Annotated in this window: 95 protein-coding genes, 1 other RNA gene, 12 pseudogenes, 2 riboswitches and 2 other annotated features (1 of these 112 cut by a window edge); of the genes and pseudogenes, 35 read left to right on the top strand and 73 right to left on the bottom strand. The window is 33.3% G+C overall.

The genetic code is table 11. The features are described 5' to 3' along the window. Positions 1 to 854 carry the 5' portion of a mevalonate kinase gene (mvk, locus tag AB5359_RS02920; RefSeq protein ID WP_048686968.1) on the bottom strand. The gene continues 64 nt to the left of window position 1, outside the view, so 854 of the gene's 918 nt are visible here — the first part of the coding sequence; its start codon is at positions 852 to 854; the stop codon falls past the left edge of the window. Positions 855 to 940: 86 nt separating this feature from the next. Between mvk and AB5359_RS02915 the strand changes: the two genes are divergently transcribed. From AB5359_RS02915 to nth, 7 genes are all read left to right on the top strand, one after another. After that, on the top strand, positions 941 to 4,417 hold the full coding sequence (locus tag AB5359_RS02915; protein WP_048686970.1) for a PD-(D/E)XK nuclease family protein: 3,477 nt from the start codon (positions 941 to 943) through the stop codon (positions 4,415 to 4,417). Beyond that, positions 4,418 to 8,032 carry a helicase-exonuclease AddAB subunit AddA gene (gene addA / locus AB5359_RS02910; protein WP_048686972.1) on the top strand — a complete coding sequence of 1,205 codons (3,615 nt, stop codon included), beginning with the start codon at positions 4,418 to 4,420 and terminating at the stop codon, positions 8,030 to 8,032. 24 nt (positions 8,033 to 8,056) lie between these two features. Continuing rightward, a complete protein-coding gene (locus tag AB5359_RS02905) occupies positions 8,057 to 10,870 on the top strand; it encodes a helicase C-terminal domain-containing protein (protein ID WP_048686974.1) in 2,814 nt (937 codons plus the stop codon). After that, positions 10,863 to 11,357 carry a PepSY domain-containing protein gene (locus AB5359_RS02900; RefSeq protein ID WP_048686976.1) on the top strand — a complete coding sequence of 165 codons (495 nt, stop codon included), beginning with the start codon at positions 10,863 to 10,865 and terminating at the stop codon, positions 11,355 to 11,357. Before AB5359_RS02905 ends, AB5359_RS02900 begins: the two co-directional genes overlap by 8 nt. Positions 11,358 to 11,425: 68 nt before the next feature. Next, on the top strand, positions 11,426 to 12,724 hold the full coding sequence (gene asnS, locus AB5359_RS02895) for an asparagine--tRNA ligase (protein WP_048686978.1): 1,299 nt from the start codon (positions 11,426 to 11,428) through the stop codon (positions 12,722 to 12,724). Positions 12,725 to 12,791: 67 nt separating this feature from the next. Beyond that, complete coding sequence (locus AB5359_RS02890) at positions 12,792 to 13,436, top strand: DnaD domain protein (protein ID WP_048686980.1); 645 nt, start codon at positions 12,792 to 12,794, stop codon at positions 13,434 to 13,436. A gap of 8 nt (positions 13,437 to 13,444) precedes the next feature. Then, positions 13,445 to 14,074 carry an endonuclease III gene (gene nth / locus AB5359_RS02885; protein WP_003648865.1) on the top strand — a complete coding sequence of 210 codons (630 nt, stop codon included), beginning with the start codon at positions 13,445 to 13,447 and terminating at the stop codon, positions 14,072 to 14,074. 86 nt (positions 14,075 to 14,160) lie between these two features. On the opposite strand, the gene AB5359_RS02880 is transcribed toward nth, so the two are convergent. Next, positions 14,161 to 16,539 (bottom strand): PBP1A family penicillin-binding protein, encoded by a 2,379-nt coding sequence (locus AB5359_RS02880; RefSeq protein WP_368280198.1) that lies wholly within the window; start codon positions 16,537 to 16,539, stop codon positions 14,161 to 14,163. Then, positions 16,529 to 17,158 carry a Holliday junction resolvase RecU gene (gene recU / locus AB5359_RS02875; protein WP_003648863.1) on the bottom strand — a complete coding sequence of 210 codons (630 nt, stop codon included), beginning with the start codon at positions 17,156 to 17,158 and terminating at the stop codon, positions 16,529 to 16,531. The genes AB5359_RS02880 and recU overlap by 11 nt, the downstream gene beginning before the upstream one ends. 68 nt (positions 17,159 to 17,226) lie before the next feature. Here recU and AB5359_RS02870 point away from each other — a divergent pair, with 68 nt between their 5' ends. The 5 genes from AB5359_RS02870 to AB5359_RS02850 all read left to right on the top strand — a co-directional run bounded on the left by AB5359_RS02870 (position 17,227) and on the right by AB5359_RS02850 (position 21,271). Then, positions 17,227 to 17,796 carry a DUF1273 domain-containing protein gene (locus AB5359_RS02870; RefSeq protein WP_048686984.1) on the top strand — a complete coding sequence of 190 codons (570 nt, stop codon included), beginning with the start codon at positions 17,227 to 17,229 and terminating at the stop codon, positions 17,794 to 17,796. A gap of 213 nt (positions 17,797 to 18,009) precedes the next feature. Further along, positions 18,010 to 18,447: a DivIVA domain-containing protein gene (locus AB5359_RS02865; RefSeq protein ID WP_003648861.1), complete on the top strand. Its 438-nt coding sequence runs from the start codon at positions 18,010 to 18,012 to the stop codon at positions 18,445 to 18,447. Between the two features lie 24 nt (positions 18,448 to 18,471). Further along, positions 18,472 to 18,838: RNase P RNA component class B (rnpB, locus tag AB5359_RS02860), an RNA gene on the top strand. A gap of 73 nt (positions 18,839 to 18,911) precedes the next feature. Beyond that, positions 18,912 to 20,036, top strand: coding sequence for a class I SAM-dependent RNA methyltransferase (locus AB5359_RS02855; protein ID WP_003648860.1), 1,125 nt, complete (start codon positions 18,912 to 18,914; stop codon positions 20,034 to 20,036). Between the two features lie 2 nt (positions 20,037 to 20,038). Continuing rightward, on the top strand, positions 20,039 to 21,271 hold the full coding sequence (locus AB5359_RS02850; protein ID WP_048686986.1) for a metallophosphoesterase: 1,233 nt from the start codon (positions 20,039 to 20,041) through the stop codon (positions 21,269 to 21,271). A gap of 58 nt (positions 21,272 to 21,329) precedes the next feature. Here the strand turns inward: AB5359_RS02850 and AB5359_RS02845 are convergent, their stop codons facing one another. Beyond that, complete coding sequence (locus AB5359_RS02845; protein WP_368280196.1) at positions 21,330 to 22,253, bottom strand: DegV family protein; 924 nt, start codon at positions 22,251 to 22,253, stop codon at positions 21,330 to 21,332. A gap of 132 nt (positions 22,254 to 22,385) precedes the next feature. On the opposite strand from AB5359_RS02845, the gene AB5359_RS02840 reads away from it, so the two are divergent. From AB5359_RS02840 to AB5359_RS02815, 6 genes are read left to right on the top strand one after another with little or no spacing between them, the layout of a single operon-like run. Then, the gene (locus tag AB5359_RS02840; protein WP_020807368.1) at positions 22,386 to 22,730 is read left to right on the top strand and encodes a hypothetical protein; all 345 of its coding nucleotides are present in this window, start codon (positions 22,386 to 22,388) and stop codon (positions 22,728 to 22,730) included. Further along, positions 22,727 to 24,406, top strand: coding sequence for a formate--tetrahydrofolate ligase (locus AB5359_RS02835; protein ID WP_048686991.1), 1,680 nt, complete (start codon positions 22,727 to 22,729; stop codon positions 24,404 to 24,406). Before AB5359_RS02840 ends, AB5359_RS02835 begins: the two co-directional genes overlap by 4 nt. Further along, positions 24,407 to 24,871, top strand: coding sequence for a signal peptidase II (lspA, locus tag AB5359_RS02830; RefSeq protein ID WP_003648855.1), 465 nt, complete (start codon positions 24,407 to 24,409; stop codon positions 24,869 to 24,871). A 14-nt stretch (positions 24,872 to 24,885) separates the two neighbouring features. Next, positions 24,886 to 25,800, top strand: a complete 915-nt coding sequence (locus AB5359_RS02825) for an RluA family pseudouridine synthase (RefSeq protein ID WP_039156585.1) — start codon at positions 24,886 to 24,888, stop codon at positions 25,798 to 25,800. A gap of 3 nt (positions 25,801 to 25,803) precedes the next feature. Further along, on the top strand, positions 25,804 to 26,859 hold the full coding sequence (locus AB5359_RS02820) for a carbamoyl phosphate synthase small subunit (protein ID WP_003648853.1): 1,056 nt from the start codon (positions 25,804 to 25,806) through the stop codon (positions 26,857 to 26,859). Between the two features lie 3 nt (positions 26,860 to 26,862). Continuing rightward, positions 26,863 to 30,027: a carbamoyl phosphate synthase large subunit gene (locus tag AB5359_RS02815; RefSeq protein WP_048686993.1), complete on the top strand. Its 3,165-nt coding sequence runs from the start codon at positions 26,863 to 26,865 to the stop codon at positions 30,025 to 30,027. 85 nt (positions 30,028 to 30,112) lie between these two features. Here AB5359_RS02815 and AB5359_RS02810 read toward each other — a convergent pair whose 3' ends face one another. Beyond that, positions 30,113 to 31,804: an NFACT family protein gene (locus AB5359_RS02810; protein WP_077410380.1), complete on the bottom strand. Its 1,692-nt coding sequence runs from the start codon at positions 31,802 to 31,804 to the stop codon at positions 30,113 to 30,115. A gap of 188 nt (positions 31,805 to 31,992) precedes the next feature. Here AB5359_RS02810 and AB5359_RS02805 point away from each other — a divergent pair, with 188 nt between their 5' ends. The 3 genes from AB5359_RS02805 (at position 31,993) to AB5359_RS02795 (ending at position 34,582) form a co-directional block, all read left to right on the top strand. Further along, positions 31,993 to 32,403 (top strand): MarR family winged helix-turn-helix transcriptional regulator, encoded by a 411-nt coding sequence (locus AB5359_RS02805; protein WP_003648850.1) that lies wholly within the window; start codon positions 31,993 to 31,995, stop codon positions 32,401 to 32,403. Between the two features lie 115 nt (positions 32,404 to 32,518). Continuing rightward, entirely contained in the window at positions 32,519 to 33,406 is an 888-nt protein-coding gene (locus tag AB5359_RS02800; protein ID WP_368287192.1) for a DegV family protein, read from the top strand. An 84-nt stretch (positions 33,407 to 33,490) separates the two neighbouring features. Further along, positions 33,491 to 34,582 (top strand): hypothetical protein, encoded by a 1,092-nt coding sequence (locus AB5359_RS02795; RefSeq protein ID WP_048686999.1) that lies wholly within the window; start codon positions 33,491 to 33,493, stop codon positions 34,580 to 34,582. 69 nt (positions 34,583 to 34,651) lie between these two features. On the opposite strand, the gene AB5359_RS02790 is transcribed toward AB5359_RS02795, so the two are convergent. From AB5359_RS02790 to parE, 9 genes are all read right to left on the bottom strand, one after another. Beyond that, positions 34,652 to 35,536 carry a LysR family transcriptional regulator gene (locus tag AB5359_RS02790; RefSeq protein WP_048687001.1) on the bottom strand — a complete coding sequence of 295 codons (885 nt, stop codon included), beginning with the start codon at positions 35,534 to 35,536 and terminating at the stop codon, positions 34,652 to 34,654. 68 nt (positions 35,537 to 35,604) lie between these two features. Further along, positions 35,605 to 36,675, bottom strand: a complete 1,071-nt coding sequence (gene xerS, locus AB5359_RS02785; protein ID WP_368280192.1) for a tyrosine recombinase XerS — start codon at positions 36,673 to 36,675, stop codon at positions 35,605 to 35,607. Positions 36,676 to 38,027: 1,352 nt separating this feature from the next. Then, positions 38,028 to 38,726: a YoaK family protein gene (locus AB5359_RS02780; protein WP_368280191.1), complete on the bottom strand. Its 699-nt coding sequence runs from the start codon at positions 38,724 to 38,726 to the stop codon at positions 38,028 to 38,030. 67 nt (positions 38,727 to 38,793) lie between these two features. Further along, a complete protein-coding gene (locus AB5359_RS02775) occupies positions 38,794 to 39,381 on the bottom strand; it encodes a peptidylprolyl isomerase (protein ID WP_020807357.1) in 588 nt (195 codons plus the stop codon). Between the two features lie 61 nt (positions 39,382 to 39,442). Continuing rightward, positions 39,443 to 41,221, bottom strand: a complete 1,779-nt coding sequence (gene recQ / locus AB5359_RS02770) for a DNA helicase RecQ (protein ID WP_368287191.1) — start codon at positions 41,219 to 41,221, stop codon at positions 39,443 to 39,445. A gap of 73 nt (positions 41,222 to 41,294) precedes the next feature. After that, complete coding sequence (locus AB5359_RS02765; protein ID WP_003647301.1) at positions 41,295 to 42,230, bottom strand: manganese-dependent inorganic pyrophosphatase; 936 nt, start codon at positions 42,228 to 42,230, stop codon at positions 41,295 to 41,297. Between the two features lie 119 nt (positions 42,231 to 42,349). Then, positions 42,350 to 43,303, bottom strand: a complete 954-nt coding sequence (locus AB5359_RS02760) for a LysR family transcriptional regulator (RefSeq protein ID WP_048687007.1) — start codon at positions 43,301 to 43,303, stop codon at positions 42,350 to 42,352. Between the two features lie 236 nt (positions 43,304 to 43,539). Beyond that, complete coding sequence (gene parC / locus AB5359_RS02755; protein ID WP_077410382.1) at positions 43,540 to 46,020, bottom strand: DNA topoisomerase IV subunit A; 2,481 nt, start codon at positions 46,018 to 46,020, stop codon at positions 43,540 to 43,542. A gap of 16 nt (positions 46,021 to 46,036) precedes the next feature. Then, on the bottom strand, positions 46,037 to 47,995 hold the full coding sequence (parE, locus tag AB5359_RS02750) for a DNA topoisomerase IV subunit B (protein WP_368280187.1): 1,959 nt from the start codon (positions 47,993 to 47,995) through the stop codon (positions 46,037 to 46,039). Between the two features lie 99 nt (positions 47,996 to 48,094). On the opposite strand from parE, the gene plsY reads away from it, so the two are divergent. Continuing rightward, positions 48,095 to 48,754: a glycerol-3-phosphate 1-O-acyltransferase PlsY gene (gene plsY / locus AB5359_RS02745; protein WP_048687012.1), complete on the top strand. Its 660-nt coding sequence runs from the start codon at positions 48,095 to 48,097 to the stop codon at positions 48,752 to 48,754. Positions 48,755 to 48,856: 102 nt separating this feature from the next. On the opposite strand, the gene AB5359_RS02740 is transcribed toward plsY, so the two are convergent. After that, positions 48,857 to 49,471 (bottom strand): sugar O-acetyltransferase, encoded by a 615-nt coding sequence (locus AB5359_RS02740; RefSeq protein ID WP_048687013.1) that lies wholly within the window; start codon positions 49,469 to 49,471, stop codon positions 48,857 to 48,859. A 122-nt stretch (positions 49,472 to 49,593) separates the two neighbouring features. Between AB5359_RS02740 and AB5359_RS02735 the strand changes: the two genes are divergently transcribed. Continuing rightward, a complete protein-coding gene (locus AB5359_RS02735; protein ID WP_048687015.1) occupies positions 49,594 to 50,244 on the top strand; it encodes an endonuclease III domain-containing protein in 651 nt (216 codons plus the stop codon). A 46-nt stretch (positions 50,245 to 50,290) separates the two neighbouring features. Here AB5359_RS02735 and AB5359_RS02730 read toward each other — a convergent pair whose 3' ends face one another. The 14 genes and pseudogenes from AB5359_RS02730 to AB5359_RS02665 all read right to left on the bottom strand — a co-directional run bounded on the left by AB5359_RS02730 (position 50,291) and on the right by AB5359_RS02665 (position 62,324). Beyond that, positions 50,291 to 51,166: an aldo/keto reductase gene (locus AB5359_RS02730; protein WP_048687017.1), complete on the bottom strand. Its 876-nt coding sequence runs from the start codon at positions 51,164 to 51,166 to the stop codon at positions 50,291 to 50,293. A gap of 68 nt (positions 51,167 to 51,234) precedes the next feature. Further along, complete coding sequence (locus AB5359_RS02725) at positions 51,235 to 51,612, bottom strand: aldo/keto reductase (protein WP_368280186.1); 378 nt, start codon at positions 51,610 to 51,612, stop codon at positions 51,235 to 51,237. A gap of 26 nt (positions 51,613 to 51,638) precedes the next feature. Further along, positions 51,639 to 52,508, bottom strand: coding sequence for an ATP-binding cassette domain-containing protein (locus AB5359_RS02720; RefSeq protein WP_048687018.1), 870 nt, complete (start codon positions 52,506 to 52,508; stop codon positions 51,639 to 51,641). 390 nt (positions 52,509 to 52,898) lie between these two features. Further along, complete coding sequence (locus AB5359_RS02715; RefSeq protein WP_232001039.1) at positions 52,899 to 53,762, bottom strand: hypothetical protein; 864 nt, start codon at positions 53,760 to 53,762, stop codon at positions 52,899 to 52,901. After that, positions 53,759 to 54,796 carry an ABC transporter permease gene (locus AB5359_RS02710; protein ID WP_368287190.1) on the bottom strand — a complete coding sequence of 346 codons (1,038 nt, stop codon included), beginning with the start codon at positions 54,794 to 54,796 and terminating at the stop codon, positions 53,759 to 53,761. Before AB5359_RS02710 ends, AB5359_RS02715 begins: the two co-directional genes overlap by 4 nt. Before the next feature lie 172 nt (positions 54,797 to 54,968). Then, entirely contained in the window at positions 54,969 to 55,763 is a 795-nt protein-coding gene (locus AB5359_RS02705) for a helix-turn-helix domain-containing protein (RefSeq protein WP_048687022.1), read from the bottom strand. Between the two features lie 300 nt (positions 55,764 to 56,063). Further along, positions 56,064 to 56,777 (bottom strand): Bax inhibitor-1/YccA family protein, encoded by a 714-nt coding sequence (locus tag AB5359_RS02700; RefSeq protein WP_048687024.1) that lies wholly within the window; start codon positions 56,775 to 56,777, stop codon positions 56,064 to 56,066. A gap of 139 nt (positions 56,778 to 56,916) precedes the next feature. Continuing rightward, positions 56,917 to 57,771, bottom strand: a complete 855-nt coding sequence (locus tag AB5359_RS02695) for an amidohydrolase family protein (protein WP_232001040.1) — start codon at positions 57,769 to 57,771, stop codon at positions 56,917 to 56,919. A 40-nt stretch (positions 57,772 to 57,811) separates the two neighbouring features. Further along, positions 57,812 to 59,092: a replication-associated recombination protein A gene (locus AB5359_RS02690; protein WP_048687026.1), complete on the bottom strand. Its 1,281-nt coding sequence runs from the start codon at positions 59,090 to 59,092 to the stop codon at positions 57,812 to 57,814. 78 nt (positions 59,093 to 59,170) lie between these two features. Then, a complete protein-coding gene (locus AB5359_RS02685; protein ID WP_048687028.1) occupies positions 59,171 to 59,827 on the bottom strand; it encodes an HI_0552 family protein in 657 nt (218 codons plus the stop codon). Position 59,828: 1 nt separating this feature from the next. Continuing rightward, a complete protein-coding gene (locus AB5359_RS02680; RefSeq protein ID WP_048687029.1) occupies positions 59,829 to 60,320 on the bottom strand; it encodes a GNAT family N-acetyltransferase in 492 nt (163 codons plus the stop codon). Between the two features lie 131 nt (positions 60,321 to 60,451). Beyond that, positions 60,452 to 60,933: pseudogene (locus tag AB5359_RS02675) on the bottom strand (GNAT family N-acetyltransferase). A gap of 69 nt (positions 60,934 to 61,002) precedes the next feature. Next, positions 61,003 to 62,091, bottom strand: coding sequence for an LLM class flavin-dependent oxidoreductase (locus AB5359_RS02670; protein ID WP_048687031.1), 1,089 nt, complete (start codon positions 62,089 to 62,091; stop codon positions 61,003 to 61,005). Positions 62,092 to 62,219: 128 nt separating this feature from the next. Beyond that, complete coding sequence (locus AB5359_RS02665; RefSeq protein WP_048687033.1) at positions 62,220 to 62,324, bottom strand: hypothetical protein; 105 nt, start codon at positions 62,322 to 62,324, stop codon at positions 62,220 to 62,222. 50 nt (positions 62,325 to 62,374) lie between these two features. On the opposite strand from AB5359_RS02665, the gene AB5359_RS02660 reads away from it, so the two are divergent. The 3 genes from AB5359_RS02660 (at position 62,375) to AB5359_RS02650 (ending at position 63,210) form a co-directional block, all read left to right on the top strand. Next, the gene (locus AB5359_RS02660) at positions 62,375 to 62,695 is read left to right on the top strand and encodes a multidrug efflux SMR transporter (protein ID WP_048687035.1); all 321 of its coding nucleotides are present in this window, start codon (positions 62,375 to 62,377) and stop codon (positions 62,693 to 62,695) included. Between the two features lie 85 nt (positions 62,696 to 62,780). Continuing rightward, positions 62,781 to 63,008 carry an NAD(P)H-dependent oxidoreductase gene (locus AB5359_RS02655; protein WP_368280184.1) on the top strand — a complete coding sequence of 76 codons (228 nt, stop codon included), beginning with the start codon at positions 62,781 to 62,783 and terminating at the stop codon, positions 63,006 to 63,008. After that, complete coding sequence (locus tag AB5359_RS02650) at positions 62,992 to 63,210, top strand: NAD(P)H-dependent oxidoreductase (protein ID WP_077410386.1); 219 nt, start codon at positions 62,992 to 62,994, stop codon at positions 63,208 to 63,210. Before AB5359_RS02655 ends, AB5359_RS02650 begins: the two co-directional genes overlap by 17 nt. 20 nt (positions 63,211 to 63,230) lie before the next feature. Here AB5359_RS02650 and AB5359_RS02645 read toward each other — a convergent pair whose 3' ends face one another. From AB5359_RS02645 to AB5359_RS02585, 13 genes and pseudogenes are all read right to left on the bottom strand, one after another. After that, on the bottom strand, positions 63,231 to 63,752 hold the full coding sequence (locus AB5359_RS02645; protein WP_020807824.1) for a methylated-DNA--[protein]-cysteine S-methyltransferase: 522 nt from the start codon (positions 63,750 to 63,752) through the stop codon (positions 63,231 to 63,233). 121 nt (positions 63,753 to 63,873) lie between these two features. After that, positions 63,874 to 64,320 carry a MarR family transcriptional regulator gene (locus AB5359_RS02640; protein WP_368287189.1) on the bottom strand — a complete coding sequence of 149 codons (447 nt, stop codon included), beginning with the start codon at positions 64,318 to 64,320 and terminating at the stop codon, positions 63,874 to 63,876. Between the two features lie 117 nt (positions 64,321 to 64,437). Further along, positions 64,438 to 65,303 (bottom strand): annotated as a pseudogene (locus tag AB5359_RS02635) (NAD(P)-dependent oxidoreductase). Between the two features lie 89 nt (positions 65,304 to 65,392). Then, positions 65,393 to 65,911, bottom strand: a complete 519-nt coding sequence (locus AB5359_RS02630) for an N-acetyltransferase (RefSeq protein ID WP_048687044.1) — start codon at positions 65,909 to 65,911, stop codon at positions 65,393 to 65,395. Positions 65,912 to 66,037: 126 nt separating this feature from the next. Continuing rightward, a complete protein-coding gene (locus AB5359_RS02625) occupies positions 66,038 to 66,667 on the bottom strand; it encodes a Crp/Fnr family transcriptional regulator (protein ID WP_020807827.1) in 630 nt (209 codons plus the stop codon). Positions 66,668 to 66,684: 17 nt separating this feature from the next. Further along, positions 66,685 to 67,236 (bottom strand): hypothetical protein, encoded by a 552-nt coding sequence (locus AB5359_RS02620; RefSeq protein WP_003648812.1) that lies wholly within the window; start codon positions 67,234 to 67,236, stop codon positions 66,685 to 66,687. Further along, entirely contained in the window at positions 67,236 to 67,466 is a 231-nt protein-coding gene (locus tag AB5359_RS02615; protein WP_048687045.1) for a heavy-metal-associated domain-containing protein, read from the bottom strand. The genes AB5359_RS02620 and AB5359_RS02615 overlap by 1 nt, the downstream gene beginning before the upstream one ends. 22 nt (positions 67,467 to 67,488) lie before the next feature. Further along, entirely contained in the window at positions 67,489 to 69,390 is a 1,902-nt protein-coding gene (locus AB5359_RS02610; protein ID WP_048687049.1) for a heavy metal translocating P-type ATPase, read from the bottom strand. A gap of 143 nt (positions 69,391 to 69,533) precedes the next feature. Next, positions 69,534 to 70,004, bottom strand: coding sequence for an ABC transporter permease (locus tag AB5359_RS02605; protein WP_180374226.1), 471 nt, complete (start codon positions 70,002 to 70,004; stop codon positions 69,534 to 69,536). Continuing rightward, a pseudogene (locus AB5359_RS02600) lies at positions 69,985 to 70,636 on the bottom strand (ATP-binding cassette domain-containing protein). The gene AB5359_RS02605 and the pseudogene AB5359_RS02600 overlap by 20 nt, the downstream one beginning before the upstream one ends. Positions 70,637 to 70,745: 109 nt before the next feature. Next, complete coding sequence (locus AB5359_RS02595; RefSeq protein WP_003648806.1) at positions 70,746 to 71,132, bottom strand: hypothetical protein; 387 nt, start codon at positions 71,130 to 71,132, stop codon at positions 70,746 to 70,748. A 73-nt stretch (positions 71,133 to 71,205) separates the two neighbouring features. After that, positions 71,206 to 72,138, bottom strand: coding sequence for a YafY family protein (locus tag AB5359_RS02590; protein ID WP_048687050.1), 933 nt, complete (start codon positions 72,136 to 72,138; stop codon positions 71,206 to 71,208). Between the two features lie 372 nt (positions 72,139 to 72,510). Beyond that, positions 72,511 to 72,621, bottom strand: a pseudogene (locus AB5359_RS02585) (ABC transporter permease); the annotation flags it as partial. A gap of 62 nt (positions 72,622 to 72,683) precedes the next feature. Next, positions 72,684 to 72,797: riboswitch (FMN riboswitch) on the top strand. A 112-nt stretch (positions 72,798 to 72,909) separates the two neighbouring features. Between AB5359_RS02585 and AB5359_RS02580 the strand changes: the two are divergent. Together AB5359_RS02580 and ribH are read left to right on the top strand one after the other, a co-directional pair. Further along, positions 72,910 to 73,095, top strand: a pseudogene (locus AB5359_RS02580) (riboflavin biosynthesis protein RibA); the annotation flags it as partial. A 135-nt stretch (positions 73,096 to 73,230) separates the two neighbouring features. Further along, positions 73,231 to 73,650 carry a 6,7-dimethyl-8-ribityllumazine synthase gene (gene ribH, locus AB5359_RS02575; protein ID WP_048687108.1) on the top strand — a complete coding sequence of 140 codons (420 nt, stop codon included), beginning with the start codon at positions 73,231 to 73,233 and terminating at the stop codon, positions 73,648 to 73,650. Positions 73,651 to 73,756: 106 nt separating this feature from the next. Here the strand turns inward: ribH and AB5359_RS02570 are convergent, their stop codons facing one another. Next, entirely contained in the window at positions 73,757 to 75,121 is a 1,365-nt protein-coding gene (locus tag AB5359_RS02570) for an FAD-dependent oxidoreductase (RefSeq protein ID WP_048687053.1), read from the bottom strand. Positions 75,122 to 75,298: 177 nt separating this feature from the next. Between AB5359_RS02570 and AB5359_RS02565 the strand changes: the two genes are divergently transcribed. Further along, positions 75,299 to 75,532, top strand: coding sequence for an MFS transporter (locus tag AB5359_RS02565; protein ID WP_368287188.1), 234 nt, complete (start codon positions 75,299 to 75,301; stop codon positions 75,530 to 75,532). 115 nt (positions 75,533 to 75,647) lie between these two features. Here the strand turns inward: AB5359_RS02565 and AB5359_RS02560 are convergent, their stop codons facing one another. The 4 genes from AB5359_RS02560 to AB5359_RS02545 all read right to left on the bottom strand — a co-directional run bounded on the left by AB5359_RS02560 (position 75,648) and on the right by AB5359_RS02545 (position 79,618). Further along, positions 75,648 to 75,992, bottom strand: coding sequence for an anion permease (locus AB5359_RS02560; protein WP_008470808.1), 345 nt, complete (start codon positions 75,990 to 75,992; stop codon positions 75,648 to 75,650). A 324-nt stretch (positions 75,993 to 76,316) separates the two neighbouring features. Next, positions 76,317 to 77,549, bottom strand: coding sequence for an MFS transporter (locus AB5359_RS02555; protein WP_048687056.1), 1,233 nt, complete (start codon positions 77,547 to 77,549; stop codon positions 76,317 to 76,319). A gap of 234 nt (positions 77,550 to 77,783) precedes the next feature. Continuing rightward, complete coding sequence (locus AB5359_RS02550) at positions 77,784 to 78,431, bottom strand: NAD(P)-dependent oxidoreductase (protein WP_003647328.1); 648 nt, start codon at positions 78,429 to 78,431, stop codon at positions 77,784 to 77,786. Positions 78,432 to 78,451: 20 nt separating this feature from the next. Further along, positions 78,452 to 79,618, bottom strand: coding sequence for a S9 family peptidase (locus AB5359_RS02545; RefSeq protein WP_048687059.1), 1,167 nt, complete (start codon positions 79,616 to 79,618; stop codon positions 78,452 to 78,454). An 89-nt stretch (positions 79,619 to 79,707) separates the two neighbouring features. Here AB5359_RS02545 and AB5359_RS02540 point away from each other — a divergent pair, with 89 nt between their 5' ends. Continuing rightward, positions 79,708 to 80,280, top strand: coding sequence for a TetR/AcrR family transcriptional regulator (locus AB5359_RS02540; protein WP_077410393.1), 573 nt, complete (start codon positions 79,708 to 79,710; stop codon positions 80,278 to 80,280). Between the two features lie 235 nt (positions 80,281 to 80,515). Here AB5359_RS02540 and AB5359_RS02535 read toward each other — a convergent pair. The 6 genes and pseudogenes from AB5359_RS02535 to AB5359_RS02510 form a co-directional block, all read right to left on the bottom strand. Further along, positions 80,516 to 80,800 (bottom strand): annotated as a pseudogene (locus AB5359_RS02535) (iron-sulfur cluster biosynthesis family protein); the annotation flags it as partial. 120 nt (positions 80,801 to 80,920) lie between these two features. Further along, positions 80,921 to 81,730 (bottom strand): aldo/keto reductase, encoded by an 810-nt coding sequence (locus tag AB5359_RS02530; protein WP_126327892.1) that lies wholly within the window; start codon positions 81,728 to 81,730, stop codon positions 80,921 to 80,923. After that, positions 81,717 to 82,340: pseudogene (locus tag AB5359_RS02525) on the bottom strand (ATP-binding cassette domain-containing protein); the annotation flags it as partial. The pseudogene AB5359_RS02525 and the gene AB5359_RS02530, both read right to left, overlap by 14 nt. Before the next feature lie 21 nt (positions 82,341 to 82,361). Next, complete coding sequence (gene mgtA / locus AB5359_RS02520; protein WP_048687065.1) at positions 82,362 to 85,040, bottom strand: magnesium-translocating P-type ATPase; 2,679 nt, start codon at positions 85,038 to 85,040, stop codon at positions 82,362 to 82,364. Between the two features lie 75 nt (positions 85,041 to 85,115). Then, positions 85,116 to 85,282, bottom strand: a riboswitch (M-box (ykoK) riboswitch). A 103-nt stretch (positions 85,283 to 85,385) separates the two neighbouring features. Then, positions 85,386 to 87,492: pseudogene (locus AB5359_RS02515) on the bottom strand (AAA family ATPase). 33 nt (positions 87,493 to 87,525) lie between these two features. Next, on the bottom strand, positions 87,526 to 88,143 hold the full coding sequence (locus AB5359_RS02510) for a MerR family transcriptional regulator (protein ID WP_077410396.1): 618 nt from the start codon (positions 88,141 to 88,143) through the stop codon (positions 87,526 to 87,528). A 169-nt stretch (positions 88,144 to 88,312) separates the two neighbouring features. Here AB5359_RS02510 and uidA point away from each other — a divergent pair, with 169 nt between their 5' ends. Beyond that, on the top strand, positions 88,313 to 90,004 hold the full coding sequence (uidA, locus tag AB5359_RS02505) for a beta-glucuronidase (protein ID WP_232000999.1): 1,692 nt from the start codon (positions 88,313 to 88,315) through the stop codon (positions 90,002 to 90,004). A gap of 241 nt (positions 90,005 to 90,245) precedes the next feature. Here uidA and bsh read toward each other — a convergent pair whose 3' ends face one another. From bsh to AB5359_RS02445, 12 genes and pseudogenes are all read right to left on the bottom strand, one after another. Continuing rightward, the gene (gene bsh, locus AB5359_RS02500; RefSeq protein WP_048687069.1) at positions 90,246 to 91,223 is read right to left on the bottom strand and encodes a choloylglycine hydrolase; all 978 of its coding nucleotides are present in this window, start codon (positions 91,221 to 91,223) and stop codon (positions 90,246 to 90,248) included. 172 nt (positions 91,224 to 91,395) lie between these two features. Next, positions 91,396 to 92,763, bottom strand: a complete 1,368-nt coding sequence (gene brnQ / locus AB5359_RS02495; RefSeq protein WP_048687071.1) for a branched-chain amino acid transport system II carrier protein — start codon at positions 92,761 to 92,763, stop codon at positions 91,396 to 91,398. A gap of 70 nt (positions 92,764 to 92,833) precedes the next feature. Continuing rightward, positions 92,834 to 93,077, bottom strand: a binding site (T-box leader). A 314-nt stretch (positions 93,078 to 93,391) separates the two neighbouring features. After that, positions 93,392 to 93,805: a cupin domain-containing protein gene (locus AB5359_RS02490; protein WP_020806971.1), complete on the bottom strand. Its 414-nt coding sequence runs from the start codon at positions 93,803 to 93,805 to the stop codon at positions 93,392 to 93,394. Between the two features lie 105 nt (positions 93,806 to 93,910). Next, on the bottom strand, positions 93,911 to 94,630 hold the full coding sequence (locus AB5359_RS02485; RefSeq protein ID WP_048687075.1) for a Fic family protein: 720 nt from the start codon (positions 94,628 to 94,630) through the stop codon (positions 93,911 to 93,913). A 47-nt stretch (positions 94,631 to 94,677) separates the two neighbouring features. Then, the gene (locus AB5359_RS02480; protein WP_065425550.1) at positions 94,678 to 95,073 is read right to left on the bottom strand and encodes a DUF3021 family protein; all 396 of its coding nucleotides are present in this window, start codon (positions 95,071 to 95,073) and stop codon (positions 94,678 to 94,680) included. 1 nt (position 95,074) lies between these two features. Continuing rightward, positions 95,075 to 95,527 (bottom strand): LytTR family DNA-binding domain-containing protein, encoded by a 453-nt coding sequence (locus AB5359_RS02475; protein ID WP_048687077.1) that lies wholly within the window; start codon positions 95,525 to 95,527, stop codon positions 95,075 to 95,077. A 3-nt stretch (positions 95,528 to 95,530) separates the two neighbouring features. Further along, positions 95,531 to 96,385, bottom strand: a complete 855-nt coding sequence (locus AB5359_RS02470) for an ABC transporter permease (protein ID WP_048687079.1) — start codon at positions 96,383 to 96,385, stop codon at positions 95,531 to 95,533. After that, a pseudogene (locus AB5359_RS02465) lies at positions 96,385 to 97,236 on the bottom strand (ABC transporter ATP-binding protein). Before AB5359_RS02465 ends, AB5359_RS02470 begins: the two are co-directional and overlap by 1 nt. A gap of 163 nt (positions 97,237 to 97,399) precedes the next feature. Next, positions 97,400 to 98,984 (bottom strand): annotated as a pseudogene (locus AB5359_RS02460) (ATP-binding cassette domain-containing protein). Further along, entirely contained in the window at positions 98,981 to 100,579 is a 1,599-nt protein-coding gene (locus tag AB5359_RS02455) for an ATP-binding cassette domain-containing protein (protein ID WP_368280117.1), read from the bottom strand. Before AB5359_RS02455 ends, AB5359_RS02460 begins: the two are co-directional and overlap by 4 nt. 229 nt (positions 100,580 to 100,808) lie before the next feature. Continuing rightward, positions 100,809 to 101,981 (bottom strand): mandelate racemase/muconate lactonizing enzyme family protein, encoded by a 1,173-nt coding sequence (locus AB5359_RS02450; protein WP_048687088.1) that lies wholly within the window; start codon positions 101,979 to 101,981, stop codon positions 100,809 to 100,811. Between the two features lie 55 nt (positions 101,982 to 102,036). After that, positions 102,037 to 102,330 carry a hypothetical protein gene (locus tag AB5359_RS02445; protein WP_035429682.1) on the bottom strand — a complete coding sequence of 98 codons (294 nt, stop codon included), beginning with the start codon at positions 102,328 to 102,330 and terminating at the stop codon, positions 102,037 to 102,039. A gap of 117 nt (positions 102,331 to 102,447) precedes the next feature. Here AB5359_RS02445 and AB5359_RS02440 point away from each other — a divergent pair, with 117 nt between their 5' ends. Next, a complete protein-coding gene (locus tag AB5359_RS02440) occupies positions 102,448 to 102,828 on the top strand; it encodes a helix-turn-helix domain-containing protein (protein WP_003648778.1) in 381 nt (126 codons plus the stop codon). 85 nt (positions 102,829 to 102,913) lie between these two features. Here the strand turns inward: AB5359_RS02440 and AB5359_RS02435 are convergent, their stop codons facing one another. The 5 genes from AB5359_RS02435 to AB5359_RS02415 form a co-directional block, all read right to left on the bottom strand. Continuing rightward, on the bottom strand, positions 102,914 to 103,684 hold the full coding sequence (locus AB5359_RS02435) for an N-acyl homoserine lactonase family protein (protein WP_368280118.1): 771 nt from the start codon (positions 103,682 to 103,684) through the stop codon (positions 102,914 to 102,916). A gap of 194 nt (positions 103,685 to 103,878) precedes the next feature. Further along, positions 103,879 to 105,255: a branched-chain amino acid transport system II carrier protein gene (gene brnQ / locus AB5359_RS02430; protein ID WP_048687118.1), complete on the bottom strand. Its 1,377-nt coding sequence runs from the start codon at positions 105,253 to 105,255 to the stop codon at positions 103,879 to 103,881. Between the two features lie 63 nt (positions 105,256 to 105,318). Further along, positions 105,319 to 105,564 (bottom strand) — a binding site (T-box leader). A gap of 152 nt (positions 105,565 to 105,716) precedes the next feature. After that, positions 105,717 to 106,463, bottom strand: coding sequence for a DUF4097 family beta strand repeat-containing protein (locus AB5359_RS02425; RefSeq protein WP_048687089.1), 747 nt, complete (start codon positions 106,461 to 106,463; stop codon positions 105,717 to 105,719). A gap of 289 nt (positions 106,464 to 106,752) precedes the next feature. Next, the gene (locus AB5359_RS02420; RefSeq protein WP_020806986.1) at positions 106,753 to 107,376 is read right to left on the bottom strand and encodes an NUDIX hydrolase; all 624 of its coding nucleotides are present in this window, start codon (positions 107,374 to 107,376) and stop codon (positions 106,753 to 106,755) included. Positions 107,377 to 107,406: 30 nt separating this feature from the next. After that, the gene (locus AB5359_RS02415; protein WP_048687091.1) at positions 107,407 to 108,006 is read right to left on the bottom strand and encodes an HAD family phosphatase; all 600 of its coding nucleotides are present in this window, start codon (positions 108,004 to 108,006) and stop codon (positions 107,407 to 107,409) included. A 218-nt stretch (positions 108,007 to 108,224) separates the two neighbouring features. On the opposite strand from AB5359_RS02415, the gene AB5359_RS02410 reads away from it, so the two are divergent. Further along, on the top strand, positions 108,225 to 108,908 hold the full coding sequence (locus AB5359_RS02410) for a TMEM175 family protein (protein WP_048687092.1): 684 nt from the start codon (positions 108,225 to 108,227) through the stop codon (positions 108,906 to 108,908). 267 nt (positions 108,909 to 109,175) lie between these two features. Here AB5359_RS02410 and AB5359_RS02405 read toward each other — a convergent pair whose 3' ends face one another. Continuing rightward, positions 109,176 to 109,544 carry a WYL domain-containing protein gene (locus AB5359_RS02405; protein WP_053091175.1) on the bottom strand — a complete coding sequence of 123 codons (369 nt, stop codon included), beginning with the start codon at positions 109,542 to 109,544 and terminating at the stop codon, positions 109,176 to 109,178. Between the two features lie 164 nt (positions 109,545 to 109,708). After that, positions 109,709 to 110,431, bottom strand: a pseudogene (locus AB5359_RS02400) (class I SAM-dependent methyltransferase); the annotation flags it as partial. 297 nt (positions 110,432 to 110,728) lie between these two features. On the opposite strand from AB5359_RS02400, the gene AB5359_RS02395 reads away from it, so the two are divergent. Next, on the top strand, positions 110,729 to 110,923 hold the full coding sequence (locus AB5359_RS02395; protein WP_315897434.1) for a helix-turn-helix domain-containing protein: 195 nt from the start codon (positions 110,729 to 110,731) through the stop codon (positions 110,921 to 110,923). 281 nt (positions 110,924 to 111,204) lie between these two features. Further along, positions 111,205 to 112,329, top strand: a pseudogene (locus AB5359_RS02390) (acyltransferase family protein). Between the two features lie 132 nt (positions 112,330 to 112,461). On the opposite strand, the gene AB5359_RS02385 reads toward AB5359_RS02390, so the two are convergent. Beyond that, on the bottom strand, positions 112,462 to 115,343 hold a 2,882-nt coding region (locus AB5359_RS02385; RefSeq protein WP_368287187.1), incomplete at its 5' end, for a DUF1542 domain-containing protein.

The raw sequence follows: 115,343 nt of genomic DNA, 5'->3' as shown, positions 1-115,343 counted from the left end.
GTTTCTTGATCAGGACATAGCGCAATCACGATTCCGCCAAGGCCACCGCCAGATAACTTAGTACCTAAGGCACCATTTTCGTTAGCAATTTTACAAATATTATCAATTTTTTTAGTTGAAAGGTCGAATGAGGCTAAAATGCTTTGAGCTTCGTTAAAGATCTTACCAATTTCTTTAGCATTTTGTTTTAGCCAATTCTCTTGAGTGGCAGTAGCAAGCTCCCCAAGACGGGCAATTTGTTTCTTTTTGAGATCACTTTCATCCATTTGCTTTTTAACTGCTTGAACCGCCACTTTGGTATTTCCAAGTTCGCCAGTATCCATAATCAAGAGGGTAGCACCTAATTTTTGAGAAAGTTGCTGCGGACCATCCTGTTTATTAAAGAAGACTAGATAGTCTGAGCTAACAGTAGCGGCATCAAGTCCAGAAGCTTTACCGTGGTTGATCATTTCCGCATGGTTGGTAATTTCCATGATTTCATCGTGATCTAAATTCAAATTTAAGAATTGTGATAAAGCCTTAGTTGTCCCAAGAGCTACTACTGCACTTGAACCTAAGCCGCGTTCAATTGGAATTTCACCACTATAAGTAATTTTAACGTTAGGTGCATCTGCAACTTTAGCTAACATAGTTTTAACAATATATTTAATACCGTCATATTCATCTGGTGCATCAAAAAAAGCACCGTGGTAGTGATTTGTATCCATCCAAGTAGGACCAGCAGTTTCTTCAACAGTTGTGCTGATATTTAGGGCTTGAATTGGTAAAGCAAGTGCATTATATCCATACACAACAGAATGTTCACCAATTAGAATCACTTTTCCATGTGCTTTAATTTCAACTTTTTTATTCACGATTATCGTTCCTATATTATAAATTTCATTAAGTCTATTTCGTTTGTTCCATATGCTAAAATATTTGCTAAGGAGACTTGAGACTTATGATTAATGTAATTACTGGTAGACAAGTAGACAACTTGCAAAATGATATTATTGATCAAGCTGTTAAGTCATATTACCAAGATAAAACGCACGATGTTTTTATTATCGTGCCAAACCATATTAAGTTTACCACAGAAGTACGCGCACTTAGCAAGCTCTCTGTTTTAACGAATAAAAAACAAGTAGCGGTTAATAAACTGCACATTTTATCGTTTTCACGACTAGCCTGGTATTTTTTGAAGGATGAAGCAATCAAGTTGCCCCAGATTTTAGATGATGCTGCTAGTGTGATGTTACTTGAGCAAATTGTTAAAGATCATCAGAATGAACTAAAACTATTTCAAAATAAGAATCAGATTACGTCTGGTGCCTTAAAGCAAATGTATGAAGCAATTTTATCAGTTCGGGCTGGAAATATTGAACTAGAAAATATTGATAATGAAAAATTAAATGAAGAAACCAGCTATAAAGTCCATGATTTGCGAATTATTTATGATGATTTTATCGAACGGCTATCTGAAAAATTTGCAACAAAAGATGAAATGCAGCTCCTGCTTAATGAGTTTCTAGCTAAAAGCAACAATTTGAGCAGCATGGAATTTTATTTTTCTGATTTTTCGCATTTTTCCTTGCAGGAATTAACTTCAGTGCGTTTAATTTCAAAAAAAGCTAAAAATACAACTTTAGCATTTAAGACAAAAGTCGGCAAGATAGACAGTAAAGCGGAACCTGGAGACTATGATTATGTAGTTCAAAGAACAATTGGACAACTAGAGCATTTTTGGCAAAATCAGCAATTAAATTATCAAACTACTGAATTTCCACTCAGTCAGACTAATCCTAGCTCCCTGTTAAATGGTGTTTGGACTAAGACTAGCAGCTTTGATGAAAGTTTGAGTAAATTTTTGCAACCAGTTAAAGCAGATTCTAGATATGCTGAAGCATACTTTGTCGCACGGACAATCTACCAACAAGTTGCTTTAAACCACTATCGCTATCAAGACTTTTTAGTTTTAGCGCCAAATTTAAGTGAATATGAAACTTACTTAACGCCAATTTTGCGTCAAAATAATATTCCCTTCTTCAATGACCTGCAAAAGGAGATGAAATATCATCCCTTGGTTGTTGCAGTAGAAAATCTCCAGCAAATTTTTAAGCGTGGTTTTCAAACAGATAATGTAATTGCGCTAATGAAAACACAGCTGTTTATTCCCGAGTGGTATAAGAGCGTAGCACGTTATCAAAACGATGTGGATTTACTTGAAAACTTTGTGTTGGCACATGGTATTAAGGGAAGTCTTTGGAACAAGCCTTTAAAAAACTTTGTGGATGCGGAAGTAATTGCACTTGATAAGTCAGAGCAAGAGGTGGAAGAACTTGAGCGATTACGTCAATACTTTATCAGTATTCTAAGTAAATTTTTTGAAGAAATAGAAGCAGAGAAAGATCCGCAAGCTGGAGTGACAATTTTTTGGAACTTCTTAATTAAAAATCGAGTTGCAAAAAGACTAGAGGCTTGGCGAAAAGAAGCAAATGATGCTGGAGACTTACAGTTAGCGCAGCAGCCTGAACAAGTTTGGTCAACCCTAAACGATTTGCTAAAGGATTACTTATTGGTAGCCAAGGAATTTTCATTAGAACAATTTTTTGATCTTTTAATTAGTGGATTTAGTGAGGCTAATTTCTCGCAAATTCCATCTACTCTTGATGCAGTTAACATCTCTGAAATGGGAATGGTTCAAGGACAAGGTTATAAGCAAGTATTTATTATTGGGGCAACAAGTAGTAATTTACCGCAGATTGAGAAAATTCCAGGTTTCTTTAGTTCAGAGAACTTGGAACAGCTAAATGATGGGAATAATACTAGTGGCTATTTAGAGGATCAACAAAAAATTAATAATCTAGATCAGAATTATCAGTTTGGTAATGCATTAAGTTTAGCCAGTGATAAGATTTATATTTCCTATCCTGTAATTAATACGGCAAATGAACGATTAGAACCATCTATCTTTTATAAACAATTTCTTAGATTAACCCAGGCAGAAGAGTTTTCACAGCATGATTTACCTAATTCTGCTGGTGATCTTTTAACCTTTATGACTAATCCGGAAGCTAGTTTGGGCTATTTAACTTACTTAAAGAGCAAGCAAGCCGTTAAGGTAGATTCTATCTTAGAGATGACTGAGCAGAAAATAGGCGAAGTAGCTCAAAATGTCCTTGAAGGAAGCAGCTTTAAGAATATTCCCGAAAATCTCTCACCAGAATTGGCACAGGAACTTTACGGAGATCGGATAGAGACTTCAGTTTCACAACTTGAAACTTATTATCAGAATTCTTTTGAATATTTCTTAAATTACGGCCTACATTTAAAGAAGCGATTTGAAAATGAACTTGATGTAATTCAGGCAGGTAATTATTATCATGAAACTTTTGACTATTTAGTTAAAAAGATTAAAGAGAAAAACTTAAATTTTGCTGATTTAACTGATAGTAAGTTAACAGAGTTACTAATTGAAGTACGAGAGGAGTTAAAAGAAAAAGGCAGATATCGTCAACTTTTAAATGATCCATTCAATAAATATTTGTTCCATAAGCTAGACCAAACCACATCTAATGTTGCTCATTATTGGCATAGCAATGTAAATAAAACAACTTTTAGACCACAATATTCAGAATTAAGTTTCGGTAAAAATCAAAAAGTAACAGGTCTATCCTATAGTTGGAAAGATGAAAATAATAAAAAGAAGATTGTTGATCTACGAGGAAAAATGGACCGAGTTGATCTGGCTAAGGTAAATGATCGAGTTTTAGGAGAGGTAATTGACTATAAGTCTTCTGCTAAAAAGTTTGATTTAGGTCTCTTTGCTAATGGAATTTCGATGCAAATGATTTCGTATTTGGAAGTCTTAAAAAAGAATAATAAGTTTTTTGCTCAAGGTAAAAACTTAGATGTTTTAGGAGCTTTTTATCAAAATATTACTAGCAGCTTGGAACGCTTAAGTAGTGATAAGATGATTCTGAGCAACTATCAAATTAAGGATCTTCTCAAAGAAAGTACTAAGAAACTAATGTATAACGGAATTTTAATTGCTGATGAAGAGATTCTGGACCTGATTGAACCAGGAATGGAGAAAGATCGAGCTAATTCAGAAATATATAGCAGCGTTAAAAGAAAGGTAAATGGCGACATAAGTTGGCCACGAAATCAGAGTTTTACTCCTGATCAATTAGAATTGCTATTGGCATATAATTCCTACTTAATTAAGAATGCTGGTAGTGAGATTTTATCAGGTAAGATTAAACTTGATCCATATACTTACGGACAACAGAGTTCCTTAACTTATTCTGACTTTAAAGATATTTTCTTCTTTGATGCTATGTTAAAAGAAAATAATTACCATAAAATTAAAGCAATTGATAAAAAGACGCTTTTGAACTTAATTAAAGAAAAACTGGATTTGGATGGTGATGAATAGGTGACAAAGTTTACTAAAGAACAAGATCAGGCAATTAATGATTCTGGAAAAGACATTTTGGTTTCCGCATCTGCTGGTTCAGGTAAGACTACAGTTTTAGTTGAGCGAGTTTTAAAAAAAATTCTATCTGGCACACCGGTTTCTTCTTTACTGATTATTACTTTCACTAAAGCTGCAGCACGTGAAATGAAAGAACGAATCAAACAAAAAATAAGTGATCAACTTGAAGTTGAACCGGATAACCAATTTTTACGTAACCAACTATTAGATATTGATACAGCCAATATTTCTACGATTGATTCTTTTTGTTTAGATGTGATTAGGCGTTTTTACTATGTAATTGACCTTGATCCGCAATTTAGTGTTTTAACTGATGAGACTCAAGGAGAGCTTTTGAAAGAACGCGCTTTGCGAGAGATAGAGGTGGATTATCTTGAAGAAGATAATCAAGACTTTCAGGATTTTTATGATAATTTTTCAGGAGATCGTGATGCAGAAGGAGCTCGCAACTTGCTATTGCAGCTATATAATACAGTAACGACTCAACCGAATTATGAAAAATTTCTCGATGAGCTGCCAACCTGCTATGAAGTAGGTGACAATTTAATTCAATCTAATTTGTGGCAACAGCAAATAAAGCCGCTTTTACTTAAAGAAGTATCTGATTTAAAAGCAGAAGTAGAAGCTCTACTTGCTGAACCAGAAATAAATGGCTCTGATTTAGCTAAAGTTAAAGAAAATTATGACATTTTTTCTAACCGCCTAGATAGCTTTCTTGAATCTTTAAATAAGGACCAGCCTTATAATGAAATTCGTGCTAGTTTAATGAATTGTAAATTTGAAAAAGCAGTACGAAAATCTAAAAAATGGTCGGATGAAAGCATTGAAGTCTATCAAGAAAGTCAGGACTTAAAATCAGATTTAAATGATCAACTTAAGAAAATTTTTGCTAGCTTTTTTGTAGTTGAAGAAAAAGAGCAAGTAGCAGTCCTTCAAAAATCAGAAAAAATAGTTAAAACAATTGTTGCTGCTGAGAAAAAACTAATTCAAAAATTTGGTCAGTTAAAACGTGAGCAAAATTTAATTGACTATAGCGATATGGAGCAATTTGCCTTTAGTATTTTGACAACAGATACTTCAAACGCACATATTGCACAAGAATATTATCAAGAAAAATTTAACGAGATTTTGATTGATGAATATCAAGATGTGAACGCGCTGCAAGAAAATATCATTAAAGCCATTAAAAAGAAGGGGCAGAACACGCTTTTTATGGTTGGGGATGTCAAGCAGTCAATTTATGGCTTTAGGCAAGCACGACCAGACCTCTTTTTGAGTAAGTATCATACTTATGGCAAAGATAATGATAGTGAAAAAATCATCTTGGCTGATAACTTTAGATCAACAAAAAGGGTTACTAAAACAGTTAATGAACTATTTAATCCAGTTTTAACAACTAATTTTGGTGGCATTGACTATAAGAAAGAAGGTCAATTACAGTTTGGAGCTAGCTATTATCCAGCGGATTTACCGACAGCAAGCGAATACATTTTTACCGATAAAAAGCAAACACAGTCAGCTTATGAGGACCAATATGGCGATGAAATGGATTTTAGCGAAGTTCAGATGGTAATTGCGAGAATTAAGCAATTAAAAGCAGAAAATTTTCAAGTTTGGGATCGAAGAACGCAGCTTAAAAGACCACTTGAGTATTCAGATATTGCAATTATTACACGAACTAGAAGCGATAATTTACAGGTAATGCAGGAATTTGCAAAAGCCAATTTACCTTTATTTGTTACTGATGCGCAAAATTATTTTCAAACTTTTGAGTTGATTATGATTATGAATTACTTGAGGTTGATTGATAACCCTCAGCAAGATATCCCTCTAGTAGCTGTAATGAGATCGCCACTATTTAACTTCAAAGAACCAGAACTTGCACAACTTCGCGTTAAAACTCCAGCGGGCAATTTTTATACTGCACTTACTAACTTTGCTTCAGTTAACTCGGCTCTTGGGAAGAAATGCAGAGAATTTTTAAAGCAACTTGAAACACTCCGTTCATTTGCTGCTACGCACAGAATTTCTGAGTTAATCTGGAGCATTTACGAAAAAACACATCTTTTAGAAATTGTTACTGGTCTGCCAAACGGACAACAACGTAGGGTTAATCTTGAATCTTTGTATGAGCGGGCAGCTTCGTATGAAAGTGCTGGTTTTAAAGGTTTGTATCAATTCATTAGTTTTATTGAACGAATGAGAAAAAATCAAAAAGATTTAGCTCAACCTCTTTTAAGCGATAAAGCAGATAATGCAGTGAAATTAATGACCATTCATGCTTCTAAGGGACTAGAATTTCCCGTTGTATTTGTAATGGGATTAGGGCATCAGTATCAAACTAGAGACTTAAGCGGGAACTTTACAATTAGTCAAAAAGAACTAGGTTTAACAATAAAAGAAAAAAATTATCGTATTGATTCTCTGGTTAAATCTTTAGCCGATGTTCAAAAAAGACAGCAAATGCTTGAAGAAGAAGCGAGAATTTTATATGTTGGCTTAACTAGAGCACAGCAAAAATTGATCTTAGTGGCAAGCGTAAATGAAATTGAAAATAAACAAAAGAAATGGCTAAGCGAGCTTGATCAAAAGAAAGACACAATTCCATTAGTTAAAAAGATTAATGCTCAATCACCGCTTGATTTTTTAGGACCAGAACTAGAACAAAAACATGACTTTGACCAAACTATTCAAAATATGACATCTGCCTTAGAAGAACAAGATAAGCTCTATTATTTAAAATTCGATCTTGACTTAGAGCCTGAGAAAGTTAAAAGTCAAAATGAGAACAGTCAAGAAGTAAATTCCAAAGTAAATAAGGTAGTCCAAGAATTGTACGACTTTAAGTATCCGTTTGAAGATGCTACTAAGACTACAGCTTATCAATCTGTATCTGAAATTAAAAAGGCTTTTAATGATCCAATCGATAAAGAACTTGAAAACTCTCGTCTTATTTCTTCAAGTAATCGTTATTTGCAGCCAATTGATGAAACACCAACGTTTTTAGAAGAGCAAAAATTTACTGGGGCTGAAATAGGAACGGCAATGCACTTAGTTTTGCAATATTATAATTATGAAGGTAATAAAGACCTAGAAAATTTAGACCAAGAAATCGATCAGCTTGTTGAATTAGGGAAGCTGAATTCTTTAATAGTTCCATATTTGTCTAAAGAAGCTTTAAATTGGTTTGTAATGAGTGATTTTGCTAAAGAATTTTGGAAGCAACCTAATAAATTGCACAGAGAAAGCCAATTTTCAAGTCTCGTTAATGCTAGTGAATTATTTAGTGACTTTTCTGATCCATCCGCGAAGATTTTAGTTCACGGAACGGTGGATGGATATTTTGAAGCAAAAGATGGCCTAGTTTTATTTGATTACAAAACTGACTTTGTTGATAAAACAAATGAAGAGCAAGCAATTGAAAAAATTAAACAAAAATATACGGGACAATTGCGACTATACGAACAAGCCTTAAATGAAATGAATAATGATAAAAAGGTTATTGGAAAATATTTGATTTTGCTTGACGCAAGGAAAGTGGTCCCAGTAGACTAGAAACAGAATAGAAGGGAGATTATTATGAAAAAAGCCTTTACAGATGATGTTTTTGCGGTCGTCGATCTTGAAACTACAGGCACGCAGCGTAATCAAGGCGATCACATTATTCAATTTGGTTGTGCAATCATCAAAAAGCGTAAGGTAGTAAAAACGTATTCATTCTTAATCAATCCTCATCGTGAAATCCCTCAAGCTGTTGAAAATTTAACTCATATTAGTAATAGAGATGTTGCTCAAGCACGCGATTTTAAGTACTATGCTCCCAAAATTCGAAAAATTTTAGAGAATACAATTTTTGTTGCGCATAATGTTAATTTTGATCTCCCTTTTTTGAACTATGAGTTAGTAAATGCTGGCTTAGAGCCATTAACAGGAAAGGCAATTGACACAGTTGAATTAGCTCAAATTGCTTTTCCAACTTTTCCATCCTATAAATTACGCGACTTAACTGCTCGTTTAAAAATTAAGCATTTAAATCCCCACCGAGCTGATTCAGATGCTTTAGTAACAGCTAAGTTATTGCTAAAGGTTATTAAAAAACTTGAAAATCTTCCTCAGGCGACGTTAAATACTTTAACTTCTTTATCTAAAGGCTTATTACGAGATACTGATTATATTTTTTATGAAATAGGTCAAGTTGCTCGTCAAACAAAGAGACCACTAGATAAAGATTTGATTCAAGTAAAGCATTTAATTCTTAAGAATCAAATTGGATCTACGCGGCAAATTGGAACTGCAAGTAAAGGCGAGTTCCCTCAAAGTGATGATGAGAAGAAGAAGTTATTTAAGAAAAATTTGCGATTTAGACGTGGTCAAGTAAGTTTAATTAATCGACTGCATGAATTTGTCTATAGTGATACAGATAACTCGTTAGTGGTTGAGGCACCAAATGGAAGTGGAAAAACTTTTAGCTATTTAATGGCGTATGCATATGAACTTTATTCAGGGAGAAAATTAGTTGTAGCAACGCCTACGAAGGTCTTGCAAGAACAGATCCTAAAACAAGAGATACCGCAACTTTTAAGGGTAACTCACTTAGATTTAGACGCTCAAATTGTTAAATCAAGCAGTCACTATTTAGATTTAGACGGTTTCTATAATTCACTATATCAAACTGATAATCCAATTCAGCAAACTCTAATTTTACAAATGGGAATTTTGATTTGGCTTACTGAAACTGAAACTGGTGATTTAGATGAACTACAGTTAACTAATTATCAAGCACCATTATTTGCTGCAATTGAACATCCCGGGGATGCAAGAATTGGAACTGCATTTGCAGAATATGATTTTTGGAATCTGGCTCGGAGCAGACAAGAGCAAGCTGATATTTTAATTACGAATCATGCCTATTTGGCAAACCATTATATGGATTCAATTTGGGGACAAAACTCATTTTTAGTTGTAGATGAGGCTCATCGTTTTGTTGAAAATGTTGCAAGTTCAAGAAATGATTCACTCCAGTTTGAAAGCTTTTGGGGCATGTGCAGCCGTTTGCGCAACTTGCTTTTTTATGCAGAAGATAGTGCAAAAGTTAGATTTGGCAATAATATCGAGTTTAAGATAATTTTGGATAAACTTGAAAAAAATACCAACGATTTAATCCACTCGATAAACAAAGTTCAGCAAGCACTTTATGATAATCGAAATTTTGCTACCAGTCGGGAAGACAGAATACAAAATGCGGTTAGTTTAGGCTTTCAAGGACAGGATTTATTTAGAAGTGTTCCTCAGTTTAAACGTTTGCTAAGTCAAATGCAGGATAATATTGAAATTGTTCGTCAAGAAACAAATCAATTATTATTTTTGTTATATCATCAGCAAAAGAATCTTTTGACAAGTGATGATGTTTTAATAAGAGACTTACAAGAAGAGATAGACCATCTTGACTATTATTCAGAACAGAATTACCTTTTATTAGATCAGCTAAGCGAACCACAAAAATTAGATCATGAAGGATTTGTTTTGGAAATTAGTAACGAGGAAGATCCCTTATCAACCAATTTGACTTGGTTAATGCTTGATCCTGAAGAAGAAGTGCAACAATTATATCAATATTTTGACAAAAAGTTGTTTATTTCAGCTACTTTAGCGCAACAAGATGATTTTTCATATACAATTAAGAACCTATATTTAGATCCTGAAAAAACACTAACTTATCGTGCCAAGCCATCTTTTAAGGTTGAAAAACATTTAAAAATCTATGCACTCTCTGATAATGATGCGCCTGAAGATCCAAATAATCCTGAATATGAAGAGTTTATCAGTAATTTGCTTACACAAATTAAAAATTACAATCATATTTTGGTTTTGTTTACAAATTTAGATGTTATTCGTGATGTCTTTAGTAAGTTAAGTGAAAATAATAATTTAAAAGATTATGAAATTTTAGCTCAGGGATTAACTGGTTCAAATGAAAAGATTGCTAAGCGTTTTGGAATTGCTGAAAAAGCTGTTTTACTTGGAGCAAATAGTTTCTGGGAAGGAATTGACTTCAAGCATAATGGGGTAGACTTGGCAATTGTTACGCGCTTACCATTTGAATCGCCTGATCAACCAGAAGTAAAACTGCGAACAGAATGTTTAAAAAAGCAGGTTGGTGCTAACAAAATTTTTGAAGTTGACACTTTGCCAAGGGCTATTTTGCGGTTTAGACAGGGATGTGGTCGCTTGATTAGGAATGAGCGTGATCATGGCATCTTTGTAATTTTAGACCAACGTGTTTGGAATAAATCTTATGGTGAGCAATTTTTAGCTGGCCTTCCTGTAAGTGCCAAAAAAGTCAGCAAACAACAACTACTAAATGTTTTAAGGAATAGTAAGCAGAATGAATAAATATGTAAAAAAAGGGCTTAAAATTACTGGAATTGTGGTCGGAGTTATTGCAGTAATATATTTATGTTTATGTTTTGTGTTTTACTTTGCAACTAAACGGGCAAGTGATCAAGTTAAACAAACTAATGAAATTGCACTTGAAAAAACACCAATTACTACGATCACCAAAAATTATCATCTGAGCCGAAGTGTAGAAAGTAATAGTTTAGCTGGGACTAGTAAGAAGGGAAAGAAGTATTACTTCATCTATTTGCCAAAAAGCAAAAAAGCTTATCTTTATCAAGCAAATAAAGGAAAAAGCGAAGAGCAAATATTAAAGATTTTTAATGAGGCTCATCCTGGACATGATAATCTTAAATGCCAATTAGGTTGGTACAAAGGAATGCCAGTCTGGGAAGTGACTTATAACAAGAAAAACGGCAATTATGGCTATGTTCTTTACAACTTTAAAAACGGAAAAGAATTAGCCTATGCGGACAATTTGTAAATTTGTTAAACTAACGAGCAATTTTTTAGTATAATAAAATTAAATTTAATTAAAAAGGTTGGTAAGTAATGACAGAATTAATCTCAATTAAATATTCTTCTAAACATGTAGACCAAGAAGTTAAGATGCATGTTTGGTTAACTGATAAACGATCAAGTGGTAAGATTATCTTCTTGCAATTACGTGACGGAACTGCATTTTTCCAAGGCGTTGTTCGTAAGAACGATGTTTCTGAAGAAGTTTTTGAAGCAGCTAAGTCTTTACGTCAAGAAGCTAGTTTTTATATTACTGGTACTGTTCATGAGGATAAGCGTTCTCACTTCGGTTATGAAATTCAAATTTCAGATTTAAAAATTGTTTCTAATAATGAAGGCTACCCAATCGGTAACAAGGAACATGGTGTTGACTTCTTACTTGATAATCGTCACTTATGGCTAAGATCAAAGCGTCCATTTGCTATTATGCAAATTAGAAATACTATGTTTAAAGCAACTGTTGACTTCTTTGAAAAAGAAGGATTTATTAAATTTGATGCACCTATTTTTATGCATTCTGCTCCAGAAGGTACTACGCAATTATTCCACGTAGAATACTTCAACAATGATGCTTACTTATCACAGTCTGGTCAATTGTATGGTGAAGCTGGTGCCATGGCTTACGGTAAGATCTTTACTTTTGGTCCAACATTTAGAGCGGAAGAATCTAAAGGCCGTCGTCACATGACAGAATTCTGGATGATGGAACCAGAAATGGCTTGGATGCACCAAGATGAATCCTTAGATATTCAAGAAAGATATTTAGCATACATGGTTAAGCAAGTTCTTGAAAATAATGAGTACGAATTAAGAATCTTGGGTAGAGATCCTGAAAAATTGCGTCCAACTACTGAAGGAAACTTTACTCGTCTTCCTTACGATGACGCTATTAAAATGCTTCAAGAAGCTGGTCGTGATATTAAATGGGGTGACGACTTTGGTGCCCCAGATGAAGGATATATTTCAGAACAATTTGATCGTCCAGTCTTCATCGTTAACTACCCAACCACAATTAAGCCTTTCTACATGAAGAAGAATCCTGATAATCCTAAAGAATACTTATGTGCTGATGTAATTGCACCAGAAGGATACGGTGAAATTTTTGGTGGTTCTGAACGTGAAGGAAACTACGAAATTTTGAAAAAGCAAATTGAAGAAGCAGGGCTAAACTTAGAAGATTACCAATGGTACCTTGACTTGCGTAAATTTGGTGGTGTTCCTCACTCTGGCTTTGGTATGGGATTTGAGCGTACGATTGCTTGGATTTGTAAGTTAGATCATATTCGTGAAGCTATTCCATTCCCAAGATTGATTAACAGAATGCAACCATAATCAATAATTTAATATAATATAAAAAGTTGAACTATTTTAGTTCAGCTTTTTTTGAAAGGAAAAATGTATGGCGTCTTTTGCGGCTATCCAAAATGAAGGATTTACAGTCATTTCTAATAGTCTATTACGTTACTATCCCTCTTTAAAAATATCTGAAATTGAAGCAATGCTTTTATTGCAATTAGAATCATTCAAACAAATGAATAATTTCTTTCCAAGCAATAATGATTTATCAGAAAGAATGAATTTATCGCCAGTCGAAGTGTCGCAGCTAATTCAGGATTTAATTGATAAGGAATTACTTGAATTAGGGCAAAAGAGAGATAGCGAAGGTAGAATTACAAATTTTTATGATCTCAAGCCTTTATATCAAAAATTAGATACAATTATTGATGAGAGAGAGACGAATGCTAACGATCAAGTTCGTGCAGGAGAACTAACAGAAGAAAGACAATCAGTAAATCCATTGCAAGAGTTAGTGAGACAATTTGAAATTGAGTTTGGACGTCTTTTAAGTCCAATTGAAAAGCAAGAAATTGCTGCTTGGCTTAATATTGACCATTACAATCCAGAGATAGTTAAATTGGCTTTGCGTGAAGCAATTTTAGCGCAGGTATATAATTTTAAGTATGTTGATCGAATTTTATTGAATTGGCAACGACATGGTCTGACAACTACAGATCAAATTAAAAATTTCCTGCAACGAAACTAGGTGATTAAATGGAAAAATTATTATCGGATGAAGAAGCTCGATTAGTTTTAAAAAGAATTTTATCTCTTTATCCGGATGCTAAAGGAGAGCTTCACTGGGATACAAAGTTTCATTTACTCTGTGCAGTTTTAATGAGTGCACAAACTACTGATAAGATGGTTAATAAAACAACACCTAAATTTTTTAATGACTATCCTGACAGCGCCAGCTTAGCCCAAGCTAATATTAGAGATATCGAAGCACATATTCGCACCATTGGTTTGTATCGCACAAAGGCTAAGCATTTAAAGGAAACAGCACAGATCATTACAGACAAGTTCAATGGTGAAATTCCCCAGGATAAAAAGACTTTAATGACATTACCTGGCGTAGGAGAGAAAACAGCTAATGTTGTTTTAGCAGAAGGTTTTAAAATACCTGCAATTGCAGTTGATACTCATGTATCCCGTATTTCTAAAAGATTTAAGATAGTGGGGGAAAAAGCTACTCCCCACGAGGTAGAACAACGTCTTGAAGAATTACTCCCAAAAGAAGAATGGATTCGGACGCATCATGCAATGATTTTATTTGGTCGATATACAATGCCGGCTAGAACTAAAGATCAAGATCCGTATTCTTTTTTACCACCTTTAAAATGACTTTTTTTAATTAAAATACAATGCAAAAAAGCTCCAGAAGGCATCTCTGATATGATGCTTCTGGAGCTTTTATTTGATTTCAATAATTAATGATTATTACTGGAATTATTTCCCTGATGTTGTTGTTGATTTTGGTTATTTTGATTATTTGTATTTTGCTGGGAATTGTTATTTTGATTATCGGATTTATTTTCCGTTTGCTGATTATTGTTTTGATTCTGATTATTTGAATTATTATTGTTATTAGAAGTTGATGACTGCTTTTGACTCGATGATTGTTGTTCAGCATGACTTGATGAAGAGCTACTTTGAGAATGAGATTGCCCCTTAGATGATGTATCATCTTCTGTATCAAATCTCGTATCAACGTCGTCATCTTCATCTTTCCGTTTATCAACGGTTACTTCACTATAAGGATTTTTTGGCGCATGGCCTTTGACAAATAATTGCCAGCTTGAATTGCTTGCAGTAGGAGAAACTACTTTATCTTGGGTACCATTAGCAATTCTGCGTCTAACAACTGTGCTTGGCTTTGTCCAATCTTTATTAGCTTTATCTGTCATGAGATAAGACATCATTTGCTTATATAGAAGTTGAGCTGAAGAAGAACCAACGCCTGATGGGGTACCATCTTTCAAGTTATCGTATCCAGTCCAAATACCCATTGAATAAAGTTTAGTATAACCGACAAACCATGAATCTTTTGGCGAGTTCTTGTATTGAGGATATCTTACCAATTCTTCATCTGAATATTTAACAGTACCAGTTTTACCAGCTTCATATAAGTTTTTAATTCGAGCTTGTGTACCAGAACCCTTAGTTAACACACCCTTAAGCATATCAGTCATGATATATGCGGTTGATTCCTTCATTACTCTAGTACCACTGCTATCGTAATTTCTAGTTAAACCATCCGGTGTTTCAATTTTAGAAACAAATTGTGGCTTGTGGTAAACACCATTATTAGCAAAAGCACCAAAAGCGCCTGCCATTTGAAGAGAAGAAGCATTAGCCCCGATTGCAACTGATAAACCAGAATCAGAAGGAACGTTAACGCCAAGCTTTCTTGCAAAGAGCGATGCACGTGCAACTCCAACCTTGCTTAAGGTCTTAACTGCAGGGACGTTTCTGGATTGTTCTAGAGCATGGCGCATAGTCATTTTACCTTCGTATTTATTATCCCAGTCATAAAGCTGAATATTAGTACCAGGGTAAACATACTTAGAGTCGTCTAGTATATGAGAAGTTGGCCAGTTAAGATATTCAATTGCTGGACCATAATCTAATACGGGCTTAACAGTTGATCCAGTTGAACGGCCAGTTTGAACAGCGCGATTTAACCCTAATTGAACAGAAGGTAGCTTACGGCCACCAATAATAGCAATAACGTGACCAGTCCTTGGATCAATAATTGTTGCACCAACTTGCATCTTATCGTTAGTAAATGGAACTGATCCATTGTTTACTAGGTCATAAAGCTTTTGTTGTGCATCTTGATCAATATTAACCGTAATCTTTAAGTTGTCATTATAAGGATTAAATCCTTTGCTCTTAACTTCGCTGATTACTTCTTTAATATATGGATCGTCAACCTTCCTTAATTCTGAAGTTGCATTGTTCTTCTTTGGTTGTAATCCTTGAGTGATTGGCTCATTAACAGCTTGTGTATATTGAGACTTAGTAATCTTGTCGTTTTTAAGCATTGCTCTTAAAACAATATCTCTTCTATATTTAGCTTTTTCTGGATAAACATATGGATCATAGGTAACTGGTGCATTAGGCATGCCTGCCAGAAGAGCAGTTTGTGCTAAATCAAGATCCTTTAGATCCTTGCCATAGTAGAAATCTGCTGCAGTACCCATTCCATAGTTACCGTAATTCATATATACCTTATTAATATAGAACTCTAAAATTTGCTCTTTACTAAATTCTCGTTCAACTTTCATTGAAAGCCATGCTTCTTGTGCTTTTCTACGAAGAGTTCTTTGCGAAGCAGCAGTTGAAAAAACAGAAAGCTTAACTAATTGCTGAGTGATAGTTGATCCACCGGCAGCCACGCCCTTGCTTTTAGCGTTAACTAGGGCAGAACCAACAATTCGAATTGGATCAAGCCCAATACCTTCTTTATAAAAACGCCTATCTTCGACAGAGACAATAGCATTTTTGAGTTCTTTAGGAATTTCATCATTATTAACGTAAGTTCTTTTTTCAGAACCTAAAGAAAGAAGAAATTTCCCATCTCGAGTATAAAGGCTACTCGTTCCTCCACTTTGAAGTTGAGCTTGTGAAATGCTAGGAGCGTCTTTAGCGTAATACGCAAATGGTCCTACCCCAGAAACAATGATTAACATTGCCACAATAAAGAACCATTTAATTATTTGTAGCCAAATTCTTTTACGTGGTTTACCTTCGGGGTGAAGGTTAGCCATTCTAGAATTGGTTGGCTTTTGATTGTTATCTGCCATTCTTTTTGTTCCTATCTATAAAATTATCTATTGCATCCAAGTAAGGAAGTGTTGGTCGAAATCCACTTTTGATTTCAATTGAATTGTCAATCAGCTCTTGAAGTGTCATCGAACTCTTATGCGGTGTTTTCCAAGCTTTAATTACAAAACTCGCTGGAGTTACAAAATAGCGATTAAGAGTTACGAAGCGGATTATTGTAAAACAAATTCCTTTTTGCTTTAAACATCTTTCAAGATGGATGATCTGATGTTCATGGAAATTTTTCAAAGGGAAAGATCTTTTATTTCTCGTTTCTTTAGCTTCAAAATCTAAATATCGACCTTGATAAACGCCATTATAATCAGTTGTAGAAGCCTGCCTAAAGTAAGCTTCTTTAATGACTGCACGAGAACGTTTGGGATAATCTACTTTGACAATTTGAACCGGAGTTGGCTTTTTATGAACTACAGCAATATCTTCAAGAAGATAATACTTATTAGATTCATTGATTTGTTGCTCTAGGTTCATTCCACGATCAGAAAATACAACATCTTTACGATGTTTTTGCTTTCTTGGATGCAGAAGATCAGTTTGATCTTTAGTATAATGTGTTAGACTGCCTGTTGGATATTTTACCATCAACATCACTCCTGTTTAGCATTATAGCAAAGATTTTAAATCATTTTTAGAGAAAGAAAGGATCATCAATGAAGCGTTTATGGGTTACTGGATATCGTTCGTATGAATTAGGTATCTTTAGTGATAAGGATCCTAAGTTAACTGTAATTAAATATACTCTAACTAATTATTTTAAAAGCTTACTTGAAGAGGGAAAAATTGACTGGATAATTAGTGGTGCAAACTTAGGAATTGAGCAATGGGCATTAGAAGCAGCAATTCAACTTCAGAATGAATATAGCATTCATACGGCCTTGATGACGCCTTATTTAGAATTTTCTAAAAGATGGAATGAAAATAATCAGATGAAGTATCAAAATTTAACCGAACAAGTTGATTTCACTGCTGCTACTTCAAATTATCCCTATATGAGTCCAGCACAATTAAAAAATTATCAAAGTTTCATGTTGGAACATACCGACCGCGCAGTTCTGATTTATGATCCTGAACATCCTGGTAAGCCCAAATATGATTATGAAGCCATCCAAAAGTATCAAGAGGGACATGATTACCCTGTAGATATAATTGACTTTTATGATTTGCAGGAATCAGCAGAAGAATATGAAGAAAATCATCGACAAGAAAATAATTTTTATTAGATTTTAGAGTAATTTTTTTGCTTGTAGCTTATGTAAGACTAATTTAATAAGAAATTTTTTAGAAACAGGGGCTATTATTGCCTGAAGAAAATTTATAACTTATACTAGTTGTATACGATATGGTGAGTGCCATTGAGCTAATAACTAGTTAACACCTTATCGCCTAAATTAAAGACAGACATTAGTCTGCAATTAAGGAGTTTGACGAAATAAATGGCAAGTTTAAATGATATTCAACTAAATCCACAAAGTATTTTAAAAAAGCAATTTAGGACCAAAATGAAGGGGTATGACTCAGATGAGGTAGATTCATACCTTGATACGATTATTTCTGACTATAGTACTTTTGCGACAATTATTGAAGATTTACAGGCACAAATTAGTGAGTTAAAAGCTCAACAAAAACAGGCACCAACTCAGAGTGATGCTCCTAAGTTAGATTTCAAAAATGAAGAAGTTGAGGATGATGTTAAGACGTACACTCCTCATAATATCCAGAAACCTATAGTAAATAGCGCAAATGAAGAAAAAGAAGCTCCTGAATTAACTACTAACGTAGCTATGATTCAACGTATTTCTACTTTGGAGCGTAAAGTCTACAACCTTGAGCAAAGAATGAATCAACAAGATAGAACTTACCAAGCTAATTAAAACTATGATATAATTGTTATTGCAAATTTCGAGCGATCGCGGTTAGCTTATGCTAGCTGAGGAAAGTCCACGCACGCACAAGCTGAGATGCTTGTAGTTTTTGTACTCAGCCCAATAAGCTGGGGGACTTGTTTTATCAAGTTACGGCGGAAAAAGCACTAAATTATTTTTGACATGTGTGACTATCCTGAAAAGTGCCACAGTGACGAAGCAGCAAGGGAAACTTTGCTGGTGGAACGAGGTAAACCCTGCAAGCGGGCAACCCAAATTTGGTAGGGGCGCTTTCGTCTAAGTAAATGAACTAAAGACGAAGTCATTTTTAATGAAGATAGATGGTCGCTGAAGATAAGGTTTAACCAGATCTTATTGGAACAGAACGTGGCTTATAGAGATTTGTAGGTTAGGGTTGAGCTTTGGCTCAACCTTTTTTTATAGAAAAATTTAGTATAGATAGAGAATAAATAATGAAAGAATATACATTATATGCGACAATGGGCGCTGGATTTGAAAGCGTTGTTGCAAAAGAATTAAATAATCTCGGCTATGAGACTAGTACCGAGAATGGACGTGTATTTTTTAAAGGTACACAAAAGGATGTTGTAAAGACCAATTTATGGCTTAGAAGTGCTGATCGAATCAAAATTTTATTAAAAGAATTCAAGGCATTTAGCTTTGATCAATTGTACGATGAAGTTTATAGCTATGATTGGGCAGAATTATTACCAGTTGATGCACAATTTCCTGTGAAGGGAAGAAGTGTTCGTAGTAAATTACACTCTGAGCCTGATGTGCAATCAATTGTTAAAAAAGCAATTGTAGATAAGCTGACCGATCAATATCGGAGACGTGGCTTTTTACCTGAAAGTGGAGCTGAGTATCCTTTAGATATTCATATTTATAAAGATGTAGCACGGTTAAGCTTAGATACAACTGGCCAGAGTTTATTTAAGCGTGGATATCGAGTTGAACATGGTGGAGCACCTTTAAAGGAAAATTTTGCAGCTGGATTAATTGAATTAACACCATTTGATGGCTCTCATCCTTTTATCGATCCTATGACTGGATCAGGCACGATTGCAATCGAAGCAGCCCTGAAGGCTAAAAATATAGCTCCAGGTATTTGGAGAAAGTTTGCTTTTGATAATTTTGACTGGTTTGATAAAAAAATTCATCCCGAATTAGTGGAAGAAGCAAAAACTAAAGAAAAACAAGAGCATGCTCCGATTTTAGCAAGCGATATTGATCAGTCAATTTTAGAAATTGCTAAGGTTAACGCACATAATGCTGGCGTGTTACAAGATATTAAATTTAAACAAGTAGCTGTAAAAGACTTTGCGACCGACTTAGAAAATGGGGTAATTATTGCTAATCCACCTTATGGTAAGCGATTGAAAGACCGCGAGGCAGCTGAAAAAATTTATGAAGAAATGGGACAAACTTTGCGTCCATTATCTTCATTTAGTCAGTATTATTTAACCTCTGATCCGCAATTTGAAAAATTCTTTGGTGCTAGAGCTACTAAAAAACGAAAATTTTACAATGGTAATTTAAGAACTGATTATTATCAATATTGGGCAAATAAGAGATAAAAATGTTAACGCAAGACAAAAAGACGAGCTTTTGGGTCATTAGTGATACTCATTTAATTGCAGATAGCTTACATGATGATGGTCAGGCTTTTTCTCAAATGCAAAAAACTAGTCAGGGCAAGGATCTTTATTATCAAGAAACTGCTCTTAGTGCTTTTGTTAGAATGGCAGAAGAAAAGAAGCCTGCAGCAATTATTGTTACGGGGGATGTAACTTTTAATGGAGAGCGGGTTTCAGCTGAGAGATTTGCGGAAATTTTTAAACCTTTGACTAAAACTAAACTTCTTGTTCTTCCTGGAAATCATGATATTTATGATGGATGGGCAAGAGAATTTCATGGTAAAAAGCAATATTATGCTGGGCAGATTAGTCCTCGAATGTGGCGTAATATTTTTAGAACTTCTTATGAAACTGCAGTTAGCGTTGATAATAGTTCATTAGCCTATAGTGTTCAGTTGAACCCAGATTATTTGTTAATCTTGGCAGATTCCAACGATTATGGAAACGAAGAATCATCTACTGCTCCAGCTACAGCAGGCTTTTTAGGTAAAGAACAAAGAAAGTGGATTAAAGAGCAGCTTCAATATGCTAGTCAGAATAACTTGCGTGTAATCTTCTGTATGCATCATAATCTTTATGCACATAATCCAGCAGTAAATAAAGGCTATGTGGTTGATGACTATCGAGAATTACGTAAATTATTAGCTCAATATAATGTAAAACTAGTTTTTTCTGGTCATATTCACGCTCAAAATATCATGTCACCGCAAAATTCATGTCCAGCAACGGAAGTTGTAACTGCATGCTTTTGTTCTAATGATCAAGGGTATGGTGTAGTTAAAGTTTCTCCAAAAGAAATTAGCTACACATGTCACCATTTTAAGATGAAAGACTATCTAACTGATAAAGAAAAGCAAAATTGGACTTTAACTCATTTTCATGATTATTTAGAAAACATTCAGTTAGGGACTATTTCTGCAGAATTAATGCAAAAAGATTTGTATCGAAATCATGATGATTTAAAGAGTGTTCGACAGATGGGGCGTCTTTTTGGTGAAATGAACTATCATTTCTTTACTGGCAAGAATCATATCGATTTTGACGAATTACAAAAACTAAAAAAGTCTGAAATCTATCAACGACTAATTTCAGAAAATCTTCAATATGAATTATATTTGCAGACTCTATATGATACTTCTGTACATGATAACTTACATGTGAAAATTAAGTATTAAAAGGCAAATTAACTAAAAAAGGCAAGTACTATATGAAATTTATAGTACTTGTCTTTTTTTAATCTTCAACTACTTGAGAATTAATATTTAAAAGTGGCTTACCATTTTTATCAAAATAAGAATCTAAGTCTCGGCACCAGATCATTGCCATTGTATGTTGACCAACGTGAACTCCAACAACTGGACCGATAATACTTTGATCAACTTTAATTTTTGGAAAACTCGTTTGATAATCATTAATCCACGCAGCTTCTCTTTCTTCATTGTCAGCATGAAAAATTGTTAGCTGAATTGGATAAGGCATGTTAGAAGTTAGGCGACTGAAATCTTTTTTAATATGATTATAAGCACGTTTATACTGTCTTTCTTTTGCAATTGCAGAAATCTTACCTTCGTTTTGAACGTCCATAGATAAGATAGGCTTGATTTTTAAAATAGAACCAACAAAGCTAGCCGCATTTGATAAACGTCCGGTTCGTTTTAAGTGATTAAGATTATCTACCATAAATCTAACATCAGTAGTATTTCGTAGATCCTTTAAGTCATGCATGATTAGATTAATATCAGCTCCAGCCTTAACTAATCGACCAGCTAAGATTGCGGCATCTGCCTCTCCAGCACATGTGATTTTACAGTCAAAGGGATGAATATTAATACGCGTTTCTTCATTTGCTACGCTTAAGACATTACTATAAAAACTAGAAATACCACTTGAGAGCGTAATAATAATTAGATCTGTATAACCCTCATTAATATTTTTTTCAACATATTTTTTAACTGTTCCGATTGATGGCTGAGAAGTGGTAGGAAGAGTTGTAGAGCTATTTAATTTTTTATAAAATTCATGAAAACCAATATCAATTAAATCAAGATATTCTTTATTGTCCCAAATAATTGGAATTGGTAGTACATCAATACCATATTTCTCACATTGTTCTTTCGTTAAATAAGATGAACTGTCAGTTAAAACGCCGATTTTCATAATATTAATTTCCTCCATATTCTTGCTTAATATTATAGTCTAGAACACAACTTTAAACAAAAACGTAAATCTGTTTTATTTTTGTTACAATAGAGATAATTAATAAATAGGGTGTGACCTAAATTCTAAATTATGAAAAAACATTTTATTTTTTTAGGAGCTGCCGGTGTAATTTATTACTCCTGGCTCTTAGCACTAATTTTTGTAGCCTTTATTGTTGGGTATGAAAGTAACAAGTCAATTAGTTATCCTGCAATTGCTTTAGGAACTATTTTCGCAATTATTGTTATTTATACCTGGCTTAATTCTTATTTTCAAAAAGAAGCAAGTGTTTATTGGTTAAAATTACCATATCGTCAAAAAATTCAGCTTCAGGACTTAAAAATTAAGTGGCAATGGAAGGCATTCGACATATATGAAGCAAGAGGTAAACTTAATACTTATTTGCTTTTAGCACTTAAGAGAAAGAAGAAATGAATTTGAAGTCAGATATCGAGATCGCTCAGAATACTAAAGAATTACCAATTACAGAAATTGCACAAAAGATAGATCTTCAGCCAGAAGAAATTGAACTTTACGGTAATGATAAAGCTAAGATTAGCTGGAGAGGTATTAACCGAATTAAGAAGAGCCAAAAACTGGGAAAGTTAATCTTAGTTACGTCAATTAGTCCTACTCCTGCCGGTGAAGGTAAATCGACCATTACTATTGGTTTGGGGGATGCTATTAGCAACCAACTCCATAAAAACACTTTAATTGCTTTAAGAGAGCCCTCAATGGGTCCTGTTTTTGGATTGAAGGGTGGAGCTACTGGTGGTGGCTATGCACAAATTATTCCGATGGAAGACATTAATTTGCATTTTACTGGAGATATGCATGCTTTAACTAGTGCAATTGATACTTTAGCTGCTTTGGTCGATAATTATATTTACCAAGACAATAGTTTAAAGTTAGATCCAAATCGGATTTTGTTGAAGCGCGGAATTGACGTTAATGATCGTACTTTAAGGAAAATCACTATCGGTCAAGGATCACGTTTTAATGGAATCGAACATGAAGCTAGCTTTGCAATTACTGTAGCCAACGAACTAATGGCTATTTTATGTTTAGCAACTGATATTAATGATTTAAAGAAGAGAATTGGAAATATTCTTGTTGGCTTTTCAGTAAAAGATGAACCTGTTTATGTTAAAGACTTAGGGTTTGAAGGAGCAATTGCTGCTTTACTATCAACTGCATTAAAGCCAAACTTAGTTCAAACGCTTGAACATACTCCAGCTATTGTTCATGGAGGTCCATTTGCTAATATTGCTCATGGTGCTAACTCAGTAATTGCTACTAACACAGCCTTACATTTAAGTGATTATGTTTTAACTGAAGCAGGTTTTGGTGCAGACCTTGGTGGTCAAAAGTTTATGGACTTTGTATCAAATCATTTAGATAAACGACCAGATGCCGTTGTAGTAGTGGCAACTGTGAGAGCATTAAAATATCAAGCTGAAGAAAGTACAGATCACTTAGATAAAGAGAACATTCCTGCTTTAGAAAAGGGATTTGCTAACTTGAAGCGTCATATGGAAAATATGGCTCATTATGGTGTACCAGTAATGGTCTTGATTAATAAATTCGCTAGTGATACTGATCAGGAATTGTCTAAATTAAAGGAATTAGTTCAAAATGATGGCTTTGACTGCGAAGTTGTTTCTTACCATGATGAAGGTTCAAGAGGCGGAATCAAGGCAGCTAAAAAAGTTGTTGAGTTAACTGGTAAAGCTAGTGACTTTACTCCTGTTTATGAGCCTGAGGATTCTGTAGAAGATAAAATCGCTAAAATTGCTCATAAGATTTATCATGCAAAGGATATCGAATATTCGGATAAGGCAAAGAAGCAATTAGCAGAAATTAAGAAGATGGGCAAAGATCAATTACCAGTAATTATTGCTAAGACGCAATATAGTTTTACCGATAAAAAGAAGATTCTTGGAGCACCAGAGGACTTTACTCTTCATGTTAAAGACCTTGCTCTTAAGAATGGTGCGGGCTTTATCGTGGTAGCAACTGGTTCAATTTTAGACATGCCAGGACTTCCTAAGCATCCTGCTGCTTTAGACATCGATGTAGACAATAATGGAAAGATTTCAGGATTATTCTAAATGAAGAGAGCTAAGCAAGTCTTATATTTAGTAATTTCTTTACTAGTGGTTGTTGCCGATCAATGGTTAAAAAACTATATTGTTACTAATTTTAAAATAGGTGACGAGAAAACTATTATTCCAGGAATTCTTTCATTTACGTATTTACAAAATGATGGAGCTGCATGGAATATTTTTAGCGGTCAAATGATCTTGTTTTACTTAATTAGTATTGCTGCAATTGCGGTGGTAGTTTATTATCTTTTTAATCCAAAATATAAAAATTGGCTTTTCGATACTGGTTTAGCCCTAGTTTTGGGAGGAATTGTCGGCAATTTTATTGATCGATTGCACTTGAAATATGTAATTGATATGCTGCAATTAGATTTTGTTCAGTTTAATATTTTCAATATTGCTGACAGTGCTATTACAGTTGGAATTGTCCTTGTTTTTATCTATTTGATATTTATAAGTGAAAAGGATTAAAGGATGAAAGTTAAATGACCGAAAATTATCAATTAGTAATTGAAAAAGAAAAAGGACGCTTAGATAAAGTGATTGCTGAAAAGATTAAAGATCTAAGCCGAACAAAAATCAAAGAGCTAGTTAACGATAAAAATATTCTAGTTAATAATAAGGCCGAGAAAGTATCATATAAGGTGCAAGCCGGTGATTTAATTGATATTACTGTTCCTCCAGCAAAACCATTATCTTTAGAGGCGCAAAATTTAAATCTTGATATTGTTTATGAAGACGCAGACGTGATTGTAGTTAATAAGCCGCAAGGGATGGTAGTTCATCCTTCCGCTGGTCATCCTGATCATACGTTAGTTAATGGTTTACTATATCACACACATGAATTAGCTGATAGTCCTGAAGGATTTCGACCAGGTATCGTTCATCGAATTGATAAGGATACTTCCGGGCTGTTGATGGTAGCTAAGAATGATAAAGCTCGTGAAAGTTTAGAAAAGCAACTAGCAGAAAAAATAAATAAGAGAGAATATTTAGCAATTGTTCATGGTAACTTTGAAACAAAAAATGGGGTTATTGATGCTCCGATTGGTAGAAATCCTAATAATCGGAAACAAATGGCAGTTAATCCTAAAGGGAAAGCTGCAGTAACTCATTTTACTGTGCTTGAACAATTTAAAGACTATAGTTTAGTTAAATGTGTTCTTGAAACAGGCAGGACTCATCAAATTAGGGTTCACATGAAATATATTGGTCATCCTTTAGCTGGAGATCCTTTATATGGACCTAAAAAGACATTGACAGGCCATGGTCAATTTCTGCATGCCGAAACTTTAGGTTTTTATCAACCATCTACACACAAATGGCTGGAGTTTTCTGCACCATTACCAGCTATTTTTGAAAAACAACTAGAAAATTTAAGACGAGAAACGAAGCATTAATTTATGAAACGATATTTAATTCTTGAAGATGGCACAGCATTTTCGGGACACGGTTTTGGTGCACCGATTACTGCTACAGGCGAACTTGCCATTCAAACTAGTAATTTTGGCTATCAGGAAGCTATTTCAGATCCTGCTAATTTTGGTAAAATCTTAGCTTTTACAACACCAATGATTGGAGGTAGTGGTATTAATGCCATCGATTACGAATCAATCGATCCAAGCGTGCGCGGAATAATTGCTAATGATATTGCCTTTCATATTTCTGCAAATCCAACTTTTCAAGACTTAAATGATTTTTTAAAGGAAAAAAGAATACCGGCAATCTATGGTGTTGATACACGGGCGTTAGTTCAAAAATTAAAAAATAAACAAGTAATCAAGGCATCAATTATGGATACCAATGATGCCCATGCATTTGATCAAATTAAGGCGCTTGTTTTGCCTAAAAATAAAACAGCTCAAATTTCTACTACGCATCCCTATGCTGCACCAAATGTTGGTAAAACTGTTGCTGTGATTGATTTAGGTTTAAAACATTCATTGCTACGATCCCTTTCATTACGCAAAATTAATAGTGTTGTTTTACCATACAATGCATCAATATATGACATTATTAATTTACGAGCAGACGCAATTGTGATTTCTAATGGACCAGGTAGGGTAGAAGAAGTTGCACCTTTTTTGAAGCCTGTTTTTGATAAATTTTATGGAAAATTACCAATTCTAGGAATTGGATTAGGCTTTCTTGCCATTAGTAATTTCTTAAATTTAGAGCTTTTAGACTTAATTCCGGCTTATAATGGTAGTAATTTTCCCGTTATTGAACAGACTAATAATCGAATTTGGCAAACGGCAATGAATATTGATCAATTAGTTGTTCCAGATAGTTTATCATTGAATCTTTCACGTAAATATTTTGACCTAAAGTCAGATTTATTAGCTGGTTTCAGTATTAAAGATGATAAAGTTTTGGCAACTGCATTCAATCCAGAAGGTTCACCAGGTAACTTTGATGCAGCTAGTATTTATGATCAGTTTTTGAATATGATGGAGTAAATTATGCCTTTACATAATGAAATTAATAAAGTTCTTGTGATTGGGGCCGGGCCAAGTATCGTTGGAGAAGTTACAGAGTTGGACATTCTAGCTAAACAAGCTTTAGCTGCATTTGAAGAAAGTAGTATTCAAGTTGTTCTAATTAATCCTAATCCAGCAACAGTAACAACTGATCCTCGTCCAGATGTAAACGTTTATCTTGAGCCAATGACGCTTCCCTTTGTGAAACGTATTATCCGAATGGAAAAGCCAGATGCTATTATTCCAGCTTTTGGAGGAAAGCCAGCCTTAAGACTTACTAAAGAGTTATTAGAATCTGGAATTTTAGCTCAAATGAACATTGAGCTATTAACCATTAATAGTTTGGCTTTAAGTTTGTCAACACCTCATAATTTTTATACTTTCCTTAAGGCAAATAAGATTGCTGTGGCTAATCAATGGATCTTAGAAAAAGAAGAAGATTTAAGACGCATAGTTGAACATGCACACTTTCCACTTCTTTTGTCAAAGAAGCAGCATTATCGTCCAGATAATATGATTTCATTGAGCAATTTAACACAATTAGAGCAGTATTTTTTGGATGAAGAAAATGACGACCATTTTAATTGGCAAGACTATCGATTAAGTGAAGATCTCTCTAATTGGGAAGAATTGATTTTTGATATTGTCCGTGATAATAATGGCAATTTCTGTTTTGTTGGTAATACTGGTAGCTTAGAACCAGTAGGTATCAATTCTTCTGATTCTTTACTAGTTACGCCCATTTTAACCAGGAATAACAATCAGATTCAAAGATTACGAAATTGTTGTCGCAAAATTGCTAATTGCCTTAATTTGCATGGTGCATTAAGTATTCATTTTGCTGTTAAACAGAGTGGTGAATCTTTTAACTATAAAGTGTTAAGTATAAAGCCACGCCTAACACAAACTAGCCTACTTTCATATAGAAGTGGTGTTTATTCAATTGGCTATGTAACTGCAAAAATTGCACTTGGATATAATTTAAATGAAATAACTGATCCGCAATCTGGTATTTCAGCCGCAGTTGATCCAGTACAAGACGCTTGCTTTGTAAAATTACCTTATTGGTCATTTACTGAAGCAGGCTATAATCACTATGCTTTAAACAATAAGACTACTTCAAGTGGACAAGCACTTGGAATAGGTCGTAATTTTGAAAGTGCATTTTTAAAAGCCTTGCAATCAACAACTGGTTTTTCTAATAATGTAACAACTTTTAATAAAGAATGTGCTAAGAGTGAAGAACAGTTACTACAAGATTTAAGTCATCCTAATGAAATGCATTTAGTAACACTTTTAGCTGCCTTAGCTAAAGGAATTAGTTATCATAAGTTACACAAACTTTTACATGTTCATTTAGTATTTTTGCAGAAATTTAATCATATTTTGATTTTATTAAAAAAGCTGCAAGCAGATGAATTAACTCCTGATTTGTTACTTAAAGTAAAAAAGAACGGTTTTTCTAATCGATTAATTGCTGAAATTATTGGACGAGAAGAAAAAGCAATTGCTGATCTATGTACAAAATGGTCAATTAAGCCAAGTTATATTGAAATTGATGGTACAGCTGGATTAATACATCCTAATATTAAGGCAGTTTATAGTAGTTATGGGATTGAGGACGAAGTAAAACCATTAGCTAATTCTAAAAAATGTCTTCTTTTAGGGCTAAAACCATTTCAGGTATCTCTAACTGGAGAATTTGATTACATGCTCTATCATGCAGCGAAAACATTGAAAGAGCAGGGAATTAGCCCAGTAATTATTAGTAATAATCCTGAAAGTGTTAGTGCTGCTTATGATGTATGTGACCGGGTTTATTTTGAACCAATTACTTTAGAAAATATTTTAGAAGTTGCTTGGAAAGAAAATATTACTGAAGTTGTAACTCAGTTTTCTGGTAAACAAATTAATCAGTATCGAATTCAGCTTTTAGAGCATGGGCTGACGATTTTAGGACAACCTAATTTAAAAGAGATTTTAAAAGAAGACCATGCTGAAGAGGTATATCAAGCAGGTGTTAATCCTGTTCCTGCTCTTCAATGTGATAATGAGAAAAATATTTTTGCTTTTGTAAAGGATAATGGTTTTCCAGCTTTGATCGGTGGTACCAGCAATGGCAAGAAACAAAAGTCTGCTGTTGTTTTTGATTTACCTGCCTTACAAAGATATATTGCCGAGAATTCATTAGAACATATAACGGTTTCTAAGTTCATTGAAGGCAAAAAATACGAAGTCACTGCTATTTCTGATGGTAAAAATGTTACTATTCCTGGAATTATTGAACATTTCGAACAAACTGGATCACATGCCAGTGACTCAATAGCTGTTTATCGCCCCCAAAACTTATCAACTAATGATCAGCGTAGGTTACGCGATAGTGCAATTAGTATTGCAACTAAATTACACTTAAGAGGACCAGTTAATTTACATTTTTTATTAGCTCATGATCAGATATACTTATTGCAAATGAAGAGTTATTCAGGCCATAATGTAGCCTTTTTAACTAAAGCTTTGAAAAGAGATATCACTGCAATTACCATGAAAGTTCTTTTGGGAAGTAAGCTGTCTGAATTAGAATTACCTAGTGACATTTGGCCATCAAATAACCTAATTCATGTTAAAATGCCTGTATTTTCTTATTTATCTTACCAAAGTGAAAATACCTTTGATTCCAAGATGAAGACGTCTGGAAGCGTAATCGGACGTGCTAAGCATTTACCAACAGCCTTATTTAAGGGGTATGAAGGTAGTGATTTAATGATTTCGACATATGGGACCGTATTTATTTCTGTTAAAGATTCTGAGAAACAGAATGCAATTAAAATAGCTGCGAGATTCCACCAGTTAGGATTTAAATTGCTTGCTACTGAGGGAACAGCTAATGTTTTAGCTGAAGAAGGTATTACAACTGGAATTATTGGAAAGGTTCAAGAGGGTAGCAATAGTTTATTAGAAAAAATTAAGCAACATCGCATTAATTTAGTCATTAACGTTACTAGTTTATCTGACTCTGCTAGTCATGATGCAATCATGATTAAGGATGCAGCTTTAAGTACGCATATTCCTGTCTTTTCTAGTTTACAATCTGCGCAAGATGTACTAACGGTGCTTGAAACCTTAGCAATGACTACACAGCCATTATAAAACTAAATATTTAAAATTATGTAAACTAGAGGAAGCATAAAAACGCTCAATTTATAGAAAATGAAATCTATAAGTTGAGCGTTTTTTATATTTTTTTACTTAAAACGTCGTGTTCATCAGGGGTTACTTCAATTGAATTTTGACCAGTATAGATAACGAAACCAGGTTTAGCTCCATTTGGTTTCTTAATTCTTTTTACTTGAACATAATCTACGGGAACATGACCAGAAGTTTTTCCTTTTGAAAAGTATGCTGCAATTTCAGCTGCTTCTTTAATGTCTTCATCGCTTGGACTGCTATCTTGTAATATTACGTGAGAGCCAGGCATGTTCTTAACATGGAACCAATAATCACGTTTGTCAGCCTTTTTTAAAGTTAACCAGTCATTTTGATAATTGCTTTTTCCAACTAATACTTTCTTTCCATCACTCAATTTGAAAGTATTCAAATTCTTTTCGCTAATTTTCTTCTTGCGTCGACGGTTGTGAGTCTGTTCTTTCAAATAACCTTGATTAATTAATTCATCCCTGATTGCATCAATATCTTGAGGATCAGCATTATCAATCGCGGTCTGAATAGAATCAAAATAATCTAAATTTTCATTGGCTACTTTTATCTGCTCGTTAACGTGTTTAATTGAATTACGTAATTTTTGATAACGAGTAAAGTATTTCTGAGCATTTCTAGCAGGAGAGAGAGCAGGATCAAGTTTTATTTTCAATGGTTGATTATTTTCATAATAATTTGGTAAGTCAATACTTTCCATGCCAGGTTTTACCTCATGAAGATAAGCATTAAGTAATTCGCCCTTGATTCGATAGCCTTCAGAATTTTCAGCTTGATCTAATTGTTTACGTAATTTAATAATTTTCTTCTTGAGCTTTTTAAGTTCATTATTAACGATATTTTCAACTTTTTTAGACTTTTGTTTTACCCATTCGCGATTAGCTTGCTCGCGGTAAAAGTTATCAAGAGTTTCGTTGATATCGTCATTAGAGTAAATCAGATTTAGCTCAAGATGATAGGGAAGATAAGTATATACTTGATCTTTATGCTTAATAGTCTGTAAAACATACCCCTTAGGTCTATTAAATTGATTAAAAAATGTTTGCAAGGAGCTATAGGAAAAGTCATCTTCTAGATAACCTGTGAATTCTTTTTTATCATCTCCATCTAAACCGTTAAATTGCTTTACAAAATCTATCGGTTCAGGATATTTTTTCTTTAAATCGTTGAAATGGTCTAAAGATAAATGAAAACCATTAAGTCCTGGTAAAAGCGGTGGTAATTCATAAGATGCATGCGGAAGTAATAAACGAGCCCGGTTTTCATCAGGATTAATTCTCTTAAGCAAGTCAATAATCTTATTATCATCAGCATTATATAAGATGACATTACTGTGACGCCCCATTAATTCAACTGATAAGATAAGTTGAATTTCGTCGCCAAGCTCATTTCGATTAGAAAAATAAAAATTAACAATTCTTTCTACGCCGACTTGCTCAATTTTTTTAAGAATTGAACCTTCTAAGTATTTACGTAGAACCATGACAAAAGTGGGGGCAACATCAGGATTTGTAATTGTATCTGTTGTAATATAAAAACGCGGATTTTGAGCATTTGCAGAAATTAATAGACGTTGATTTGTACGATCTTTTCTAAAATTTAAAACTAAGTCTTGTTCGAATGGTTGATAGATTTTTGTAAGCTTTCCTCCAGTTAAAGTAGGATAGAGATTTTGTAAAAGACTATGAATAAATAAGCCATCAAAAGCCATAAGTGTCCTCCTTAAAAATAGTATATATATTATACTCTTTAATACTATAAATTTCCTTAGTTACCAATTACGCGATTTTTTCACAAATATTGTTAAATTTTCACAAGTCTTGTGAAAATTTAAATTATGTCTTAGAATTATTGTTGATTAGACAAAATGGGAAATATAAGCATAGGTGGTAAATAAAAATGGATGTCCTAATATTTAATAGTGTTAGTGAAAGTATTAAGCGGGCGATTAATAAAAAATGTGGGTTAAATCTTTCTCAAACTCGTTTATTACTTTTCTTCGACCGTCATCAGAATGAAACATTGACGATGGGAGAATTAGCACAAGCACTAAGTATATCGCTTTCTACCTTAAGTAGACAAATTAAGCAGAAAAAAACTGCTGCTTTAATTCAAGTTGAACGTTCAAAGAAGGATTCTAGTAAATCTTTAAATTTGAATGCTGAAGGATTAGCCAAAGCCCAGGAACTAAAAGATGTTTTAAGACAAATTGAGGCGCAGGTTTTTTCTACTTGGAGTCAAGAAAAAATTCAAGATTTTGATAGTAAGATGCAAATTGTTGTTAACAACTTAATGGCAGATGAGTTATAAATCAACGATTATATTTAAAAAACAATTGATTTTATGATATAATTTCATTTTGATAAGTAGTATTGCAGCATGCAACTTAATGCTGCCATTTTAATTTTAAGGTAGGTTTTCACACGTGAAGATAGCACTCATTACAGATAGTACTAGTGATATAAGCCCAGAAGAAGCCAAGGCCAACGATATTACTGTAGTACCAATCCCAGTTATCATTGGAGATAAGCAATATATGGATGGGATAGATATTACTGCGGAAAAACTTTTTGAGCTAGAACGCGATGGAGCACCTTTTCCGAAGACTTCGCAACCTAGTCCAGGTACTATGCTTGAACTATGTCAGAAATTAAAAGATGAAGGCTATGAAGCAATTATCGCTATTCCATTAACGTCAGGTATTTCCGGTTTCTACAATAGCTTAGTTAACTTAGCACATAATCATCCTGAATTTAATCTTTACCCTTATGATCCAGCAATGACAGTTCGTTCAATGGGAAACTTAGTACTTGCAGCCGCCAAAATGATTAAAAATGGGTGGGAACCTAAAGAAATTTTAGCTAAGCTTGATGAAATCAGAGATACAATCGATGTTTTATTTGTTGTAGATGACTTAAATAATTTAGTTCGTGGTGGCAGATTAAGTGATGCGAGCGCCTTTATTGGTACTATGCTTCAAATTAAGCCACTGTTAACATTTAAAAAAGATGATTATCAAATTGTAAGCTTTGATAAAGTACGTTCAATGAAGCGTGCGGTAAAGAAAGCAGAAAATATCACTATTGAACGAATAAATAATTCACCAATTAAAGATAAAATAGCATTAACCGTTTATAATTCAAATGACTTAGAACAAGCTACTAAGGTTAAAGATGATTTTCAAGCCGCTTTCCCTAATATGACCATCAAAATGTTCAATTTTAGTTCTGTGATTGCCACATATTTAGGAGAGAAATCTCTTGGTATTACTTGGATGGCAGACATTGATAAAATGGACTTTAGTAAAAAATAATCATATGAAAAATAGGAGAGTTAGAGTTGCTTTCCTATTTTTTTAATAAATAAAGAAAAACTAAAGTGAGAGTGAACTAAATTAATGAAAAATAAATTTTTAAAAATTTTAGGCTTAGTCGCAGGGGTAGGATTTACGTTAGTAATAGTCTTTCAAGTGATTTTAGCAATGAATACGAGCGCTATCAAAAATTCAACTCCCGCAACTGTTAACTCAGCTACAAGTAATAGTAGTGATAAAGAAATTATTGCTGAAGCATTAAATACTGATTTTAAGAGTTACAAATTTAAAGTAAAGAATTCACCTGGAATTGAGGCTACTAGAACTTGGTCAGGCAAATATCAAAATGACCCGCTTAAAGCACAAGCTAAAGTAGATAAGACTTCTATGTGGCTAAATGAAGATAAGGTATATCAGAAGATGTGGGATAATACCGGAAGTCCAAAATGGAAGGCTTCATCTACAATGACGCCTAACAAGGTAGTCAGTCAGTTTGATCCAGCTATTATCTTAAGTGGAAGTAAAGCAATTAAGAATGATATGAAACTGAAAAAATCTGGCTCTGTTTATCGTGTTAGCTATAGCGGAAGTAGTTTACGTTTCTGGAATAAAACCCACAAGAAGCTAATTAAAAAGCTTAAGGGTAATGCTTCAGGTCTTGATAACGAAGGTGCACTTAAGCGACTAAAAGTTGAATATACTTTAAAAGAAAAAAGTGGACACCTAGTTTTGACTAGTTTTTCATTTTATTTGCGTTTTGCTTATGCTGGTTATAATATCTCGCAAGAGGGTACGTATTCAGAAATCAATGCTATTAAAGTAAGTACACCTAATGCATTAAAATCGAAGTCCTCTACCAAGAAGAGCCACAGAGTGTACCATCCAAAAGCTGATGATAGTTTTGATATCAATATAGATTCAGAAAACTCACATTCTTCTCAATCTAGTCAATCAAGTTCAAGCTCAAGTAGTCAGCAATCTAGTTCATCACAAAGTAGTAAATCTGAAGAGCATAATGATGCTAAGCAAGATTCACAAAACCAAAGTAACGCAACAAGCCAGTCATCAGACAATAAAGAATCTAACCAACAGTCGCAAAACAATAATACAAATACTAATAATCAACAAGGGCAAAATCAAAATAATCAGCAGCCTGCATCAGATCAGAGTCATTAGAAATAGATAATTTAAAAAGCTTTGAAAAATCCAATTTGGAATTTCAAAGCTTTTTTTACTGGACTAAACTTATTTTTCATTTTTTATAGAATTACGTAATAATTTAAGAAATAAACGCGCAACGTTTGATAGTTGAACTCGTGAATTCCAAATTAACCGATTATGATCAATTATTTTGGGTTGAAGTGGAATAAAACAAAGATTGCTCTCCGGGGAAAGTGAAAGTAAATCTTTATAAATTAGTAGGCAATATAGTCCTTTTTCTACTAGATATTGCAGATTATCAGGTAAATTAAATGTGGCTACGATATTTAATTTTTGCGGATCAGTACACCAATCTCTAAAGTTATCAGAATCAGCTGTATGCTTAGAAATAATAAGTGGATATTTCTGAAGGTCTTCAGGGACAATATATGGTTGCTTGGCAAGAGGATGATATTTACTTACAATTATTCCATATTCATTATTTTCAGGAAGCGTAAGGCTATTAAAGTTCTGAGTCGTGTCATATTGTCCCATTGTAATTCCAAAGTCTAAAATACCACGCTCAATTTTCCCTTCGATCATAGAAGAATTCCCATTAAAAACATGAATTTTTACTTGAGGGTAATTTTTAACAATATTATTTACAATATCCATTACACGCTTAATTGCAATACTTTCTCCAGCTCCAATATATAATTCACCAGAAATGATTTTAGAATGTTTTAAATTTTGTTGTGTCTTATTAGCTAAAGAAATAATTTCTTCAGCATGTTCTTGAAGATAATAGCCTTCCTGAGTTAACGTAATTTCTTGATGTCCGCGGTAAAACAAGGTTACACCAAGTTCTTCTTCTAGATTTTTTAACTGTCTTGACAAGGATGGCTGACTAATATGAAGAGAATTAGCAGCTTTTGATATATTTTTTTCTTCGCAAACTGCCAGAAAGTATCTTAAAACTCTTAACTCCATAAGTGATACCTCTCATTTTTAATATAAACTATCATATTTATTATAATTAAAATAGTACTATACTTAAATTAATCTTGATTCTTATGTCTATTGATCTTATTGAGAGCAGCTTTTTGCTTTTTTTGATCTACGTGAGTATACAAGTCAGTTGCCGTAGTTCCTTTTTGACCTAATTGTTGTGCTACGAGAACTTGATCTTTAGTTACTTCGTACAGCTCACTGGCCAAAGTATGGCGTAATTTATGCGGTGTTAGAGGTTTTCCAAAAGCAGCAGAATATTTATTGACCATCTTTTCAACAGCATTTGCAGTCATTCTTCTGGTTTTTCCATGCCATCTGGTTAAAAAGAAGGCTATATCATCTCTATCTGCATGGTAGCGATCGGCACGTATTTCTTGATATTTTTTTAAATAAGGAATAGTCCAGTCAGCAATCGGGACACTATCTTTTTGACCACCTTTTCTAATCACATCAAGCATTTCATCTTTTAGGTTAATGTTACGAACATTCACACTAACACATTCTGAAACTCTAATTCCTGTACCTAAAATCAATGCAATAATAGCTATGTCACGTTCATGATTTTTTTTGAAAGACGGTAGAGACTGTTTATTACATTTATGATCGTATTCATTTTCAATAAAATCTAAAAATTGATATTTTAAATCACCCATGTACATATGAGATTCTAGAACATGAGCTCGGTAATTCAATGTCTTAGTATCATTCAACGAATTAATTTTTAACATGACATTACGATCAAAGTATGGTTCTCCATGATTATTGTCTGAGGTAATTGTTAAAAATTTATATAAAGAACGCAGGGCATTAATTGATCGATTAATTGTAGTAGGTGAGTTTAATCGTCCTTGTTGATTTTTTGTGTGTTTAAGATGATGAATATAAAGCATAACATCATTTCGTTGCATGTCTTCTAGTGTCACTAGTTCAATTTCTTTGTTGGAAGAAGCTGTAGATAATTTATTTTGTCTCAACCAATCAAAAAAGCGACGAATTTCTGTTAAATATTGGTATGTTGTAGTTAATGAATGAGTGGTGCCAAGATTATATTCTTTTATAAAATCAGGCATATTCGCCAACTCTTGTTTAATTAAGGATAAATATTTGTTAGTTTCCAATTTATAGTCTCCTCGAACATAGGTTTGTATATATTATATCTTATTTAAGCAATTTAGTCTTGTCCCCTAATCTTTTCTAAGTAGGAGAGGGGGGAGAGTATCCATAAGTAAGAAGAAATTAGATAAATAATAACCTGAAAATGTAGAAGTTAGTTTACAGATTGCTAGGAGGAACATAACTAAAATTGGAATGCGAAAATTCTAAGGTAATTTGATAATTGATGAACTGAAAAGTTACTTTAAATTAATTTTGCTAATTTCACGATAATTAAGGGGTTGATTATATATTTAAAATTTGATTGAAAGTAGTATTTATGAGCTATATATTTACTAACTGAGACGTTAAGGCTGTATAAATGTTTGGATTTAATTAGAGGAGACCGGGATATAATTTCTAATTAAACATCAAATCAATTCACGGGAATTTTTTGCTGAAACTTACAGCTTTTTGGTATGTATGAGGAGGTTTTTTCTTAGTATTTTGAAGACATCGATAAGACACTAATCAAGTGTAATTTTAAAGGTAAAAATAGAATTTTATAATAATTAAATGTAATTTGTAAGCATTAATTATCAGCAAAACATTGATGTTTCGGGAGAGTCTCTTATACCTTTCATTAAAATTATTGTTTTAATGAAAGACCATTACGTATATATTGATAATTCTAGACTTTAATTTTAATAAGAAAATAAATTAAAATACCCGCAATAACAATTGATAGATAAAAATTATTATGACCAGGTTTACTATGATTATGCTTTATCTCTTTTTACCTTTTATTTTGAATGTTTCATAATAATTTTAAGAAATATTCAACTTAGTATCTAGCATATCCGAACTAACATGATCTAATTAAAAGCTTACTGGATTTAGATGAAAGAAATGTGCCATGAACAAAAAAGTTTCGCATCCAGTAATTTATGAGTTCTTATAGCTAACAACTTAACAACTATTAATCAAGAACCATTTTAAAAGACGTAGAATCGTCATCTCAACACTAAAGAAAATGCTTTTTAATAATCTAATCTGATTAATTGATAAAAATCTTTAGCTTAGAATTTTCAGCTGATTAATTGTGAAATAAGGGGTAAGCAGAATTTCTGACTGTAAAAAGATTAATGTGTTCTAATTGAAATGTTAGTAAATTTAAAAAGTAACTTTTGATAAATAGTAGATAATTAGTTGATTGATGGTTGGGCTGGTGATTGTGATTAATTACAAATATGATATATTTTTATGTTATACTTTACATAATATATATTACACGAAGTATAGTCAAGATGAACTAAGCTACTCTCTTTTATAAGTAAAAAAACTTTGAGTTTTATCATTCTCAAAGTTTCTCTATTAATTATTCATTTTTAGAAAAAGATAGTTTCTTTCTTTTATTTAAAGAGATCGTATAAACGATATTGATTGCTCCTAAAAGTAAAACAGCAAACCAAATAGTTTTTAAAACAAAGATCTTTTGGAGCAATGCTGATACAATTGCACCAAGTGCAAATGCAATAACCAAGAACATATAGTTAACAGCTGCGTTATGCTGTGACTTATCTTCACCAAAGAAATATGCGCTCCAAGCAACTACAGATTTTTTTAAGTTGCCAGTTGTGAATGCATTATTATATCCCATACCTTCAATTTTACTAAATGATGCATTCTGAACCGCTAAACCAAACGCAATTACCGGAACTACATAATAATTTGGTAAGTTTTTAGGAACGAAACCAACGCCCAAGCAAATAAATAGAATTGGAAATAAACAAAATACACGCCAATAATTACTTTTTACATACTTATGAAAAAGTCCAACAAGTAGTAATCCTAAGGTAAAAGCAATAAACGTTGTTGCCCTGTTTAACATACCTGCAATATTATGGTCAGCAAATGCTGACGCAAAGAAGATGACGTTTCCTGTCTGTCCAGCAGATAAAGTATGTCCCCGTTGAATATAAGTATAGGCATCAATAAATCCCGCAGAAAAAGTCAATGCTGTAGCTAAAATACGCGATTCAGATGGACGATATTTTTCATCTGAAAATATACCCATGATTAACCTCCAAGTTATAGTGAAAACAAATTAAAAACATGATCAATTTAGACCATGTTTAATTTGTTTAATCTTCAATATGAATACTCTTAATAATCACATCTTCTTTTGGCTTATCATTTGCTTTGTCACGTGGAACCTTTGCAATTTCATCAACAACATCCATACCTTTGATCACTTGACCAAAAACAGTATGGCGACCATCAAGCCACGGTGTTCCACCTTGCTTGTATGCCTTAACTAATTCTTTAGGATAACCTGCAGCATCCATTTCTTTAATCATGCGTTTAGGTACGTTTTTATTTTGAACAATAAAGAATTGGCTGCCATTTGTATTAGGCCCAGAATTAGCCATGGAAAGCGCACCACGTACATTGAATAATTTATTTGAAAATTCATCTTCAAAAGGATGTCCCCAGATACTTTCGCCACCAGTACCGTCACCCTTTGGATCACCGCCCTGGATCATGAAATCACTAATTACTCTGTGAAAAGTAGTGCCATCATAATAGCCTTTTTTAGCTAAACGGACAAAATTTTCAACAGTCATTGGAGCTTCTTTTTCAAATAATTGAATTTTAATATCTCCATGATTTGTTTGAATTAAGGCTTTTGGACCTTTTGCATTTTCTAGGTCTAATTGTGGATATTCCATGTTAATCCTCCTGAATTTATACTATTCTAATTCATTTTACACTTTATTTAACTACACTTCATTAGTCTGCGTCTTCTTTCAAGTAATTTTTGATTGCAGCTAGCATAATTTGACCATAGGATTTAAGCTTAGCTTGACCTACTCCTGAAATATTTAAAAATTCTGCTTGTGTCTTAGGTTTTTGCAGTGCCATTTCTCTTAAAGACTTATCTGAAAAGATATAAAAAGCTGGTATCCCCTGTTTTTTAGCTAAATCTAAACGAACTTCTTTTAAGCGAAAAAATAAGTCATTCTCTTCTTTCGGAATTTGATTATAGGTTTGACTTAATTTTTCTATTTTTTTAGAAATCTTTTTATTATCTAAAACGTCCCATCCTAAGTTAGTCACATGAACTACTGGATATTGACTATCAGTCAGTTGTAAATAATTATGGCTAATTAGATAGTTTATTAAGTTTATGACCCTACTCTTTCCAATCTTTAAACTGCCATAATGCCTTAAATGAGCTGCATCGATTTCTCTCATGCGTTGATTATTTGCTCCTGAAACTACATCAGCAACTACAGTCTTGCCAAAACGACCATCTAATTCATAAATAGTTGCAATAATGTTTTTACTTTCTGACGTAATGTCTTTTTCAATAAAGGTTCCTAAACAGTTAGAGCACTTACCACAGGGCTCACACCTTTGTCCAAAATAGCTGACGATAAACTGTTGTAAACACTCTGTGGTATTAACATATTTAGTAATCATAGCTAGTTTTTGATACTGTATTTTTTGATATTCATCAGCTAAATCAGATTGTTCAATAAACCAACGATAGAGCCGGATATCTTTAGGATGATAGATTAGGATACTCTCACAACGCTCACCGTCTCTACCTGCTCTGCCAGCTTCTTGATAATACGATTCTAAGTTTGGTGTACTGTTAGCATGAATTACAAAGCGCACATTTCTTTTGTCAATCCCCATTCCAAAAGCATTAGTAGCAACTATCACTTGTACTTTATCGAATTGAAAAGCATCTTGTACATCTGATCTCTCTTCATTAGAAAGACCAGCATGGTAACTAGCTGTTAGAATACCATTTTGAGCTAAATAGTCAGTTAATTCTTCAACATGTTTTCTTGTACTGGCATATATAATTCCGGATTCATTAGGGTGCTTTTTAATATAGTCTAAAAGATACAAGTTAGTATTTTTAGGATTATCCACTACCTTGAAACTTAGATTTGGCCCTGCAAATGAAGTAATAACATAATTTTTATTAGGTATCTGCAATTGTTCTGATATGTCTTTTTGAACTGAGGGTGTGGCAGTTGCAGTTAAGGCCAAAATATTCGGATTACTCTTAATTGATTTGACGCCATCCATTATTTGGCGATACGCTGGTCGAAAATCATGTCCCCACTGTGAAATACAATGTGCTTCATCGACTGCTACTAATGAAATATCTAAGAAGTTTAGCTGATAGCGAAAATAATCCATTGCTAATCGCTCAGGAGTCACATACAGAAGCTTTATTTTGCCTTCATATGCTTGTCTTAAAATTGGATTTACTTCTTCTTGAGGAGTCGCCGAATTTAGGGCTGCCGCATTAATACCATTTTGCTTTAAGGAATCAATTTGGTCTTTCATTAGCGAAATTAAGGGAGAAATTACTAAAGTCAAACCGGAATTAACTAAGGCGGGAATTTGATAGCACATTGATTTTCCTGCACCAGTTGGCATTACTGCTAGAACATTTTCTCCTTTAAGAACTAAATCAATAACTTTTTCTTGTCCTGGGCGAAATGTTGTGTAGCCAAATACATCTTTTAATACTTGTAATGATTTCATTTTTCCTAATTAAATAAAAAAACAAGTATGAAAGATCATACCTGTCTTTTCTAAAATTGAACTAAATAATAACTTAAGCTTCAAAAGCATTAGTTAATGGAGGAACAACTTGCTTCTTTCTTGAAACAACACCTGGTAACTTAACTTCTGAATCTGACAATTTAGTATTAAATGCCTTTTCAAACTTAGCTTTTGATTCATCACTACCTACTACTAAAGCTTCTGAATCTGAATCAAGAATATTAGTAATCAAAAGCATGAACATATCGTAGCCTTCACTCTTTGAAGCTTCATCCATAGCCTTTAAGAAAGCTTCTTTACGCTCTAAAGCCTCTGGCAAGTCAACAACATTAATTTGTGCTACACGAACGTTGCTGCCATTTAATTCAAAGCTCTTAGCGTCTAAATCGATTAAGTCTTCTTCTGACTTATCAGCAATATTGGTACCAGCTTTTAGCATTTTAAGACCATATTCTTTGTAGTTAACACCAGCAATGTTGGCTAAAGCTTCTACAGCTTCTTTGTCTTGATCTGTAGTAGTTGGTGATTTTAATAATAAAGTATCTGAAATAATAGCTGAGAGCATAATTCCAGCAATATCTTGTGGAATTTCAATTTCTTTTTCGTTGTACATCTGCCACATAATTGTACTTGTACAACCAACTGGAGCTGCACGGTAGTATAAAGGATCAGCGGTATTAAAGTTCATGATACGGTGGTGATCTACTACGTGAGTCACTTTAACTTTATCAATGTCAGAAACACTTTGTTGAGGTTCATTGTGGTCAACAAGCATAACTGCATCAACTTCGTTTGAAGCAGTTTTAATTACACGAGGTGCAGTAAAACCGAATTTATTCAAGGCATACTTAGTTTCATCGTTAGCTTCGCCCAAAGCGACTGCTTCAGTATCGTAACCTAATTTATTTTGTAAGTATGAGTATGCAATTGCAGTTCCGATTGCATCTGTATCAGGATTTTGGTGACCAAAAATCAATTCTTTTGCCATTATATAGAGCTCCTTTAAAATTATATCTACTTAATATTTTAGATTAAAATTTGAACTTAAGCAAATCAATCCCGCACTAAAAAGCATTGCTTTTAGTTATAAAAACAATGCTTCTAAAACTAGATATTAACTTTAACCTCTTCTAATCGACTATCATAATCTTTTTCATTAATAAATTTATCCCATTCTTTTAAGAAATTAACTAATCGAGGTATCTCACTCTTGTTTTTACGATAAATAAAGCAACTTTCAAAGTTTGTTTCACGTTTTGGCTCTAATGGGGAGAGCGTGATTTGAGCCTTGTGAGCCTTATAGAAGCTCTTTGAAACATAAGTGTCGTAATCAGTTTGTTCCGCAAATTTTATTAGTTGATAAGGAGCAGTAAAAGTAACTGGAGTTAGCAACTCATTATTTGGAAATTCAGTAGCATAAAATCGACGCACAATTTGAGGCAAGTAGTAATCCTTAGGGTAAGTTACCCACTTATGTTGTGCTAACTTATAAAATTTCGTTTCTGGATTATGAGTTAAAAATACTACTGATTCTGGATAAATTTGTTTAGCCATATATTGCTTCATGTTTTTTACAGTAGCATTGTGATCTGGCATATAAAGAACTGCTAAGTCTAATTGATTATTATCTAATTTGTCCCAAAGCTCTGTTCTATTGTAAAAGCCGACATGTAAGGTTATCTCTGGATATTTCTGGTTAAATTCAATTAGAAATTGATCGATAACCCTAGCTTCAATAGTGGACAATACACCTAATGAAATAGTCCCAGTATCTGATTTTGTATATTGCTGGATACTATCAACGGCATTATTAACTGTTGAAAATAGTGCCTTGGCTGTTTCCTCCATTTTTAGACCAGCATCAGTTAAATAGAGCTTTTTCCCCATTTGACCAAATAAGGGAGATCCAACTGCACGTTCCAATTTCTTAATTTGTTGAGTTAATGCAGGTTGGGTTATTCCTAAGATTTGAGCTGCTTGAGTGTAACTCATGTTATCAATTAATTGAAGAAAGTAACGTAAAGATTTCGCAGATAGAACTGCATCAGTATTTGTTTTCATGATTGAATGCCTCTTATATAAATCTGGAATAACATCTAATTGATATAAATTTAAAATACATACAATTATTTTCTGATAGCCTTTTATAAAGCCTATTATTCATCCTACACTTTTTATCATAACACCTGTATCTAGATAATGAAAATATTTACATAAAATATAAGCTATTTTTCTATAATTATTTACCTTAATAAAAAAGCTAAGAGTAGCTTTAAAATACTATTCTTAGCTTTCATTTAAAATAGGTCTTCTGTTCTATCTCTTCCGTCTGCTAATGGTTGACCTAGCGTTAATGAAATTGGTGTTCCATCTGTCATTGGATCTAAAACAAATGAACCATTTGAATATCGATCACCTAATGGAAATTCAGATGTATTTAATTCGATATGACGATCACTAGAAGTAGTTAAATGCAAGATATGATTCTCGCCGTAGCTACTAATTGCCATGATTCGATGAGGTTTAGTTTTAAGTTCACGTAGTACTAATACACCTCGTTTAGCACGAGTTACCTTGTTTATTAAGTTAAGTTTTAGCTGCTTAAATGCCCCACGTTGAGTAATAATCCCAATATGAATCAAGTCAACATATTTAGGATCGGCAAGAACATAATTTACGATATAATCATTGTCTTTAAGGTTAACGGATTTAACCCCTACTGCTTTAGAACCCGAAGTAGGAATTTCGCTAATATCAAATCTGACTGCATATGCTTGATTAGTTATTAAGGTAATTTCTTGCTTACTATCTGGTTTAACTTTATCAATTCTTACGACTTTACTGTCTTTACTCTTAAGCTTAATTGCAGTGATCGCACGAGATTTATAAGTTCTAGTTGGCTGCAAATCAGCTAAGGTAACTTGTTTAATATAGCCATCGTTTGTGGCAATTAAAAAGTTCAAACTTGCTTTTAAGTCATTAATTTCAAATACTCGAATGATTTCTTCGTCATTATCCAGTCCGATTTCTTGAGAAAGGTGTTGACCAGTTTCTTTCCACTTTGTTTCTATTAATTCATGGACTGGTCGATAAATAAGGTTTCCTTTATTGGTGAAAATATAAAGGTTATCTAAGGTTGACATTGTCTTTTCAAAAATAACCTTATCGCCATCAGGTAATCCATTATCACTTGTGTCAGTCGACTGGAAGGAACGAATGGATGAGCGTTTTAAGTAGCCATCTTTACTTACTAATACACGAACGTCTTCATCGGCAACTAAAGCTTTTTCGTTAATTTCAATTTTAGCTGCTTTAGCTGTGATTTCAGTTCTTCTTGGAGAACCAAATTCTTTTTTGACCGCATTTAATTCTTTAACTACAACTTTTTCTAGAACTTTATTGTCGCTTAAAATTTCATTGAATTTGTCAATCTTTTTATTTAGTTCTGTTTGTTCTTTCTTAAGTTGGTTAACATCAGTATTAGTTAAACGGTACAGTTGCAAAGAAACAATAGCTTCTGCTTGATTAGGAGTAAATTCATATTTAGCAATTAAATTATTTTTAGCATCCTTTTTATCTTTAGAAGATCTAATTGTCTTAATAACTTGATCTAAAATATCCAGCGCATGAATCAAACCTTCAACGATTTCTAGTCGCTGCTTTGCCTTTTTTAAATCAAATTCAGTTCTTTTAGTAACAACCTCTTTTTTATGGGTCAAATATGAAGATAAAATTCGTTTCAAGCCAACTTGGACGGGAGTCATACGGTCAATTGCAACCATATTGAAGTTATATGAAACTTGCAAATCAGTGTTCTTAAAAAGATAGTTCAAAATATTTTGACTGTCTGCACCCTTTTTTAATTCAATAACGATTGAAAGTCCATGACGGTCAGTCTCGTCTCTTACTTCGGAAATTCCATCAATTTCCTTATTTAAACGGATTTCATCAATTTTCTTGACCATCATCGCCTTGTTGACGCCAAAAGGAACTTCAGTAACTACGATTTGTTGACGGTGTCCCTTAATATCTTGAATAGTGGTCTTAGAGCGAACTTGTATTCTTCCACGACCAGTTTCATAAGCTTCCTTAATGCCTTTTGTCCCAAGTACAATACCACCAGTTGGAAAATCTGGCCCTTTGACAAATTCCATTAAATCATCTGTGGTGGCATCGGGATGTTTCAAGAGATAAACAGCTGCGTCAATAACTTCAGCTAGGTTATGTGGCGGAATTTCTGTCGCATATCCAGCTGAAATTCCAGTTGAACCATTAACTAATAAATTAGGAAAATGCGCAGGTAGGACAGTTGGTTCATATTCTGTGTCATCAAAGTTCAAAATCATTTGAACTGTTTCTTTATCAATATCCTGTAAAAGCAAATTAGAAATTTTACTTAAACGAGATTCCGTATAACGCATTGCTGCTGGACCATCCCCATCCATCGATCCATTATTACCGTGCATCTCGATCAAGGGTTCACGCATCTTCCAGTCTTGAGATAAGTGAACTAGCGCACCATAAATAGAACTATCTCCATGAGGGTGAAAGTTACCCATTACATTTCCGACGGCCTTAGCAGCTTTTTTATAAGGTTTGTCATATGTATTATTATCTTTATACATTGCATAAAGAATACGACGTTGAACAGGTTTCAAACCATCTCGAATGTCAGGGAGAGCACGTTCTTGGATAATATATTTTGAATATCGTCCAAATCTTTCTCCCATAACTTCTTCAAGAGGTAATTCCCTAATTCTTTCAGTAGTTTTTACCATTTAAAAATCTAACCTCTTAATCTCTACTTGTTTCTAGAATTGAACCATCTTCGCCCATGCGGAATTTAACATTTTCGTCGATCCATTTTCTTCTCGGAGCAACCTTATCTCCCATCAAGGTTGTCACACGCTTTTCAGCAAGTTGTGCATCATCAATCTTAACTCTAATTAAAGTACGAGTTTCAGGATTCATGGTAGTTTCCCATAACTGATCAGCGTTCATTTCACCTAAACCTTTAAACCGCTGTAAAGCAAATCCTTTACCCATATCTTTAGAGTCTTCACTTAGTTCTTCATCAGTCCAGGCATATTTGATCTTAGCCTTTGCACCGTTTCCCTTTTGAAGCTTGTAAAGTGGTGGAAGTGCGATATAAACGCGCCCTGCTTCAACCATTGGACGCATATATCTGTAAAAGAAGGTTAACAACAAAATTTGAATATGAGCACCATCAGTATCCGCATCTGTCATGATGATGATTTTATCGTAATTAGCATCTTTAATTTGAAAATCAGAACCAACGCCAGCTCCAATAGTATGAATCATAGTGTTAATTTCTTCGTTCTTAAAGATATCTTGCAATTTAGCTTTTTGTGTATTCAATACTTTACCACGCAATGGTAAGATTGCTTGAAATTTTCGATCTCGGCCTTGTTTTGCAGATCCTCCAGCTGAGTCACCCTCGACTAGGAATAATTCATTTTTCTTAGGATTACGTGATTGAGCAGGGGTTAATTTTCCAGAAAGAATTTCTTTCTTTCGTCTCTTTTTGCCGCTTCGACTTTCATCTCTGGCCTTTTTAGCTGCTTCACGCGCATCCCTAGCCTTTTGAGCTTTTTGAACTAAACTTTGAGCAAATTCTCCATTTTCCATTAAGTAATAAGAAAGTTGCTCGTAAACAATGCTATCAACAACACTTCTTGCTTGTGGAGTACCTAATTTACCCTTGGTCTGTCCTTCAAACTCTAATAATTCTTCAGGGATCTTAACAGATAAGACTGCACTTAGGCCTTCACGGTAATCACTACCTTCTAGACCCTTATCTTTATTTTTTAACAAGCCCTGCTTTTTAGCATAATCATTAAAAGCTTTAGTAAATCCACTTCTTGCACCAGCCTCATGACTACCACCATCAGCAGTACGGACATTGTTTACAAATGAAACAAAGTTTTCTGAGTACCCATCGTTATACTGACCAGCGAATTCTACCTCAATGCCATTTTGCTGACCAGAAAAGTAGAATACATTTCCCATCGTATCTTTATCTTCATTTAAGTAAGATACAAATGACTTAATTCCATCTTCATAGAGAAATTCATCATGATGTTCGGGTTCGCGTTCATCGGTTAAAGTAAATTTAACACCCTTTAAAAGAAATGCTGATTCACGAATTCGTTCTTGAATAGTTTCATAATTATAGGTAGTAGTTGAAAAGATAGTCGCATCTGGTTTAAAAGTAATCGTGGTACCATTCTTATCTTTAGTTTTACCCAAATGCTTAAGAGTGCCAATCGGATGTCCACCATTTTCAAATTCTTCTTCATAAGCCTGTCCGTCTCTAACGACTCTAACCTTTAGATAAGAAGATAATGCGTTTACGACAGAAGAGCCGACACCGTGCAAGCCTCCAGAGGTTTGATAATTTTTCTCAGTAAACTTACCACCTGCGTGCAAAACAGTCAGAATAACCTCAATTGTTGGAATTCCTGATGCATGCATTCCGGTTGGCATTCCACGTCCAAAGTCCTGAACTGTAACCGAATTATCTTTATGAATAGTTACGTTAATTTCTTTACCATAACCAGCCATTGCTTCATCAACTGAGTTATCAACGATTTCGTAAACTAGTTGATTTAGACCATGTCGATCAGTTGAACCGATATACATTCCTGGACGTTTTCTTACTGCCTCTAGTCCATGAAGAATCTGGATCGAAGAATCATCATATGAACTGGTCGTTTTATTTGTTTTAGCCAAATAAATGCCTCCATTTTTAACAGACAATCAAAATCAATCCCACAGCTATTATAATCTCTGTTAAAATAGCTTTAGATTTTAAATGGGGTTGAAAATTAAATGTCTACGTTGAATTATTTACTAGTTTTTATTTTAGCATACTTAATTGGGTCCTTTCCTACAGGTGTGTTAGTCGGAAAAATATTTTTTCATGAAGATATAAGAAATTTTGGATCAGGAAACATTGGAACAACTAATTCATTCAGAGTAATGGGACCGATAGCTGGAAGTGCGGTTTTAATTATTGATGTATTAAAAGGAACACTTGCTACCGATTTGCCTTTAATTTTCCATTTAAAGGGACCAAAGTATTTATTATTAATTGCCGGTGCCTGCGCTATTTTAGGTCATACTTTCTCAATCTTTCTAAAATTCAAGGGAGGAAAAGCGGTAGCAACTAGTGCAGGTGTATTCCTAGGCTACAATCTAAAATTCTTTGGACTATGTGCAGTAGTATTTTTACCAGTGCTCTTTATTACTTCATACGTAAGTTTATCTAGTTTAGTTTCAATAGTGATAATTTTTATTTGTTCTTTCTGGTTTCATGATGTCTTTCTGACTATTATTACTGGAATTATGATGGTCTTATTGTTTGTAAGACACCGTTCTAATATTAAACGATTAATCAATCATGAAGAAAATATCGTTCCTTTTGGATTATGGTATTGGTATAAAAAATCCCATGGATTACTCAATAGTAAATCTAAAATAAATAAATAGTAAGAACAAAAGACTGCTAAAGTTAATGCTTTAACAGTCTTTTTTCATAGTTATTATACTTCATTCAAACAAATGTTCGCAAGGCGATTCTATAGCAAATTTTTAGTAAGGATAATTATCTAAGCGATCTTTTTCGGTGATTTTTCTTACTACCCGACCTGGAACTCCTAAAACAAGTGAATTATCAGGAATATTTTTAGTTACTACGCTCCCTGCTCCGATAACACAGTTCTTACCAATAGTTACGCCCGGACAGACAGTCACGTTACTTGCTAGCCAACAGTTATCGCCAATTGTAATTGGAGCACCATATTCGATATCAGCAATTTTCCCATCTTTTTGAAGACGTGCATTACGTTGCTCAGGCAATAAGGGATGAAGTGGAGTTACTAATGAAGTATTTGGACCACACATTACATTATCACCAATCGTTACAGGACAAGTATCTAAAATAGTTAGGTTAAAATTGGCATAAAAATTCTTACCTAGTTTAGTAAATTTTCCATAGTCAACCTCAATTGGTCCTTGTAAATACACTCCTGTTTCATGATCTGGAAATAATTCATCAATAATTGCTTTTCTAACTTCTTTATCTTCATCGGCGGTTTGATTATAGTCCCTACTTAAACGATGAGCTTTCGTTGAAATTCTGCTTAACTCCTCAGTGTCTGGACGATATGGTAAACCGGCGAGCATTTTTTTAGTATTTTCTTCCATTATCAAAACCTAGTTTCTTATCTTTATCTTTTTATTTTATCTATTAGTACCTAAAATATCATATTTTTGTTAAATTGAATGCTTAAGATTATGATAATTAATTAGTTAGTGGAGGAATAATAATGAAAAAGATCAATTTGAATGAACTCTATGACTTAATGTACGACCACCTAGATCCTAATGGCTGGTGGCCTGGGCGAAGCGACTGGCAAGTAATTTGGTCAACAATTTTGATTCAAAATACTAATTGGAAAAATGTTGATAAGGCCTTAGCAACTCTGTACCAAGCCACTAATTTCTGGCCAGAGAACATCTTAAAGACGCCCGATGATAAATTAGAAAGGGCCATTGCTTCTGCTGGCTTCTATACTAGAAAAGCTGCTACTCTGAAAAGATTAGCAACCTACTTTCAGAAATATGATTTTGACCTAGATAAATGTCGCCAATTATCTAAAGACCAGTTACGTTCTGAACTGCTTAGCATTAAAGGAATTGGTCCAGAAACAGCAGATGTAATCTTAATGTATGGTATTCAGAAAGGCGAGTTCGTCGTTGATAAATATGCTAGACGATTATTTAATTGTTTAGATTACCAACTTCCAGTTTCTTATCAAAAGGCAAAAGATTTAGTTGAAGCTAATGTCGATCATTTTACACTGCGTAATTATCAGAACTTTCATGCGATGATTGTTATATTTAACCAGCAATATAAACTTCCAAAAGATTTTGAAAGCACCTTTTTAGGTGATTATCATTTAGTAATTGCAAAGTAAAAGAGACTAGTACTAAGCTAGCCTCTTTTGTATTAGATTGACCTAATTATTCTGAATCACGAAGTTGTCTCAAACTTTCACCAAAGATGTTATCAATAGCAGCTGGATCACGGTGGTCGAAGAATTGACTTTCGCCCTTGTCTAGTTCCTTAATCTTTGCCATTTCATCTTGTGTTAGTTTAAAGTCAAAGATATTAATATTCTCTTTTTGATGTTCATCATGAACAGCCTTGGGAATAACTACGATGCTCTTTTGAGTTAACCAACGTAAGATAACTTGTCCAACAGTTTTATGATGATTCTCAGCAATTTCTTTCAAAACTTTATTATTGAAAATGTCGTGCTTACCATTTGCAAATTGTGCCCAAGCCTCAACTGCTACGTCTCTTCCTTGGAAGAACTTAACATCATTAGTTTGCTGGAACCAAGGACTAATTTCAATTTGATTAATTGCTGGCTTATCTTTATGAGCTAATTCCAAGTTCATATATTGATCAGGATAAAAATTTGATAAACCAATTGAGCGAATTTTACCTGCGCGCTTAGCGGCTGCTAAAGCATCCCAAGCACCAAAAGTATCGCCATAGGGTTGGTGAAGTAATACCAAATCGATGTAATCAGTACCTAATTCTTTTAAGTCATGATCAATTGCCTTTGTAGCCTTTTCATACGACATATTTGAAACCCAAATCTTAGTAGTTAAAAAGATGTCATCTCTATTAACAGCACTCTCAGCAATAGCTTCACCGACTGCAATTTGGTTGTCATATGCCTCAGCAGTATCAATCATTCTATACCCATTTGCTAAAGCCATTTCTACTGTTTGTCTTGCTTTTTCATGGTCCGGAATTCTAAACACGCCTAAACCTAACTGAGGCATTTTATTACCATCATTTAATGTAATTGTTGGAACTTCTGTCATAGTATAGTCCTCCTTTTTCTAACAACTTCATTTTAGTGCTAGAAAAGTAATAAATAAAATAAATAAGACTATTTTTCAGAGTCATTAATTAAATACTGAGTCCAATTATGTTCACGATTACGGTTATCAGCCATCACGCCTTCTAGGTCATGCGCTTTATATGGCGCCTCGAGCGCATGGACTTCTTCTTTATTTAAATTAATCTTGATAGCTTCTTCTAAGGCATCTAAGTGGTGTACCTTTGTAGCCCCAACAATCGGAGCAGTCACCTTTGTTTTGAGCCAAGCAAGAGCAATTGTGGCCATTGAAGTGTTGCGATTTCGAGCTATTTTCTCTACTTCATCAATAATTGTGCGATCAATATTGACAGTTTTACCATACTTATCTTTTTCTGAAAAAAGATCTTGTTTTCTTCTAACAGTTTGCGTACCAAATGGATGTGCCAATCGACCACTAGCTAAGGAGCTATAAATTAACCATAGAATTTATTAAATAGATTTTCTAAAGACATTTTCGTAACTGAAAATGAAATATTATTTTTAATCAAATAATTCGTTATTTGATTAAATGTTTCTTGATTTATATTATCAATTGCTATAAGACTAGTTTTATTTGGTAAAGTTTGAACTTCAACATTGTTCAGAATATCAGTAAGTAGAGTTGAACTCTTAAATTCTAAGTACTGCTCAGTTTCTGCCTTGTTATTAAAGTCTTCAATTATCTTCCCATCTTTTAAAAATAAGACTTGGTCCGCATATTGTTGGAGATTTTGCAATAAGTGGGATGCCATAATTATTAGCTTGTTTTGCGACCGCAAATCCAATAAAACTTGTGAAATCAATTGGACATTCTGTTGATCAAGGCCATTCATAACTTCATCTAAAAGCATCACTGGAGTGTTGGCTGCCACTACCATTGCAAAGCATAAACGTTGTTTCATTCCTAATGAATAAGTTTCAACTTTTCGACTGACGTAGCTTTCCATTTTAAGAGTAGAAATAATCTTTTCAATACTTTCAGGATTATTTTTCCATAAATTAGCATAGAGTTTTAAATGATCTTTACCAGTCATAAAAGGAAATAAGTCACTTTGATCAGGAAAAGCACAAATTTTTTTGTGTAATCTAACAATTGTCTTCTCATTCTTGTATTGCAAATTATCGTACGCAATATATCCATTCTGCGGTTTCAAATTATTTAAGATGACATTCATTAAAGTGGATTTTCCTGTGCCATTTGGTGCAACTAATCCATAAATCTTACCACTTTGAAAATTATAATTTAAATTATCTAAGACTATATGATTCCCAAATGATAATTTAATATTTTTTAATTCAAGCATTTAATCTCATCTCCTTATCAGTTTAATTCTCTTTGACCTACTAATAATTAACATAAAAATTTCAATAATTACAATTGACAACATTAGTGGAACTATACCGGAATTAAATCCCCATCCTGGTGAATCCATTAGATAGGACAAATTTCCGGACAAGCTTTCTCCAATAGTAAAATAAGTCATTGGTAAACTTTGTAAAATTGGGTAGACAAATCCCATACCTAAAGAGAAATATAGAACTTTCCCACTTATTGCAAAGACGCTTGCTAATAATTCGGCTACATATTCATTTTTAAAAATAATTGAAAGTAAAATAGTAAGTCTAATAAATAGAAAAACAATTAAAATAGCAAATGTTCCAAACTGAATAAAGTAATTACCAAGCGTTGGATATTAAAAGGGCTGAATAAAATATAGTCTTCCAGTATAAAATGTTGTCCTTAGCTTAAATGAACCAAAACCATATCGAGGTGCAGTACACAAAGTAACCACGATAAAAGCTAGTAAGTAGTTGAAAAGTACACCTATTTCAACTACCCCAGTTTTAATCCAGAGAATAGTATTTTTGCTTAATGGGATATCTTTCAACACTGAATAGTATTTGCGATCATTAGTTACGATATCAGCTGCAAAAAGAACTACAAAAATAATTAGAATTAATGTTGTCCAACCAGAAATAGAATTTTGTAATATTTGTAAAGTCGTTTTCTCTTCAACAATATTTTTAGTTAGTGGCTGTTTGCTTTTAGCTAGTGCATCATAAAAATGAGCTGTTCGTTGATAAGCAAAGTGTCCATCTTCACGGTAATTATCATTCTGATAGTACTGAACGGGATATAAGAACTGCTGATTTTCATCTACAAAAATCAAGTGATCAACGTATTTGTACCACTTACTTGAGTAAATTACATATTCTTTCCAGTTGTTTGCCTTAATTCCATTAATTCGATGCTTATCAAAATTTAAAATATCTGGATACGTTTTGATTGCATTAACATATCCTTCATTAGGTACTTCATGAGTATTCTTAGATTCTTGCATTTCCTTTATTTTAGTTGTTGCTTTATTTAAGAATAATGTATATCTACGATACTCTCCGTTAATGGCATAGGGATCGACCTTTTCAATTAATTGACGATTGGGCACGCTAACTAATCTAAAATATAGAGAAAGGATAAAAGTTAAAGCAAATAAGCCAATATTTTTAGGGTTTGTGAAAAAACGTTTTAATTGAAATAAAAAATACTGCTTCTTCATTGCTTTTTCCTCCCTGCTGCCAAATATTTAAATAAGATAAGTAAAAATATCGACCATATTAATAAAACGCAATATCCTGTTAATAAATTAATGCTATTTAAATTTAGTTTATTGGCCAAATTGCCATTTAGTAAATCAGTTAAATTTAGGTATGGAAAAGGCAAAAATACTAGCCATTTTAGAGTAGCCTTAGGTAAAAACAATAAGGCATAAAGAATAACTTCAATAAAAATCGTTAGATAAACATTTTTAGTTAACTGATTTAAAAATAGGCTCAAACTAGTAGTAAAGATTATTAGGCCTGAAAGATATACTAAGAATAAAAAGCAATATAGCCATAGAGGAATAGCTAATATACTAGTAGAATAAAAAATCACTGGATAATTCAAAGTAACAAACCCATGACGTAAGCCAGCAAATATATATGCTAGTATCATCCCTAATAAAAGCGGCAAAAAAACTAATGTAGAATTAATAATAATTTTTCCAAATACTTCATCTTTAAAACGATAAGGAATATTTTTTAAGATAGACTGATGTCGTAAATCAATAATCCAACTATCACTTGAAATAAAAGAAAGATAAAAAAATATAATAGTTCGTAAAACCGACAAAATATAAATTAGATATGTCGCAGAACTTTCATTATTCATAAAAATTGGAATTTTATGCTTAATTAGGTAATCTGTTTTATTCAATTCTTGCTTGATAAAGAATTGTGATGGTACGTTTAAAGTTTTAGCGCCTGCGTAGTGGTTGTGATAACCAGCTTGCATAGTATTTAATAAGTTGCGATAACTAGTCAGATATTGAACAGGATCTACAAAAACTTGACTATTTTGTAGACTAGCTAGCTCTTGTGACTGCTTGTTTAAGTTATCATATGTGCTTTTATAAGTCGGTCTTTTTAGCATTTCGCTATCAAAATAATTTGCATTTGCTTGAAGAGACTGACCATAATTCTCCCAGCTTTTTGCCCCGTCTCCTATCTTTTGTTTTTCAACTATAAATAAAGAAAAGATAATAAACAGCACGAGTAGTATAATGAGAAGTTGATTTTTCTTAGACTTTAAACCAATTAATAGGTTTGATTTGAGATATGTTGGGTTCATCTGTAACACTTCTTAAAATTTATTTTAAGTATTAGTATGAATGGAAAATAAAAAAATGCTTAAATGTTTCATATTTGAAACACTTAAGCATAAGTTAAGGTAAGACCGTGTATATCTCTTTAAGATCATAATCTTTAAAAAAGTCTATGATTTTACCAGCTTCTTTTTGATTACCAGTAAAAAAATTTTGATAATAGTTTTTAATAATCCTATAAATGGCTAAATCAGGAAGTTTAGCTAAACTATCAATTATCTGATAGCCCCATTTGGCACAATCAGTTTGATGATTTTTATAGCAGTTATGGAAATAATTTATACAGATAGAACCAATCAACCGTTGTACATCAAAGGACAAAGAATTTATATTCTTTTGCTTTGTGAGTTGCTGTATATAAAAGGTTAAATCGTCAAAACTAAAAATAAGCATTGAATTACAAAACAACTGAAGCGTGTAAACGTTATTCCACCATTTTTCTACATCAAATAATTTCTTTTTTATTTCATTACGAGTATTTAAATTTATTTTATCTAATTGATTATTTAATATAGCGTTGATCAAAAGTGAAGATAGTTTGATTGTTTGATCACAATTTGATACTTGTATTTTTTTATTTAATTCTTGTACCTCATGTTTATTTTTATTATTAAAAGCAACTAAAATTTCCACTTTTAATCTATCGCTTTTACTAGTAGAACCTGCATTATTTATGAAATCATTTAGGTTAATATTATTTGCTTCTAAAATCGCAAACAAGTCCTTTGCGCTAATTTCATTTAATCCTCGTTCAACTTTAGAATAAAAAGATTTACTAATGATTCCGTGAATAAACTGATCTTGCGTTAGTCCTAATATTTTTCGCTTATTTCTTAACATCGTGCCAATTTCCATAGTTTTCACTTCCTAGCGAATGGAAAGATATTTTTACAACATCTTATGCTTTTTCATTCTCTCTTCAAAGATACCATTTACTAAATTTGCCATTTCTTGTTTTTCTTCTTCGGTTGGTTCAACACCTTTTTCAAAAGCGCTATATAAATCGGGATGCTCTCTAGCAATTAGTTTACAAGTTCCTTCAGTGGCATGTTTACGAAAAATATTAGTGATATTTTAACGACAAATCGTTTAATTTTCAAAAACATTTATTAAAAGTAAAAAAACGTTCAAGTTATTAAGCTTGAACGCTAAAGACTAATTATTATCATTAGAACCAAAAATATCTAGGAACTGTAGAAACAAGTTAACAAAATCCAAATATAATTGAAGCGCTCCTAGTACTGCTAAACCATTTGTTGAAAGCTCTCCATCAAACTGCAAATAGATATTCTTCATTCTTTGAGCATCCCAGGCAGTTAAAATAGTAAAAATAATAACTGCAATAAAAGAGAAAATATAATCTATTGTTGGATTTTTTAAGAAAAGGTTGATGAGCATGGCTACTATTAAGCCAATTAAGGCTGCTGATGCATAGGATCCAATTCTACTTAAGTCACGTTTTGTTACTGTTCCTAGAATAGCCATTACAATAAAGACACTTGCTGAAGCTACAAAGGCTGAAGCAATATCTTCACCAGTATAAGCTCCCGCAATGAAGGCAAAAGTTACTCCATAAATAATTGCCGTCAGCATTAGTAAAACAAAACTCATTCCTGGACTTCTAGTAGCATTGAAATTAATAATTAAAGTCAATGCTATTGGTAAAAGTAATAAAAACCACATTGTCCACGGATGATTATTCATTAAGTTAAGCATCTGTCTAGCAAAAACAGTCATTGTTAAGTATGAACTTAAAGCAGAAACTAAAACTGCTAAAGCCATTAAACCATATAGTTTACTTAGAAATGTATTTAGGCCAGATTCATCGACTAAGTGCCGGCGTTCTGGTTCTTGATCAAAGTTATACATAATACATCCTCCAATCTCTACTCTTCATCTTAAATGTAGCACTTAGTCAGAACAAAGAAAAAAGAAATGTATTATAAAATTTTTGTAATAAAAAGACTGAGCAGTTCTTTAGCCACTCAGTCTTGCATAAACGAACAGGTTATTTAATCATATGTTGGTAATTTGTCTCAAAGATCTTCTTATCATATAAATCGGAAATATTAAGATTCTCAATTGCATCAGTGACTATCTTATCAGCACCTGCTGGCATAACTGCAAATGGTGCATCAGTTCCAAACAAAACATGATTAATACCAAAATAATCAAGTGCTAATTGTAAGGCAGGAGTATTACCTAAGATAGCTGTATCTACATAGAAATTCTTAAACATTTCTGCATGCTCTTGATCTAAAATATGATCAATTCTACCACTAAAGAACGGCACCATTGCGCCAGCGTGATGAGCCAGAATCTTTAAGTCGGGTGCTTTTTTGAAAATATCACTTTGAACTAGCTGCAGCATTGCTTGCGATAATTCATATTCCCAAGAAAAGACTAAATTATTATCAGGCTTACGATTATCAAATACAGGATGAAGCCATAACGGAAGATTTAGTTTTGCTGCTTTTAATAAAATAGGTTCAAATTCCAGATCAGCAATGCTTTTTCCTAAATGACGTGTGAAAATTTGTGCTCCCACTAAATAAGGACTTTTCTCAATATTCTCTAGAATCTTAAGTGAGGCAGGGATGTTATTCATAGCTAGCATCCCTACTCCAGCTTCAAAATACTTTGGATGATTTGCAACAATACCAGCTAATTCTTGATTAGCATATTGGGCAATCTTACTTGCCTCGTCTCCGTCAACAAAGTCTTCTGGATTAATATTTGCAAAAGAAACAACTTGCTTAGTATTTTTATTAGGCCACTTGGCTATTCTTTCATCTAAATTAACTAAAGTTTCTATCTTAATAAAAGGATACTTTTGCGGAATTGTCGCATCAATATCAAGCATTGCTTGATAAAATTACGGCGTTAAAATATGTGCAAACGCATCAATTTTCATAGTTATTACCTTCTTTATCATAATCCTTACCATAAATATATCGATGCAGCTTCAAATACTGCTGTTCAAACTTTTTCTCACTTGCGTTATCTTTGGCAAAATAATATCTTTTTCCTTCAAGCCCTTTAGGCATGTAATTTTGCTTTGCGATCTGAAAGGGCTGCACAAATGGATTGTCAATTAGTCCACCACCAGTTATTTCTTCAGAATGTTTATAGTGCATATCACGAAGTCCTCGTGGCATGGGATGCTTACTTGGATGATCAGTATCTTCGTCTAATTTTTGCCAGATTTCATCAAAAACACCTGACTTTGGCGATAAACACATCAGCATTGTTGCAAACATCAAGGGATATTTTGCCTTAGGCATCCCAATTTTTTCTGCTTGATTAGCTGCAATCACAATCTGCGTAGCTTGCTCAGGATTAGCTAAACCAATGTAAGTATATGGAATCTCACGCAGACGCCTGACTACTGAAGGTAAATCACCATTTTTAAGTAAAACTGCTAAATAATATAAAGCTGCGTCTGTGTCAGAACCGGCCATAGAATCGGAATAAGCAGCTAAGTAATCATAGTGCTTAGTTGCTTTTCGGTCATAGGCAAAATGTTGTCCTTTTACAAATTGCGTTACTTCTTCAACTGAAAGGTCTTCATTAACTGCATGAATAGTTTCTAAAAGATTTAATGCAACTCGTAAATCGCCATCGGCAGAAATTGCAATAATCTTAACTGCTTTTCGGTCAATATTTTCATCTTTAAAATGAAAGACTTCTTTTAAAGCACGGACTAAAACTTGTTCAATATCTTCATCACTTAACGTTTTGAATTCAAAAATCTGACACCGTGATCGCACTGCTGGCACAATCGACATAATAGGATTTTCAGTAGTTGCCCCAATTAAAAGAATACGTCCATTTTCTAAATAAGGCAGCAGAAAATCTTGCAGCGTAGTGGTCATCCGGTGAATCTCATCAATTAATAAAACAAAAGATTGATAAGGATATGTATTAATGATCTGTGTAAGCTTAGCCTTATTATCAATTGAAGCATTAAAAGTTGCCAATGGATAGTCAAATTCACGAGCAATAATTTGAGCTAAACTAGTCTTTCCTGTTCCTGGTGGTCCCCAGAGAAGCAGTGAGATTGGCACATGTTTTTTAATAATTTGATAAAGGGGACGTCCCTCTTCAATTAAATCTTTTTGACCTACAAACTGTGATAAATCTTTAGGCCTGATTAAGTCTGCTAATGGCTTTCTTATTGGCATAAAATTCACTCGCTTACTTATAGTAAATTAAATCTCACCCTAATTATTAGCACAGTTGCTGGTTTTAGACAAATTTATCTAACGCTCTATTTTTTCATATAACGGCAATAATTGCTTAATCCCATCCAAAATAAATTCTTCCATATTTTCAACTTGATCTTGATTTCTAAAAGCAAACTTGCCCAGCAAGAAACTTGTTTTGATGGCTTCTTCATTAAATGTAGTTTGCTTTTGTGTGTCTTTTAAATAATCATTCAAGGACAAATGATCTACAAATTCCATCTCATTTTTGTCCCATAAGTACCAGTTACTAATTTTGCGATTCTTTGCCCAAGTTGGAATATCAGCTAATAATTTATTATATTGTTCAGAACTGTCACCACGTTTTTCACTCTTATAATGTTGAAACATTAAATAAACTTGCAATTGCTTTTTATCAAGCATTACACCGATGCAGGGGCTTTTATCAGCCAAAGTATTTAAACGATAAGCTGCCCAATAATGATCGCGCAAGTTCCAACCATTTGTCCAACTTTCGACATGAACTTTAGCAAATTTATTTTGTGGTAATTTTAGATAAACACTAAGATTTACCTTTTTCCATGTTTGCCAAACATCTTTAAAACTTGCTTTTATTTGCGCTAGCTCCTCTTCAGAATATTCCTCTTTCAGCTTTTTAAAAGAAAATTCGTCACGATCAAAAATTGCATACATTTCTTCAGTTAATTTAGTCATTTTATAAAGCCCTTATCATATTTACACTAGTAACACCAGTTGGATCTGGAATATCATCACTAGTTTTTCCTTCATTATGAAAACCACGTTTTTCATAAAATTTAATCAATTTCGGTAAACAAGTTAAAGATATAGCTTGACGATTTTGCTTTCTGGCCTCTTGCGTCATTGCTTCAATTAATTTTGTCGCTACGCCTTGTTTGCGGTATTTAGGCAAGACCGCTAAACTCAAGACCATTTGATAGCGATCATCTTTTTGATTAGGATGATTTTCAAAATATAATTCATCTTCAATATAGCGTTTATTAAAAGTAGGACCAAAAATATGACCAATTACTTTGCCATCTTCTTGTGCTACCAAAAAAGTATCAGGATAATTTTCAATTCTTCCAACCATATCATTTCTGGTTTGTTCCTTGGTCATCTTAAATGCAGCAGATTCTAGATTTACTACTTCTCCTAAATCATCCATCGTTACTCTACGAATAATCATGGTATTCACTTCTTCCTATCTTTTAATTAAAAAATATCATCATCTTGTTTTATCTGCAATATAAAAAAGCTACAAAAGTTAGTAACTCTTGTAGCTCATTATGTCTAATAAATATCTTTAACTCTTTTTTTCTACCTGTAAACTAATAAATTCACTTCAACTTTAAAAGCTTCGTTTCCTGGCATCTTTCCTGATTCGTGTTTACAGAACTTAAATCCCTTGTGCAAATATAATTCTTTTGCGGGATTACCCGTTAATACTTCTAAATAAACTGGCCGTTTCATTTTATTTAATGAAAACTCTATTAACTTACTCCCAACTCCTTGTTTTTGAAAACTTGGATCTACGTAAAGCCAAGCAAATTCATCATCACTAAACGCTACAAAACCAATAACTTTTTTATCCTTTTGTCCAACATAAATATTATACGAAAATAGATCTTCTTCATATGCTGCAATTTTTAAAGGTTTAAAAGCCCACTTAAATTAGCAGCTTCTAATTCTTGTTTTCTTGCTTGATCATGAATCTGACATAACCTATCAAAATCAACTTCATGATATTCTCTAATCTCTAGTTTATCCACGACAGTTATATCCTCTTTGCTTTCGCCCATTATTTCTATTTATTATGATAATTCTACCATTGGTAGCTCAGCAAAACGAGATCTTGTTACAGCGTAGCTTTACTTATTATTCTTCCACTTCAATCTGAGACGTTCTTTTTCATCTTTTTCTCGAAAATACGTCTTAACTCTAGGAACTACTTCTTCTCCATAAATTCTAATTGCGTTCATAACATCTTCATGTGGCATTGAAGCAATCGGTAAATGAAGATAGAATCGAGTCAAACCAAGCTCTTCCATTACTTTGATAATCTTGTTTGCAACAGTTTCGCTATCACCAACAAAAATTGCACCATTTTCTCCGACCGATTCAAGATATTGCTCATACGTCATTCCGTTCCATTGCGGTCTTTCCGTACTAATTTGATCAACTAACAATTTAGTAGGATAGAAATAATCTTTAATGGCTTTTTCTTTATCTTGATCTAACCAACCCCAAGAATGGGCAGCAATCGGCATCTTCGTTAAATCATTGCCAACTTTTTCTGCAACTCTTCTGTACAACTTAATTAGTGGTTTAAAGTGCAAAGGATCACCGCCAATTATCGCATAAACGATTGGCAAACCTAACTCTGCAGTGCGAATAGTCGATTCTATGCTTCCACCAGTAGCAACAGAAATAGGAATTGGCTTTTTTGTACGCGGATAAATTCCTTTATGGTCAACTCTAAGTGTAAATTTCCCTTTTGGCCAATCAAGAATTTCCTCTTTGTTCATTTTAAGCAGCATTTCGAGTTTTTCAATAAAAAGTTCATCGTAATTTTCTAAATCATATCCGAATAGATCAAATGCCTCAGTAAATGAACCTCTTCCTGCCATAATTTCAACTCTACCTGGTGCAATTGCATCCATTGTTGCGTATTGTTCGTAAACTCTAATTGGATTAATTGTTGGTAGATTTGTAGTAGCACTTGAAAGATGAATTTGCTTAGTTTTCGAAGCGGCTGCCGCTAAAATAATTTCTGGTGCTGAAACAGCGAAATCTTTGCGGTGATGTTCACCGATTGCAAATGCATCAATATTCAATTTATCTGCAAGAATAATTCCTTCTAATAAATCTCTGATTCTTTGGTCATGACTAATTGCTTTTCCTGTTTCTTCTAATGGTGTAGTTTCACCAAATGATGAGATAGCTAATTCAATATTCATTTTTATCAACTCCTAAATTTACTTACTTTTAGTAAGAAAAATAATAGCATATGATTTTTTGAAATGCAAGAGATGAAAAAACGTCTATATTTACACGGAAATATATGTAAATATAGACATCTTATGTATCAGCTCTTTAACAACCAATCAATCACGTTAATTTGTTTAACACCATTATCATCATAACTTCCTGGATCTTGAGTCAAAAGAATTAGAGTAATTATATATCTCATTAGGCCTTTGAAGAGATATACAATTGCTCTTTTCTTTTGGAGGAATTTATATGACTTGGATTTATTTAGTAATTGCAGGAATTTTCGAAGTTGCATGGTCAACGACGATGAAATTGAGCCAAGGATTTACTAAAATTGGTTGGGCAATTGTAACAATTATTGGGATGATAGCTAGTTTTGCAGGGTTAATTATAGCAACGAAACATTTACCAATTGGAATCGCGTATCCAGTTTGGACAGGAATTGGAGCTGTTGGATCAGTACTAGTTGGTGTATTCTTATTTCATGATCAAATGAATATGATGACATGGATTTTTGTCATTTTATTAATTGTTTCAATTATCGGAATTAAAACTACTGCTGGACATTAAAAATAATATTTATTTATTACTCTCTTGACTATAACGCAACGTTGCACTTTATACTGACTAAAATTGAATTAGGAGAGATAACAAAATGAAAATAACAATTTTTCTATTTCACCCCGACTTAAAAGAGTCCAGTGTAAACCAAGCGCTAATTAAAGATATAACAACAGAAGTTAAGAATATTTATGAACTTTACCCAGATGAAAATATCAACATTAAAGCAGAACAAGATGCCCTATTAAAAAGTGACCGGATCATTTTTCAGTTTCCAATGTACTGGTACAGCGTTCCCCCCACTTATGAAAAAGTGGTTTGATTTGGTTCTTGAACATGGCTGGGCTTATGGTAGTAAAGGCCACGCACTTGATAACAAGGAAGTGCTAGTTGCAGTCAGTACCGGTGCACATTTAGCTGATTATCAACTTGGTTCCAAGCAAAATCACACAATTAATGAATATCTATTACCTTTATTTACTACATTTACCTCGACTCGAATGAAAATTCTTAAACTAGCGTAACTACCGCTTAAACAAAGTCGTCATTTATAGTTAGCCGGTAGTGAAAACTTACTAATATCAATTCCTTCCAACTGCAAAAGTTGGATTTTTTTGTCAATTCCCCCACTATAACCGGTAAGATTGCCATTACTACCAATTACACGATGGCAAGGTACAATTAAAGCAATATGATTTCTACCTACTGCACTCTCTACTGCTCGAATGGGTAAATGATCTGCTCGCCCAGCTACTTTTTCTGCAATTTTTTTATAAGTAGTAACTTCACCGTAAGGAATTTCTAGTAAGGCTAACCAGACCTGATTTTGAAAATTTGTTCCAATTAAATGTAATTTAGGTAAAAACTTAGGATTCTTTCCTTCAAAATAGAGATCAAGCCATCTAATAGCATCATCTAAATATTTATTTTTACCAAGTTGATGATCTTTAGCTAAATTATCAGCATAAAAGCGATCAATACGAAGCCACAAGCCAGTTAAGCCTTGCTCATCACTAGCTAGTAAAATTTGACCAACAGGAGAATTATAATAAGCAATTTTTTGCATTTTACCACCTCTTTCCATTAATAGTGATACGTGATTTAGATAATTAAAATATCATTTTAATATCAAAAATTATCATAAAAAAGAAAAATGAGCTTTACACCAAAAAATGAAGCTCATTTTCCTACTTTTCTTCTAAATTTTTAATAGCTCTTACCAACAATTGATCGAACTCATCACGCTGCTTCTGAGTAGAGCCTTTGGTCATCTTACCTTCCATTTGGTTAAATTCTTTAGCAAAAGCAGCAGTTCGAGAATCAATATCCGCTATTACTACTGGCATTAATTTAATACGCTTTAATCTTGAATCATCTGAATCTTCGATTAATTTTACAGCATTTTTCTGAATCAGATGTTTTACTAATCCATTAGCCATTGGTCGCGTAATTCCCAAAACATCTGGCAAGTCACGCTGATACACAACTTGATCTTGATGATGATATAAATACATAACTACTTCAATTTGTGATTTAGTAAAAGGAACGCCCTGTCGTAATAATATTTGAGCAATCTCCTTTGACAAAAGAATATCTAATTTTTTAACTTTATTGATGTAATCATATATTTTCATTGATCTCACTATAATTCTGGTTTAGTTCTATTTTTTAAGATAAAAGTGAGTACAAAACAAATTAGTGAAACCACAGCAGCTGCCGCATTTTATCAGCTAATGATGTTCTGAAACTCATTACTTCCACCACAACTTAATCAAAGCTTGTGTTCCATCATTGCCCAATTTCTTTTGGTCAACCAAGATTTCATATAAATGCCTTGCTTCTTCAGTCGCAGGCAGATCTAACTGCATCTTATCAGCTTCTTATAAGGCAATACGCAAATCTTTTAAAAAATGTTTAGCAAAAAAAACAGGTGTATAATCACCCTGCAATATTTTTGGACCATATGAATCTAGACTAAAATTTTCTGCTGCACCAGACTGCAAGGTTTGACAAATTTGTTCTAAATTTAAATGTGCCGCTTTAGCATATACCAGCATTTCGGTCATGCCAGTCATGGTTCTCCAGCAATCATAATTTGATTAGCCATCTTAGCATGTTGTCCACTACCATAACTGCCAAAATAATTTAATTTCCTAGCAAAGGTTATGAATAAATCATGCAAATGATTAAGGTCTTCTTTATGGCCACCGATCATGGCCGTTAAAGTTCCATTTTTGGCGCCAATATCCCCATCAGAAACCAGAGCGTCTAAGATATGTAAGCCTTTTTCTTCACCAATTTGATCAATCTTTTGTGCCAGACTAGGTTTACTCGTGGTCATATCGACAACATATTGACCAGCTTTGGCGACAATCAAGATACCATCCTGACCAAAATAAATATCTTCAACATCTTTTGGAAAGCCAACCATAGTGAATAAAATATCAACTTTTTTAGTTAGTTCAGCTGGATTGTCCGCCCATTTAGCCCCATTATCCAAAACTTTTTGCGCATGAGCTTTTGTTCTATTATAGACAGTTACATCATAATTATTTTTCCGTAAGTTATTAATAATCCCTGTACCCATTACACCGATACCGATAAATCCAATTTTCATAATTTTTGTTTCCTTTAATTAACAATCTATTTAATTAGATGCTACTAAAAAAGAGGGATGCAATTAAGCCCCCTCTATTCATTCTAAAACTATAAATTTAATTCAAAAGCAACACGGTATGGATCAATTGGATCCATATTCTTAATATTGCCACGTTTTACAAAGCCAGCGTTTTCAACAATATGCCAAACTACGTCGTTAGTTCGAAAAGTATCAACGCGATAATTCCTTATGCCTTCCGCATAGTGCATTGAAATCAAACTGCTCATTAAATAGCTAGCAAGATGCATCCCGCGATACTTATCAGAAATTGCAACGCGATGAATGGTCACATAAGGATCAAGATCATTCTTCCATTTACCATCAATCTGCTTGTAATTAGGATCAGGTCCATCCGTAATTGCAGTATAAACAGCAATTTTCTGATCAACGATTAAGACCCAAGCGGCCCCGTCTTTAATATCGGCTGTAATAGTCTCAACATTGGGATAACCACTTTGCCATTGCGGATTTTCCTCTTCTTTTAAAAACTTTTTTGCCTCATCAATAATCGGCATGATTTGTTCAAGGTCATTTTTGGCTGCTTGACGAATATAAATTAGTGACATATTGTCTCCCTCCTTTAATAAAATTTTATTAAAGGAGCATCTCCTTTTTGAATTTAAAAACTACTCTTTATTAATTTCCGATAATCAAAAAATCCACGAACCAGTTAGTTCGTAGATCTTTAATAACTATAATAAATCAATATGACGTAGTTTTCGTTTTAAGCTCCCCTGCTTCTCTAACAGTACAAATTTACGCGATAAAGTTTCGGGAGTAGTGCCTAAATACAAGGCTAAATCTTTCATTTTTAGGGGCAAAGTAAATGAATTTTTATTCACTTGTTTTGCATAAGCCTGTAAATAACTCAATAGTCGATCTTCTACCTTAGGCAAACTTAATAATTGAATTTGCTTATGCATAGCACGTACTTTAATAATATTTTGTTCTAAGAGTTGAATACTTAATTCTGGCTTCTTTTTCATTAAAGCTAAAAAATCATTTCGGTTGAGTAAACAAATATCACTATTTTCTGTAGCTTCCACATAAGTATTCGTATTTGCTTCACCAAATAACCAGTTTTCACCCGCATAATCACCCGTCTTTAAAATCTGGGTAATATTTTCACGGCCATTTTCGTCTAAAGTATAAAGGCGGGCACCACCATGAGCAACAATTACTAAATTATTACTTGAAGTAGGATCCATTACTAATTCACCATTTTGATAATTTTGATGGTGAACTAGTTCTTCTATTTGCATTTGATCATTTATTGGTAATGCATTAAATAATGGAACTAAATGTACACATAACTCTGCCATCTAAAAACTTCCTTTAGTTAAAAATCATCGTCGTCATCATCTTCTTCAGTATATAATCTTTCACGCAATTCATGACCTAAAAAGTTTTGCGATTGACGGATTTGTTCCTTAATCCAGGCTAGCAGTTCAATCAAATTAGCACTCAATTCTGGCCAAGTTTCTTTTTGAGTTAAGGCAATTGCTTTAGTAATAAATAAAATTTGTGTATCAAAGTCTTTTACTAAAGCGAAAAGTTGATCTTGACCATTTTCGTACTTACTTGCTCCATTCTCCTCAAGCATAGTATATTCTTTAAATTGATCAGTAGTGGTAGGAATACTTTCGCCGTTATTAACTAAAATTTGATTTAACTGGTTAAACTCATTCTGTTCATATCTGATCCACTCATCAGCACGCTGTTCTAAAAATAAACTAGCCGACCCCTTGGCGAAGAACTTAGCTTGATCTATTTTCAAAGTATGGATTAATAAATTAGCAATAATGTGATCCACCATTGCACCCGCTGTAGGCGTATGATGATCAATATCACTTTGCTTTAATTCTGCCTTGTATGCTTCCTCAGCCTTCATTAGGCTAGCTCCTTTGCCTTTACACCCTTGACTTCATAGCCCATCTTTTCGATTGCTGTTTTAACATCGTCAACATTAGCCTTATCAGTATTCATCATGAACTTTAACTTACCGGCATTAAATAATACCTTGATTTGATCTGTACCATCGACATCTTCAACTGCCTTTTCAATCTTGGTTAAACAAGATGGGCAAGTCATGCCACCTAACTTCATCATTACTTTTTGCATAAAAATCTTCCTTTCTTATTCCTTACATGTTTAATGCTAAATCTTTTTCTTTATCAGAAAATTGATGGCCGTCAACTTTTCGATGATTTTTAATTAAACGCATGCCGTTTAAGATTACGACCAAGATACTGAATTCATGAATAAACATGCCATTAGCCATCTCGACATAACCTGTAAATAATCCAATAAACAATAACAACACAGTTAACAATGCAATCCCAATATTTTCATTCATATTTAAAACCGTTCGTTTAGAAATTGATAAAGCATCGGCAATTTTACGCAAATCATTTTTAACTAAAACAATATCTGAAACATCGACTGCAACGTCCGTACCGCTACCGATCGCAATAGCAATATCGGCATTAGCTAACGCCGGACTATCATTGATGCCGTCACCGATAAAGGCAACATGATGACCATTTTCTTGTTCCTTCTTAACAAATTGTGCCTTATCTGCTGGCAACATTTGCCCATGAATTTCATCAATTGGCAAATCAGCCGCAATTTGTTGAGCAGTTTCTTGATTATCACCTGAAAGCATAATCAACTTCTTAATACCTAGTTGCTTCAATTGCCTTAATGCAGTTTCTGCTTCTGGGCGAAGACGATCTTTAATGCCGAAAACAGCCAATTTACTTTGATTACTATTAGCTAAGACTACAACAGAGTTTCCCAAATTACTTAATTTATTAACCACTTGAGTTAATTTAGAATTAGCAAAGGTATTTTCCTCAATTAAAGCTAAATTCCCTAAATAATATTTTTCTCGATCCAAGTCAGCTATCATCCCGTTGCCCTTAACTGTCTTAGTCTCGATTTGATCAATCTTCTGCTCACTTAGTTTAGCCATTGCTTTGGCTAACGGGTGATTACTTTGAGATTCAATATTGGCAGCAAGATTAATAATTTCATCCTTATTACCACTCAAAACTTCAATTTTATTTACCTCAGGATGGCCAACTGTTAACGTACCGGTTTTATCAAAGGCAATCTCATCAACTTTACGAGCCGCATCCATTACTTGTGAGCCTTTAAACATCACGCCGTTCTTAGCCCCATTACCGATACCAGCGACAGTTGAAACGGGAACGCCAATAACCAAAGCACCGGGACAGCCTAGAACCATTACTGTAATCGTTAATTTGAAGTCTCTAGTAATTAAGCCTACGATAATCGCAATCACTAATACCGCTGGAGTATAGTATTTAGAAAAACGATTGATTAATTTTTCAGTATGAGACTTAGAATCTTGAGCTTCTTCTACCATTTCGATAATTTTACCAAAGGTAGTATCGTTTCCAGCTGCTGTAGTTTCTACCGTCAAGGTACCATCTTCTAGAATTGTTCCGGCATAGACTTGATCACCTTGTTTTTTATCAGCTGGTTTTGACTCACCATTAACATTGGCTTCATTTAAATAGCCTGAACCTGCGACAATTTCTCCATCAACTGGGACTTGATCGCCGGTTTTAATCAAAATCTTTTCACCAAGATCAATAAAATCTATGTCCTCTTCTTCCGTTGCTCCGTCATCTTGCAAAACCAACGCAGTTTTTGGCGCCATTTTAGTTAAATCAGACACAGCTTTACGAGTCTTTTTAAGAGTAAGTTCTTCTAGAACATCACCTAATGCAAAAAGCCAGGTAACAATCGCCGCTTCATTAAATTCGCCAATAACAATAGCACCAATTACTGCTAACGATACTAAGACATCAATAGAAACTAATTTTACTTTTAATGATGAAATAGCTGTTAACAAAATTGGAATTAAGCCAATAATTCCTACTATTAGCATCAAAACTTGATAAGCAGCATTGATATGGAATAACCACTTAGCTGTTTCCGCAAATAAAATCAGCACAGTATTAAGTGCCAAAATTATCTTTTGATGTTTAACAAAAAATTGTTGAATCTTTACCATTTACATTCTCCTTTGTTTTACATGTTTTAGTTTAGGAGAAATGAGTTTTACAAAAATTGATAACCATCAAGAAAAAGCACTTAATATTGTAAATTAAGTGCTCGTACTTTTAGTAAGATTATTTGAATTTAACTTTTTGTTTATTACGCTTCTTGATTTATTCGCCTAATATCGCATCCCTGCGTCAATCTAATGACTAACCAAATCATCGCGTAAGCAAGGATAAAAATAAATAAAGTTTGCCAATTAATCAACCAATTATTTAAAAACATCATTATTGAAAATAATGCAAGGGTTCCAATAAGATGAAAAATAAATGCTAGTAAATACGATAAGTCCGTTTTAAATAGAAAACTTAATTCGCCAATCAAATCACTGCAAATGAAGACGATAAAAACACTATTTATCGAAACAGCCGTTAACCAAAGGGTATCTATATGAAAAATAAATTTTAAAACAAAACCGATAATCACTAATTGCACGATTGCCCGAATTACGCTAATTAAAATATCTTTGGTTAATCCCAGATTTTCTTTTGCGGAAATTGCAATTGATACTAATACTAGCGCAAAAGCTAAAACTAAGGATAAGTTGCTAACCGTTACATTTTTCATTTACTAAGCCCCTACTTTTAATTTCTAAAACATTTTTAGCTACTTGAATTTCACTCTGATCATGAGTCACTTGTACAATAGTTGTCCCTTGTCGATGGACAGATTCAATCAAACGATGAACTATTTCTTTACTTTTTCCATCTAATCCCGTTGTAACTTCATCAAGTAATAGCACTTTGGGTAAGAAGACAATACTTCGAATTACAGCAACTCTTTGTTTTTCACCGCCTGACAAAGAATTTATTTCTTTATTTAAAAATTCAGCTGGTAAATCTACAATCTTTAATAATGAATCTAGCCTGACTAAATCTACTTCTTTATTTCTGATTTGATAGGGAAAAGATAAATTATCTTTAACAGTTTTGCCAAAAAGAACCGGCTGCTGAAAGCAGTACATTACTTGTCGACGATACTTAATTGGGTCTAATTTTTGAATATCGCTACCATGATAAAAAATAGTGCCCAAACTGGGACTGATTAAGTTCGCAATTAATTTTAGAATTGTACTTTTCCCGCTCCCGTGGACCAATTAAAGTTAAAAAGTCACCATTTTTTATCCCAAAAGATAGATTATTTAAAATAGTTCGTTTTCCCACTTGATAATTAACGTTTTTCAGTTCAATTATTGTCATTGATTATTTCTTTAAATCTTTTCTTTCAATTATAGTACTTTTGCATAATCAAGATTTAAGTGAAAAAGCGTAAAAAATAAAAGTTTGGAGCTAATCTCCAAACTTTTTACTATATTTTCTGTTCAACATCATGAATTTTAACCACTAATACTGCTCGAATCCAATCAAATTGTGCTTTCATTTGATCAAAATATGCGCCTTCATTAATAAATTGACCACTACCGTGAATATGATACCCGCGACCCATACCAGCGGTTCCTTGATAATTATAAGAACCAATCGTAATCGTTAATTCATGCTTAGGATCTTTCTTGAAATCCTGTTCAATTGAATGCATCCCAGCAGCCGGAATCAAAATAGTATCATCCGCAACCACATTAATATATTGTGACCAAGTATTAACCACACTAGCTGGATTGCCATTGATGGAAATAATCGTTGCTGGTCCTTTATCTTCTAAAACGTCTAAAAAATCTTCGTTCATTATCTTTGTCATAAATTCTACCTCCTAAAACCTTTCAGTTTTATTTTATTCCTTAATCCTGACAACCTATGTCAGAATTAGCAAATTAATATTGCTGAATTATTTCATTTAACTTTTCCAAATAGCTATCCTTTAATTCTTTTGGCTTTAATACTTTTACTTCAGAACCCAGAGATATCAAATAGTCGACTAAATAATGTAGTTCTTCCTTGTTATATTTACCATTCAGATATATTTTTCCATGCTTATGGTCAATTTGCATGATTGGGTATGAATTATACTCAACTTTTTGTTCACCGATTTGGGTTAACTGACATTGATAAGGGATGCAATAATGCTCCCGTTCATATTGCCGGAAGCTATCAAGTAATTGCTCTTTATTCATCACCGATTGTTTAGTATTTAGTAGCTTTACTGTTTCAAATTTATCAAGCCGCAAGACAAACCAACGTTTTAAATCCAAATTATAAGCATGACAAAACCAATTCCCTGCTTGGTAGAATATATCAAGCAACTGCAATTTTTGTTCTTCTTTAATAAACTGAAAATTTCGCGCTAAAATTACGCTATTATTCAGACAAGCTTTAAGTAGCAAAGTAAAAAAAGGTACTTCATTCAAGCTTGGCTGACTAATATAGTGAACAAATTCTTTTTGAAGACTAATTTGGTTTTGTAATTTTTGAGGTAGATTCTTTAGTAATTTAGTCTGAATCTTTTGATATTCGTTACTGTATGGCGTTTCACTAAGATTTTTTATTGCCTGTAAAGCGAAAAAGATAGCGTTGATCTCTTGCGTATTAAAACGGATGGGCAATAGTAACTTACTATTAGTAATGTAATAACCACCACTACGCCCAGTTTCACTATAAAAAGCTAAGCCTAACTGCTCTAGATCGGTAATATCTCGCAAAGCTGTTCGTTCAGAAATTGCAAATTTTTCTTCTAGTTCTTTTAAATGAAAGATCTTTTTATCGGTTAAGTATAGTAGTTCTTGATTAAGTCGTTCAGATTTTTTCATAGTTGTGCAAGCTTTCCTGTCAAAAAATGTCAGTCTTTTATTCTATAATAAAGCTGGTAGGCGTTCAGGACAAGGAAGGTCATACTATGGTAGATATTTTAACTAAACAAACCAGCAATCAAAAATTTTCATTTAAATGAAATTTACGTTGACAATGTTGAGGCAGCAAAAAAAGATTTAGGTGTTTTAGAAATCACGCCTAAAACCGCTAGTTACCTAGACCACCGAACTCACCCAATCTTTATGAGAAAGTTTGAGTTTTAGCAGTTAAATTGATAAGAATAATCAAAATCAATAATTAATTTCAAATTTTATACATAAAGAAACATCATAAATTCCAGTATCAATCCACCGAAATTTGTGATGTTTTGTTTATTCTTTTACCAGACGAATTTCACGGTCGAATAATTTACGCATCCCTTTATTGAAGTTATGTGCAATAAAAACAATCGTTGCTTTACTTTTCAGAAAATTCTTTAAAAGAGCCCTATAAATATCATTTGACAAAAAAGAAAAGCAGCTTTATGCCGAATGAGAATTAAATAAATATTCTTCGAGGCAGGGTGAAATTCCCGACCGGCGATAAAGTCCGCAACCCGCGCAAGCGGTTGAACTCTTAATGGTACCGATAGTTATAGTCTAGATGGAAGAAGGATAATTTTAATCTACGCTTATTTGCGTACTTGAATTATTTTTTAACTTGCATACTATTTCTGAACCTCGAAGTTTAGCTTCGAGGTTCTTTTTTTGTTCTGTTAGGAAGTGATTTAAATGGAAAAAGACCAATATTATATGAATTTAGCTTTACAAGAAGCTAAAAAAGGACGCTTCCAAACTTGGAAGAATCCTTTGGTTGGTGCTGTGATTGTCAAAGAATTGAAGATCAAAGAAATCAATTTGCTAACTAATAATCCTGATAAAATTGACCAATTAAACGATTACGGTATTAAGATTAATAAACGTATTCCATTAGAAATTGCACCTAATGATGTTGATCGTTTTTACCTACAAACTAAGAAAAAGAGATTTCATCATTTATTAGAACTCAAGGAGACTGAATATACTGGAAACTTCACTAATACTCATGGAAAAATCGCGATTGTCGTAGCTAAATTTAATGAAATTGTTACTAAAAATTTGGTTCGCGGTGCTAAAGAAACACTTCATCAATTCGGAATCCAAGACGATGAAATTGATGTCATCTGGGTACCAGGAGCATTTGAAATAGGCTTCACTGCTCAAAAACTAATTAAATCTGATAAATATGCTGGAATTATGACTCTCGGTGCAGTAATCAAGGGTGAAACTGATCATTATGCCATGATTATTCAAAACGTAACTAATGCGATTATGCAGATGAATTTACAAGCTAAAATTTCAGTCACTTTTGGTATTTTAACTACAGAAAATATTGAACAAGCTTTGCAAAGGGCGGGCTTAAAAGCAGGCAACGAAGGCTCTTCTACTGCCCAAAGTTTACTTGAAATGATCTCCCTCAATGAGCAATTGTAATTACTAACTATTTTATCCAAACACAACTAAATCCAACAAAAAAACTAGCCATGTTGTAAAAACATGACTAGTTTTTCTTGATAACTTATCTTTATTAATGACTAAATTAGAATCTTGCCATACCTAAGGCATGTTGTGCAGCTAAGTTAAGCAAACTCCATTGACGATCAAATCCTGGTTGGAAGAAGAAGTCTTGTTCAGCTAAGTCTTCCAAACGCATCTTATGACTAATTGCTAAAGCTAAAACATTGCCTTGAGCAGTAATATCATACTTGGAAAGTACTGCACCACCTAAGATTTGGTGAGTGTATGGATTAAAGGTTAAGCTGACATATACCTTAGGATTATCTGCTTCTGGAACATAAGCTGGACGCATGTTATCTTCATAGAAACTAGTTTGGTAATCAAGCTTATTCTTGGCTGCTGAGAATTGATTTAATCCAGCTGTAGCAAAATGATAGTCAAATACACTTAATGCTGAGGCACCAATAACACCTTTGAAGGCACGGTCTGGCTTATCCTCGAAGATATGATCGACCACATATTGAGCTTCTCTTCTAGTAGTAGTGGCTAAGGCAATTGGCATTGGTTTACCAGCTGGAATTGAAAGTGGCAAAATTGCATCTCCAATGGCGTAAACGTCCTTCACATTAGTTCTCAAGTATGGATCAGTCTTAATCCAGCCTCTTTGATCTAAGTCAACTACGCCCTTTAGCCAATCAGTGTTAGGCATTACACCTGCTGAAACGACAACTAGGTCAGCTGGTACATCGCCTTGATCGGTTTTTACGCTTTCAACTTTTCCCTTGCCGTTAAAGCCTTCGATCTTGACACCCATCTTCAAGTCCATATTTTTCTTAAAGGTAGGTTCCAAAACATCGAGTAATTCAGAATTAAGATAGGTTCCTAATGGGCGATCAATCATATCCATTAAGGTTACATGCTTGCCAGCTTTAGCAAATACTTCGCTAGCTTCGGTACCGATATAACCAGCACCAACAATAGCAACATTTTTAATTGCTGGATCGTTAACAGCACTCATCAACTTAGAAGCCCAGTCACGTCCACGCATCAAATAGATATTCTTGAGATCATTACCTGGCACAGGTAAAACTTTAGGAGTTACGCCTGAAGAAAGAATCAACCTATCATATTGGACTTCTTCTTCAGAATTATTAGTTAAGTCCTTAACTGTAACAGTCTTATTTTCAGGATGAATAGCAGTTACTTCATGGTTGGCATAAACATGACCGCCCTTCTTTTCAACATCTTCTGGGGCAAAGTTTCTAACGTCATCTTCTGCTGTAACTTTATTTTCTAAGTACAACTGCATCCCACAGGACATAAATGAAATAAAGTCGCCAGCTTCATAAACAGTTACATCTACATCATTATATTTATCTAACAGCTCAATTGCTGATTCATGACCACCATGTGAAGCACCAACAATTACAATTTTACGTTTATCCATAAAATCCTCCTAACACAATAGTTTCTTCTTTACAGTTTTAATGGCAACACTTATTATTTAATATCCATCATATTTTGCTCAAAACTAATGGACAAAAATCAAATTAATGTTGACATCTGTAAACGTAAATATTACCATTCATCTGTAACTTGTAAAAAGTAGGAAAGAGATAATTTCATGAAAAACAAACGAATTGCTGCTTTAATTGCAATTGCGATTTTTACCTTTATGACTTCCTTTAACTTAAATTCACCACTTTGGCTCTTCGTAGTTACTTCCTTATTTTACGGAGTCAGAATGGGACTCTTCCAATCGCCAAACAATTCAGTTATTATGTCTTCCGTTGACCAGCAATTCTTAGGGATTGCTGGTAGTGTTAATTCCTTAGCTCGTAATTTGCTGAATAATTAACTGTTACGCGTTTTGTAAAGAGCCACAAAAATAGATAGTTAATTGAAGCAGGTTTATTACCTGCTTTTTTATATAAAATGAATTACATTAAATCCAGTAATTGCTGTAATAGCAATCATGAAAACTGTATAAAAACTTTCCAATTTTGCTGATGAAATTTTCTGGTTCCAAACTGTACCAATATAACCGCCAATAATTGAAGAATGATCAACATAGGAATCATTTTCATATCAAACATCTGATATTGTGCACTAGCAACAATCGAAATGATTTTGGTAATTTGTGAGAAAAAGATCGTTGCAATTGAATAAACCGACGATTGCTTCATTGTGAAGTGAAAAATTATTACGAATAGAGATACATTAAGTGGTCCACCACCAATAGCCAGAAAGATTGAAATGGCTCCTAAAAATAAACCTACAAAGAAAGCTAAAACAATATTTTCCTTTATATTATTCATGGTTCATTTGCAGTTAACCGTGCCCATCATTTTGTTAAAGATCAGAAATGGTCTCATGATGTAAAATTATTAAATAAATTTATCGAAGCCGGATATCAAAATTTCAAGAAATAGCTATACCTAAAAGTATCTAAAAAAGTTTCTAGTTTATAAAAGCGAGCAATGATTTTCAATTTTAAAATGCATTGCTCGCTTTTTCTAATTTGATTATTTGGTTACTCCTAATCTCTGAATAAAAGTAAAAAGACAATGAATGTAAGTAAGTTTCCATATCTAGAAGAGAAATAAATTATGTAGTTAGTTAAATTCATATATTCAACTAGCTTAAATACTTCTAAGCTTCCTATCAAATAAAGCAACTAAAAGCATCAAAATAAGTAGTATTCCTGATCCAATAAAAATCTCAGCAGTAGACATAAATTTACTTATCACACTACTTAAACTTAGACCCGCAGGTCCGGCCAATCCGATCATCATTAAATAAAAACTAATTACCTTTCCTAAGTTTTTATGTTCAATCTTATCTTGAAGCAATGTTTGAACAGGTGCATCAATCCAAGGAATACATAACCCAGCAATAAAATTAATAATAATAAAGATTATAAAACCATAATGATTGCCGGGAAGTATACCAAAAATAAACAAACTTAATCCGATTCCTAGCACTCCAATACCTGCAGGTGTAAGTCGATGTGATAAATTATTTAAATTTCCCATACACAGACCACTTAATGCCATACCTAATGCAATTGAAACTTCCACTAACGGCGCATCAAATTTTAAAGATCCATGAAAATGTTCACTAGTCATAAGTGGATATAAAGCAGTTGATGGCACAATAATAGCTACGGAAAAAGCCTTGTAAATAATCACCCTATTCAGGCCAGTAACTTGAATAATACTATGAAGACCTTGTTTTAATTCGAACAGAAGGTGAAAGCCTCGTTGATTTGCATTATTAACTTCATTCCTCGGAAAGCATGTAATTATTACGGCACAAATACCTATTACGTTTGCAAGTCCTGATAGTAAAAGAATATAGTCTACTGGCAGCAATCCATATAATATTCCACCTAAAATCGGCGGAAAGAATTGATTAAGTGCTTGAAGCGAACTATATTGCCCATTTATTTTTAAAAGCTTATCATCAGGTACAAGTTCAGGTACAGCAGATTGAATAGTCGGATTCTGAATACTAATAGTAGTTGATCTAAGTAAATTTGAAATCAGAATTAGATCAATCGTTAGATTATTGTGGCTATTGATTGCCTGCAAAAATAGTAAAAGAGTAACAATAAGGCTGATTGTATCAGAAAAAATAAGTATCTTTTTCTTACTAACTCTATCTGCCATTACGCCAGCGAAGGGAGCAAATAATGCGATTGGTAATAAAGAAATTATTTCAGAAATAGATAAAATAGTGGCTGATTTCGAAATTGAGGTAAGATAAAAAAGCAAACTATAATTGACAGTTTCTGAAATAATAGTAGCTAGCCCTTGGCCAATAAATAATCGATAAAAGTTACTAGCCCATGAATAATATATATTTTTGTGCATGAAAAAAAACTCCTTACAGTTAAATTTGAGAACATAACTGCTTGGAGTTTTCCAAGGTATACGCGTAGTAAACTTAATCACTATTTTTTTCGCTATGTTATTAAGCATAGTATCATAAAACAAAAAAATATACAATAAGTTTTTAACGCAAAGCCTTATTTTCATTTAATCAAAAGTAGATTTTTCGCCCTCTAAAATTAAAAATGTACCAATAGGTATTAATATTAAAGAGGGCTATTTATCTTGCTTTGAACACATGATTAACTGTTTACCAAAGGTTTTACGATCCTTGATAATTCTTAACATCACCTGTGCTACATCACTACGATAAGTTCGAGGTGCACCTGGCATCTTGTATCCCGAATCAGCATCCCTAACTAAAGGATTTTCAGTCTTTTTGCCATTAAACAACGGACCAGGATGAACGGTAGTCCAGTTTAAATCAGAATTCTTAAGTTGACTTTCACCCGCTTCATGGTCAGAAAAATTACCTTTCAAAAATCCTTTGGCTCCCATACGGTAAGGATAACTGGTATTGGCTAAAGTTGTACCAACACCTAATGCAGAAAGACTAATTAATCGTTTGATTTTTGCTTGATCCATTGCCTTAATAATATCAGGTATTGCAAAACTAAATAATTTACCACTACTGTTAGAAATTGGATTACCTAACGTTACTAATACAGCGTTACATCCCTTCATTTCAGAAGCCATTTTTGCAACATCATCAAGTTGTCCTTTAATTACTGTTAGCTCAGGATCATTTATATTTAACTTTGACGGATTTCGAACGTAAGCAACTAATTCATCATTACGTGTTAAAGCTTGTTTAACTATTTCAGATCCTGTTCTACCTGTAGCACCAATTAAAAAGAGTTTCATTAGCTTCTCCTTCCTATTAACTAAAAATTGTCTTCAATCCAATTCATAATATATTCAGTTCCAGTTGCATAGCCACCCATTTGCGTATGTTGCTGAGCAGTTGAATTTTCATCAAACAGTAAGTAGTCCTTAGGACAGGTTAAAGCATCATAAAACTTTTTCGCTGCTCCATGAGTAACCTCTGCGGAACCGTCTAAAACTAAAGTTTTAGTTTTAATATTTTGTACAATTTTTGTATTATCAAATTTCTTTAATTCTTTAATTATAGTTTTATTATTTGCTCCATGCTTCCATTCATAGTCTTTTAAAACAAAGTCAATCATATTAGGTCGAATCATCGCTGGTATTTTAAGTGCTTTTTCTAACCGTTTAGCAATCATGCCACCCCAATTCATATTACCAGGATCTGAAATAATAAACTTTAATCGATTATCAAAAGCTGCACCACGCGCTACTAAAAAGCCGCCAAAGCTCATACCCATTGCTCCGATTTGTTCTGAATCAACTTCCTCTTGTTTTTGAGCGAAATCAATAACTGGTCCTAAAACATTTCCAAAGTCTGGTCTAAACTTTAAGTCTTGCAGTCTTAATGCCATCCCTTGTCCAGGTCCATCAAAAGTTAGGGCATGAATTCCGCGCTTAATTGCCGCGTCAGTAACCCAAATTGTATCATCTGCCCAAGTATCCCGTCCTGGAATTACGATTAATAATGGTGCCTTTTTATTTTTAGCAAACGGCGAGCGGTAAAAATGACCTGGTAAATAAGTATTTTCATAAGGAATTCTTATTGCTTCACCAGGATAACCATTTAACTCTAAAGCACGGTCATAACAGTCTTTACTTCTTTGAGAAAATTCTTGCATTCTAGGGTCCTGCCAATCACCAAAATACATTAGGGATACACGCCAATAAGTAGAAGCCCGCAGATAACTACTACCAGCACTAATTAGTTTGCCGGCTTTTTCAAACTTATGCGCACGGCTCTGTAAGTTTGCTGCCATATTACTCCAGGCATTAATCCAGCTTTGTTCATCACTTTCTTTAATATTCATAATGATTTCTAAGACTTCACCTTCATCGCTCATGCGATATGGCATTAAATCCATCACATGCTTGATTAATGCATCTTGCAACATGTTTTTACTATATTTATATTCTGACCAATGTTTCTTAAAGATTTCTGTCATGGGTTATTACCTCTCTTCTTAATTGTTGATTCAATCTTAGAGAAAAAAGGACTATAATTTAACTACAAAATGAGATGGAGTGTTGCATTTTGAATAAATATCATAAGAAAAGCAAAAAAACTGATCAAATAATAGAATCTGCACTATTAAAATTAATGGATTCACGTGATTTAAATAAAATTACGATGAATGAATTAGCTGACATGGCAAATATTAATCGTGTTACTATTTATCGCCATTTCAACGATAAATGGGCAATTATTGAGCAGATTGAAGCTAGGCTTTTTACGGCATTAAAAAAACCACATCAGAAAATGCTCGATCAACTAGCATTAAAATCTGATAATGGTATTGAATATCTAACTAATTTTTTACAGGTCTTCAAAGACAACTTAGTAACAATTCGTATTCTGATTTCCAGTCATGGTGACCTAAGTTTCTCAACCAAGTTAATGGACCATTTGTTAGAAATGGAAGGATTGTCACATTCATTGATGCATTTACAAGCAAATAATGACTTACAAGAACTATTTTCTTATTACAGCATTTCTGCATTAATTGGAATTATTCGTTTTTGGACTATCCACCCCAACTATTCAGCCAAAGAAATGGCTACTTTTTTCTTTAAAATGCGAAACGGAGAATTAACAAAACTAAGTTAATCAAAAACATGGAAAAAACGCTGATTCAATATTGAATCAATGTCTTAAAATACAAAGCTAAGTAGTCATGTCTTAACTTAATGACATTTCTCATTGATTAATATATTACTGCAGAAAATATATTAAAAATTAAAATAATTATTGGTAGTATGAATATGATTTATAGTGCACTTCTACAAAAAAAGAATTGAAAGCAAAGCTTTCAATTCTAGTGAGTGGGTATTTAACTACTAAACTAAATTTTATTTAAAACGAATGATTGTTTATCTTTAGTTATATCGTTAATGCTAATTGTATCATCAATCACGCCTTCATCACTAACTAAACTCAAAACATTATTTTTCGCCTTTAATTTTAAACCAGAGGCTAGCATGCTAATTTCTCTTTCTCCAGTAAATAAAGGGAGGTTAAACTTATTTTTTAGCTCAATTTCATATAATGGATCTTCCTCATCAACAATAATTAGTTGAAAAGCTAATACGCTCGTACAGCTCCCAACATTTGAGTATTTATTAACCCCATCATTTAAATCAGGGTTAAATTATTATACTTGAACTGAATAAAAATCACATTTTGGTAAAAATGTTCACCCCTTTACCAAAATGCGGCTTTTATTTTGAACTTTTTGTTCAGCTTTTTTTTAATAATCTTCATCTTCACGCATTTCTGCAGGCCAGCTATCAATTGGCTTACGTTCGTCTAAAACGCGTAATCTCTTAAGATCATCATTATCTAATTCAAAATCAAAGATATCAATATTTGACTTAATATGAGCTGGATTAGTTGAACGCGGAATAGTTACAACATCGTTTTGAACCAAGTAACGCAAAATTACTTGAATTGGTGATTTCCTATATTTTTCGCTAATTTCTTTTAAAACTGGATTACTTATTAGATTTTGCTGACCATTACCAAGCGGACTATAACTTTCGTGCACAATATTTTCTTTTTCTAAAAATTCGTGCATCTTCCATTGCTGCAAAAATAAATGAGTTTCAATTTGATCAACCATTGGACGGACACTACTTTGGTGGATCAAATCTAACGTTTGTTGACTATTAAAGTTACTAATTCCAATTGCACGCGTCTTTCCTGCTTTATATGCTGCCTCAAGAGCATGCCAAGTATCGATATCATGCCCTATTGGCCAGTGAATTAAAACCAGGTCAAAATAATCTAGTCCACTTCTTCTCAATGATTCATCTAAACCAACCTTAGTATCTTCATAACCATCAGTCATCGTTTTAGTTGTGATAAAGACTTCATCGCGATTTAGACCACTTGCTTTCACTGCTTCGCCAACTTGTTGTTCATTTTGATAATATTGCGCCGTATCAATTAAGCGATACCCATCTTCAAAAGCCGATAATACTGCTTGCTTTGTTTGATCTGGACTAATTTCATAAGTTCCAAAGCCAAAAATTGGAATTTTAACGCCATAATTCATCATCGCTTACTTCACGATCTAAGCCGCAAACTAAATTTTCACGAATTGTTCCTGGCATTACTGCAGAATTCTGACCAACTAAACCAATTTGCTGACGCCAATTAGTTAAATCGATATTGTCAATATTTTCATCAGCAATGGTAATCTTACCTGAAGTTGGTTTGTAGAAGCGTTCAATCAATGAGAAAATTGTTGATTTACCACCACCAGATGGTCCAGCAAAAGCGACAACCGTATTTGGTTTAGCCACTACATTAATGTTATGCAAAATTTGCTTATCTTTTTCATAAGAGAAGCTGACATTTTGCAATTGCAATTCTTTACCAGCAACATCAACTTTTTGATCATCAGCAGATTCTTCAATGGGTTCATTGAGCATTTCACGAATACGTTCAGTTAAACCTGATGTCTTGGCTAATTCGTTAAAGAATTGGCTAACCATAATTACTGGTCCCATTAATTGGAACAAGTACATTAAAAATGAAATGAGGGCACCCATAGTAAGACTGCCTTGCATTACACGAATTGCACCATAGGTTAAAATACCGATTACCAAAATCATCATTAACATATTAGAAATTGGTTGCATCAAAGAATTAACCCATGATTCTTTAAAGAAAATATTTCTTGTTAATTAAATCAAATATTTTTCTGATTTCAAATACCACTTCTTTACTAAAGTAGTTAAAGCAATATATAAGATTAACAAAAGAAATACAATTGCTAAAAAGTACATTGGAATTGGACCAAATTTTATTGCTTTAGCTATTGGTGTAATAAATGGTAAGACAGTTCCCACCACTGCCATCCCGATTGTTGCCCAAGTAACAATTGCTGTAGCATGTTGCTTAATAAATGGTAGTTTGGGATCTCTAAGTGCATGAATAACCATTTCTTGGGTCCAAAGTGATTCAATAAACCATCCTGTACAAAAGATGGCTGAGAAAATTAATTTTTGCGTTGTGCTAGCTGCTGCATAACTAGTTCCCGTTACTTGCGGACAAACCATAAAGAAAAGTAAAGCAAAAGTTATGATATCAAAAATAGAGGACGTTGGACCAAAGTAGAACATAAACTTCGGTAGCTTCTTTGTACTCCACTTTCTAGGCTCTGATAAATAATGCTTATTCATAGTATCAAATGGAATAGATAGGCAACTCGTTCCATACATCAAGTCTAAAATTAAAAGTTGAATTGGAAGCATTGGTAAGAATGGTAAAAATGAAGAAGCTACTAAAATTGATAAAATATTACCAAAATTAGAAGAAAGCGTAATTTTAATATATTTCATCGTATTGCCAAATACTTGACGGCCAATTTGTACTCCCTTTTCTAAAATCATTAAATCTTTGTGGAGCAAAATTATATCTGCTGACTTTTTGGCAATGTCCACTGCTGTATCAACTGAGATAGCAACATCTGCCGCTTTCATTGCAGGAGCATCATTGATTCCATCTCCCATATAAGCTACGGTATGACCATCTTGTCTAAGCAAGTCAATAATCTGAGCTTTTTGTTGTGGAGATAATTTTACAAAAACATCGCATGCTTGCACCATTTCTTTTAATTCAGCATTAGTCTTATTTTCAAGGTCTTTTCCCTGATAAACTCGATCAATATTTAAACCTACTTGCTTCCCTACATTTCGCGTAACTGCTTCATTATCTCCAGTTAAAATTTTGACTGTAATGCCATCTTCTTTTAAGGCAGTCAATGCTGCCTTAGCACTGTCTTTTGGTGGATCTAAAAATGCTAAAAATCCAACTAAGATTAATTCATTCTCATCATCAATGCTAAATTCACCAACAGGAGCTGGATTCTTTTTATATCCTAAAAGAACAACACGTAACCCATCCTGATTCATCTCATCAATTTCAGTTAAAATTTTCTGACGTTGATCTTCATCAAGTGGACTTATTGCACCATCTATTTCTACTCTGTTAGAACAAGCAAGCATTTCTTCAGCAGCACCTTTAGTTACCAAAATATGTTCGTGTTGCTGGTTAATAACGACAACGCTCATACGTCTTCTCTTAAAATCAAAAGGTATTTCATCAATCTTTCTGTAGTTTTGATTAATTTTCTTTGTATCTAACTCTCCTTGAGCAGCATCAATAACTGCTTTATCAATTAAATCTTTCATCCCTGTTTGATAATAACTATTCAAGTATGAAAGCTCTAATACTTTTGGCTTTTCTTCTAAGTTTAAATTATAGTGTCGTTCTAAAACCACTTTATCTTGTGTTAAGGTACCAGTCTTATCAGTGCAAAGAATATCAGCTGAGCCAAAGTTTTGGATTGAATTCATTCTTTTAACAATGGTTTCATGCTTAGCCATTTCAACAGACCCCTTAACTAAATTGCTGGTCACAATAACTGGCAACATTTCTGGCGTTAAACCAACAGCCGTTGCAATAGCAAAAATTAATGCATTTAGCCAATCGCCTTTAGTTAAACCATTAATCAAAAACACTAGTGGTGCAATTACAGCTGTCATAATTAGTAATATTTTAGAAACATTTTTAATTCCAATGTCAAAAGTTGTCTCTTTGTTTTTATTCTGAGCAAGAGTACGGGCCAAATTTCCAAAAACGGTTTTATCACCTGTAGCAAAAACGACGCCCATTCCAGAACCAGAAACAATATTTGTTCCTTCATAAAGGATATTTGGATAATCTAAGTAATTATCACTTTCTTTTGGCTTCTGATCTGACATCTTTTCAACTGGACTTGACTCTCCATTTAATGAGCTCGCTGAACAAAATAAGTCTTTACTCTTTAACAAATACATATCTGCTGGCACTAAATCTCCAGCAGCTAAATTAATAATATCGCCAACTACTACATCTTTAGTTGGTAATTCCTTATCTTCACCAGCTCGTTTAACATTTGTAGTTACAGAAACCATGTTTAGCAATGAGTCAACCGCATCACTTGTTTTTACATTTTGAATAAAACTAGTAATTCCTGAAATCAGAACCATCATAATCATGATAATTACGGTACTCAGATCTTTTTGATCAGCTGGCACAAAGACATAGTTAGTTAAAAAAGATAAACCTGCTAAAAATAACAACACACCAGTAAAAGGTGTCATAAAAGCATCGATTAAAAAATGTAATTTTGGATGATGTTCTTTATTCGAGACCTCATTTAAACCATCTTGCTCCAAGCGTTGTTTTGCTTGAACAGGATTTAATCCATTAATTGTTGTATGCAATTGCTTTAAGACTTCATTTTTTTCTTGTCTAGCAATTTGTTTAGCCAAAGTCGCATTAGTTACTACGCGATCTTTAGAGTTGAATTTTAACATAGTAATCTCTCCCTCTAAAAAATCGGCAAACAAACAAAAAGACCAACACAAAAACTGCATTGGTCTTAACTTAGCGATTTATACTCGTCGTTCAGTTTTAACACTACGTAACGTGAAATTTTTTAACTAGCTGACTGGGAAAAGCCTTAAGTCGACAATTCCTGTTTAACCCGTTGGCATCTCTAGATGTTGCTGGGCATCAGCGTATATTTACGTAGGAGTCTCACCTAACAGTTCATTTGCTTCTTTATTCAATTAACGGTTAATAGATTAAACAATTATTCTTTATTATTCAAGCATGTTTATAAATTCTTTACTTTTACTTTAAATCCATACATCAAATAATTAATCTAAGTTAAATTGTTTTAGATAATTAGCTAAATACTCTACAGTTAACCTTTGCGGATCTTTAATTAATTCTAGTGGTCGGCCTTGCGCTACAATACGACCACCATTTTCACCACCTCGTGGTGGTCCCAGATCTAGCATATAATCTGCATTAACAACTAAATTCAGGTCATGTGTAATCGTAATAATAGTTGCACCTTGATCAAGCAATTTTTGCATGACTTCAACTAGGACTTTAACATCCAGGGGATGCAGACCAATTGTTGGTTCATCAAAGACAAATAAAGTATCGTCTTGCTTATGACTTAAGTGAGTCACTAATTTTAAACGCTGTGCTTCTCCACCAGATAAAGTTGGCGTACTCTCACCTAAGTGCAGGTAATCTAAACCAACTTCTTTAAGCAACTGCAAATCACGTTCAATCTTTGGCACACGCTTAAAAACAGGAATCGCTTCGTTAACATCAAGATTTAAGACATCTACAATCGACATATCATGCCACTTTATCTTTTGAATTCCAGGATTATAGCGATCGCCATGACAAGTTGGACAAGTTTGCTGCATATCAGGCAAGAATTGAATATCTAAAGTAACAATTCCTGTCATTTACTTTTCTAGCCATTAAATGCGCTTCTCCATTTAAATGTGGTGCAATTAGTGCCTGCTTATCTTTCTTAATTTCCCCAGGACTGCCTTGATCTAAAATTTGACCACCTTGTTCACCTGAACCTGGACCAATTTCAATAATCTCATCAGCAGCTTTAATAATATCAACGTTGTGATCAACAACTACTAAAGAATTACCCTGATCAACTAATTTGCGCAAAACTTTAATTAAGCCATCAACGTTAGCTGGATGCAAGCCAATCGACGGTTCATCTAAGACATATAAAACGCCAGTTGTTTCTGTACGTAGTGTTCTCGCTAATTGAATTCTCTGAAGTTCGCCAGTTGATAAAGTGTTTCCAGCTCGCTCCATAGTTAAATAATCTAGTCCTAAATCAAGCAACGGCTGCAGATTATTAAGAAATTCATTGATCAAAGAGCTAGCCATTTTATGCATATCTTCAGGCAATTTTGCTAATACTTCCTTACTCCAAGCTGGCAAATCCCCTAGCTGCATTTGTTGAACTTGATAAATATTTTTACCATTAACTAACTGCTTCAAAAGTTCTGGACGAAGACGCGTACCATGACAAACTGGGCAAGTTGAATAAGTGAAAAATTCTGCAATTCTCTTTTGTGCACGTTCACTTTTACTACTTTTTGCTGAGCGCAAAACTGCTTGGTGGGCATTTTCATATAAAGCATTAAAATCATGAAATACCCGACCTGTTCCAGACAAAAAGTCCATCTTATATTTTTTCTCAGGACCATTTAAGACAAAATCTTTTTCTTTATCCGTTAAATCCTTATAAGGAATATCAATCCTTACTCCAGCATGTTGAGCTACGCTTGGCATAAAGTTTCTTCCGGGTAAGCTCCATGAAGCAACTGCTCCGTCCTCAATTGATAAATTAGGATCAGCAATTAATTTACTATCATCAAGCTGTCGAACTTTACCAGTTCCACCGCATTCTTGACAAGCTCCATCAGAATTAAAAGCAAAATCTTCAGCACTTGGTACATAAAACTTAACACCGCATGTTGGACAAGTAATTTGTCCCATTTCTTCACCTGACTTAGACATAGCTTCCGCGATATCTAAACTTGGAGCTACGCGGTGACCGTTAGGACAAATAGGCGAACCTAATCTTGAAAAAATCAAACGCAAAACATTAAAAGTCTCGGTTGTTGTCCCAACAGTTGCTCGTTCATTTGGAATACTTGGACGCTGGCGCAAAGCTAATGCAGACGGAATATGTTTAACCGAAGTAACGTCAGCTTGTGCACCTTGTTTAATTCTACGACGCATATATGTAGAAAGTGCATCCAAATATCGTCTTGAGCCTTCTTCATATAAAATTCCCATCGCTAAAGAAGACTTACCTGAACCGGATAAGCCTGATATAGCAACAAATTTATGAAGTGGAATATTCACATCAATATTTCTTAAATTATGGACTCTTGCACCTTTAATTTCTATTTGAGTTGGTAATTCCAAATTAAACTCCTATCTAAAGCTTCAATTTCTTCTTTATTTTAAAATTTTATATGCTAAAATACCATTTTTTGTTAGACCAAGTTTTTCAATATTTAAGCCAATATTGAACTGCCACACGTCGTTGCCAATTTTAAAATTATTTTCTTTGGCATATTTTCTAATTACAGTTAAACCTTTTTCAATTCCTGCACCAGAATTTGCATAGGTATCAACTTTTGCCTGAGGTAAGTCTGTAATGAAACCAGATAAGTTCTTATTAGCCATGACACCAGCACCTAATTCTTGGTAAAACTGACTATATGAAGAGGCAATTTTTACTTCAGAACAATCAGCCTTAAAATCCGAACACCAAAAGTCGTGATCAGGTAAAAAACATTCTTTCACAACATAAAAATCGACATCAGTTAGTTGAAAGTTGTCATTTTCTTTTTGACGCAAAATAGCTAGGATTTGCTTTAAATTTTGGATACGAAGTTCAATCTTATTTTTTAAAGGTATTAATTTTTTATTTAATGCATCCCTGCTAGAATCGCCCAAATAATCTTTAATTTCTTCTACCAAAAGTCCTAAATCACGTAATCCCAAGATAAAACCAATTTGATAGAGTTGCTCATAACTATAGTAGCGATAACCATTTTCTTCGATCTTCATTGGCCACTTTCAACATCCCTTTCTTAATTATTTTCTATAAATAAAATAAACTGTAACGCAAGGTTACAGTCAAGGGATTTACTTTATTAAACCATTTTCAAATCTATTTACTCTCCCTAAGCGTAAAATATAGATGAAAGAAAAAATTTGCTAGAAAGGAAAATCATCTATGGAATCTGCACTATATCCAATTCAAAATAAATATCGGTTTAACACTTTAATGAATGGCACTTGGCAATTCGAAACTGATCCGAATTCTGTTGGTCTTGACGAGAGATGGAACAAACAACTACCTAATCCGGAAGAAATGCCTGTACCAGGTACGTTTGCGGAATTAACTACTAAGCGAGACCGTAAATACTATACTGGATACTTTTGGTATCAAAAAGACTTCTTTATTCCTTCATTTCTAAAGAAGAAAGAACTTTATATCCGTTTTGGTTCGGTTACTCATCGTGCGAAAGTATTTATTAATGGAAATGAAGTCGGTCAACATGAAGGTGGTTTTTTACCATTTCAAGTAAAAATTTCTAATTATATTAATTACGACCAAGCTCATCGTGTAACTGTTTTGGTCAATAACGAATTATCTGAAAAAGCTATTCCTTGCGGCACCGAAGAAATCTTAGATAACGGTCAAAAACTTGCTCAACCTTATTTTGACTTTTTCAATTACTCCGGCATTATGCGCAATGTCTGGCTCTTAGCACTCCCTCAAAGCCAAATCACTAATTTCAAACTAAATTATCAATTAATAAATAATGAGGCAACAATTACCTACAATATCGAAGCAAATACTAATGCTGAATTTAAAGTAACACTTTTCGATAATCAAAAGGAAGTAGCACGTACTACTTCTAAAAATACTGGTAGTTTAACAATTAAGAATCCGCACCTTTGGAGCCCAAGTGATCCTTATTTATACAAAATAAAGATTGAAATGATCGAAGAAGGAAAAACAGTTGACGAATATAGTGAACAAATTGGTATTCGTACAATTAAAATTGTGAATGATAAAATCTTGCTCAATAATCACCCAATTTATTTAAAAGGCTTTGGCAAGCACGAAGATTTTAATGTTTTAGGCAAAGCAATTAACGAAAGCATCATCAAACGCGACTACGAATGCATGAAATGGATTGGCGCTAACTGTTTTAGAAGCAGTCACTATCCTTACGCCGAAGAATGGTATCAATATGCCGATAAATATGGCTTTTTAATTATTGATGAGGTTCCCGCTGTTGGTCTTAATCGTTCAATAACTAACTTTCTTAATGTAACTAATTCTAATCAGTCGCACTTTTTTGCTTCGAAAACTGTGCCTGAATTAAAAAAGATCCATGAACAAGAAATAAAAGAAATGATCGATCGCGACCAGCGTCACCCTTCAGTGATTGCCTGGAGTTTATTCAATGAACCAGAATCAACTACTCAAGAATCCTATGACTATTTCAAAGATATTTTTGCCTTTGCGAGAAAATTGGATCCACAAAATCGTCCTTATACTGGAACTTTAGTTATGGGTAGCGGTCCAAAAGTGGATAAGCTTCACCCACTTTGTGACTTTGTCTGCTTAAACCGTTATTATGGTTGGTACGTTGCTGGTGGTCCTGAAATCGTTAATGCTAAAAAGATGCTGGAAGATGAACTAGACGGCTGGCAAAACTTAAAGCTTAATAAACCATTTGTCTTTACTGAGTTTGGCGCTGATACATTATCTTCTTCTCATCGCCTTCCAGATGAAATGTGGAGCCAAGAATATCAAAATGAATATTATCAAATGTATTTTGATATATTTAAGAAATATCCATTTATTTGTGGCGAATTAGTTTGGAACTTTGCTGACTTTAAGACGAGTTAAGGAATCATGCGTGTTGGTGGTAACGATAAAGGAATTTTTACTCGCGATCGTGAACCTAAAGATATTGCCTTTACCTTGAAAAAGAGATGGCAACAATTAAATTAATATTTTAGTTTTTACAAATAATCGTGCTCAATTAAAAATAATCGATATCATTTTAGTTCATTTGATATCGATTATTTGATTATGGGCGCGATTTTTTATTGATTTTGATAATAATTTCTAACTAAGAAATGTTTCATTAATTTATGAAACTAATATCTTGTTTCTTAAACAAATCATATACAACTAAGTCTGCTGAATCCAAATCTTCTTTGTTCATATCAACAGCACTAATTCTACTGTCATCATAGCAATTAAAGTACAAAATTCCTTTTTCCAGATTCATACAGCTAGTATACATCGTATATTCAAAACTATTAGGACCAACTTGATCCATTCCTTTGGCTTGTTCAACAGATTCTAAAATATGAAAGAAATTGGTAACATTTTCTACCTCATCACTATCTTTTGGTGCGTGATTCAAGGCAAAACATACCTTAACAAAACGTGATTCTGAATCCATCCCGCCTGGTAAGTGATGCGTACCTAAGCTACGACTATATAACTTAAGATTAACACCGGGTAAAAAATTATTATCAGGTTCGCCTGGAACAACTGAAGCATAGTTTGCCAAATTAGTTAACTGCTCTGGAAATAAAGGTGCGTTCGTCAAAGCATTTACTGGATTGTCATAAATATGCAAGCCCTTTTCATCTGACTCAACAACAATACTCTTACCAGTTTTATCTCCTACTAGCCAGTGAAGTTCTGAAGCTGGGGTATTTTTAGCAAAACTCACATTAGAAATATTTGCATTAGTTAGGCTTTCTTTGACTTGATCAACAGTTTCATAAGTAGCTAATAAATATGAAATAAATTCAAATGAAGCAATATTCTTTTTATTTGTTGCTTCTGGAAAATACTTGCCCTGTCCAGCAAAACTTAAACCAGCAACTCCCAATCCTTTTTCATTAATTGCATCGCAATATAATGGAGTATTGTCTGCTACAGCAGCTACACCAATCATTGCATAATGTGATTTTTGAGCTGGTAAATCGGTAAACTCGAATTCATAATTTCTTGGTGTAATAACCACTTTTTGACCATAAGCAATTTCATAATCAAGATTTCTGCCAAAATAGTGGTCTTTAGGACTATATAAAATTGATGTACACATATTAGATATCTCCTTTGATCAAAGCAATACTTTCACTTCATATTCTAAGCTTAAATGAAAAGAAATTACACTAAATTGATCTAAACAGATAATCAATCACAAGGTCACCATCTGCAATAGCTCCAATAATTGTATTACCTACTGTAAACTTTGTAGTTGATTATAAGGCACACTATTCGCTAAGTAGTCCAAAACATTTTCTTACTTTTAGTACATGACAAATCAATCCAAGGATTAAGCCCGCAATACCAAAAGTTAACCAACCAAAGCCCAAACTGAAAAATGGAAAATATTGTTGAGCAAACCCAAGTAATGTCTGCAATAATTGGCTGTCATGTAAGTTAGCCGGTAATGCATTTAACATGTCAAAGAATGCAGGAATTAGGGTCAGTGCAGTTGTAATCTGGTAAACAAGTCGGTCATGCTTAAATATTGGTGAAAGTAATCCTAAAATAATCAATGTGATTGCTAGTGGATAAAGAAACATTAAAATTGGCGTTGACCATGCAATAATTTGATCAAGACCCAAATTAGCAAATAGGAATGAAAGCCCACAATTAATTCGTAAAAATGTTCGATATGAGATTTTAGGAAAACGACGATGGAAATCTTGTGAAAAGGCAATTACTAATCCCATTGCTGAAGTCATACAAGTAATGGTTGCTAAAGTTGCTAAAATCGCATCTCCAGCAGTTCCTAAGTAATAATGTGAAATCTGAGCAAGAGTAATCCCACCATTTGCTGCTAATTTAAATTGATGCAAACTAGTCGCGCCCAACCAAATTAACGCCAAGTATATGATAGCAACTCCTGCAATTCCTAGAAAACCACTTTTAGCTGTTTCAATTGAAACCTGTCTTGTCTTTTTAATACCTAGTTCTTTAATTGCTGTAATAATAGTAATTCCAAATGCTAATGCTGCTAACCCGTCCATTGTATTATAACCTTGTAAAAATCCATTGGAAAAAGCATGCCTTACATATGAAGCAGTTATAGCAGCAGTATTTCCAGAACCCAATGGATGCATAAATGCTAACAAAAAGATCAGAAACAGCAATAATAAAAACAAAGGATTTAATACTTTACCAATTAAAGTAGTAATCTTACCTTCATGATTTGAGAAAATATAAACTAAACTAAAGAAAATCGCTGAATAGATTAATAGTCCCCAAGTATTAGTTGACTTAGATAAATAAGGGGCAATTCCGATTTCATAAGGAACAGTGGCTGTCCGAGGAGTTGCAAATAGTGGTCCCAAAGTAGCGTGAACAAGGATTAAAAAGATAAGTGCATAGTAACGACCATTCGGTAATGCAAGATCATAGATTCCATTTGACCTAGTAATACTAATTGCCAATAGTGCCATTAATGGCAGCAAAACTCCAGAAACAAGAAAGCCACTACTCGCTATGAGCCAATTGCTACCTGCTAATTGACCTAAATGAACTGGAAAAATAAGATTTCCCGCTCCAAATAACATTCCGAAAATAAGTGATGCAATAATCATTGACTGCCTAATACTCGCTTTTTTTATCTTCATTTTAATATTCCTTTCGATAAAAATTATATTAATACTAGGTATAAAAAAACGTCCCTATAAGCATAAAGCTTATAAGGACGTTATCACGCGTGTTACCACCTTATTTTAGAATAATACTACTATTATTCCCTTACCCCGTACATAGAAAAACTAGATACGTTGACGCTATAACGGGCGCACCCTCCTAAAGTTACAATTACTCTCACTTCAAGCACTCCTAGGCTACTTTCACTTTACTTTCCTATACCCACTCACACTAACTTGGGTTCGCTGACTAGTTAAGGTAAAGCTAATTTCCTATTCTTAGTGGTTATTCATACCATTTATTTAGTAAGTATATTACATAATAAATTAAACAAAGTCAATATTATTCTAACTTGTTTTTAATTTTATTCTTTTTTCTAATATCAATTGACTCCAGATGATTAGATTTATATTTGTAAGCAAATTTAAAATCAGCACAAACAACTATCGATCTAATAACAGCTAACAGTAATAATTTCTCATTAGTTAAACAATACTTTCAAAAATAAAAAAATCCTCTTAAAGAAGACAAAACTCTATTTATCTAACTTTAGGAGGATTTTTTCGGTTTAATTATAATTTACATATTGAATTTTCCGATTAATCAGTCTAATTTATCATATTCTTCATCAGAAACAGGTTCAAGCCATGTATTCTTACTGTCGCCTACCATCACAACAACATGAGCAAACCAGGAATCTTTTGTAGCTCCATGCCAATGCTTAGTATTTGGATTAACAATTACCACATCTCCTGGCAGCATCTTTTGTGGAGCTTTGCCTTCTTCTTGGTACCAACCTTCACCAGCTACGGCAATTAAAATTTGTGGCACTGTGTGCATATGCCAATTATTGCGGCATCCCGGCTCAAAACTTACATTATGAACTGCGGTCTTAGCTTCTTTACTTTCTGCTAAAGCCTTGAGGTAACTTGTACCCTTAAAGAATTTGGCAAAAGCTTCATTTAAATCACCAAAACCAAAAACACTATTTTTTACTTCTTCTTCATTTTTTGCCATGTTATTACCTCATTTCTAACTTTGCTTTTATTTTAGAATAGAAATAACATCATGCAAAATATTTATTTGTAATATTGTATTATACGTTAAGGGTATGGATGTAGATTATTCATAATCTTTCGGATCAATAGTTGGCTTAGGTAAATCAGTATCAGACGAAAACTCAATTCCCTGAATTCCGTTTTCATAAGTCCAATCTTTTAACTTATCCATTTTTCCAGTTAAGTAAAATTCACTGATTAATTCATTCCACTTGTCCCACTTATTTAATGGCACGCTAATTAATCCAGCACCATTGTCAATCATTAACTTATTAGCTGCTAAAGTTGCAGTTCTTTTATTTCCATCCCAAAAAAGCTGATTTCTCATATTGTGATACATTAAAGTCATAGCTTTATCAGTAATGGACGTATCCTTTTGCATAAGTTCATCAAAGAATTTACGCTCTTGGTCCAAATTAATTTCTGGTGGTTGCCACTCGCCATTACTATTTCCTAATTCTACTGTTACATTTCCAGTACGAAAACTACCAGGATCTAATGAATCATAGCGTGCTACTAGCAAATTAATATTTTGCTCAATATTTAAAGACAAAGGCTTATTTTCCCTAATTACATATTGCCAGCCACGTTTTAATTGAACAATCACGTTAGTATCGTCAATTGAAACACCTGCTGCACTCATCCCGTCAATAATAGTTTGAGTCTGTGGTAATGTAGTATTTAAGCCTTCAAAACGTGAAGTAGTGAAAACTAATCTTACTAAATTTTTCTTTGCAAAACGCCGATTCTGCTCTTGGGTTAAATGAAATTTATCAGGATACATTGGTTTACCTACTTTCTATCAGCTATTATTTAATAATATTTTATCACTCACCCATTGCGTTTCTTGATTTGTTGATTAATCCGGCGAATGTCTTTTTCTTGGGTTACTTTTATTATTATCCAAATAACAACATATGAAAAAATAAAAATAAGCAGCGTCCAGATATTGATAGGCCAATTATTTAACAACATCATTATCGAAAATAAACTAAAAGTTCCAATCAGATGTAAAGTCATTGCTAAAAAATACGATAATTCAGTGTCAAATAAAAAACTTAATTCACCAATTAATCCACTACATAAAAATACTATGAATACGCTCTTTAAGGGAACCCTCAAATCCCCTATATTTTCATAAGTTACTCCTAAAATTAATAAATAAATAGTCGCACCAAAACCAATTCCAATAAAAAAGCAAATTAAAATTTCTTTCCATATTTTCATCTTATAATCCCAACTTTTTTTCTAACTCAGGTAAGTATCTTCTTGAAACATCCGTCTTCTGCTTAAAATCAAGCTTTGCAATCATATTGCCAGTAAAGCCTGCTTCAAGTGATTCAAGATAATTCAAATTAATAATTCCATGCTTTGATACTTGGACAAAATCATTATTTAGCTTTTCCAGAATCTGATATAAACGACCATTTGTTTTGATCACAGAATTAGTCGTATAAAAGCTTAATTCTGTCTTTTCGACTTCTACTTTGATAATTTCTTCTATTTTAATTGTTAAAATTCGATCTTCAGTTTTCACAGGTAAAAGAGAATCAACTTTTTTATCAAAATTCTTTATATACGATAAAAGATTATTTACGTTAGTCGTTTGTCTTGCAGAAATCACTTTAACTTCGATTTGATCCTCTTCTAGATTAGGATTTGAATGAAATTTGACATCCACGTACTATTTCTTCTTTCTATTAAGCAAAAGTGCCAATATAACAATAATAACTGCTAACAGTACAATCATCCCGATCATTACTAAAGCATTATCAAAGTTATTTAGCTGGTGAGATCCAAATTTAAAATGAATTCCTAAATATTCAATTAATTGATCTCGCATTCTAGTTGGCACATCTTGCTGACTTAATTTATTCAAAAGCAAGCTTCTAAAACTTGCTGCTTCATAACTACTTGGAAATAATTTTACTATATTTTGAGCAGTTTTTGATAAAGTTCCATATGGCATATAAGTTGCTACCATAAATCCTGCTGCCGCACCAATCACAGCTGATAATCGGCTAAAAGTAGTCGAAGAATTGATAAACATTACAATGATTAAATTTAATAATGTTGCGCCAAGTGCGCCCAAAAGCATGAAGCCTAAACAAGGTAAATATGCATTGTGCACTACATCTACTTTATCAACTACTGAAAAATATACTGCCATAACAACAAATGTAATAATTTGCATCAGAAAGCTGACAATAGTAGCTGATACAACATAAGCCATGCTTTCACTAATAGGAGTTAGAGCAGTTAGTTTCATGTCATCAATTGCTCGACTTTCTTTATCATTAACCATTTGACCCAGTGCTTGAAAAGATGTAGTAATTCCGGCAATTGATACAATTCCCCCAAGCGTCCAGAGATCCAATAATTGTTTTGCGTGACTAACATTTTGCCAAGAACTAACAAGATTTTGCTGTAAAAATCCAATATAAATTACAAATGAAATCAATGCTCCAAAGCATGACATAATTACGCCTGGTTTATTAGCAAAGTAAATTTTAGTATTTCTTTTAATTAAAGCAAACATTATTGTAGCTCCTTTCCAGCTATCTTAATAAAGGCATCATCAATTGAACCCTGTCGATATTCAAAAGACTTTATCTTAGATTGATTATCGTGCAGCAGCGTAATTACTTCATGAGGATCAAGTCCATCAATTTCAGTTTCTTTATTTCTTTCAATAACTGGATATGTAGTTACTAATCGTTGCTTTTCTTTTAGCGTGATTACTAATTTACTTGGGGCATATTTATCTTTAATATCATAAGCCGATCCATTAGCTAGTACTTGTCCATTTTCTAAAATATACATTTGATCTGCATTTTCTGCTTCTTCCAAATAGTGCGTTGTCAGAAAAATCGTTAATCCCTGTTCTTTCTGAAGCTTCTGCAGTAAATTCCAGATTACGATCCGCGTTTGTAAATCCAAACCAGTAGTTGGTTCATCTAAAAACAAAATATCAGGATGATCAATTAAAGCTCTAGCAATATCTACTCTTCTTTTTCGACCGCCCGAAAGAGTACCATATTTTTGATGAAGGAAACTCCGAATACCAATTAAATCAATTAATTGCGCAAGCCATTTTTTAGAAACATCATGATACATCTACGCTCTCAAATTCAGATTATCTTTTACGCTTAAGACATCATCCAGAACACTATTTTGAAAGACGACACCAATTTTCAAATCCTTAGCATAAGTTATCGTTCCACTGGTTGGTTTTAACAATCCAGTTAAAATATTAATCGTTGTCGATTTTCCTGCTCCGTTAGTTCCCAGATAAGCCACTAGTTGACCACGATCAACTTTTAGATTGACTTTATTCAAAGCCAACTTTTTACCATATTTTTTAGTTAAATTATAAGTTTCAATTAACATAAAAAGCCTTCCTTTCTGAATTCACTATTAGAATACAGAAAGAAAGACTTAAATAATTCACCATTTAAATGAGTGGTAATTTTTCTAAAACAAGATGCAAAAATCAAATACCAAAATTTGCTTCTAATACTAAATTTGCACCAAGTAGGCAGTCTAAAAGAATTTAATCTTTACTTAAATAAATTTCTCGATCAAACATCTGACGCATATGCTCATTAAAGTTACGAGCAATAAATACAATTGTTGCTTTACTATTAAGCAGTTTTCCCAAAATATTCATTGTTGCTTTTTGATCAATAGCACTAGTTCCTTCGTCAATCAAGATAATATCACTATCATGAATTTTTGCTCTTGCTAAAACAATCTTTTGTCTTTGACCACCTGAAATATTAATTTTGTCTAAATCAAGTTCTTCATTAATTCCATTTTTAAATTTTTTAACGTCTTTATCGAAGTTTACTTCATTTATAGTTGCTTCAACTCGACTATCCAACTTATCATTAAACATAGTGATATTTTCTTTAATTGTACCAGGAAATAAATTAGGGTCTTGTGGGATATAACCAATTCTCGACATATCGGGGATTATTGTATCTCCAGCTGCATTTTTAAATTCAACTTTGCCTGTACTAGCCTTTAAATCACCTAAAATCAACTTAAACAACGTAGATTTTCCAGCACCAGAATCTCCACTTAACAAGATCTTTTCTCCTGGTTTAACATCAATATCTGGAAAAACAAGTTCTTCGCCATTTGGAAAACTCAATGACAATTTTTTTGTAGTAAAGGCAAGAGGAGCTTCCTCACCCACTACTTTATTCTTATTAATTACAGCAGAATCATGACTAATTTCTCCCATCAACTCTTTAGAAGATTTCATAAAACTTAAACCTTCAATTACTTGCTGCAAACCTATTGAAACATTAGCTGCAAAGTTTTGAACAGACATGATTGCACCAAAGATAATAGCATTTTTTGTAATAAAAAATGCAGTTAATGAAAGTAATAACATTTGTCCAACTAAGTTACAAAAACCACTTAAAACAATTAATTCTTGCTGAGCAGCTGTTTGTTTAATATGTGCGTTCTCTACTTTATTTGAAGCCTGCTCACCAACTTTAAATAGTTTTGCACCAGCAAAGTATCTTCTTAATTCTTCAAGGCCAGAAAACCATTTTGCCAAAACATCAAGATAATATTTGTTTTGCTTGGAAACATTGGTTGTCGCTTGTTCCATCTTCTTTTGAGCTAGTTTTGGAACAAAGTAAGAAATAATATCAATTACGATACTTGCTAAAAAGATCATCCAGTTAATAGATAGTAATGCTACTAACGCCGATACAAAGATTGCCCCATAAAATGGAATTATAATATACCAATCAAAGAAATTTGTTCTAACCATTTCAAGATCATTAGTCATTCTATTTTGCACATCAGCAACTTTGTGATTTCTTTGATCAAGGAAATAATGCCTGGCAAGTTTATTGCGGATCTGTTGATTATAATTCTTCTTCTTGAATTCGAATTTCAAATTGAATGTAGTAGATCATCCCCTGAGTGCCAATATACAAAAGCCCTATCAAAAGGACAGTAACCAAAATTCCACGCCAATCTTTGTTTTTAACATCGGTTAAAAAGTACATTTGTACATATCCCGCACCAATGACAGCAGCACCAGAAATTACTGACAAGATATTCATGTAAATAAATCTGAAGTAATTCGTCTTTATAAAGTCTTTAAAGCTCATTGATTAGTGCCCCCCCCATTATCTAGTTTTACTACCCGATCAAACATTGAAACTAATTCGTTAGAAAAGTTATGTGCAATCATAATTACAGAATCATCTGTAGCTAAAAGATTTTGCAAAATATGCTTTGTTGACTCACTGTCAATTGCACTCGTTCCCTCATCAATAAAAAGCCAAGGAGAATTATGGACTAACGCTCTAGCTAAGACTAATTTTTGCTTTTGACCACCAGATAGATTGTTCTTATCAAAATCAACTTGTGTAGCTAATCCATCTGGGAATTTATTAATATCTTTATCAAAATCAACTTTTTTAGTTACTTGTTGTACTTGACTATTAAGCTTGGTATTAAACATAGTGATATTATTTTCAAGCGTGTCTGGAAAGAGTGTGCTGTCCTGTGCCAGATAAACAAACTCATCTGGATTTAAATGTATTTCTTTGCCATCCTGATCAATGAAATGAATGGTACCTTTACTTGGAGTAAGTTTATTTAAGATTAATTTAAACAAGGTAGACTTTCCGCTTCCACTATCACCAGTTACCAGAATTTTTTCACCCTTATTGAAAGTTAAATCAGGATATGAAATATTCTCACCATTCTTAAATTGAAGAGCTAAATCTCTTATTTCTATCTTGGCAACCTTTTGATCATCATGTTGGTCCTGGGCTATTTCAACTGGTTGCTCTAGTTCACGAACTTCTTCATTTAAGCCTTTGGCTGACTTAACTAAATTCCATTGAGCCACAAATGCTGCTACACCATTCATAATTGTTGAACTAAATTGGCCAGTAGTAATTACAGCACCAAAAGCAATTCTACCTTGCAAATATAAGTAAGCACATAAACCTAGAAGCAACATTTGACCGCCAATATTTACAAGCGCTGTAGCCATATCAGCAATTGCAATCGTTGCTCCTTGATGAATTGCGGCTTTCTTATACTCTTTTGCCCCATTATTAATCGAGCTAGTAAAAATATCGAAACTTGCATATCTTCTTAGTTCATCTAGACCTTTTACCCATTTATCCAAAATATTGAGGAATTTTTCATTTTTCTTTGTGACAATAACTGTTGCCGTAGAAGTTAGTTTTTCAAAGGCCTTAGGTAACAATAATGAAATAATAGTTAAAATCACAGTTACAACAACTAGAATCCAATTAAAAGAAAATAGAATTCCAATTGAGAAAACTACAGCTAAAAAATACATAAAGCCATTTTTAATCGGAGTTAAGTATTTAGTAGTTAGTTGATCAAGATTTGCAACCATATTATTTTGTACTTTTGCAGTCTGATTAATATCATTTTTAAAGAAATAGCGACTAATTCTGGCACGGATCTGGTGTAAATAATTCTGTACGTCTTTGCCATACAAATAATCTGATCTTGATATTAGTATAATTCTGACACCATCACAGCCTAGAGCTAAACACATAAACAGAATAAAGCCCAATAAATTCATGTTTCGTAGATGATTATACGCTGGCGTCATTAAATATTGTGATAGTGAGTCACTCGCCATTCCAATAATCACCATTAAAAAAATCAAAATAAACTGTTTTTTATTTGATTTAAATAGTTGCTTAATGCTCATACTTTTTCTCCAAGTGTTTTGTATTTTAATTATATTTTAAATTAATTTTATATTTTTAAGCTTTAAACCTCAATATAAAATTAAAAAAACATTAATTTAATCTATTTAAATTCAAATAAAAAGCAGAATTCAGATCAGTTTTGACCTAAATTCTACTTTTAAATTTTAGATAAACATTTTTTAATATAAAGTTGGAACTAAACCACCATCAAGTACAGAAATTTCTATTTCACTTAACCGTAACTACCCTACTATGCTTAAAAGCATAATCAGATATTTCATTACCAATTCCTGGCCTGTTAGGAATAGTGAATACACCATTGTTAGGTTCATAATCATATTTAGTTAACTTAAGCATTTTTGGCATCTCAGTATTGACGTTATATTCATGAATCACAAAGTTAGGGAGTGCTGCTTCTAAGTTTAGTGACACTGCAGTTGCTAAGTTGCTTCCGGCTACATGGATTTGTACACCAAGCTCACTTGTATCTGCCATATCGCATATCTTTTTAACTTCAGTTACTCCTCCAGCCGTACAAATATCTGGCTGCGCAACTTGAATGCTATTTTGATCAAAAGCACGCTTAAAGTCCCAACGAGAATACATTCGTTCACCAGAAGCAATATTTAGACCTGTTTCTTGATGAACATAACTTAATAGATCAGGATCAGGTTTTACTGGTTCTTCAAAATACAAAATATTATATTTCGACGCCATTTTTCCATACTGAACAGCTGATAACTTATCAGTTAAAGCGTGGTTTTCTAAAATTAATTCGCCATCTTTTCCTAAAGTATCACGAACTGCTTTTATTCGCTCTTCTGCTAAATTTAAATAATTATTCGATAAAAAAGCAGTCTGCTTTTGCCATGGAACCTGCTTTCCTCGCTCGTCAAATGTTAAAAAGTTAATTTTAACAGTCTTAAATCCCTTTTCTAAGGCAATTTTTGTATTATTTGCATAATCTTGAGCTGAAGCTGCAGGCTTTCTTGACTCTCCCCATCCCATTTGGAGCTGACTAGCATAAGCTTTTAAATGATCTCGTTGTTTGCCACCAAGTAATTCCCACAGTGGAGCTTGATAATACTTTCCCTTAATATCCCATAAAGCAATATCAAAAGCTGAGATAGCGCCAAAAATTACAGGACCTGCATTTTTACCAAAGAAACTATTTCTGTATAATTTCTGCCAGATGACCTCATGCTCTAAGGGATTCATCCCGATTAACATGGGAGCTAATTCTTTCATTTCAATAAAAGCAGCTTCTTTTGCTCCGCCATATGATAGAGCAACTTCACCATCGCCATAAATACCCCTGTCAGTATAAATACGACAAAAAGACGGCCGCCAATTATCTTCTACTGGATCACTATATAATAGATCGATTTTAGTTATTTTCATTTTTTCTTTACCTAATAAAAAATATCAAACTAGAACGTTTGATATTTTTAGTATTCTATCCAACAACTGAAAAAATTCTAACTTCTGGTTCAGCCGTCCAAGTAGGTTTTAAGCCTGGAAAAACATGTTTAGTAAACATTTCACTCTTTAGATAATCTTGTGCATGTTCTACTGAATCAAAGCCGTGTAATACCTGCACATCTTCATCGCGAACAAGTAATGCCTTACTTTCAGCGCCTGGAATTGTTTCTAAAAATGGTTTACGGTAATCACTATAAACCTTTGCAGCTGCCTTTCTATTTTCTGCTGGGATCTGCATCGTAACTTCTAAATAAGCTTTTACTGCCATATCAATTTTCCTTTCTGTTTTAATCAACTTACATTTTTATAGTAAGATAAAGTTGAAAGGATTTATATATATTAAAAAGAGCTTTAGTTACTAAAGAATTATTGAGTGAGGTCAATTATGTATCAAAGAAAATTACCAAAAGAATACTATTGTACTGTTGATTACGCATTAGATATCTTTGGCGGAAAATGGAAACCAAGACTCTTGTGTATCTTAGGACACAAAAAGTCTATGAGATATGGTGAAATAAAAGATCAGATGGAAAATATTTCTGATGCAGCATTAGCTGATTCGCTTAAGGAATTACAGCAACAAGATATCATTGAAAGAAAACAATATAATGAAATGCCGATTCGCGTCGAATATTCATTAACAAATAAGGGAAAAACGCTGCTACCAGTTTTAAATACAATTTCAAATTGGGCCATCAAAAATAGCACCCCTGATATATATAAAGGGATGCATTTTAATGATGTGCATAAGGACTTGTTTAACTAGATTTTTCTACTTAAAATTCAAATACTTCAGGCTTTTCCTCAATCCCGTGACAAGCTACTGATCTTACACAATTTGGATCTAAGCTTTATTTTCTAAGCCACTCAAGCGACTTCTTTTGAGCACTTTTATCCATTGAAATACCAGAAGTTACCATTTCCTTCCAAGATTTTTCACCATAGTCACCATCTCCATAATAAAGGAAATATTTGCCATCGCTATTAGTGATCTTGGTAGCAACTAATCCAGCAGTGTGTCCTGGGATATTAATGAGTTCAATACTCTTGTCTCCCAATAAATCATAAGATCTACCAAATGGGCCTTGACTATCATTCCAATCATACAGATTCAAATCTACATCGTCCCACCATTTTTTCTTAAAACGAATATAGGGATGCTTCTTAGCATACTCATATTCTGACCGTGCCACCATAATATTTTTGGCATCTTTGAATTGACGTAATCCATTAGCATGATCACAGTCAAGATGTGAAATAATGACATAGTCAATATCACTTGGCTTAATTCCTAACTTAGCTAACTGTTCACCTGCTCTCATCCCTTTTGCAACCACTCCTTGATTAACGTTATATAAAAGTGAAGAACCTAAAGACTTAATTTGAGCTTTTTTATCAAAAACGCCATTCGGACTCATTGAATGGTCCCAACCTGTATCAAGCAAGACTAATTTATCTGGTGTTTCAACTAAAAATACATTTACTGGTAACCAAATTTTAGGTGATCTTTTAATTGAAAAGCCGGCAGCCTTAGCAGTTGAACAATGATCCCCACCAAATGCTAATTCAGGCTCAATTCTAACTTTTCCAGTATTAATTATATGAACTTTATATTCTGACATAATTATTACCTCATAAAATGTTTTATGAAGAAATACGCAAATTTAACACTACATAATTGCCAAAAATGTCTAAAAATAAGTTGCTAAGTTAGTTAATTCCTTTGAAATCAGATCTAAGATAAATTTTCGATCAACATCATCTTTGTGCTTTAGATAAAAAATATCTGCTGAAGTTAATCAGCAGATATTTTCAATTAATCTTCTTCTAAAGTTGAAGCAAATTTTTTATTTTTAACAAAATGAACAACTAATCCAATTGCCAAACCAACTAAAGCTGGCACAAGCCATGAAAGCCCCATGTTAGCTAAGGGTAAATGGTTTCTTACAGAAGCTACTGCTAAACCAAATGAGCTTTGACTGACAACACTTGGAAAGGCTACAACCATATCGCCCAAGGCCGGAACAACTGTAAAGACGATTACAAAGAAATATACAACTCCATCAGTCTTAAACAATGGTGAGCAGACAGACAATAAAATTAATACCATTGATAATGGGTATAAGAACATCAGCATTGGAGTTGACCATGCAATGATTGTATCTAAACCAAAGTTAGCAGCTAAGAATGAAGCTAAACAGCTAAGTGCTAGCCAAGCGTGGTAGCTAACTTGTGGGAAGTGTTTGTGGAAGTCTTGAGCAAAAGCAGCAACTAAACCAACAGCAGTGGTCAAGCAAGTAACAGTTAATAAAAATGCAAGTAAAGCTTGACCGAAGACACCGCCATAAACATTAACGATTTGGTTAAATGCAACACCACCGTTGTCTGAAACTTTAAAGCGGCCTAATGACATTGCACCCATTAAGATCAATAATAAGTAGATAAAACCGATAGCTAGTACAGCTAACAAACCAGACTTAGCAACAACTTTTGAAACACTTTTAGCATTCTTTTGTCCCATTCCGCGTACTGCTGTAACAACAGTAACACCGAAGGCTAGTCCTGCCAAAGCATCCATTGTATTGTATCCTTCTAAGAATCCGTTCACTAAAGCGCCATGCTTGTAAGCAGCAGTTACAGCTGCGGTTTGCGGGTTACCTAATGGACGAGCAAAAGCTACAAGGAATACTAAGAATAGTAGAGATAAAAATAGTGGGTTTAATACTTTACCAACATTAGATAAGATGTTGTTTTGATGGTAAGAAAAACCAAAAGCTGCTAAGAAAAACAAAGCAGAAAAGATTAATAAGGCTGTTCCTTGCATATTTTTAGGAACAAATGGTGCAATCCCAACTGTAAATGAAACAGTTGCAGTTCTCGGTGTACCAAATAAAGGACCAATTGTAGCATGGATCAAAACCATAAATACAACTGCAAAACCAGCACCTAGCGGTTTTCCGATATCATAAACGCCATCAGCATGCGTAATTGCAACAGCTAAAACGGATAATAAAGGCAGTAATACACCCGTGATTAAAAATCCAACTGCGGCTGTACCCCAATTTGCTCCAGCAAGTTGTCCCAAGTGCAATGGGAAAATCAAGTTACCAGCCCCAAAGAATAAACCGAATAGCAAGGAAGCGACCACTAAATAATCCTTCCATGTTAATTTTCGTGATGTATGATCTGTCATCATATTCTTTCCCTCCAAAAAATATCTCTGAATACAAAAAAGCCCCTCAACTAAATTACTTAGTTGAGGGACGCTTCAGCGTGGTACCACCCTTTGTTCGTATTGCTATCACTAGTAATACCTTTCACGTGCAGTCAATTACTTGACGATACGTAGGCACTATAATGGGTGCTCCCACTTCTTCTCACTTAAAATTAAGAATCAGAACTCGAAAGTGATTTTCACTTAATCTTATAATTTATCTCCTCACACCTAACGAGATTCGCTGAAAATTAAGATTATGCTACTCTTCTTTCTCTTTGTTTTCAGATTAATTAAATTTGTTAATAATCATTTTAATATAAACATCATAAATGTCAACAGTTTTTTATAAATTTGTTTTTTGCTTATTCAATATTCATTATTTAAAAATAAACCATTTTTTAAATCCTCAATGATCAGCCAGTTTCTTTTCAACTAAATTACTTAACCGTATTATCACCAGATAAAGTACTTAAAATAATAGTACCAGCATTATTTGTACTATCTCCTTCGGCAGCTGTTTCATTTTTTCCGAATAACGAATTATCTCCACTTAAAGTACTTAGTTGATATTGAGCAGCTTTTACATCTTCAACTAAGTTATCGCCCGAAGTAGTTGAAGCCTTAAATTGATCAAGGACTAAACTATTTTTCAGTGTAAAATCGCCACTTACTAGTTGGGCTTTTCCTTGTTTTACTGTAACTTCTTTGAGATCAATATCTCCAGAGGTTGTGGTTAATTTAACTTCGTCAGTTTGTACTGTTCTTAGACTTACATCTCCGCTTACAGCAGAGATCACTAAAGAATCAAGATTTAGACTCTTAAAATCTGTATCACCACTTACTGAGGAAACTTTTACCGCACCTAATTGATGACCATCAGGAACTGTAACAACTAAAGCACCACTATCGCTTTGACTAACTATATTTACTTCAATAAAATCTTTTCTCCAAAACTTTCCGTGCTTATACTCTACTCTCGGTTCTTCAATTTCAAGTGTATCATCTTTAAGCTCAACGCTCGGCTTTTCATCTTCAGGTCCATAATAGTGAACTTCAAACTTATTACCAGTTTCAACTTTAAGATCAAGATCAATTAAATCAAGATTCAAATTATTAAAACTATCACTGCTTAAAACTTCATCAACAACTTTATCTTTAGTTTCGCCATTTTTATTGAAAAACATTTTATGTACCTCTTTTTATTATTCATTAATTAATCTTATTTGAATTTAATTTTACTATCATAGAGATACTTTTCAATGAAATTTGACTAAGTGGTTAAAAATTATACCTAACATGCAACAAAAAACAACCTAAGCTATTTTTTACTAACTTTATTATCAAACTATTCAACCACTATAAAATACGAAAGCCACATTCTGATAAGGAGATTCATTCTTTACCAAAATGTGGCTATTATATTTGCATAAAAAAACGCCCCAAGCAATATTTCTTGGAGCTATTTTATTGATCTTATTCAAATTTAGTATCCCAGTCAGGATCATTATTTGCATCAAAACACATTGCAATTTGTTCTTTAGTATTTCGTCCAAGTGAAAGTTTAGGTAAATTATCTAAATTAAAATAATCACATGCATCCGTTTCATCATTTGGCGTAAACTTTCCACTAATTTCCTTACATAAATAAAATATTTTCGTAATATTAGTCGCAATAACAGGCTTATTATGATGATTCCGATCTTGCACTGCAATAATCTTAATCGGTTCTACTATTCTTCCCGCTTCTTCACGAGCTTCTTTAACGCAATTTTGAGCAGTAGTTTGATCATAATCATTCCAGCCACCAGGCAGTGACCACTCCTGTGTCTTTTTTTCACGAACAAGCAATATTCTATTATCTTTAAAAATTGCAGCTCGTGTATCAATTTTGGGAGTTTGATAACCTTCATCACCTAAAAAAAGAGTCTTAAGTTTCTCTTCCGGAATTCCAGTTCTAGCTGACATCATCTCGCCAGCAATACGACGAATTTCTTCGTAACGTTCTCGATCAAAAACATCATGTCCATATCTTAATCCAGCTTGAGCCAAACTTTGTAAGTCCATTGCCCAATTTGCAATTTGATCATTTGTCTTCATTCTTCAATCACCTAAAACTTTATAGTTAAATTAATGACTAGCAATATAGTCTTGTAATTCGCCTAGCTTATCGATTTTAAAAGTAAAAGCTTGCATGCCCAATTTCTTTGCTGCATTAGTGTTTGCCTTTAAATCATCAATAAATAAACTTTCTTCTGGTTTCAAAATATAACGAGCAATTAATTTCTCATAAATCCTTCTATCTGGCTTCATTAACTTCTCTTGAGCAGAGAAAACATAACCATCGAAATAATTCCCCATTTCAGAATTCTTGACAAAATTAGCAAATTGCATCCCTGTGTTAGACAAACCATAGATCTTATAACCATCTTGACGCAATTTTTCCATGTAGTTAAAAACTGGTTCATAGAAATCAACATTTTCTGGCCAAGTTGCCATAATTTGTTTAACTTTTTTCTTTAAATTATCCGGAACCCGATTAATAAAAATATTTGTAGCTTGTTTTTCATCAATTTTGCCAGCGTCAATTTCTGACCATTCTTTTGATTCAAAAATAGTTTTTCTTAATAAGTCATGCTCTTGGCGATTTAACTCATAATGATTCAAAATCTCATCAGGATTATAATTCATAATTACGTTGCCAAAATCAAAGACAATATTTTTTAGCATTCGACTACCCTCCATCATTCATAATCTATAACTAAAATATGCGCTTTTAATAAAAATCTTGCAAGAAAATGTCTAACTTGTATATAACATTTCATCTTAGCACTTTACTTTTACTGTAATTATTATCCCATTAATGATGATTGGTCTATTAATAAATCAATGCAGATAAAGTTTTGTTATAATTATTAAAGCTAGCTTATTTATTAGAGGAGTAACTCATGCCAAGAAATCCCAGAAAACACAATTTCGATCAATTTTCAGATCAAGAAAAAGAAAAATTAAACAACGTTAAAAAAGAATTAATTGAAGCTCAAAAAAAAGAGCCTGAAAGTCTACGTGAACACTTACAAGCTTTTAATGATGGTGTAATGGCAATCATCATTACAATTATTGTTTTAGAAATTCAGCCTGCACTTCATGAAGTTCATTATCAACAATTTATCAATAATATCATTGTATTCTTAATTACATTCTTTATCGTAGCAGACTTTTGGTATGACTTGCATTTGTCTTTCTCATACTATATTTTCAAGCCTTCGAGAGCGATTGCTATCTTAGACTTCTTCTTCTTAGCTGACTTGTCACTTTTACCAGTCATGACAAAATGGATTATGGCAGAAACTTCTACTTTTGCTGTAGCAAACTTTGGAATTGTATTTTTAATTGCTAAGATTTTAGAATATCTAATTCAATACTTTGGAGCTAGAAAAACAGCTAAATATTCGCAAATAATGAATATTATTATAAGTCGATCTTTCATTAGAAAAATGTTCATAACCTTATTTTTGAATATTATATTAATTGTCTTATCATTGTTTAATGCTAAATTAGCAATGATATTATATCTAGTCATTCCAGTTATTTCATTCCTATTTCCAGTCAAACGCACTAAAATAATGTAGTCAAAAAGGCACTAATAGATTCATCTTTTGCAAAAATCTATTAGTGTCTTTTTTCTAGTTCTTATCTTGTTCCTTGCAATGGCTCTTGCACGCACATTCCTTGTCATTCACCATTTTGCAATGACAAATACCATCTTTTCCAGCGCAAGGACAGCCTTTCTGACATTTCATTCCATTGTGACAATATTCATTTTTCATGTTCATCGCCTCCACAATATATTATGTTCGCAATATTCTGCTTTAGCAAATTTTTTATACTATGAACAACTAATCATACTGCTGCACTATCTCTTTTAACTGGTTAAGATAGCTTTCTTTTAATTCATCAGGATAAATAATTTTCACATTATTACCTAATGAAATTAAATAATTAACCAAATAATGCAGTTCTTCTCTATTATACTTGCCATCCAAATAAATTTTTTCTTTATCATGAATACTATTCATAATTGGGTAAGAATTATACTGAACTTTTTGTTCACCTTCTTTTGTCAAAATACAACGATATGAAATTTGATAATATTCTGTTTCATATTGCTTAAAACCAGCTGCTAACTCTTTTCTATTAATTAAACTATCTTGATTAATAGCTATTTCAACTTTTTGAAATTTATGCAGATAATATCGAAGCTGCAAAAGAAGATTTAAGAGTCCTAGAAATCACACCACAAAGCGCAGGTTATCTTGATCATCGCACCACTCCTATTTTTATAAGAAAATTTGAATTCTAAAAATATCAAAAATGTCGATAGACCTTTATATGAATCTATCGACATTTTTATATTATTTTTCACACTTAAAAACCAACGAGTGGCATTTTTATCTTCCATCTCTAAGCTAAAATCAGAACCTACTTCAATAGAAGTAAAACCCGCTTGCATTAGCAATGATTTAATAACTGGCAATTCATAAGCTCTTTCATAATGAATTTCAGACAAACGATTGTACTTTCCATCTTCTATTCTATTAAAGAAAGTCAGGTCGTGAATTACTCCATGCTCAACATCATCATCTGCATAACTTTGCCACATAAAGGCTCTCTCATGGTCTTCATCTTGATAGTTATACATAAAACCCGGATACACATCATCAGTCTGATGCGGAGTAATTACGTCAAAAAGAAAGATAGCGTCCTTCTATAAATGTTGTGCTACTTCATTAAACACCTGAAGCAAATCATTTTCATCATCCAAATAGCATAGTGAATCTGCATAACACGTAATCACATCATACTTTTCAAAGCCACTCAAATCTCGCATATCAGTTTCAATTAACTGCATGGAAACATTGTTTTCAACGCTATGTTGATTAGCCAAACTGAGCATTTCATCGGAAAAATCTGCCACTGTGACATTGATTCCATCTTTTGCTAATAAAACAGCTAGTCGTCCACTACCACCAGCTAGATCAAGTAAATTACAATCTTTTCGTTTAATATTAGCCAAAGTGAATTTTTCCCAATTTTTATACATATCTGAATCAAATAATTGATCATATAATTGAGCGAAAGTTTGATATATCATTTTATAAATCCAATCTCTACAGAATTTATCTATAATTCTCTCATTAATTTGTGAGCTTGGCGATAAAATTTGGACTTTATTATCTAAATTTTATGTTCTTGCTCATTTTAAAATCAAAAATTTTAGTATAAAATTAGATTTTCTTCACATCATAAATAAAGAATTGAAAATCTCCTGAGACTTGTGCCATCTTTTGGTTCCAACCATTTAATTGATACGGTAAACGTAAACCTAACTGTGTTAACACTTGTCCTTGAAGTTTTACTCCTGCGTTAACTGAATATTCAGCTTTATTAGATAAACCCGGTAATTTTAAATATTGATCGCTCCTACCTATTTAGAATATTTAAAAAACATAGCAGAACGAACCTACAAAGCTTTATTACAAATTACCGCTTGCGCAAAGCAAGTGAATTGTTAAAGAATAACGATAACAGTATTGAATACGTTGCCTTATCTTGTGGATTTTTAAGTTATCAGAGCTTTTTTTAGATTCTTTAAAAAGAAATATAGAATTTCACCAAGCACCTATCAAAATAAATAAGGCATAATTTGTGATTTCTTTACAACGCTTTCTTTTTTTGATGTTAGTATGCAAGGATATCAATGGTCATTTGCAGCTATCTGTACCTTAAATCTACTTGGCTTTATTTTGATTTTTAAATTGAAAAACCGCTCTAAAATTGAAATTTAATGTAACTTATCAAACATTTTTTATCTTAATTTGATTTAAAATAGTTACAAAATAAGCAGTAAGAAAAGAGACAAAATTAATGCAAAAGTGTCAATTTAATAATTATCAAACAGCCGATATTGGTGACTATCTGAAGGTTTTCGCTTGTACTGCAGTGATGTCGCAACCCATTATGTCAATGATGATGAGTATTAATCAGCCTACTCATGTTCAGGATATTTTCGGAATCTTTTATAATTTAGTCAAATATACGGCACCAGCATTTATTTTTGGTATTCTTTATACCACCATTCGCATTAATGACGAGCAAGGATCATTTTCATATGCTAAGCATATGCGGACTAATTGGTCGAATTTATTTGTACCAACTATTTGGTGGACACTTATCTATCTGCTAGGGATGCCTTGACTACAACAAGTTAACCATTATAATAGTATTGGCTCTTTTTGCTGGCAATTTATTAACGGGAATGCAGCGCCTCATCTCTGGTATAACACGATGATGCTACAATTTATTATTTTGATGCCGATCTTCTGGTTAATAAGTCGCTATGTTAAAAATAATCTCAAACGCGGCGTCTGGGTAGCTGCTATTACTTTTATTCTGTATTTCGCGTGGTTATATTTTTACGATTACTATGTCTTTCACGGTATTCATGAACACGACTGGTATTTACTTGATCGCATCTTTATTTCATTCTTTATTTATGGTGTATATGGCGTCTTAGCATCGCAATTCCGTAATTATTACAATCACATCGTTACTAAGTTTTGGTGGTTAATTTCAATTGCTTTTGTTGCTTGCTTTATCTGGACAAATACTGAATTACAAAGATTTGGGCATCCAATTAACTTCAACAATGCGCCATACTATAAGCCTTCAATGACCTTTTACTGCTTGGCAGTAATTTCACTGATTTCAGCTTTTTGTCTTCACCAAGTTAGAAAAAATTTACACACTAGTTTAACCAATTTCCATTTCTTAGCTACATATGCTTACCGCGCTTATTTAGCTAACGTTTTTTGGAATCAACTAATTTGGCGCGGTTTAAATATGGCATATCATGCGACTTATCATCCATTTTTGACATTTTTTGGTACATGGATCTTAACGTGGACTTTATCGTTTACTTCAGCATGTTGCCTACATATTTGGTGGGCAAAAACTAAGAAATTAATGTCTGCGTATGGATTAAAAATATAAAATAAGCACTGATAATCATCTTAATTAAAGCTTGATTTATCAGTGCTTTTAATTATTCTATTTAATAAATATATAGAAAAGAGCGATACTCCTTCCCAGGAATATCGCTCTTTTCGTATCAACTATTTATGATTAGTTATTCTTTTTTCTCTTGTCTCCCAATCCAAATAATGAAAGTACACCAGCTAATCCAAGTAGTGCTGCACCAGCAAGAGTTAAGTTAGAGTTCCTCTTACCTGTTTGTGGTAAAGTAGTCTTCTTACTTACGACACGACTGTTATGACGTACCGTAGTATTACTCTTAGCATGAACTGAGGTAGTAATTACAGTGTCAGCGTGCTTACTGTTTTCCTTCTTAGTATTAGTTTCTACATGGTTAGTAGTTTGTTTATTGTTATCTTCATCATTATGGTTTGGTGTTAGGTCAGTTGATGAACCATTATTTTCGTGATTGCCATTGTTATCAGTATTAGTTTTAGCTGGGATCTTAACAGCCTCAATAGCCTTGATTCCAGCTTCAGCTATTACATCAACATCTGCATTGGTTGTAGCATTAAACACCTTATTCTTAGTATCAGTAGCAATCTCAGTAATTTGACTAATTAAATCATCCTTTTGCTTTTGATCAAGATCAGCAGCATTGATTGCTTCAGTCTTCTGTTTCAAAGCAGCATCAATTGCTTTAATAGCCTTATCTTTACTTTCAACTAAACTTGGAACTTGAATACTGTTGATGTCTTCTAAGCCCTTAGTTTCTGCTTCCTTAACTGCATTATTTGTTTGTGCTTCATTAATTGCCTCAGTAGCATCATCAGCCACCTTATTTACTTCGTCAATTAAATCTTGCTTACTCTGAGGAGTTAAATTAGTAGCCTTATTGATTTCTTCAATCTTAGCTTCTTTAGCAGCATTGATTGCTTCAGTGGCATCCTTTTGTGCGCCATCTAAAGTTGGAATGAATAAGTTAGTAATTTGATCAATTGCTTGATCACGAGTTTCAGTAACAGCATCGTTTGTAGTTGTTGCTGGGTCATCGATCTTAGCAATTGCTTCTTGTGCAATCTTGTTAACTTGATCAATTAAACTCTTTTGTTCATCGGCACTTAGATTCTTAGCTGCTTCAATTTGACTATTCTTAGCATTTTGAACTTGCTTAATAGCATCAACTGCTGATTGCTTGGTTTCATTTAAGCTTGGAACATTGATATTAGCAATATCTTCAATACCCTTGTTTTCAGCCTTATTAACTGCGTCATTGGTAGTTGCTCCATTAATTGCATCATGAGCTTTTTCCGCAATTTCAGTTGCCTTGTTAATTAAATCGGCTTTTTCTGAATCACTTAAGTTAGAAGCATTGTTAATCTCTTTATTCTTAGAGTCTAGAGCATCGTCAATTGCTTGGTTTGCTGCTTTCTTAGAATCATCTAAGTTAGTGAAGTTAATATCATTGATATCAGCAACTCCCTTATCTTCTGCTGCCTTCACATCAGTATTAGTAGTTGCTTTATTGATATTATCTTTAGCAGTATTAACGATATCCGTTGCTTTATTAATTAAATCAGTCTTTTCTGAATCAGTTAAGTTTGTAGCATTATTGATTTCGTTCTTCTTAGAATTCAATGCATCGTCAATTGCTTGGTTTGCATTCTTCTTAGCATCATCAAGACTTGGAATAGTAATATTTTCAATATTCTTAACTCCAGTGTCAGCTGCTTGCTTAACTTCATCATTAGTCTTAGCTTGATTAATGTTATCGATTGCTTCAGTGGCTGCATTAGTTGCTTGATCAATAAGATCTTGCTTTTCATCTTGACTCAAGTTAGCAGCATTATTGATTTCATCTTTCTTTTCATTCAATGCTTTGTCGATAAGATCGATGCTTTCCTTCTTAGTATCAGATAAACCAGGTACAGTCACATCAGCAATAGCCTTTTCACCATTAACTTGAGCAGTTTCAATAGCTGCATTAGTGGTTGCGTTGTTAATATTACTCTTAGCAGTATTAGCTGCTTCAGTTGCTTGATTGATTAAAGCTTGTTTTTCTTCAGAAGAGATATTAGTTGCACTGTTAATTTCATCTTCTTTTTTCTTCAAAGCCTGATCAATTGCAGCATTTGCAGCGTCCTTAGCTGGAGAAGTTGTCGGAACATGAATATCGTTAATGTTCTTAATGCCTTCTTCTTGAGCCTTAGTTACTGCTTCTGAAGTTGTAGCATCTGCAATCTTTTGCTTAGCATTAACTGCTGCATCGTTAATCAAGTCAGTATATGCTTGCTTTTCTTCAGTAGTTAGTGGATCTTGGACTTCTTTAAGCTTACCAGCTACTGCGTTATCAATTGCAGCATTTGCAATATCTTTATTAATTGCTAATTTACCGTTATCAACTGCCTGATCAACATCAGTATTACTCTTAGCGTTATTGATCGCATCTTGGGCTTTCTTAGCATCTGAGTCAATTTGATCCTTAGCTGTTTGCTTTTGAGCATCAGTTAAGTTGTTATCTTGATCAATTGCCTTCTTAGCTTCATCAACTGCATTATTAAGGTCAGTTGTGGCCTTTTCCTTAGCAGCTGATTTAGTTGAAACTTCAATGCTATTGATCTTTTCGATACCTTCATCTTTAGCAGTTGCCACAGCTTCATTAGTTGTTGCATTATCAATTGCTGTGTTTGCAGCATTTTGAGCGTCACTTACTTCTTGTTTCAATGCAGCTTTCTCTTCTTCAGTTAAGTTTGATGAATCGATTGCTTCGTTCTTAGCCTCTGCTGCTTTGGCTACTGCATCTTTAGCTACTTGTTTTGCAGTTGATTCAGCTGGCACATTGATATTGTTAATCTTCTTAATGCCATCTTCTTGTGCAGTTGTTACAGCACTACTAGTAGTTGCATTATCAATTGCTGTGTTAGCAACCTTTTGAGCATCACTTACTTCTTGCTTCAATGCAGCTTTCTCTTCTTCAGTTAAGTTTGATGAATCGATTGCTTCGTTCTTAGCCTCTGCTGCTTTGGCTACTG

This window comes from Lactobacillus sp. RTP31084st1_F9_RTP31084_210423 (assembly GCF_040919545.1).
Taxonomy (GTDB): domain Bacteria; phylum Bacillota; class Bacilli; order Lactobacillales; family Lactobacillaceae; genus Lactobacillus; species Lactobacillus paragasseri.
The sequence above is the reverse complement of the archived record's forward strand: the minus strand, read 5'-3'. Positions and strand labels throughout refer to the sequence as shown.

Coding starts and splice junctions, on each gene's coding strand:
- AB5359_RS02845 (WP_368280196.1), bottom strand. CDS start 22,253: ATGAAAATCGGCGTTTTAACTGACAGTTCATCTTATTTAACGAAAGAA.
- AB5359_RS02590 (WP_048687050.1), bottom strand. CDS start 72,138: ATGAAAAAATCTGAACGACTTAATCAAGAACTACTATACTTAACCGAT.
- AB5359_RS02705 (WP_048687022.1), bottom strand. CDS start 55,763: ATGGAAATTGGCACGATGTTAAGAAATAAGCGAAAAATATTAGGACTA.
- AB5359_RS02485 (WP_048687075.1), bottom strand. CDS start 94,630: ATGTATCCTGATAAATTTCATTTAACCCAAGAGCAGAATCGGCGTTTT.
- AB5359_RS02470 (WP_048687079.1), bottom strand. CDS start 96,385: ATGTTTGCTTTAATTAAAAGAAATACTAAAATTTACTTTGCTAATAAA.
- AB5359_RS02435 (WP_368280118.1), bottom strand. CDS start 103,684: ATGTCAGAATATAAAGTTCATATAATTAATACTGGAAAAGTTAGAATT.
- AB5359_RS02560 (WP_008470808.1), bottom strand. CDS start 75,992: ATGAATAATATAAAGGAAAATATTGTTTTAGCTTTCTTTGTAGGTTTA.
- AB5359_RS02805 (WP_003648850.1), top strand. CDS start 31,993: ATGGATGTCCTAATATTTAATAGTGTTAGTGAAAGTATTAAGCGGGCG.
- AB5359_RS02815 (WP_048686993.1), top strand. CDS start 26,863: ATGCCTTTACATAATGAAATTAATAAAGTTCTTGTGATTGGGGCCGGG.
- AB5359_RS02855 (WP_003648860.1), top strand. CDS start 18,912: ATGAAAGAATATACATTATATGCGACAATGGGCGCTGGATTTGAAAGC.
- AB5359_RS02440 (WP_003648778.1), top strand. CDS start 102,448: ATGTATCAAAGAAAATTACCAAAAGAATACTATTGTACTGTTGATTAC.
- AB5359_RS02565 (WP_368287188.1), top strand. CDS start 75,299: ATGAAAAACAAACGAATTGCTGCTTTAATTGCAATTGCGATTTTTACC.
- AB5359_RS02545 (WP_048687059.1), bottom strand. CDS start 79,618: ATGACAGAAATCTTTAAGAAACATTGGTCAGAATATAAATATAGTAAA.
- AB5359_RS02760 (WP_048687007.1), bottom strand. CDS start 43,303: ATGAAAACAAATACTGATGCAGTTCTATCTGCGAAATCTTTACGTTAC.
- AB5359_RS02740 (WP_048687013.1), bottom strand. CDS start 49,471: ATGGAAGAAAATACTAAAAAAATGCTCGCCGGTTTACCATATCGTCCA.
- AB5359_RS02615 (WP_048687045.1), bottom strand. CDS start 67,466: ATGCAAAAAGTAATGATGAAGTTAGGTGGCATGACTTGCCCATCTTGT.
- AB5359_RS02835 (WP_048686991.1), top strand. CDS start 22,727: ATGAATTTGAAGTCAGATATCGAGATCGCTCAGAATACTAAAGAATTA.
- AB5359_RS02490 (WP_020806971.1), bottom strand. CDS start 93,805: ATGGCAAAAAATGAAGAAGAAGTAAAAAATAGTGTTTTTGGTTTTGGT.
- AB5359_RS02655 (WP_368280184.1), top strand. CDS start 62,781: ATGAAAATAACAATTTTTCTATTTCACCCCGACTTAAAAGAGTCCAGT.
- AB5359_RS02900 (WP_048686976.1), top strand. CDS start 10,863: ATGAATAAATATGTAAAAAAAGGGCTTAAAATTACTGGAATTGTGGTC.
- AB5359_RS02425 (WP_048687089.1), bottom strand. CDS start 106,463: ATGTTTTTCAATAAAAATGGCGAAACTAAAGATAAAGTTGTTGATGAA.
- AB5359_RS02780 (WP_368280191.1), bottom strand. CDS start 38,726: ATGGGTATATTTTCAGATGAAAAATATCGTCCATCTGAATCGCGTATT.
- mgtA (WP_048687065.1), bottom strand. CDS start 85,040: ATGTTAAAATTCAACTCTAAAGATCGCGTAGTAACTAATGCGACTTTG.
- brnQ (WP_048687118.1), bottom strand. CDS start 105,255: ATGACAGATCATACATCACGAAAATTAACATGGAAGGATTATTTAGTG.
- asnS (WP_048686978.1), top strand. CDS start 11,426: ATGACAGAATTAATCTCAATTAAATATTCTTCTAAACATGTAGACCAA.
- parC (WP_077410382.1), bottom strand. CDS start 46,020: ATGGTAAAAACTACTGAAAGAATTAGGGAATTACCTCTTGAAGAAGTT.
- AB5359_RS02650 (WP_077410386.1), top strand. CDS start 62,992: ATGAAAAAGTGGTTTGATTTGGTTCTTGAACATGGCTGGGCTTATGGT.
- AB5359_RS02715 (WP_232001039.1), bottom strand. CDS start 53,762: ATGAAGAAGCAGTATTTTTTATTTCAATTAAAACGTTTTTTCACAAAC.
- AB5359_RS02700 (WP_048687024.1), bottom strand. CDS start 56,777: ATGTATAACTTTGATCAAGAACCAGAACGCCGGCACTTAGTCGATGAA.
- AB5359_RS02680 (WP_048687029.1), bottom strand. CDS start 60,320: ATGATTATTCGTAGAGTAACGATGGATGATTTAGGAGAAGTAGTAAAT.
- AB5359_RS02420 (WP_020806986.1), bottom strand. CDS start 107,376: ATGAAGACAAATGATCAAATTGCAAATTGGGCAATGGACTTACAAAGT.
- AB5359_RS02720 (WP_048687018.1), bottom strand. CDS start 52,508: ATGCTTGAATTAAAAAATATTAAATTATCATTTGGGAATCATATAGTC.
- recQ (WP_368287191.1), bottom strand. CDS start 41,221: ATGAAATCATTACAAGTATTAAAAGATGTATTTGGCTACACAACATTT.
- AB5359_RS02695 (WP_232001040.1), bottom strand. CDS start 57,771: ATGCTTGATATTGATGCGACAATTCCGCAAAAGTATCCTTTTATTAAG.
- AB5359_RS02880 (WP_368280198.1), bottom strand. CDS start 16,539: ATGGCAGATAACAATCAAAAGCCAACCAATTCTAGAATGGCTAACCTT.
- AB5359_RS02730 (WP_048687017.1), bottom strand. CDS start 51,166: ATGACAGAAGTTCCAACAATTACATTAAATGATGGTAATAAAATGCCT.
- AB5359_RS02765 (WP_003647301.1), bottom strand. CDS start 42,230: ATGGCAAAAGAATTGATTTTTGGTCACCAAAATCCTGATACAGATGCA.
- AB5359_RS02640 (WP_368287189.1), bottom strand. CDS start 64,320: ATGAAAATATATGATTACATCAATAAAGTTAAAAAATTAGATATTCTT.
- uidA (WP_232000999.1), top strand. CDS start 88,313: ATGGAATCTGCACTATATCCAATTCAAAATAAATATCGGTTTAACACT.
- AB5359_RS02595 (WP_003648806.1), bottom strand. CDS start 71,132: ATGACAAAGATAATGAACGAAGATTTTTTAGACGTTTTAGAAGATAAA.
- AB5359_RS02410 (WP_048687092.1), top strand. CDS start 108,225: ATGCCAAGAAATCCCAGAAAACACAATTTCGATCAATTTTCAGATCAA.
- AB5359_RS02605 (WP_180374226.1), bottom strand. CDS start 70,004: ATGAAAAATGTAACGGTTAGCAACTTATCCTTAGTTTTAGCTTTTGCG.
- AB5359_RS02665 (WP_048687033.1), bottom strand. CDS start 62,324: ATGAGATATATAATTACTCTAATTCTTTTGACTCAAGATCCAGGAAGT.
- AB5359_RS02795 (WP_048686999.1), top strand. CDS start 33,491: ATGAAAAATAAATTTTTAAAAATTTTAGGCTTAGTCGCAGGGGTAGGA.
- AB5359_RS02455 (WP_368280117.1), bottom strand. CDS start 100,579: ATGAGCATTAAGCAACTATTTAAATCAAATAAAAAACAGTTTATTTTG.
- AB5359_RS02865 (WP_003648861.1), top strand. CDS start 18,010: ATGGCAAGTTTAAATGATATTCAACTAAATCCACAAAGTATTTTAAAA.
- AB5359_RS02610 (WP_048687049.1), bottom strand. CDS start 69,390: ATGGTAAAGATTCAACAATTTTTTGTTAAACATCAAAAGATAATTTTG.
- AB5359_RS02915 (WP_048686970.1), top strand. CDS start 941: ATGATTAATGTAATTACTGGTAGACAAGTAGACAACTTGCAAAATGAT.
- plsY (WP_048687012.1), top strand. CDS start 48,095: ATGTCTACGTTGAATTATTTACTAGTTTTTATTTTAGCATACTTAATT.
- AB5359_RS02840 (WP_020807368.1), top strand. CDS start 22,386: ATGAAAAAACATTTTATTTTTTTAGGAGCTGCCGGTGTAATTTATTAC.
- recU (WP_003648863.1), bottom strand. CDS start 17,158: ATGGTAAAATATCCAACAGGCAGTCTAACACATTATACTAAAGATCAA.
- AB5359_RS02450 (WP_048687088.1), bottom strand. CDS start 101,981: ATGAAAATAACTAAAATCGATCTATTATATAGTGATCCAGTAGAAGAT.
- bsh (WP_048687069.1), bottom strand. CDS start 91,223: ATGTGTACATCAATTTTATATAGTCCTAAAGACCACTATTTTGGCAGA.
- AB5359_RS02510 (WP_077410396.1), bottom strand. CDS start 88,143: ATGAAGATCGAAGAAAATGGTTATCGCTACTATAGTTATGAGCAACTC.
- AB5359_RS02620 (WP_003648812.1), bottom strand. CDS start 67,236: ATGAAGGCTGAGGAAGCATACAAGGCAGAATTAAAGCAAAGTGATATT.
- AB5359_RS02555 (WP_048687056.1), bottom strand. CDS start 77,549: ATGCACAAAAATATATATTATTCATGGGCTAGTAACTTTTATCGATTA.
- nth (WP_003648865.1), top strand. CDS start 13,445: ATGGAAAAATTATTATCGGATGAAGAAGCTCGATTAGTTTTAAAAAGA.
- AB5359_RS02630 (WP_048687044.1), bottom strand. CDS start 65,911: ATGTCACTAATTTATATTCGTCAAGCAGCCAAAAATGACCTTGAACAA.
- AB5359_RS02825 (WP_039156585.1), top strand. CDS start 24,886: ATGACCGAAAATTATCAATTAGTAATTGAAAAAGAAAAAGGACGCTTA.
- AB5359_RS02550 (WP_003647328.1), bottom strand. CDS start 78,431: ATGAAACTCTTTTTAATTGGTGCTACAGGTAGAACAGGATCTGAAATA.
- AB5359_RS02645 (WP_020807824.1), bottom strand. CDS start 63,752: ATGCAAAAAATTGCTTATTATAATTCTCCTGTTGGTCAAATTTTACTA.
- AB5359_RS02870 (WP_048686984.1), top strand. CDS start 17,227: ATGAAGCGTTTATGGGTTACTGGATATCGTTCGTATGAATTAGGTATC.
- lspA (WP_003648855.1), top strand. CDS start 24,407: ATGAAGAGAGCTAAGCAAGTCTTATATTTAGTAATTTCTTTACTAGTG.
- AB5359_RS02735 (WP_048687015.1), top strand. CDS start 49,594: ATGAAAAAGATCAATTTGAATGAACTCTATGACTTAATGTACGACCAC.
- AB5359_RS02820 (WP_003648853.1), top strand. CDS start 25,804: ATGAAACGATATTTAATTCTTGAAGATGGCACAGCATTTTCGGGACAC.
- brnQ (WP_048687071.1), bottom strand. CDS start 92,763: ATGAAGATAAAAAAAGCGAGTATTAGGCAGTCAATGATTATTGCATCA.
- AB5359_RS02670 (WP_048687031.1), bottom strand. CDS start 62,091: ATGAATATTGAATTAGCTATCTCATCATTTGGTGAAACTACACCATTA.
- AB5359_RS02810 (WP_077410380.1), bottom strand. CDS start 31,804: ATGGCTTTTGATGGCTTATTTATTCATAGTCTTTTACAAAATCTCTAT.
- AB5359_RS02415 (WP_048687091.1), bottom strand. CDS start 108,006: ATGCTAAAAAATATTGTCTTTGATTTTGGCAACGTAATTATGAATTAT.
- AB5359_RS02625 (WP_020807827.1), bottom strand. CDS start 66,667: ATGGCAGAGTTATGTGTACATTTAGTTCCATTATTTAATGCATTACCA.
- AB5359_RS02570 (WP_048687053.1), bottom strand. CDS start 75,121: ATGGATAAACGTAAAATTGTAATTGTTGGTGCTTCACATGGTGGTCAT.
- AB5359_RS02445 (WP_035429682.1), bottom strand. CDS start 102,330: ATGGCAGTAAAAGCTTATTTAGAAGTTACGATGCAGATCCCAGCAGAA.
- AB5359_RS02775 (WP_020807357.1), bottom strand. CDS start 39,381: ATGGAATATCCACAATTAGACCTAGAAAATGCAAAAGGTCCAAAAGCC.
- AB5359_RS02685 (WP_048687028.1), bottom strand. CDS start 59,827: ATGACTAAATTAACTGAAGAAATGTATGCAATTTTTGATCGTGACGAA.
- AB5359_RS02530 (WP_126327892.1), bottom strand. CDS start 81,730: ATGATGAATTATGGCGTTAAAATTCCAATTTTTGGCTTTGGAACTTAT.
- AB5359_RS02790 (WP_048687001.1), bottom strand. CDS start 35,536: ATGGAGTTAAGAGTTTTAAGATACTTTCTGGCAGTTTGCGAAGAAAAA.
- AB5359_RS02690 (WP_048687026.1), bottom strand. CDS start 59,092: ATGCCAATAAGAAAGCCATTAGCAGACTTAATCAGGCCTAAAGATTTA.
- AB5359_RS02890 (WP_048686980.1), top strand. CDS start 12,792: ATGGCGTCTTTTGCGGCTATCCAAAATGAAGGATTTACAGTCATTTCT.
- AB5359_RS02660 (WP_048687035.1), top strand. CDS start 62,375: ATGACTTGGATTTATTTAGTAATTGCAGGAATTTTCGAAGTTGCATGG.
- AB5359_RS02480 (WP_065425550.1), bottom strand. CDS start 95,073: ATGAAAATATGGAAAGAAATTTTAATTTGCTTTTTTATTGGAATTGGT.
- AB5359_RS02850 (WP_048686986.1), top strand. CDS start 20,039: ATGTTAACGCAAGACAAAAAGACGAGCTTTTGGGTCATTAGTGATACT.
- AB5359_RS02905 (WP_048686974.1), top strand. CDS start 8,057: ATGAAAAAAGCCTTTACAGATGATGTTTTTGCGGTCGTCGATCTTGAA.